At 66.9% G+C, this 112,289-nt stretch carries 105 protein-coding genes and 1 tRNA gene; 45 read left to right on the forward strand and 61 right to left on the reverse strand.

The window, feature by feature from the left end; genetic code table 11:
• Nucleotides 1-788 precede the first annotated feature (788 nt).
• The 14 genes from FPZ61_RS05775 to psbZ form a co-directional block, all read right to left on the reverse strand.
• Nucleotides 789-1,886 carry a glycosyltransferase gene (locus FPZ61_RS05775; RefSeq protein WP_255441415.1) on the reverse strand — a complete coding sequence of 366 codons (1,098 nt, stop codon included), beginning with the start codon at nt 1,884-1,886 and terminating at the stop codon, nt 789-791.
• Nucleotides 1,768-2,916, reverse strand: a complete 1,149-nt coding sequence (locus FPZ61_RS05780; protein WP_185474771.1) for a hypothetical protein — start codon at nt 2,914-2,916, stop codon at nt 1,768-1,770. The genes FPZ61_RS05775 and FPZ61_RS05780 overlap by 119 nt, the downstream gene beginning before the upstream one ends.
• Nucleotides 2,917-3,061: 145 nt before the next feature.
• Nucleotides 3,062-4,036 carry an NAD-dependent epimerase/dehydratase family protein gene (locus FPZ61_RS05785; RefSeq protein ID WP_370593347.1) on the reverse strand — a complete coding sequence of 325 codons (975 nt, stop codon included), beginning with the start codon at nt 4,034-4,036 and terminating at the stop codon, nt 3,062-3,064.
• A gap of 29 nt (nt 4,037-4,065) precedes the next feature.
• Nucleotides 4,066-4,866: an aldolase/citrate lyase family protein gene (locus FPZ61_RS05790; protein ID WP_185464720.1), complete on the reverse strand. Its 801-nt coding sequence runs from the start codon at nt 4,864-4,866 to the stop codon at nt 4,066-4,068.
• Between the two features lie 48 nt (nt 4,867-4,914).
• Nucleotides 4,915-6,741, reverse strand: a complete 1,827-nt coding sequence (locus FPZ61_RS05795) for a thiamine pyrophosphate-binding protein (RefSeq protein WP_185464721.1) — start codon at nt 6,739-6,741, stop codon at nt 4,915-4,917.
• Entirely contained in the window at nt 6,738-7,856 is a 1,119-nt protein-coding gene (locus tag FPZ61_RS05800; RefSeq protein ID WP_185464722.1) for a 3-dehydroquinate synthase family protein, read from the reverse strand. The genes FPZ61_RS05795 and FPZ61_RS05800 overlap by 4 nt, the downstream gene beginning before the upstream one ends.
• 24 nt (nt 7,857-7,880) lie before the next feature.
• Complete coding sequence (locus FPZ61_RS05805; protein ID WP_185464723.1) at nt 7,881-8,582, reverse strand: SDR family NAD(P)-dependent oxidoreductase; 702 nt, start codon at nt 8,580-8,582, stop codon at nt 7,881-7,883.
• Entirely contained in the window at nt 8,579-10,141 is a 1,563-nt protein-coding gene (gene rfbH, locus FPZ61_RS05810; RefSeq protein WP_255441416.1) for a lipopolysaccharide biosynthesis protein RfbH, read from the reverse strand. Before rfbH ends, FPZ61_RS05805 begins: the two co-directional genes overlap by 4 nt.
• A 30-nt stretch (nt 10,142-10,171) precedes the next feature.
• Nucleotides 10,172-11,308, reverse strand: coding sequence for a CDP-glucose 4,6-dehydratase (rfbG, locus tag FPZ61_RS05815; protein ID WP_185464904.1), 1,137 nt, complete (start codon nt 11,306-11,308; stop codon nt 10,172-10,174).
• Nucleotides 11,302-12,069, reverse strand: a complete 768-nt coding sequence (gene rfbF, locus FPZ61_RS05820; RefSeq protein ID WP_185464724.1) for a glucose-1-phosphate cytidylyltransferase — start codon at nt 12,067-12,069, stop codon at nt 11,302-11,304. The genes rfbG and rfbF overlap by 7 nt, the downstream gene beginning before the upstream one ends.
• A 3-nt stretch (nt 12,070-12,072) precedes the next feature.
• Nucleotides 12,073-12,876, reverse strand: a complete 804-nt coding sequence (locus FPZ61_RS05825) for an ABC transporter permease (protein WP_255441417.1) — start codon at nt 12,874-12,876, stop codon at nt 12,073-12,075.
• A 27-nt stretch (nt 12,877-12,903) separates the two neighbouring features.
• A complete protein-coding gene (locus FPZ61_RS05830; RefSeq protein ID WP_185464726.1) occupies nt 12,904-13,701 on the reverse strand; it encodes an ABC transporter ATP-binding protein in 798 nt (265 codons plus the stop codon).
• Between the two features lie 5 nt (nt 13,702-13,706).
• Nucleotides 13,707-14,198 carry a 6,7-dimethyl-8-ribityllumazine synthase gene (gene ribH, locus FPZ61_RS05835; RefSeq protein ID WP_185464727.1) on the reverse strand — a complete coding sequence of 164 codons (492 nt, stop codon included), beginning with the start codon at nt 14,196-14,198 and terminating at the stop codon, nt 13,707-13,709.
• Between the two features lie 5 nt (nt 14,199-14,203).
• Nucleotides 14,204-14,392 carry a photosystem II reaction center protein PsbZ gene (gene psbZ, locus FPZ61_RS05840; protein WP_094554848.1) on the reverse strand — a complete coding sequence of 63 codons (189 nt, stop codon included), beginning with the start codon at nt 14,390-14,392 and terminating at the stop codon, nt 14,204-14,206.
• Nucleotides 14,393-14,572: 180 nt separating this feature from the next.
• Here psbZ and mutS point away from each other — a divergent pair, with 180 nt between their 5' ends.
• Nucleotides 14,573-17,308, forward strand: coding sequence for a DNA mismatch repair protein MutS (mutS, locus tag FPZ61_RS05845; protein ID WP_370594269.1), 2,736 nt, complete (start codon nt 14,573-14,575; stop codon nt 17,306-17,308).
• On the opposite strand, the gene FPZ61_RS05850 is transcribed toward mutS, so the two are convergent.
• On the reverse strand, nt 17,293-17,922 hold the full coding sequence (locus FPZ61_RS05850; protein ID WP_185464729.1) for a precorrin-8X methylmutase: 630 nt from the start codon (nt 17,920-17,922) through the stop codon (nt 17,293-17,295). The two genes, mutS and FPZ61_RS05850, sit on opposite strands and share 16 nt — an antisense overlap.
• Here FPZ61_RS05850 and holA point away from each other — a divergent pair.
• Genes holA through FPZ61_RS05865 form a run of 3 tightly spaced genes read left to right on the forward strand, consistent with a single transcriptional unit; the run spans nt 17,921 to nt 22,066 of the window.
• A complete protein-coding gene (holA, locus tag FPZ61_RS05855) occupies nt 17,921-18,889 on the forward strand; it encodes a DNA polymerase III subunit delta (protein ID WP_185464730.1) in 969 nt (322 codons plus the stop codon). The two genes, FPZ61_RS05850 and holA, sit on opposite strands and share 2 nt — an antisense overlap.
• Before the next feature lie 31 nt (nt 18,890-18,920).
• Complete coding sequence (locus FPZ61_RS05860) at nt 18,921-20,726, forward strand: aspartate kinase (RefSeq protein ID WP_185464731.1); 1,806 nt, start codon at nt 18,921-18,923, stop codon at nt 20,724-20,726.
• Nucleotides 20,726-22,066: a sugar transferase gene (locus FPZ61_RS05865; RefSeq protein ID WP_185464732.1), complete on the forward strand. Its 1,341-nt coding sequence runs from the start codon at nt 20,726-20,728 to the stop codon at nt 22,064-22,066. Before FPZ61_RS05860 ends, FPZ61_RS05865 begins: the two co-directional genes overlap by 1 nt.
• Nucleotides 22,067-22,109: 43 nt before the next feature.
• Here FPZ61_RS05865 and uvrB read toward each other — a convergent pair whose 3' ends face one another.
• The 3 genes from uvrB to FPZ61_RS05880 form a co-directional block, all read right to left on the reverse strand.
• Complete coding sequence (gene uvrB / locus FPZ61_RS05870; protein WP_185464733.1) at nt 22,110-24,116, reverse strand: excinuclease ABC subunit UvrB; 2,007 nt, start codon at nt 24,114-24,116, stop codon at nt 22,110-22,112.
• Between the two features lie 106 nt (nt 24,117-24,222).
• The gene (locus FPZ61_RS05875; RefSeq protein WP_185464734.1) at nt 24,223-24,654 is read right to left on the reverse strand and encodes a phage holin family protein; all 432 of its coding nucleotides are present in this window, start codon (nt 24,652-24,654) and stop codon (nt 24,223-24,225) included.
• Between the two features lie 27 nt (nt 24,655-24,681).
• Nucleotides 24,682-25,476 carry a DUF561 domain-containing protein gene (locus FPZ61_RS05880; protein ID WP_185464735.1) on the reverse strand — a complete coding sequence of 265 codons (795 nt, stop codon included), beginning with the start codon at nt 25,474-25,476 and terminating at the stop codon, nt 24,682-24,684.
• A 15-nt stretch (nt 25,477-25,491) separates the two neighbouring features.
• Between FPZ61_RS05880 and tilS the strand changes: the two genes are divergently transcribed.
• Nucleotides 25,492-26,547: a tRNA lysidine(34) synthetase TilS gene (gene tilS, locus FPZ61_RS05885; RefSeq protein ID WP_185464736.1), complete on the forward strand. Its 1,056-nt coding sequence runs from the start codon at nt 25,492-25,494 to the stop codon at nt 26,545-26,547.
• Entirely contained in the window at nt 26,544-27,077 is a 534-nt protein-coding gene (locus FPZ61_RS05890) for a hypothetical protein (RefSeq protein ID WP_185464737.1), read from the forward strand. Before tilS ends, FPZ61_RS05890 begins: the two co-directional genes overlap by 4 nt.
• Before the next feature lie 28 nt (nt 27,078-27,105).
• Here FPZ61_RS05890 and FPZ61_RS05895 read toward each other — a convergent pair whose 3' ends face one another.
• From FPZ61_RS05895 to FPZ61_RS05905, 3 genes are all read right to left on the reverse strand, one after another.
• Nucleotides 27,106-29,127 carry a ribonuclease J gene (locus FPZ61_RS05895; protein ID WP_185464738.1) on the reverse strand — a complete coding sequence of 674 codons (2,022 nt, stop codon included), beginning with the start codon at nt 29,125-29,127 and terminating at the stop codon, nt 27,106-27,108.
• A gap of 97 nt (nt 29,128-29,224) precedes the next feature.
• Nucleotides 29,225-30,121 (reverse strand): 4-hydroxy-tetrahydrodipicolinate synthase, encoded by an 897-nt coding sequence (gene dapA / locus FPZ61_RS05900; RefSeq protein WP_185464739.1) that lies wholly within the window; start codon nt 30,119-30,121, stop codon nt 29,225-29,227.
• A 5-nt stretch (nt 30,122-30,126) separates the two neighbouring features.
• On the reverse strand, nt 30,127-31,230 hold the full coding sequence (locus FPZ61_RS05905; RefSeq protein WP_185464905.1) for an aspartate-semialdehyde dehydrogenase: 1,104 nt from the start codon (nt 31,228-31,230) through the stop codon (nt 30,127-30,129).
• A gap of 422 nt (nt 31,231-31,652) precedes the next feature.
• On the opposite strand from FPZ61_RS05905, the gene tig reads away from it, so the two are divergent.
• The 5 genes from tig (at nt 31,653) to FPZ61_RS05930 (ending at nt 37,674) form a co-directional block, all read left to right on the forward strand.
• Nucleotides 31,653-33,005, forward strand: a complete 1,353-nt coding sequence (gene tig / locus FPZ61_RS05910; RefSeq protein ID WP_185464740.1) for a trigger factor — start codon at nt 31,653-31,655, stop codon at nt 33,003-33,005.
• A gap of 47 nt (nt 33,006-33,052) precedes the next feature.
• On the forward strand, nt 33,053-33,694 hold the full coding sequence (gene clpP / locus FPZ61_RS05915) for an ATP-dependent Clp endopeptidase proteolytic subunit ClpP (RefSeq protein WP_185464741.1): 642 nt from the start codon (nt 33,053-33,055) through the stop codon (nt 33,692-33,694).
• A gap of 89 nt (nt 33,695-33,783) precedes the next feature.
• A complete protein-coding gene (gene clpX, locus FPZ61_RS05920; RefSeq protein ID WP_185464742.1) occupies nt 33,784-35,124 on the forward strand; it encodes an ATP-dependent protease ATP-binding subunit ClpX in 1,341 nt (446 codons plus the stop codon).
• Nucleotides 35,125-35,216: 92 nt separating this feature from the next.
• The gene (locus tag FPZ61_RS05925) at nt 35,217-35,897 is read left to right on the forward strand and encodes a lecithin retinol acyltransferase family protein (protein WP_185464743.1); all 681 of its coding nucleotides are present in this window, start codon (nt 35,217-35,219) and stop codon (nt 35,895-35,897) included.
• Nucleotides 35,898-35,931: 34 nt separating this feature from the next.
• Nucleotides 35,932-37,674, forward strand: coding sequence for a DNA polymerase III subunit gamma/tau (locus FPZ61_RS05930; RefSeq protein ID WP_185464744.1), 1,743 nt, complete (start codon nt 35,932-35,934; stop codon nt 37,672-37,674).
• A gap of 11 nt (nt 37,675-37,685) precedes the next feature.
• Here the strand turns inward: FPZ61_RS05930 and FPZ61_RS05935 are convergent, their stop codons facing one another.
• Both FPZ61_RS05935 and FPZ61_RS05940 read right to left on the reverse strand, forming a co-directional pair.
• The gene (locus FPZ61_RS05935; protein ID WP_185464745.1) at nt 37,686-39,101 is read right to left on the reverse strand and encodes a glycosyltransferase family 2 protein; all 1,416 of its coding nucleotides are present in this window, start codon (nt 39,099-39,101) and stop codon (nt 37,686-37,688) included.
• A 55-nt stretch (nt 39,102-39,156) separates the two neighbouring features.
• Nucleotides 39,157-40,716 (reverse strand): SpoIID/LytB domain-containing protein, encoded by a 1,560-nt coding sequence (locus FPZ61_RS05940; protein WP_255441419.1) that lies wholly within the window; start codon nt 40,714-40,716, stop codon nt 39,157-39,159.
• A 93-nt stretch (nt 40,717-40,809) separates the two neighbouring features.
• Here FPZ61_RS05940 and rpmI point away from each other — a divergent pair, with 93 nt between their 5' ends.
• Genes rpmI through FPZ61_RS05955 form a run of 3 tightly spaced genes read left to right on the forward strand, consistent with a single transcriptional unit; the run spans nt 40,810 to nt 42,093 of the window.
• Complete coding sequence (gene rpmI, locus FPZ61_RS05945; RefSeq protein ID WP_185464746.1) at nt 40,810-41,010, forward strand: 50S ribosomal protein L35; 201 nt, start codon at nt 40,810-40,812, stop codon at nt 41,008-41,010.
• 55 nt (nt 41,011-41,065) lie between these two features.
• Nucleotides 41,066-41,413, forward strand: a complete 348-nt coding sequence (gene rplT / locus FPZ61_RS05950; protein ID WP_185464747.1) for a 50S ribosomal protein L20 — start codon at nt 41,066-41,068, stop codon at nt 41,411-41,413.
• A gap of 47 nt (nt 41,414-41,460) precedes the next feature.
• Nucleotides 41,461-42,093, forward strand: coding sequence for a tetratricopeptide repeat protein (locus tag FPZ61_RS05955; RefSeq protein WP_185464748.1), 633 nt, complete (start codon nt 41,461-41,463; stop codon nt 42,091-42,093).
• 28 nt (nt 42,094-42,121) lie between these two features.
• Here FPZ61_RS05955 and FPZ61_RS05960 read toward each other — a convergent pair whose 3' ends face one another.
• Nucleotides 42,122-42,694, reverse strand: coding sequence for a hypothetical protein (locus tag FPZ61_RS05960; protein WP_185464749.1), 573 nt, complete (start codon nt 42,692-42,694; stop codon nt 42,122-42,124).
• Nucleotides 42,695-42,822: 128 nt separating this feature from the next.
• Here FPZ61_RS05960 and FPZ61_RS05965 point away from each other — a divergent pair, with 128 nt between their 5' ends.
• The 4 genes from FPZ61_RS05965 (at nt 42,823) to FPZ61_RS05980 (ending at nt 46,331) form a co-directional block, all read left to right on the forward strand.
• A complete protein-coding gene (locus FPZ61_RS05965) occupies nt 42,823-43,641 on the forward strand; it encodes a thiazole synthase (RefSeq protein WP_185464750.1) in 819 nt (272 codons plus the stop codon).
• A 69-nt stretch (nt 43,642-43,710) separates the two neighbouring features.
• A complete protein-coding gene (gene psb34 / locus FPZ61_RS05970) occupies nt 43,711-43,878 on the forward strand; it encodes a photosystem II assembly protein Psb34 (RefSeq protein WP_185464751.1) in 168 nt (55 codons plus the stop codon).
• A 92-nt stretch (nt 43,879-43,970) separates the two neighbouring features.
• Nucleotides 43,971-45,167 (forward strand): NAD-dependent epimerase/dehydratase family protein, encoded by a 1,197-nt coding sequence (locus tag FPZ61_RS05975; RefSeq protein ID WP_185464752.1) that lies wholly within the window; start codon nt 43,971-43,973, stop codon nt 45,165-45,167.
• Between the two features lie 30 nt (nt 45,168-45,197).
• Nucleotides 45,198-46,331, forward strand: a complete 1,134-nt coding sequence (locus FPZ61_RS05980) for a glycosyltransferase family 1 protein (protein ID WP_185464753.1) — start codon at nt 45,198-45,200, stop codon at nt 46,329-46,331.
• Here the strand turns inward: FPZ61_RS05980 and mrdA are convergent.
• The 5 genes from mrdA to cbiD form a co-directional block, all read right to left on the reverse strand.
• Nucleotides 46,316-48,070: a penicillin-binding protein 2 gene (gene mrdA / locus FPZ61_RS05985; RefSeq protein ID WP_185464754.1), complete on the reverse strand. Its 1,755-nt coding sequence runs from the start codon at nt 48,068-48,070 to the stop codon at nt 46,316-46,318. The genes FPZ61_RS05980 and mrdA overlap by 16 nt on opposite strands.
• A gap of 4 nt (nt 48,071-48,074) precedes the next feature.
• Entirely contained in the window at nt 48,075-48,440 is a 366-nt protein-coding gene (locus tag FPZ61_RS05990) for a hypothetical protein (protein WP_185464755.1), read from the reverse strand.
• An 83-nt stretch (nt 48,441-48,523) separates the two neighbouring features.
• Nucleotides 48,524-49,132 (reverse strand): hypothetical protein, encoded by a 609-nt coding sequence (locus FPZ61_RS05995; RefSeq protein WP_185464756.1) that lies wholly within the window; start codon nt 49,130-49,132, stop codon nt 48,524-48,526.
• 95 nt (nt 49,133-49,227) lie between these two features.
• The gene (guaA, locus tag FPZ61_RS06000; protein WP_185464757.1) at nt 49,228-50,826 is read right to left on the reverse strand and encodes a glutamine-hydrolyzing GMP synthase; all 1,599 of its coding nucleotides are present in this window, start codon (nt 50,824-50,826) and stop codon (nt 49,228-49,230) included.
• Between the two features lie 35 nt (nt 50,827-50,861).
• Nucleotides 50,862-52,022, reverse strand: a complete 1,161-nt coding sequence (gene cbiD / locus FPZ61_RS06005; RefSeq protein ID WP_185464758.1) for a cobalt-precorrin-5B (C(1))-methyltransferase CbiD — start codon at nt 52,020-52,022, stop codon at nt 50,862-50,864.
• Between the two features lie 119 nt (nt 52,023-52,141).
• Between cbiD and FPZ61_RS06010 the strand changes: the two genes are divergently transcribed.
• Both FPZ61_RS06010 and FPZ61_RS06015 read left to right on the forward strand, forming a co-directional pair.
• Nucleotides 52,142-53,293, forward strand: a complete 1,152-nt coding sequence (locus FPZ61_RS06010) for an alanine--glyoxylate aminotransferase family protein (protein WP_185464759.1) — start codon at nt 52,142-52,144, stop codon at nt 53,291-53,293.
• A gap of 100 nt (nt 53,294-53,393) precedes the next feature.
• Nucleotides 53,394-53,465: transfer RNA gene (locus FPZ61_RS06015), tRNA-Gly, on the forward strand.
• Between the two features lie 384 nt (nt 53,466-53,849).
• On the opposite strand, the gene FPZ61_RS06020 is transcribed toward FPZ61_RS06015, so the two are convergent.
• Nucleotides 53,850-54,071: a hypothetical protein gene (locus FPZ61_RS06020; RefSeq protein WP_185464930.1), complete on the reverse strand. Its 222-nt coding sequence runs from the start codon at nt 54,069-54,071 to the stop codon at nt 53,850-53,852.
• A gap of 78 nt (nt 54,072-54,149) precedes the next feature.
• Entirely contained in the window at nt 54,150-54,479 is a 330-nt protein-coding gene (locus FPZ61_RS06025) for a hypothetical protein (RefSeq protein WP_370594270.1), read from the reverse strand.
• Nucleotides 54,480-54,544: 65 nt separating this feature from the next.
• Between FPZ61_RS06025 and FPZ61_RS06030 the strand changes: the two genes are divergently transcribed.
• The 3 genes from FPZ61_RS06030 (at nt 54,545) to FPZ61_RS06040 (ending at nt 56,059) form a co-directional block, all read left to right on the forward strand.
• Entirely contained in the window at nt 54,545-55,066 is a 522-nt protein-coding gene (locus tag FPZ61_RS06030; protein WP_185464761.1) for an AbrB family transcriptional regulator, read from the forward strand.
• Nucleotides 55,067-55,284: 218 nt separating this feature from the next.
• Entirely contained in the window at nt 55,285-55,650 is a 366-nt protein-coding gene (locus FPZ61_RS06035) for a DUF6554 family protein (protein WP_185464907.1), read from the forward strand.
• 46 nt (nt 55,651-55,696) lie between these two features.
• Nucleotides 55,697-56,059 (forward strand): hypothetical protein, encoded by a 363-nt coding sequence (locus FPZ61_RS06040; protein WP_185474774.1) that lies wholly within the window; start codon nt 55,697-55,699, stop codon nt 56,057-56,059.
• Between the two features lies 1 nt (nt 56,060).
• Here the strand turns inward: FPZ61_RS06040 and FPZ61_RS06045 are convergent, their stop codons facing one another.
• A complete protein-coding gene (locus FPZ61_RS06045) occupies nt 56,061-57,677 on the reverse strand; it encodes a DEAD/DEAH box helicase (RefSeq protein ID WP_185464908.1) in 1,617 nt (538 codons plus the stop codon).
• A gap of 139 nt (nt 57,678-57,816) precedes the next feature.
• Here FPZ61_RS06045 and FPZ61_RS06050 point away from each other — a divergent pair, with 139 nt between their 5' ends.
• A complete protein-coding gene (locus FPZ61_RS06050) occupies nt 57,817-58,215 on the forward strand; it encodes an HNH endonuclease (protein ID WP_185464909.1) in 399 nt (132 codons plus the stop codon).
• Nucleotides 58,216-58,225: 10 nt separating this feature from the next.
• Here the strand turns inward: FPZ61_RS06050 and FPZ61_RS06055 are convergent, their stop codons facing one another.
• Complete coding sequence (locus FPZ61_RS06055) at nt 58,226-58,444, reverse strand: hypothetical protein (RefSeq protein WP_185464931.1); 219 nt, start codon at nt 58,442-58,444, stop codon at nt 58,226-58,228.
• Between the two features lie 32 nt (nt 58,445-58,476).
• Between FPZ61_RS06055 and FPZ61_RS06060 the strand changes: the two genes are divergently transcribed.
• On the forward strand, nt 58,477-59,439 hold the full coding sequence (locus FPZ61_RS06060) for an SDR family NAD(P)-dependent oxidoreductase (RefSeq protein WP_185464763.1): 963 nt from the start codon (nt 58,477-58,479) through the stop codon (nt 59,437-59,439).
• On the opposite strand, the gene FPZ61_RS06065 is transcribed toward FPZ61_RS06060, so the two are convergent.
• Nucleotides 59,385-59,564 (reverse strand): hypothetical protein, encoded by a 180-nt coding sequence (locus FPZ61_RS06065; RefSeq protein WP_185474775.1) that lies wholly within the window; start codon nt 59,562-59,564, stop codon nt 59,385-59,387. The genes FPZ61_RS06060 and FPZ61_RS06065 overlap by 55 nt on opposite strands.
• Between FPZ61_RS06065 and pdxA the strand changes: the two genes are divergently transcribed.
• Nucleotides 59,563-60,597, forward strand: coding sequence for a 4-hydroxythreonine-4-phosphate dehydrogenase PdxA (gene pdxA / locus FPZ61_RS06070; RefSeq protein WP_185464764.1), 1,035 nt, complete (start codon nt 59,563-59,565; stop codon nt 60,595-60,597). The genes FPZ61_RS06065 and pdxA overlap by 2 nt on opposite strands.
• A gap of 7 nt (nt 60,598-60,604) precedes the next feature.
• On the opposite strand, the gene accB is transcribed toward pdxA, so the two are convergent.
• Complete coding sequence (gene accB / locus FPZ61_RS06075; protein WP_185464765.1) at nt 60,605-61,096, reverse strand: acetyl-CoA carboxylase biotin carboxyl carrier protein; 492 nt, start codon at nt 61,094-61,096, stop codon at nt 60,605-60,607.
• A 5-nt stretch (nt 61,097-61,101) separates the two neighbouring features.
• Complete coding sequence (gene efp / locus FPZ61_RS06080; protein WP_185464766.1) at nt 61,102-61,662, reverse strand: elongation factor P; 561 nt, start codon at nt 61,660-61,662, stop codon at nt 61,102-61,104.
• Nucleotides 61,663-61,827: 165 nt separating this feature from the next.
• On the opposite strand from efp, the gene FPZ61_RS06085 reads away from it, so the two are divergent.
• Nucleotides 61,828-62,937, forward strand: coding sequence for a peptidylprolyl isomerase (locus FPZ61_RS06085; protein ID WP_185464767.1), 1,110 nt, complete (start codon nt 61,828-61,830; stop codon nt 62,935-62,937).
• Nucleotides 62,930-63,952, forward strand: coding sequence for a thiamine-phosphate kinase (gene thiL, locus FPZ61_RS06090; protein ID WP_185464768.1), 1,023 nt, complete (start codon nt 62,930-62,932; stop codon nt 63,950-63,952). Before FPZ61_RS06085 ends, thiL begins: the two co-directional genes overlap by 8 nt.
• Nucleotides 63,953-64,057: 105 nt before the next feature.
• Here thiL and FPZ61_RS06095 read toward each other — a convergent pair whose 3' ends face one another.
• Nucleotides 64,058-65,080, reverse strand: a complete 1,023-nt coding sequence (locus tag FPZ61_RS06095; RefSeq protein WP_185464769.1) for a type I glyceraldehyde-3-phosphate dehydrogenase — start codon at nt 65,078-65,080, stop codon at nt 64,058-64,060.
• A 164-nt stretch (nt 65,081-65,244) separates the two neighbouring features.
• On the opposite strand from FPZ61_RS06095, the gene murC reads away from it, so the two are divergent.
• From murC to FPZ61_RS06110, 3 genes are read left to right on the forward strand one after another with little or no spacing between them, the layout of a single operon-like run.
• The gene (gene murC, locus FPZ61_RS06100; protein ID WP_185464910.1) at nt 65,245-66,708 is read left to right on the forward strand and encodes a UDP-N-acetylmuramate--L-alanine ligase; all 1,464 of its coding nucleotides are present in this window, start codon (nt 65,245-65,247) and stop codon (nt 66,706-66,708) included.
• Between the two features lie 3 nt (nt 66,709-66,711).
• Nucleotides 66,712-67,665 carry a UDP-N-acetylmuramate dehydrogenase gene (gene murB / locus FPZ61_RS06105; RefSeq protein ID WP_185464770.1) on the forward strand — a complete coding sequence of 318 codons (954 nt, stop codon included), beginning with the start codon at nt 66,712-66,714 and terminating at the stop codon, nt 67,663-67,665.
• A 21-nt stretch (nt 67,666-67,686) separates the two neighbouring features.
• Nucleotides 67,687-68,022, forward strand: a complete 336-nt coding sequence (locus FPZ61_RS06110) for a YbaB/EbfC family nucleoid-associated protein (RefSeq protein WP_185464771.1) — start codon at nt 67,687-67,689, stop codon at nt 68,020-68,022.
• A 5-nt stretch (nt 68,023-68,027) separates the two neighbouring features.
• On the opposite strand, the gene rsgA is transcribed toward FPZ61_RS06110, so the two are convergent.
• From rsgA to grpE, 4 genes are read right to left on the reverse strand one after another with little or no spacing between them, the layout of a single operon-like run.
• Entirely contained in the window at nt 68,028-69,029 is a 1,002-nt protein-coding gene (gene rsgA / locus FPZ61_RS06115; protein ID WP_185464772.1) for a ribosome small subunit-dependent GTPase A, read from the reverse strand.
• Complete coding sequence (locus FPZ61_RS06120) at nt 69,019-69,312, reverse strand: sulfurtransferase TusA family protein (RefSeq protein ID WP_370593341.1); 294 nt, start codon at nt 69,310-69,312, stop codon at nt 69,019-69,021. Before FPZ61_RS06120 ends, rsgA begins: the two co-directional genes overlap by 11 nt.
• A 12-nt stretch (nt 69,313-69,324) precedes the next feature.
• Nucleotides 69,325-70,437: a molecular chaperone DnaJ gene (dnaJ, locus tag FPZ61_RS06125; protein WP_185464773.1), complete on the reverse strand. Its 1,113-nt coding sequence runs from the start codon at nt 70,435-70,437 to the stop codon at nt 69,325-69,327.
• Entirely contained in the window at nt 70,437-71,168 is a 732-nt protein-coding gene (gene grpE, locus FPZ61_RS06130) for a nucleotide exchange factor GrpE (RefSeq protein ID WP_185464774.1), read from the reverse strand. The genes dnaJ and grpE overlap by 1 nt, the downstream gene beginning before the upstream one ends.
• Nucleotides 71,169-71,270: 102 nt before the next feature.
• Between grpE and FPZ61_RS06135 the strand changes: the two genes are divergently transcribed.
• The 3 genes from FPZ61_RS06135 to FPZ61_RS06145 are packed head-to-tail and all read left to right on the forward strand — an operon-like array spanning nt 71,271 to nt 75,621.
• On the forward strand, nt 71,271-73,070 hold the full coding sequence (locus FPZ61_RS06135) for a GspE/PulE family protein (protein WP_185464775.1): 1,800 nt from the start codon (nt 71,271-71,273) through the stop codon (nt 73,068-73,070).
• 56 nt (nt 73,071-73,126) lie between these two features.
• On the forward strand, nt 73,127-74,206 hold the full coding sequence (locus FPZ61_RS06140) for a type IV pilus twitching motility protein PilT (RefSeq protein WP_304623082.1): 1,080 nt from the start codon (nt 73,127-73,129) through the stop codon (nt 74,204-74,206).
• Between the two features lie 11 nt (nt 74,207-74,217).
• On the forward strand, nt 74,218-75,621 hold the full coding sequence (locus FPZ61_RS06145) for a type II secretion system F family protein (RefSeq protein WP_255441420.1): 1,404 nt from the start codon (nt 74,218-74,220) through the stop codon (nt 75,619-75,621).
• On the opposite strand, the gene FPZ61_RS06150 is transcribed toward FPZ61_RS06145, so the two are convergent.
• Entirely contained in the window at nt 75,586-76,908 is a 1,323-nt protein-coding gene (locus tag FPZ61_RS06150; RefSeq protein WP_185464776.1) for an NAD(P)/FAD-dependent oxidoreductase, read from the reverse strand. The two genes, FPZ61_RS06145 and FPZ61_RS06150, sit on opposite strands and share 36 nt — an antisense overlap.
• Before the next feature lie 6 nt (nt 76,909-76,914).
• Between FPZ61_RS06150 and dusA the strand changes: the two genes are divergently transcribed.
• Nucleotides 76,915-77,925, forward strand: coding sequence for a tRNA dihydrouridine(20/20a) synthase DusA (gene dusA, locus FPZ61_RS06155; protein ID WP_185464777.1), 1,011 nt, complete (start codon nt 76,915-76,917; stop codon nt 77,923-77,925).
• On the opposite strand, the gene argH is transcribed toward dusA, so the two are convergent.
• The 6 genes from argH to FPZ61_RS06185 all read right to left on the reverse strand — a co-directional run bounded on the left by argH (nt 77,922) and on the right by FPZ61_RS06185 (nt 84,492).
• Entirely contained in the window at nt 77,922-79,334 is a 1,413-nt protein-coding gene (gene argH, locus FPZ61_RS06160; RefSeq protein WP_185464778.1) for an argininosuccinate lyase, read from the reverse strand. The two genes, dusA and argH, sit on opposite strands and share 4 nt — an antisense overlap.
• Nucleotides 79,335-79,389: 55 nt before the next feature.
• Nucleotides 79,390-80,754 (reverse strand): PP2C family protein-serine/threonine phosphatase, encoded by a 1,365-nt coding sequence (locus FPZ61_RS06165; protein ID WP_185474776.1) that lies wholly within the window; start codon nt 80,752-80,754, stop codon nt 79,390-79,392.
• Nucleotides 80,755-80,827: 73 nt separating this feature from the next.
• Nucleotides 80,828-82,342 (reverse strand): signal recognition particle-docking protein FtsY, encoded by a 1,515-nt coding sequence (gene ftsY, locus FPZ61_RS06170; RefSeq protein ID WP_185464780.1) that lies wholly within the window; start codon nt 82,340-82,342, stop codon nt 80,828-80,830.
• Nucleotides 82,343-82,348: 6 nt separating this feature from the next.
• Nucleotides 82,349-82,963 carry a transcription antitermination factor NusB gene (gene nusB, locus FPZ61_RS06175; protein ID WP_185464781.1) on the reverse strand — a complete coding sequence of 205 codons (615 nt, stop codon included), beginning with the start codon at nt 82,961-82,963 and terminating at the stop codon, nt 82,349-82,351.
• A gap of 31 nt (nt 82,964-82,994) precedes the next feature.
• The gene (locus FPZ61_RS06180; protein ID WP_185464782.1) at nt 82,995-83,747 is read right to left on the reverse strand and encodes a DUF502 domain-containing protein; all 753 of its coding nucleotides are present in this window, start codon (nt 83,745-83,747) and stop codon (nt 82,995-82,997) included.
• 97 nt (nt 83,748-83,844) lie between these two features.
• The gene (locus FPZ61_RS06185) at nt 83,845-84,492 is read right to left on the reverse strand and encodes an HpsJ family protein (RefSeq protein WP_185464783.1); all 648 of its coding nucleotides are present in this window, start codon (nt 84,490-84,492) and stop codon (nt 83,845-83,847) included.
• Between the two features lie 64 nt (nt 84,493-84,556).
• Here FPZ61_RS06185 and queG point away from each other — a divergent pair, with 64 nt between their 5' ends.
• The 3 genes from queG (at nt 84,557) to FPZ61_RS06200 (ending at nt 89,008) form a co-directional block, all read left to right on the forward strand.
• Entirely contained in the window at nt 84,557-85,513 is a 957-nt protein-coding gene (gene queG / locus FPZ61_RS06190) for a tRNA epoxyqueuosine(34) reductase QueG (RefSeq protein WP_185464784.1), read from the forward strand.
• Nucleotides 85,514-85,551: 38 nt separating this feature from the next.
• Entirely contained in the window at nt 85,552-86,469 is a 918-nt protein-coding gene (locus FPZ61_RS06195) for a tetratricopeptide repeat protein (protein WP_185464785.1), read from the forward strand.
• Nucleotides 86,470-86,545: 76 nt separating this feature from the next.
• Entirely contained in the window at nt 86,546-89,008 is a 2,463-nt protein-coding gene (locus FPZ61_RS06200) for a DNA topoisomerase (ATP-hydrolyzing) subunit A (RefSeq protein WP_185464786.1), read from the forward strand.
• Between the two features lie 18 nt (nt 89,009-89,026).
• On the opposite strand, the gene purF is transcribed toward FPZ61_RS06200, so the two are convergent.
• On the reverse strand, nt 89,027-90,457 hold the full coding sequence (gene purF / locus FPZ61_RS06205) for an amidophosphoribosyltransferase (protein ID WP_221629833.1): 1,431 nt from the start codon (nt 90,455-90,457) through the stop codon (nt 89,027-89,029).
• Between the two features lie 76 nt (nt 90,458-90,533).
• Nucleotides 90,534-92,921, reverse strand: a complete 2,388-nt coding sequence (gene purL / locus FPZ61_RS06210; RefSeq protein WP_370594271.1) for a phosphoribosylformylglycinamidine synthase subunit PurL — start codon at nt 92,919-92,921, stop codon at nt 90,534-90,536.
• A gap of 47 nt (nt 92,922-92,968) precedes the next feature.
• Between purL and FPZ61_RS06215 the strand changes: the two genes are divergently transcribed.
• Complete coding sequence (locus tag FPZ61_RS06215) at nt 92,969-93,178, forward strand: hypothetical protein (RefSeq protein ID WP_185464788.1); 210 nt, start codon at nt 92,969-92,971, stop codon at nt 93,176-93,178.
• Nucleotides 93,179-93,201: 23 nt separating this feature from the next.
• On the opposite strand, the gene FPZ61_RS06220 is transcribed toward FPZ61_RS06215, so the two are convergent.
• The 5 genes from FPZ61_RS06220 to FPZ61_RS06240 all read right to left on the reverse strand — a co-directional run bounded on the left by FPZ61_RS06220 (nt 93,202) and on the right by FPZ61_RS06240 (nt 99,387).
• Nucleotides 93,202-94,008, reverse strand: coding sequence for an RNA methyltransferase (locus FPZ61_RS06220; protein ID WP_185464789.1), 807 nt, complete (start codon nt 94,006-94,008; stop codon nt 93,202-93,204).
• 4 nt (nt 94,009-94,012) lie between these two features.
• Nucleotides 94,013-95,155, reverse strand: a complete 1,143-nt coding sequence (dnaN, locus tag FPZ61_RS06225) for a DNA polymerase III subunit beta (protein WP_185464790.1) — start codon at nt 95,153-95,155, stop codon at nt 94,013-94,015.
• A gap of 440 nt (nt 95,156-95,595) precedes the next feature.
• Nucleotides 95,596-96,654, reverse strand: coding sequence for a threonine synthase (gene thrC, locus FPZ61_RS06230; protein WP_185464915.1), 1,059 nt, complete (start codon nt 96,652-96,654; stop codon nt 95,596-95,598).
• Nucleotides 96,655-96,766: 112 nt separating this feature from the next.
• The gene (locus FPZ61_RS06235; RefSeq protein ID WP_370593343.1) at nt 96,767-97,432 is read right to left on the reverse strand and encodes an alpha/beta hydrolase; all 666 of its coding nucleotides are present in this window, start codon (nt 97,430-97,432) and stop codon (nt 96,767-96,769) included.
• Nucleotides 97,433-97,449: 17 nt separating this feature from the next.
• The gene (locus tag FPZ61_RS06240) at nt 97,450-99,387 is read right to left on the reverse strand and encodes an AarF/ABC1/UbiB kinase family protein (protein WP_185464916.1); all 1,938 of its coding nucleotides are present in this window, start codon (nt 99,385-99,387) and stop codon (nt 97,450-97,452) included.
• 142 nt (nt 99,388-99,529) lie between these two features.
• Here FPZ61_RS06240 and recN point away from each other — a divergent pair, with 142 nt between their 5' ends.
• Genes recN through FPZ61_RS06255 form a run of 3 tightly spaced genes read left to right on the forward strand, consistent with a single transcriptional unit; the run spans nt 99,530 to nt 105,892 of the window.
• Nucleotides 99,530-101,218, forward strand: coding sequence for a DNA repair protein RecN (gene recN, locus FPZ61_RS06245; protein ID WP_185464792.1), 1,689 nt, complete (start codon nt 99,530-99,532; stop codon nt 101,216-101,218).
• A 44-nt stretch (nt 101,219-101,262) separates the two neighbouring features.
• Nucleotides 101,263-104,286: an excinuclease ABC subunit UvrA gene (uvrA, locus tag FPZ61_RS06250; protein WP_255441421.1), complete on the forward strand. Its 3,024-nt coding sequence runs from the start codon at nt 101,263-101,265 to the stop codon at nt 104,284-104,286.
• Entirely contained in the window at nt 104,252-105,892 is a 1,641-nt protein-coding gene (locus tag FPZ61_RS06255; RefSeq protein WP_255441422.1) for a dienelactone hydrolase, read from the forward strand. Before uvrA ends, FPZ61_RS06255 begins: the two co-directional genes overlap by 35 nt.
• 16 nt (nt 105,893-105,908) lie before the next feature.
• Here FPZ61_RS06255 and FPZ61_RS06260 read toward each other — a convergent pair whose 3' ends face one another.
• Together FPZ61_RS06260 and purT are read right to left on the reverse strand one after the other, a co-directional pair.
• Nucleotides 105,909-106,970 (reverse strand): LCP family protein, encoded by a 1,062-nt coding sequence (locus FPZ61_RS06260; protein WP_185464793.1) that lies wholly within the window; start codon nt 106,968-106,970, stop codon nt 105,909-105,911.
• A 62-nt stretch (nt 106,971-107,032) separates the two neighbouring features.
• The gene (gene purT / locus FPZ61_RS06265) at nt 107,033-108,220 is read right to left on the reverse strand and encodes a formate-dependent phosphoribosylglycinamide formyltransferase (protein WP_185464794.1); all 1,188 of its coding nucleotides are present in this window, start codon (nt 108,218-108,220) and stop codon (nt 107,033-107,035) included.
• 76 nt (nt 108,221-108,296) lie between these two features.
• On the opposite strand from purT, the gene FPZ61_RS06270 reads away from it, so the two are divergent.
• Nucleotides 108,297-108,458, forward strand: coding sequence for a hypothetical protein (locus FPZ61_RS06270; protein ID WP_006172711.1), 162 nt, complete (start codon nt 108,297-108,299; stop codon nt 108,456-108,458).
• Between the two features lie 14 nt (nt 108,459-108,472).
• Here FPZ61_RS06270 and FPZ61_RS06275 read toward each other — a convergent pair whose 3' ends face one another.
• The 3 genes from FPZ61_RS06275 to FPZ61_RS06285 all read right to left on the reverse strand — a co-directional run bounded on the left by FPZ61_RS06275 (nt 108,473) and on the right by FPZ61_RS06285 (nt 110,194).
• A complete protein-coding gene (locus FPZ61_RS06275; RefSeq protein WP_185464795.1) occupies nt 108,473-108,715 on the reverse strand; it encodes a hypothetical protein in 243 nt (80 codons plus the stop codon).
• Nucleotides 108,716-108,764: 49 nt separating this feature from the next.
• Nucleotides 108,765-109,787, reverse strand: a complete 1,023-nt coding sequence (gene mraY / locus FPZ61_RS06280; protein WP_255441423.1) for a phospho-N-acetylmuramoyl-pentapeptide-transferase — start codon at nt 109,785-109,787, stop codon at nt 108,765-108,767.
• 155 nt (nt 109,788-109,942) lie between these two features.
• Nucleotides 109,943-110,194, reverse strand: coding sequence for a DUF3134 domain-containing protein (locus FPZ61_RS06285; RefSeq protein ID WP_185464797.1), 252 nt, complete (start codon nt 110,192-110,194; stop codon nt 109,943-109,945).
• Between the two features lie 95 nt (nt 110,195-110,289).
• Between FPZ61_RS06285 and FPZ61_RS06290 the strand changes: the two genes are divergently transcribed.
• Both FPZ61_RS06290 and FPZ61_RS06295 read left to right on the forward strand, forming a co-directional pair.
• The gene (locus FPZ61_RS06290; RefSeq protein WP_185474777.1) at nt 110,290-110,532 is read left to right on the forward strand and encodes a hypothetical protein; all 243 of its coding nucleotides are present in this window, start codon (nt 110,290-110,292) and stop codon (nt 110,530-110,532) included.
• Between the two features lie 4 nt (nt 110,533-110,536).
• Nucleotides 110,537-111,760 carry an argininosuccinate synthase gene (locus tag FPZ61_RS06295; RefSeq protein ID WP_185464799.1) on the forward strand — a complete coding sequence of 408 codons (1,224 nt, stop codon included), beginning with the start codon at nt 110,537-110,539 and terminating at the stop codon, nt 111,758-111,760.
• 32 nt (nt 111,761-111,792) lie between these two features.
• Here the strand turns inward: FPZ61_RS06295 and FPZ61_RS06300 are convergent, their stop codons facing one another.
• Complete coding sequence (locus FPZ61_RS06300; protein ID WP_185464800.1) at nt 111,793-112,209, reverse strand: hypothetical protein; 417 nt, start codon at nt 112,207-112,209, stop codon at nt 111,793-111,795.
• Nucleotides 112,210-112,289: the final 80 nt, after the last annotated feature.

Here is a 112,289-nt window from a genome sequence, read left to right on the forward strand (position 1 = left end):
AGGCCTCATAGCTCCCTTGGAGGCAAGACTCCCAATGAGGTCTATACTGAGACCAAACCCTGTTCCTCCCGTCCGGAGTTAACGATGTCAGGGGCCAGAACTGTCCAGTAAAAGGCACCCACCTCACACCGGCCAACCTTTGTTTAGCTGGATGATGCCCTTGGCCCTCTCGGAGTGGCCAGTCTTTCTCGCCACCACCCTGGGCTCCCTGGATCGGCAACAGTCTCCTGCCGATCCGGCTGCTGGAACCAACCCCAATCGGCCAGGATCGGTGCACCGCTTCAGATCGTGGCCACCTTGGGCCTCGGAACCTGGATCCTCAGGACTGACAGCGACAATCTCTACCCCGGAAATCACACGGCGGCCGTAGTCGAAGGGTTGGAGGTCCATCCGGAGGCCGCGGTGGTCGGCTGACAGTCGATCGAGTTGGATGAAGCCAGTGGCCGGTTCAGTTCCCACCGCACGCCCGCCGATCCAGCCGAATTCAGGCTCTGGTTGCCCTGCCCCCCCTGAGCCCACCAGACGGTGGGGCTGTGCCAGCAGGCCCTGCTCGTGGCCGGCGGCTCTCGCCTGCCTTCGCCTTCGAATACTGGGACCTTTGCTGAGGTGAGGATTGCAGCGCATGGTTCTGGCCTGCTCAATCTGCTCCTGGCCACCGTGGTCGCACGGGTGAAAGGGCAGTAACGCCTGAAGCGCGGTTGAAGTTATGTGTACGGCAGGAGCGTTGCTTCTATCGCCGCCAGATGAAGGGAAGCAGGATGAGCTGTTCGCCCTCCTATCCAGCCTGCTCACCACCGCTCGACACGACCTGGGTCGCCGAGCTTCTGGCGCAGAATCCGGGGGTACCAGGCCTGGGGAATCCAGAGGAGTGGAGCCAGTAACACCATCACCAGCCCATAGTGCCAGGACAACAGAGCCAGGTGCAGATGGATCGTCAGAGGCCGCACTCCTTGGGAGCGCGATCCGTAGAAGGGCCGCACCCGCAGACACTTCACCACCATGCGAGCCCAATCCCTGTGGAACAACATCCGCTGCAGGGCGCGGCGATTCTCCGCGTCGATGATGCCACAGAACGTGGAGAGTGAGATCGCCATTTCATACCAGGTGGCCGCCTTTGGCCAGCCGGCTTCGGATACACCGTGGGACACCGGCCGCAGCGGCGAGAACATCAGCCGATAACCATCCTGGGCACAGGCCTTCAGAGGCGGCAGCAGGTGGGAAAATTTGGTGGAATAGCCAAGATAGGCCGTGGCCAGATGGCGGCGGCAAGGGGCTGTGCGAAACAGCCAGTTAGACACCAGCAACAGATTATTGAACGCCTGTGGATAATCAGCGGCCAACATGGTGTCAAGGTATCCGCTCAAGGCCGTCACCGTGCAGGCAGACTGACGACCGAACAATCCAGAGTCGTACTTCACTGCGGTGATGTCCTCCGGCAGGTCGTCGATCGTCTGGATGAGAATGTCCCGCGCCGCTGGTGTGAAGAAGTCGTCGTCGCCCACGATCATCAACCAGGGGGTGGTCACCACCTCAAAAGCCCGCAGGAAGTTCACCCCCGCCGAGAGGTTGGCGACGTTGCGCCGATAGCTGAGCGAGTGCCCCTGGAACTGCAGGGAATGGCCAAGACTCGAGACCGGATCATTGTCTGACACAATCACATCAGCAATTGCTGCCAGTCCCGCCTGCTCGAGGGAATGCAGCAGCTCCAGCAACGACGCTTCCCGCTGATACGTGGGAATCCAGATGGTGAGGAGGTTGGACAAGGGGTCAGAACCAGGAGATCGGCGGCAGGCGGCGCAGCCTCGAACCGAAGCTGAACAGGCGGGTGCTGAAGAAGACGATGAACGGCTGCAGCAACCGGAATAGGCCGATGGCGCCCAGCACATCCGCCACCCGATCGATCAGATTCAGCAGCAGGCAGAGAGCGCTATGGGTCCAGTAGGGCAGCTTGAGTGTGCGTACATACAGGCGGGCGAAGCCGGAGGAAAGTGCTGTGCCGTTGAACACCGTCTGAATCGTACGGGTATCTTTGATCGACTGGCAGTAATGATCGATGGATTGAAGTGTGTCCGGGCCGATACGCAGCGATTCCATCAGCACCGGATCAGTGAATAGCTGCTGAATCAAAGCAACTGCCTTTCGATTCACAGAACGGAAGCGCAGCAGAGAAAGCTTTTGGGGAGGGCCATCGGCACCCAGCCTATCAATGAAGCACTCGGCATCATCGGTGACATAGGTGGAGAGATCCACGAGAAACTCGTTGAAGCAGGACGGGGGAAACGGATTGCTCGTCAGGTACACAGGAAGGCCCAGATTCGCGGCCTCCAGGAAGATGTTGGTGAGCGGATCAAAGCTGATCAACCCCCGCGAATCAGCCATCAAGTTAATCAGTCCCTTCCGAGTAGAGGGATAGTCCCGCGTGATCAACCGTATGTTCAATCCCAGCAGGGCACGATGCAGGGGCCTAGGCAGGGCTTTAAGCCTGCCCTTACCGGTATAGAAGCAAACAGATCTGAGCTGCTGGCGATGGGGGCGATAGGAGCCATTCGCCTTGGTGAGTTCGGCATCGGCAGGGGGATGAATGAACAGGTAGTTCGGGTGACAAGGAAACGCAAAAGTAGAAAAGGGCAGCATCAGATCCCCTGGACGCATCGCTGGCTTGTAGGTGGTCAGCAGACCACTGGGAGCCAGTACCCACCACAGCACCTGCTGGAAATATGGTCGAGCCTTCTTGAGCAAACCCCTCGGGGCAGATTCCGGCACCACCAGGAGGCTCCCCTCCGGCGCCTCCCGGAAATGGGCAATGAAACGAAACTGCCGAAAGCGTTGGTGGAGCTTTGGCCAGTAACGTCGGTAAAAGCGATAAGGCTGATAAGGCAATAGGCAGACATCGTGCCCGGCGTCCTTCAACTCCATGGCCAATGTGAGAATGCAGGAGTGACCGTTACTGCGGGGATTCAGTTCCGTCGGTGAGAGGAAAACGATACTGCGGGGCAAACTCACGGTCAACACTGCTACAGGGTGGATGAAGCACAGCCAGGATGCCCGCCGTTGTATCGCTTCAGAGATCGATACGAAGCGGGGAACAGCTTAGGGGAGTGGGTCGCCCGTTCTCTGGCCAAGGCGGCGCGGCCAGCCCTAAACCCACACCGGTATCAATGATCTGTTCTTCGAGGCTGTGGGGATTCTGATCAAATCTGGTCAGAGCTGCAAGGAACGGCTCGGTGTCGGCCCCATAGCTCTGGGCAGGCGCGGTAGTGTCGAGCCGGGAAATCACAGGGGGCAGACGATAGATCCTGCACACCGATTCCGCCAGCTGTTCCAGACTTACATGATGCGTAACAGCATCAAGTTGCCCCAACGCAGGGGGCTCGGCAGAGAGCAACCAGGCCCAAGCCAAAGCGGTGATATCACCGGCATTTCCATAACTACGCCACACCGGAGCAGGTGAGTTGATGCGAATCGGTAAGCGCTGCTGCGCCTTGAGAAGAAAGTCGCCAAGGGCGAAACGCGCCGGATCTCGGATGAAACGACCGGAAAGGGCGTAAATCCGCAGAACGAGAGCCGAACGGTTCCGAGCCAGAAGCCTTTCCTCCTCTAGCTTGAGCACACCATAGGGGTCGTCGAGCAAGCTCCTCTCTGGATCAGAACATGAGGCATGGACTGCGGCTGCTCCAGAGGAGACGACGACAACCCTGGCAGCAGGGGCCAGTTCGAGAGCCCGGAGAACCTGTGCAGTGATGCCGCGATTGATGGCAACGTATCGTTCCTTTTCCATCGAGCCGAGACGATCCCGGGTGAGGAAGGCCGCATGAAAAAAGGCACTGATCCGGCCACTCATCGCCAGATCAGGCAGGTCCGAGAGGGGATAAACGGGAATTTTCAACTGCAGCTGATCTGGATACGCTGTGGTGGGAAGTGTGCTGGATCGACTGGCAAAAGCACGCACTCGCTGCATGAATTCGTCCGGAGTCATCCGCCGCTGAAGAGCATGGAGCGCTGAGCGCCCAACCCAGCCAGTGGCCCCCGAGACCACAATCAAACCAGAATCAGACAGCAAAGGACTTATTCTCCCTCCAGGATCTTCCAGCGACTTTCAAGCATATCAATGCGGGCATCATCTTCTTTATACATCAGTCCGTAATATTCACGCTTATTCAGAAGCCAGAGCAACTCGAAGTGAACTGCATTGCGAAGGCCCTGAGAAAGGTTTAGAATGGAGAGAGCAGACGAATCAAAAACAACCTTCCTTGTCTCGAACCTCTTCAGGTGGGCAGCCTCAAAACGCCTAAGGTTGTCAAAAGCATCGATGGAGACCGCACCGCCAACAACAAAATCCAGATTTCGCTTTGCGCAGAGGTGGCCGATTTTCTCTCCAACCGCCGTAACCTCTTCAGACTCGACACCAGCACGACCGACTCCTATCGATCCGCTGTAATCAACACGCCCAAACACTATGCCATCGCAACCAGGCTTACCGGAGGCAATGTCCACTAAAGTGTCAATATTCTGAAAAGCCGTAACAGTTTCCACGTTGAAGAGGAAGGTCACATCCTCTTGCTCCTCAAGGGTGAACACCTTATTGACGGCAGCGATATATTTGCTTAGTGCGTAAGGAGTTTCCACCATCGGAGCAATGATGTAACGAACCCCGAACTGACGGGCCTCCAGCATATCTCTGATGGCTTCGCAGCCGCCAATTTTCAAGGCAAGCCCAACACCGGCCTTGTGGACAATTTCAAGCAGTCGCAGCAATTCATCGGCACGGGTTCCTTCCGCCTCGAATTCAGCTTTGGCGGCCAACACCCCAAACTCCTCACGTCCGCACTTGAGGAGATCAAGCATTTTCCGCTCGTACGTGTTCATTGAACTGCGCTACGGCTAAGGTAGAATGCTAACATAAGCGGAGCCTTTTCAGGACCCAGCGCTGATGTAAGGAAGAACAACTGAATTCAACTCCTGATCAAGTTCCGGTGTCATGCGGTGGAGAGGGTTAGACTCCATTCCTCCAGTGACGCTGACGCGGCTGGCAATCTTGGGGAAATAGGTTTGCTCTGGGTGAAGCGGAACCAAAAAGATGTCAGGACCCTCACGAGTCCAACGCCTCAGGAACTTGGGATCGCCCTGCCATTCGCTCGAAAGCTGATAACAATTAAGCCCATAGGCCTTAGCAAGCATACGCCAATCAGGAAAACCCAGCCCACTACTGATGTCGCAACCAAGGTAGGCCCCATCAAAGTAGTTTTTTTGAGTCATGCGGATCGAAGCATAGCCATTGTTGCAGAAAAGAAATATTTTCAGATTCAGTTTATTGACTGACGCCGTAGCCAACTCCTGCAGATTCTGCGTGAAGCCTCCATCCCCCTCAACCAGTACTGTGCGGTGAAGAGGGTCCGCCAAGCTGGCACCAATCGCTCCCGCAAGTCCGTATCCCATGCTGGCCAGGCCCTTGTTGGTCAGCATCGTCTGATCATGACGAATTTCGAAAGCCTGCATCATTACGGTGAAAGCCCCACCACTGCTGCAAGGAACAATGTGATCCTCAGGACCTGTGATCTGAGAAAGAGTCAGTGCAAAGTCATAGGGATTAAGAAACCCCTCAGGCGTAAGATTACAGTCTTCAGAAAGGGGAAGCCTGTCTCTGACAGAAATGCAGAATCCAAGCCACTCCCTGTGATCACCTAGCTGACACCCCATCAGTGCTTCCAGAAAGAGATCTGCATCTGCAGCAATCGGCAGGTCAACAGTGGGATTGGCCTTCTCCAATTCAAACGGATCAAGCTCAACCTGGATGATCTCTCCCAACGGAAGGAAGGATTGCCAGTTGAACCCTGTCTGCTGCAGACCCAGACGCGTTCCAACGGAAATCAGGAGATCCGATTGCTGAATCAATATATTGCTGTATCGCATTCCCCAAGTGTTGGGGCGCCCAAAGTAGTTGGGCTGGTCTGATCCGAAGCGATCCGCTCCATTCCATGTGGTCATGATGGGCAGGCTGACCGATGCCAGAGCACTCCTGAGGCGCATGGCACACGGCCGACTGACACCCCCTCCAATCAGAAGCACAGGACGTCTGGCTGTACAAATTCGGGAAGCAATGTCCTCGATCTGGAGCGATGCAGTCACATCTGCAGACACCTTTGGTGGATCCTTGGAGGATGCAGGCAAGGCTGAAGACTCCAGAGGGGCAGGCCGAAACTCCGTTGAGGAAAACTGGGCGGCCTGCACATCCAGAGGGATCTCCAGAAAGACGGGGCCCCTTCTGCCGCTCATGCCTTGGCGAACAAGGGTCTCAAACGGCTCGCGCTGCAACGGTTCACGGAGGCACTCGCTGACCTTGCACACCGGAGCCGCGAGGGAGACACCGTCCACTTCCTGAATTCCCAGCTGACGGAGGCCCGCTGGAGCCAGATCCTGCACTTTCACTTGGCCTCCGATCAGAAGCAGTTCCCGACTTTCCAAGTAGGCGCCTGCCAATCCTGTAATCGTGTTCGTCAGCCCCGGGCCCGCAGTGACCAAAGCCAGGGACCGGCCCACACCCGGGGCTGCCGTACCTGTATCGAGAGTAGCGTTGTGATACTCAGCAGCAATCACCGCCGCAACCTCGTGAACGGTTGGCACACAGACCATTCTTTGGCGTGCTGAATTCAGCAGATGCATGATGTTTCCCCCTGCCACGAAATAACAATGGGAATAGCCGATATCAACCAGCCAATCAAACAGGCAATCGGAGTACTTCATAGGTGCGAAGCCAAAGTGGCCACATCCTGCAAAGCTCGGATCATGGCCTTTACAACAGCATCGAGGCTTTGCGGATCGTCGGGTAACCTGCGCTCCACAACCCCCAGGTCATCAGTGTTGGAAGTGATCTGAGGGACGATGACGTGGAGGATTCCGGGACTATGTTTTTTGTCACCTCTGAAGGCCTGCCTGAAGACCGTTTCATCAAAACAGTCGATCTGGGCAAAACTCACAACACCATCGAGCAATGTGAGCGAATGGCGTCGTAATGGCTCCTGCTCAACAGAGCGGCCGCAGAACTCGATTGCCGCCAGCATCCCGATGGCCACGGCAAGTCCGTGGGGAACCGCAAATCCCGTCGCCGATTCCAGAGCATGACCCCAGGTATGGCCGAAGTTGAGGAGTCGGCGCTCGGCTCTGTCGAACTCATCGCGTTCGATGAACCACTGTTTAATGGTGAGCGTGGCATGCACAAGCGCTGCCAGGTCGCTGTCCTCCCAGGTGCCCGACAGGAGGGGTTCGGCAAGGCGCCTGTGAGCCTCAAAGGCGGCAGAGCCTCGGCACCAGGCGATCTTGGCCGCTTCAGCAGCACCACCGCGAATTTCCACAAGCGGTAGGGAGCGCGCAAATCCGGGCAGAATCTCGATATTCCTCGGGGGATGGAAGTTACCGATAAGGTTTTTATACGGACCTGCGTTGATCGAACTCTTCCCGCCCAGACAGGAATCCGTCATCCCCAGAAACGTGGTGGGCACATAGGACCAGACAATCCCACGCATATAGAGCGAAGCCACAAATGTGGCGATGTCCTGAATGACGCCACCGCCGATGGCTATCAGGGTGGAGGATCGGGACAGCCCAGCCTCCTTGAGAGCCAGAAAGATAGTGAGAACAGCGTGGTAGGACTTCGCCTGTTCCGTTGCCTCCACATAGACAACAGGCACTCCCGGAGGCACCTGGAGGCGATTCTGAAAAAATGCATCCACCACTAGGAAATCCCCTGATGGCTCCCAGGCGGCAAGATCCGTGGATGCATGGACAACAACAGCATAATCCGCCATTGAACTGCGGATTTTGATGGTCGGCAAACCTGGCGGGGAGTGGGTCAGAGCCATGGACGGGAAGGGAACGGAGAACGTTCAGGTGCGGCGGAGGCCGAGGAAGCCCCCATCCACGATCAGGGACTGACCGGTGATGACACGGTTGCTCGGTCCGATCAGGAATGCCACTGCAGCAGCAATGTCCACGGGCTCCGCCAAGCGCAGAAGTGCGGTCTGTTGAATGAAGCCGTCAATCTGATCAGCGGACAGATGCTGACGAGTCATGGGTGTATCGACGACGCCGGGCAGGACCGCATTGATGAGGATCCCCCGTTCACCGAGATCCAGCGCACAGGATTTGACGAGACCCTGGAGCGCGGCTTTTGACACGGTGTAGGAGAACTTGCTGAGTCGACTTTCCATTTGCCAGATCGAACTAATCACACACAACTTCGCACCAACATGGAGTTTGCCGGCACCCAACAGGGCAGCCATGCTGGAAGCAATGAAAGCGACATTGGCCTGCCAGAGATCAGCGAACGCCCCAGCGTCGAATTCTGTGATTTTATCGCTGGTATTGAGTCCATGGGCCCACACCACACCATGGAGTTCTGGAAGGCCCTGGAAGATGCTGGAATCCGGATCGGAGGCATAGTCCACCACGGTGTGTTGGCCGGATTCGGCATCAGCACCGCGCGGCCGACCGGCAGTGAAGACCTGCCAGGAGAGTGCCTGCAAAGCCAGTCGAATCGACTCTCCCAGGGCACCGCCGGCACCGAAGACCAGCACATTCTGATTCATCGAACTTCGGGAACGAATCCGCTCACGAAGGCTTTGATGTAAGCGATCTCCCTGTCGATCATTGCATCGCTGAGTCCCGGGTAGGTACCCAGGAAAAGGGCCTGATTCATCAACTGATCGGCGCCTGGCAGTTCGCTCACCGCCAGGCGCAGGGCCTCGGGGCGGTCGTGGCGCAGCTGCACGAACACCGGCTGCCGCAGCAGGTTGCCACCGAACAGCATGCGTGTGCCCACGCCGGCATCGGCCAGGTGGCGGCCCAGGTCGGAGCTGCTGAACGGAGCTTCGGGGCGCACTAGCAGCAGGAATCCGAACCAGCTGCAGTCGGTGGAGGCGCCGCTGGAATCCCACTGGAAGCTGCCGCTGGCCGCATCGAACCCGGTGGCGTGGGTGGGCAGGCAGAAGCGGAACAGATGGCTCAGCGGATCAAGGCCCCGGCGCAACCGCAGCCAGTTGCGCTTGCGCGCCTCGATGAACTCCGGCAGCCGCCGGATCTGTACCCGACCGATCGCCGCCTGGGGGTCGAGAGGTTTGAGATTGTAGCCCAGATGGGAATAGATGTACTTGTGGTCATAACCCTGAGGCAATTCCCCCAGCTGCCAGTCGTAGCGCTTGCCGCAGGTGTTGTCCTTGCCGCTGGGGCACCAGCAGTCGCGCCCCCAGTCGCGAAAGCTTTCAACAATCCGTCGCAGCAGGCCGCTGCGCGTGATGTTCACCGCACCGCCTTCGCCCATCGTGAGGTGGTGGGGCGGATAGAAGCTCTGGGTGCTCAGGTCGCCCCAGGTGCCGGTCCAGCGGATCACCCGGTTGGGACCGGCGTCGAGGCCAGGGCTGTTCTCGCTGAACCCCAGCGCTTCGGCCTGGGCCCGGGGCATGGCGTAGCTGCAGCCGAGGGCGTCGCAGTTGTCTTCCACCAGCCAGAGCTGGTGCTCCTGGCAGAACGCCAGCACCGCACCCAGATCAAAGGGATTACCGAGGGCGTGGGCCGCCATCACCGCCTTGGTCCTGCCTGGGGTGTAGGCCTGGCCCAGCTGGCTGACCAGCAGGTTGCCGGTGCAGGGGTCGTTGTCGATGAAGACCGGGATGCAGCCGTTCTGCAGGATCGGCGTGACGGTGGTAGGAAAGCCGGCCGCGCAGGTGATCACCTCATCACCGGGCTGCAGGCGCCGTTCGGCGGGCAGCAGTGGGGAGGTCAGGGCCGAAAGCGCCAGCAGGTTGGCGGAGGAGCCGGAGTTCACGGCCAGGCAAGCCTTCACCCCCAGAAAGGCCGCCAGTTCCTTCTGGAAGGCCTCACCCTCGGCGCCGAGGGTGAGCCAGAAATCCAGCGTGCTGCCCACCGCTGCTTCGACTTCGTCCTCGGTAAACACCCGGCCCGCGTAGGGAATGGCGCCCCGTTCGGGATCAAAGGCGGTCCGCTCGGAATCCCAGCCCGGTCGGAAGGCCCGGTGGGCGTGTCGGGCATACTGACGGGTGAGCCGCAGAATGTCCTGCTTGAGGTCGTCCAGTTGGGCGAAGCTCGGCGGCATTTCGTTGCCGGTGGGCGTGTCGCTGCTGGAAGGCAAAGTGCTGCGGCGGCAGGCAAGGGCAACCTATCAGGAGCCCAGATAGGATTCGATCTGCTCCAGGCACAGGGCCCGGCACGATTCGCCCTGTTTGAAGCGCAGGTACCAGCCCGCGGTTTGGGCCACCGTGTCTGCGAAGTTCCAGCGCGGCATCCAGCCCAGGCGATGGAAGGCACGGTCGGTGCTCAGATCCAGGCGTGAGGCCTCGTGGCGGGCCTGGGGATCGGAATGGTCCTCCCAGCGACCGGGCCAGTGCTGCAGGAGACCCTCCACCAGATTGCAAACGGGCTGGTTGGACTGGCGATCGGGTCCGAAGTTAAAGGCGGTGTCGAGGCGAGAGCCCTGCTCCGGCCTGGAAGCGATTCCGACGCCTTCTGCCTGGCCCTGCAGCCGCTCCGCCAACAACAGGTAGCCGCCAAGGGGCTCAAGCACGTGCTGCCAGGGCCGGGTGGCGGTGGGGGAGCGCACTGCAATCGGGCGCTCGGCGATCAAGGCGCGGATGGCGTCGGGGACAATACGGTCCTCAGCCCAGTCGCCTCCGCCAATCACGTTGCCGGCCCGGGCCGAGGCGATCCGCAGACCGGGACACTGGTGGGGCGCCTTGCCGCAGAAGCTGGAGCGCCAGCTGGCGATGGCCAGTTCGGCCGCTCCCTTGCTGCTGCTGTAGGGGTCGTGGCCGCCGAGCGGATCCTCCTCGCGGTATCCGAAGTCCCACTCCCGGTTGTCGTATACCTTGTCCGTGGTGATCATCACCGCCACACAAGGCTGGTCGAGCTGGCGCAGGGCCTCAAGCACGTGACAGGTGCCGATAACGTTGGTGGACCAGGTGAGCAGCGGTTCCTGGTAACTGCGCTGGACCAGCGGCTGGGCGGCCAGATGGAACACCACCTCGGGGCGGAAGGCCCTCAGCCGGGCACACAGCAGCGCCAGGTCGGCCAGGTCGCCGCGTTGATCGTGCTCCAGCGCGTCCTCCAAACCCAGTTCGGTGAAAAGGGGCTGCATGGGGCCTCCCACCGGGGGCTCCGGATCCAGCGCATAGCCCTCCACCACTGCCCCCCAGTGGAGCAGCCAGAGCACCAACCAGCTGCCCTTGAAACCAGTGTGTCCGCTCAACCAGACCCGCCGGCCGCGCCAGAAGTCGGGGGTCCAGGAGGGGCTGATCACCATGTTTTCCACGGGGCCGTGCCCTCCTGCCAGAGACGTTCGAGCAGTTCCTTGTCCCGCAGGGTGTCCATGGCCTGCCAGAAACCGTGATGTTGAAAGGCGTTGAGTTGGTGGCGAGCTGCGATCTGGGGCAGGCAGTCGCGCTCCCAGACATCGTCGTCGCCACTGATGGCGCTGAGCACCTCCGGCTCGAGCACAAAGAAACCACCGTTGATCCAGCCCCCATCCCCTTGTGGCTTCTCCTCAAAAGACAGCACACGGCCGCGCTCAAAGGCAATTGAGCCGAAGCGTCCAGGAGGCTGCACAGCGGTGAGGGTGGCCCAACGGCCCTCCTGGCGGTGGAAATCGATCAAGGCCGTGATGTCGACGTCGGCAAGGCCATCGCCATATGTGAAGCAAAAACTACCGTCGTTGAGATAATTGGCCACCCGCTTGAGTCGTCCACCAGTCAGAGTGGAATCACCCGTATCCACCAAGGTTACACGCCAAGGCTCAGCGTTTTGCTGGTGCACCTCCATGCTGTTTGTAGCCATGTCAAAAGTGACATCACTACTATGAAGAAAATAATTAGCAAAATACTCCTTTATCACATAACCCTTGTAACCGCAGCAGACAATAAAATCATTGATTCCATGCTGCGAATAGACTTTGAAAATATGCCAGAGGATAGGTCTGCCGCCAATCTCCACCATGGGCTTCGGCTTCAGGTGAGTTTCTTCGCTGATGCGGGTTCCAAGCCCGCCAGCCAGTATCACCGCTTTCATACCTCAGATCCAAAGGGGAAGACGATAGCGGAGTCGCCTCAACGCCCACACCGCCAGCATAACTCCCAGCCCATTGATGACGAGCGACATTACTTCGCTCCCCAGCTGCAGCCGCCCATCGATCAAAGCATTCCTTAGAGGCGCAAGCGCCTGGTAGAAAGGATTGAAGTCGGCAAGCAAGCCAAGACGGCCTAGCCCCTCCCGCTTGTAGAGAATCGGAGAAACCAAAAAAAGAAGCTGCAGGATAATAGGCATGAGTTGGGCGAAATCCTTGAATCTTGCCCCAAGCAGGGCCATCAACACAAGGATCCAGAACGCGAATAGCGACAGATTTAGCATCGGCAGCCAGATGAAGCGGACTGCATTGAGCAGGAGTGCGGGATCCAAAAAGGCAAAGGCCACCAGAATCACCACGAAGGCCTGGGCAAAGGTTTGTAGCTGGAACGCCCATTCCTCCAGACAGTAAAAAATACTCGGTAGTGCATTGTTCACCAACTGGTCACGGCGTTGCATGAACAACGTGCTGCCAGCCACTGACGTCATACTGATCAGACCCCAGATCGTGATCCCTAATCCGAGATAGATGATGTAGCGAATGGGGTCCTGCACATTTAAAACCGTGCCATAGACTACCCCAAGAACCCCTACGCTGAGGAGGTTGCTGAGCCCCATCCAGAAGCTGCCAAGGGTTGTACGGCTAAACCGAGCCAGGGTTCGCAACCAAGCGCTGTACCACCAGGCCCGTGCCGTTCGAAACGCAAAGAAAAGGCCCTGACCCGTGGCCGGATTGGCTTCCCGCAGGCCCATGTCCCCAGGGATTGGTGTCTGCATCGCTCAGCCTGGCCTCTGGGTGTAGGCCTCAATCGCCTGGTCCAGAGGACCATCGAACACCAGGTGGCCGTGACTGAGCACCAGTCCGCGGCTGCAGAACTGTGCGAGAAGATCGTTGGAGTGGGACGCGAGGATCAAGGTGCCTACCTCCCCCAGAAAGCGGGTGAGCTGGTGCTTGGCCCTGGAGAGAAACCACTGGTCACCGGCGCCAATCCCTTCATCGAGAGCGAGGGCCTCGTGGCGAAAGGCGGTGAGGAGGCCGAACTGAAGGCGGGTGCGCATGCCATCGCTGTAGGTGCGGATCGGCAGATTGATGAAATCAGCCAGTTCGGTGAACGCGGTGAGTTCTTCAAGAAAGCAGCTGAATCCCTCGATCGTGTTGCGATTGAGCAGGTAGTGAGCCTTGGCGGCGTGGCGGCCGCTGAGATCAGTGTCGACCCAGAAACTCTTGTTGATCAGCGGCACCACCTGCTCATAACGACGAATGCGTCCGCTACTGGGTCGGTACACATCGGAGAGAAGGCGCAGCAGGGTGGATTTACCCGCTCCGTTGTGGCCCAGCAGCGCCACCCGCTCACCCTTGTGGATCGTGAAGCTGAGGTCGTTGAGGGCGCGAACCGACACTCCACCACTCTTACCGCGGTTGAGCAGCCCTCCGGTTAGGCCACCCACCAGTGCCGCCTTGAGAGAACGGCTGCCGACGCCCTCCACGGGAATGTCAAGGCAGACCCCGTCCAGCTCAACCAGCGGCTGATCGTTGATGGCAGCAGGGGACCGCTGGTCGACAGGGATAGTCACCATGTCACTCATAGGGCAGCCACGGGAGGCAACACCTGCATCAGGCTGCCCATCTCCAGGGCCTGCAGGGCATAGCTCCAGCCCAGGTTGCTCTTGATGCCGGCCCGCTCGAGGGCCTGCTGCATGGTGTCGGTGGTGAGCACACCGAAGATCACCGGCACGCCGGTGCTGCGGGAGACCGCCGCCACCCCCTTGCTCACCTCGGCGCAGACGTAGTCGAAGTGGGGGGTGTCGCCCTTGATCACGGCCCCGAGGGTGATCAGCACCTGGTAGCGGCCCGTGGCCGCCAGGCGCTGGGCCACCAGGGGAATCTCGAAGCTGCCGGGCACCCAGGCCAGATCCAGCTGCTCGCTGCCGGGGCCGGTGTCGATGCCGTGGCGCGAGAGGCCATCCAGGCAGGCGCTGAGCAGCTTGGCGGTGACCAGGTCGTTGAAACGACCGACCACGATGCCGATGCGCAGGCCGCTGACGTCGGTGAAGCGACCTTCAAAAACGGTCAATGGACTCAGACCACGAAATAGCTCATGCCCCAGTTGAGCAGCACCAGGGCCACCCAGGCGGCACCGCCCAGCAGAATCAGACGGTTGGAGCGGCCGCTGTCGTCGGTGCTGGCGTAGAGCACCGGGACTGCCACCACAAGGGCAAACGACATCACCACCAGGGCCAGAACGGTGAGGGTGTTGAGGATCTGCATGGTTGGGAGGTCGGGGTGCGCGGTCCCTGGCTCACGGGCCTGGGCAGGCAGTGGCTGGATTCTCCCATGGGGCTTCCGGGATTTCCTGGCCCGCCCCGGCCATCCTTCACAAGTTGTGGGAGCCGCCCGGGAAGCTGACCGCGCGGCCCTCCTACGATCGCCCCAGCCCCTGTGCACGCCGTGGCCGCGCCGCCGGACGAACAGCTCTCGCTGGTGGCCGCCCTGGGCCTGGAGGCCCCGACAGCCGCCTCAGGCAGCCTTGCCGGCGAGAGCGACGACGACGCGCTGGTGGCGGAGGCCGCCGCCCGGCCCCGGCGCCGTCCGGCCAGGCAGGCCGCTCCCAGGGAGGACGGCGCCGGGACCGCCGAGGAGGACGGGGAGTCCAGCGACTCGGCGGAGCCCACGGAGCCACTGCCCCCCTGGCACCACCACGGCCTGGTGGATCCCGAGGCGCTGCCGCCGGTGCTGCGCCACTACGTGGAGCTGAAGCTGGCCCACCCCGAGAGGGTGCTGCTCTACCGCCTCGGCGACTTCTACGAGTGCTTCTTCGAGGACGCCATCCGCGTGTCGCGGCTGCTGGAGCTCACCCTCACCGGCAAGGAGGGGGGCAAGCGGATCGGGCGGGTGCCGATGGCCGGCATCCCCCACCACGCCGCCGAGCGCTACTGCGCTGAGCTGGTGCGCCGCGGCCTTGCCGTGGCCCTCTGCGACCAGCTGGAGAGCACCCCGGCCCCGGGCGCCCTGCTGCGGCGGGGAATCACCCGCGTGCTCACCCCCGGCACCGTGCTGGAGGAGGGAATGCTGGCGGCCCGCCGCAACAACTGGCTGGCGGCCGTGGTGCTGGAGCAGGGCCAGTGGGGGCTGGCGGTGGCTGACGTGAGCACCGGCGACTTCCAGCTGATCCAGGGCCACGGCAGCGATCAGCTGCACCAGGACCTCCTGCAGCGGCAGCCGGCCGAGCTGCTCTGGCCCACGCTCGAGCCGGGCGAGCCGGCCTGGGCACCGGAGTCGATCCAGCGCACGCCGCTGCCGCTCACCCCCTTCACCCTGCCGGAGGCGCGCCGCACCCTGCTGGAGCGCTACGGGCTGGCCAGCCTCGAGGGCCTTGGTCTTGGCGAGGCGCCCCTGGCCCTGAGGGCCGCCGGCGGTCTGGTGCGCTACCTCGATGACACCCAGCCCGCCACGGACGACCCGGCTGCCGCCACCACCGCCGGCCGCATCCCCCTGGATCGGCCCACCCTCCGCCAGCGCAGCGATCAGCTGGTGCTCGATGCCCAGACCCGCCGCAACCTGGAGATCACCCAGCCCCAGCGGGACGGACAGTTTCAGGGGTCGCTGCTCTGGGCCCTGGATCGCACCATGACCGCCATGGGCGCCCGGGCGCTGCGCCGCTGGCTGGAGGCCCCGCTGATGGATCTCGAGGCGATCGAGCGGCGCCAGGAGGGCATCGGAGTGCTGGTGCAGGAGCGCAGCCTGCGCCTGGCCCTGCGCCGGCTGCTGCGGCCCATGGGCGACCTGGAGCGGCTGGCGGGCCGCGCCGGAGCGGGCAGCGCCTCCGCCCGCGACCTGGTGGCCCTCGCCGATGGGCTGGAGCGCCTGCCCCGCCTCGCCGCCCTGCTGGATCCCGTGGCCGCGGCCGCCTTCGGACCCCTGCGGCAGGCCGATCCGGAGCTGGAGCAGCTGGCGGCCCTGGTGCGCCACACGCTGGGGGACGCGCCTCCGCTCAGCCTCAGCGAGGGGGGGCTGATCCACGATGGAGTCGACGACCGCCTCGATGGGCTGCGCAACCGGCTCGACGACCAGAATCAATGGCTGGCCGCCCAGGAACAGGAGGAGCGCCGCCTCAGCGGCATCCCCGCCCTGCGGCTGCAGTTCCACCGCAGCTTCGGCTACTTCCTCTCGGTGAGCCGGGCCAGGGCCGCCCGGGTGCCCGAGCACTGGATCCGGCGTCAGACCCTGGCCAACGAGGAGCGCTTCGTCACGCCCGAGCTCAAGGCCCGCGAGGGTCGCATCCTGCAGCTGCGGGCCCGGGCGGCCCAGCGGGAATACGAGCTGTTCAACCAGCTGCGCCAGCAGGTGGGGGAGCTGGCCGCACCGATCCGCCGGGCCGCCCGGCATGTCGCCGGCCTCGACGCCCTGGCCTCCCTGGCGGAGGTGGCGGCCTGCTTCGGCTACTGCCGCCCCCAGCTGGAGCACAGCCGCTGCCTGGAGGTGGAGGCGGGACGGCACCCGGTGGTGGAGCAACTGCTGGTGGAGGAGTCGTTCAGCGCCAACGACCTGCACCTGGGCGAGCAGGGGCGCCCCGACCTGGTGGTGCTCACCGGGCCGAACGCCAGCGGCAAGAGCTGCTACCTGCGCCAGAACGGGTTGCTGCAGCTGATGGCCCAGATCGGCAGCTGGATCCCGGCCCGATCGGCGCGCCTCGGCCTGGCCGATCGCATCTTCACCCGGGTGGGGGCCGTCGATGATCTGGCCAGCGGGCAGTCCACCTTCATGGTGGAGATGGCCGAAACCGCCAACATCCTGCACCACGCCACCGACCGCTCCCTGGTGCTGCTCGATGAGATCGGCCGCGGCACCGCCACCTTCGATGGCCTCTCGATCGCCTGGGCCGTGGCGGAACATCTGGCGGCCGGGCTGCGGGCCCGGGCGGTGTTCGCCACCCATTACCACGAGCTCAACGAACTGGCCTCGCTGCTGCCGGGCGTCGCCAACTATCAGGTGCTGGTGGAGGAAACGGGCGACCGCCTGCTCTTTCTGCATCAGGTGCGTCCGGGCGGCGCCAGCCGCAGTTACGGCATCGAGGCGGCCCGGCTGGCGGGCGTGCCCCCCCAGGTGGTGCAGCGGGCCCGCCAGGTGCTGGGGAGGATCGAGGCCAACAGCCACGTGGCCGTGGGGCTTCAGGCCGCGGCCTGATCCAGCCAGGCCCGGCGCAGCAGGGCGTTGCAGCAGGCCGCCACCAGGCCCGCACCACCCCTGCTCCCCTCGAGCCGGATCTGGGGCAGATCGCTGGCAGCCAGCCGCCGCTTGCTCTCCGCCACCCCCACGAAGCCCACCGGCATGCCGATCACCAGGGCCGGCCGCAGCGGGCCGCCGGCCTGATCGAGCAGGCGCTCCAGGGCGGTGGGGGCACTGCCGATCAGCACCACCGCCCCGGGGCAGGCCGCCAGGGCCGCCGCCATGCCCTCGGCCGTGCGGGTGCCGCCGGGCGGCGCCACATCCGGCGCCCACTCCAGGATGCTGCGCACCGGGTTGGCGAAGGTGCGCCCGGCCATCGGCGACACGGCCGCGGCCGCCATGGCCGTGTCGGTGAGGATCACCGCCCCCGCGGCCAGGGCCTCCTGTCCCCGTGCGCAGGCGCCGGCGCTGAAACGGAGATCGGCGGCGATGGTGAGGTCGCCACTGCTGTGCACCAGGCGCTCCAGCACCTCCTGCTCGACGGGATCCAGGCCGGTGGGCCCGAGCCACTGGCGGATGCGCCGCACACTTTCAGTGAAGATCGGATGATCCAGATCCACGCCGGGCCCCATGCCGATCCATCTCTACTGGGGCGACGACGAGGCCGCCCGGACCCGGGCGATCGAGCAGCTGATCAGCAAGGAGGTGGACCCGGCCTGGCACAGCATCAACCTCAGCCGCCTCGATGGCTCCGATGCCGCCCAGGCGGCACAGGCCCTGAGTGAGGCCCGCACCCCGCCCTTCGGCAGCGGTGCCCGGCTGGTGCTGCTGCAGCGCAGCCCCTTCACCAGCAGCTGCCCCGCCGAGCTGGCCCAGCAGCTGGAGGCCTGCCTGGAGCTGATTCCCGACAGCTGCCACCTGGTGCTGGTGAGCAGCGGCAAACCCGATGCCCGGCTGCGCACCACCAAGGCCCTGCGGCAGCGGGCCCAGGAGACGAGCTTTCAGCTCCCCTCCGCCTGGGATGGGGCCGGCCAGGTGGCGCTGGTGACGCGCACGGCAGGGGAGCTGGGGGTGACCCTGGCGCCCGGGGCCGCCGAAGCCCTGGCGGAAGCGATCGGCAGCGACAGTGCCCGGCTGAGCAGCGAGCTGGAGAAGCTGGCCCTCTACAGCGGCCAGGCACCGGTGCAGGCGGCGGCCGTGGCGGCCCTGGTGGGCGGACACAGCACCACCAGCCTGGCGGTGGGCGATGCCCTGCTGGAGGGCAATGCCGGCGCGGCGATCGCCCTGGTCGACGAACTGCTGCAGGCGGGCGAGCCGGCCCTGCGGCTGGTGGCCTCCCTCACCAGCCAGATCCGCGGCTGGCTGTGGGTCTGCCTGCTGGAGAGCCGCGGCGAGCAGGACGTGGCCGTGATCGCCAAGGCCGCCGGCATCGGCAACCCCAAACGCATCTACGTGATGCGCCGGCAGATCCGCGGACGAACCCCGGCCCGTCTGCTGACCCTGCTGGCCCGGGTGCTGGAGGTGGAGGCCGCCCTGAAACGGGGCGCCGAGGCCGGTGAGGCCTTCCGCGACGGGATGCTGCTGGCCACCGCCCGATAATCGCGGCATCACACCGCGCCTGCCGATCGGAATGGCCCTGCTGGTTCAGAAATTCGGGGGAACCTCCGTCGGCAGTGTGGAGCGGATCCAGGCGGTGGCCCGGCGGATCGCCGCCAGCCGCGAGCAGGGGCACGACCTGGTGATCGTGGTTTCGGCGATGGGCCACACCACCGATGAGCTCACGTCCCTGGCACGGGCGCTGTGCACCGAGCCCCCCCAGCGGGAGATGGACATGCTGCTGGCCACGGGCGAGCAGGTGTCGATCGCGTTGCTGGCGATGGCCCTGCACAGCCTCGGGGTGCCGGCTGTGTCGATGACGGGCCCCCAGGTGGGCATCGTGACCGAATCGGCCCACGGCCGCGCCCGCATCCTCGAGGTGCGCACCGAACGCCTGCGCCGCCGCCTGGAGGATGGCCAGGTGGTGGTGGTGGCGGGCTTTCAGGGCACCAGCAGCGGCAGTGGCGGCACCCCCGAGATCACCACCCTCGGCCGCGGCGGCTCCGACACCTCCGCCGTGGCCCTGGCCGCCGCCCTCGCGGCCGACGCCTGCGAGATCTACACCGATGTGCCCGGGGTGCTCACCACCGACCCGCGCAAGGTGAGCGAGGCCCAGTTGATGGAGGAGGTGAGCTGCAACGAGATGCTGGAGCTGGCCAGCCTCGGCGCGGCGGTGCTGCATCCCCGCGCCGTCGAGATCGCCCGCAACTACGGCGTTCCCCTGGTGGTGCGCTCCAGCTGGAGCGAGGCCCCGGGCACCAGGCTCACCAGTGGTGAACCCCGGCCGATCGGCAGCGAGGGGCTGGAGCTCGGCCGCCCGGTGGACGGAGCGGATCTGGAGAACGGGCAGGCGGTGCTGGCCCTCACCCGGGTGCCCGACCACCCGGGGGTGGCCGCCCTGCTGTTCGAGGCCCTCTCCGCGGCGAAGCTGAATGTGGATCTGATCGTGCAGGCCACCCATGTCGGCTCCAGCAACGACATCGCCTTCACCCTCGCGGAGAGCCAGCTGGAGGGTGCTCGAGAGGTCTGCCGGGGCCTGCTCCAGGAGCTGGGGGTGGAGGAGAGCGCCCTGAGCACCCAGGCGGGGCTGGCCAAGCTCAGCATTTCCGGGGCCGGGATCATGGGGCGGCCCGGCATCGCCGCGCGCCTGTTCGACACCCTCGCCCGCTACGGCATCAACCTGCGCATGATCGCCACCAGCGAGGTGAAGGTGAGCTGCCTGGTGGAGGGCACCCAGGGAGCACGGGCCCTGCGCGCCGCCGCCGAGGTGTTCGAACTGCAGGAGCACCAGCTGCGCCAGAACCCGCTCCCCTGCGACGTCAATGATCCGGCGGTGCGTGGGGTGGCCCTCGACCGCGACCAGGCCCAGGTGGTGGTCCGCCAGGTGCCCGATCGCCCCGGCACCGCCGCCGCCGTCTGCCGTGCCCTGGCCGATGCCGGCATCAGCCTCGACACCATCGTCCAGTCGGAGCGCACCCACGGCTCGGGCCCCCAGCTCAGCCGTGACATGAGCTTCACCCTGCGTCGCGAGGACCTCACCCGAGCCCGCGGCGCCCTGCAAGCGGTGCTGGCCCCCTGGGCGGACGCACGCTTCGAAGAAGGCCTGGCCATCGCCCGGGTGAGCGCCGTCGGCGCCGGCATGCCCTGCACCCCGGGCACCGCCGCCCGCATGTTCCGGGCCCTGGCGGAGGCCGGCGTGAACATCGAGATGATCGCCACCAGCGAGATCCGCACCAGCTGTGTGGTGGCGGAAGCTGATGGGGTCAGGGCCCTGCAGGCAGTGCACGCCTGCTTCCAGCTGGGCGGCAGCACCGCCGGGGCGGTGGAGGCCATGACCTAGTGCACTGGCTGCGTCACCGCCGCTGGCTGGCCCTCGCCGCGGGCCTCGACGCCCTCGGGATCTGCCTGCTGGCAGCCTGGATCGACCGGGAGCGCAATGGCTACCTGGACAATCAGCTGGGCCTGCTGGCCATGCTGGTGGTGATCTATCTCAGCCTCGGCTGGCTGTTCGGGTCGTTCACCCTGCTCAAGACCAGGCGCCTGCGCTGGAGCCAGCTTGTGGTGCGGCTGGCGATCACCAGTGCGGCCACCACGGCCGCCGGCGCCGTGGTGGGCTGGCTGCTGCGCGCCGCGCCGGAGGTGACGCTGCTGCACCGCGGCAGCCTGTTGCCGCTCTTCGCTCTGGCGGCGCTCTGGAGCGGTGGCGTGCGGCTGCTGCTGCGCCAGCTGGCCCACTCCACCCGGCAGGATCCGTGGGAAATCGTCAGCCTTCCCGGCGAGCAGGAGGAGATCCGCCGTGAATGGGAGCGGATCGGGGCCGTGCGGGCTCCCGCCATCCATGCCCTCGGCCTCAGCCCTGGCCTGAACCCACTGGAGAGCAGCCCGACGGAGAACGAGAGCAGCGGCCTCGCCCTCAGCCAGGGAGTGCTCAACCTCCCAGGTGGACTCGAGTCCTGCGCCCGCGCCCTGGAGGAAGGCCGCCCCGTCACCTCCCTGGCGCTGGCGGCCGAGCAGGAGTTGCAGCGGATTCCGCCCCGTTGGGTGGTGGATCAGTGGCTGCTGTTCTCCGATCGCTCCGCGCAGCGCATTGGGAGCTTCGAGCGACAGCTCAAGCGCTATGCCGACGTGATGGTGAGTCTTCTGCTGCTGCTGCTGTGTTCACCGCTGCTGGCCATCACCGCCGCGTTGATCCGCCTGGGGGATGGCGGACCGGTGCTCTACCGGCAACGGCGCACAGGGCTGCAGGGCAAGCGCTTCGAGGTGATCAAACTGCGCACGATGGTCCCCGATGCGGAGGAAAAGGGGGAGGCGATCTGGTCGGGGCCGAACGACGGGCGGATCACCCCGGTGGGCCAGTGGCTGCGACGCACCCGGCTCGATGAGCTGCCCCAGCTGATCAACGTGCTGCGGGGTGAGATGAGCCTGATCGGCCCACGGCCGGAGCGGCCCGAGCTGGAGACGGACCTGGAGCAACGCATCCCCAACTACCGCCTGCGCCACTGGATCCGGCCGGGCCTGAGCGGCTGGGCCCAGGTGAACATGCCCTACACCTCCACGGTGGAGGATGCCGAACTGAAGCTGAGCTACGACCTCTTCTACCTGCGCAACAGCAGTGTCTGGCTGGATCTGCTCATCCTGTTCAAGACGATCAAGATCGTGCTCAAGGCCGCCGGGCGCTGAGCGTCAACGTTGTTCCACCGACAGGCAGCCGGCGACCCTGATCTCAGACCCTCCCCACCAGTTTCTGGCGCAGCTTCTTGATGCGATCGCGCAGATTGGCGGCCTCCTCGAAGTCCAACTTCTTGGCCGCGGCCTTCATCTTGTCCTCCAGCTCCTGGATCAGCTCCGGCAGGGCATCGAGGGGCACCATCGCGAAGGAAGCAGGTTCGGCCTCGGGCTGCGGCGCATCCTCCTGGGCACGCCTGGAGACCTCCAGAAAGCTGAGAATGGCATTGCCGGCCCGCTTGCCGGCCGGGCTGGGGGTGATGCCGTGGCTCTCGTTGTAGGTCTGCTGGATCCCGCGGCGCCGCTCGGTTTCGGAGATGGCACGGGCCATCGAATCGGTGAGGTTGTCGGCATAGAGCAGGGCCACCCCCTCAACATGGCGGGCCGCCCGGCCGATGGTCTGAATCAGGGAGCGCTCGGCCCGCAGGAATCCCTCCTTGTCGGCGTCGAGAATCGCCACCAGGGACACCTCCGGCAGATCCAGGCCTTCCCGCAGCAGATTCACCCCCACGAGGGCATCGAACTCCCCGTTGCGCAGATCCTGGATGATCTCGATCCGCTCGATCGAATGGATCTCCGAGTGCAGATAGCGCACGCGCACGCCATTCTCCGCCAGGTAATCGGTGAGGTCCTCGGCCATCCGCTTGGTGAGGGTGGTGATCAGGGTGCGCTCATCCCGCTCCGCCCGCAGCCGGATTTCTCCGAGCAGATCATCCACCTGGCCCTCCGTGGGCCGCACCTCCACCACCGGATCAAGCACGCCCGTGGGTCGGATCACCTGCTCGACCACATGGCCGTGGCTCTGCTCCAGCTCCCAGGCCCCAGGGGTGGCTGACACGAAGATGGTCTGACGGGCCTTCGACCAGAACTCCTCGGCCTTGAGCGGGCGGTTGTCGGCGGCGCTGGGCAGCCGGAAGCCATGCTCCACCAGCACCTGCTTGCGGGCCTGATCGCCGTTGTACATGGCGTGGAGCTGGGAGTTGGTGACGTGGCTCTCATCCACCACCAGCAGCCAGTCATCCGGGAAGTAGTCGATCAGGCACTCAGGCGGTGTGCCGGCCTGGCGTCCCGCCAGGTGCCGGGCGTAGTTCTCGACCCCGTTGCAGTACCCCACCTGCTGCAGCATCTCCAGGTCGTAGGTGGTGCGCTGCTCCAGCCGCTGGGCCTCCAGCAGCCTGCCCTGGCCATGGAGGTGCTCCAGGCGCTGGTGCAGCTCCTCGCGGATGGCCGTGATCGCCGCCTCGAGCCGGTCCTTGGGGGTAACGAAGTGCTTGGCGGGATAGATACTGATTTTTTCCAGGCTCTGCAGGATTTCACCTGTGAGGGGATCGACATAGCGAATTGCCTCCACCTCATCGCCGAACAGCTCGATGCGCACCAGGCGGTCTTCGTAGGCCGGACCGATCTCCAGCACATCCCCCTTGACCCGGAAGCGCCCGCGCGCGATCTCAATGTCGTTGCGGGAATACTGGTTGTTGACCAGCTCGCGCAGGGACCTGCGCAGGTTCAGCGTGTCTCCCACCTGAAAGGGCACCGCAGCCTTGAGGTACTCCGATGGAATCCCCAGGCCGTAAATGCAGCTGATCGAGGCCACCACGATCACATCGGAGCGCTCGAACAGGGAGCGGGTGGCGGAGTGGCGCAGCATGTCGATCTCTTCATTGATCGACGCCGTCTTGGCGATGTAGGTATCGGAAACCGGAACATACGCTTCCGGCTGGTAATAGTCGTAGTAGGAGATGAAGTATTCAACGGCATTGTTCGGGAAGAACTCCCGCAGCTCATTACAGAGCTGCGCCGCCAGGGTCTTGTTGTGGGCCAGCACCAGGGCCGGACGGCCGGTGCGGGCGATCACATTGGCAATGGTGAAGGTCTTGCCGGTGCCGGTGGCCCCCAGCAGGGTCTGGTAACGATCACCGCGATCGACCCCTTGCACCAGAGCTTCGATGGCCGTGGGTTGATCGCCCTTCGGCTCATAGGGAGCCTGGAGCTCGTAGCGCGCCATGGCCGCAGGATCCAGGTGCACCCTGGACAAAGACAGCCACAATCCTAGGAATCAGCCACAGGCTGCGCCTGTCGAGATCGCGGCATTGGGCTCCGGCCGGGAATCCTCACCCCACGCCGACCGACGCCGAGAGAGCGGCCGCTGCTCTGGTGAAGCTCACATCCAGGCCCAGCCAGCCCAGGATCAAGGTGCTGAGCACGCTGTAGACGATGGCGCCGAGGGCTGCACTCAGCAACCCGTTCTTCAGGCGGAAGCCCTGAATCAGCCAGGCCGCCAGAGCGAACAGAATGATCGTGATCACCCAGTTGTAGACCGCTGTGATCGGGGTGACCATGCCGCCGAGGCTGGTGATGGCCCAGGGCAAGGCCAGCACCAGCTTCAGCGGCCAGAGCAGCAGGGTGCCCAGCAGCCCGATCACCAGGGCGGAGAGAAGCGCCGTGCCGAAGCCACTGAACTCAACACCGAGGGGCAAGGCCCCCACGATCAGCAGGACCACAGCCCGGATGGGCCATTGCAGGAGCCAGATGAACGGGCCCATCACGGAAGAAGCGGCAACCGTTCAAAGTTAGTCAGAGCTGCCGCCATGGCCAAGACGGGTGCCCCGAACTGTCACAGCCGGGGCGGCAGGGGCCAGGGCTTCGCGCAGGCCACGCACCACCGCCACCATGGCCAGCTCGTCGTCGAGGCGATTCACGGCGGAACCCACCCCCACGCCATGGGCACCGGCGGCGATGGCCATGGGCAGCGTGACAGCCGAGAGCCCGGAGGCGCAGAGCACCGGCAGCTCCACGGCACGGCTGATGGCATGGGCTGCCGCCAGGGTGGGCGCCGCCTTCTCGATCAGGCCGAGGGTCCCCGCACTGAACGGGCGGGCAGCGGTGCCCCCTTCGGTCTGGATCAGGTCGGCACCGGCGGCGGCCAGATCAATAGCCAGCTGCTCCTGCTGATCGAGCGGCAGGAGATGGGGCACCGTGACCGAGAGCACCACCTCCGGCAGCAGCTCACGGGTGCGGCGGGTGAGGGCGAGCACGTCGTGGGCGGAGAAGATCCGCCCTTCGGCATAGAAGGCATCGAAATTGCCGATCTCGGCCATCGCGGCCCCGGCGGCGATGGCCTCGGGGAACAGCTCCGGATCGACCGCCGAAACACAGATCGGCAGGCCAGAGACGGCCGCCGCCAGGCGCACGATCTGCGGATCGCAAGCCACATCGAGCAGGTCGGCGCCACCGGCGCCGGCGGCACGGCAGATCCTCTCCACGCTGGCCGCCTCGAAGTTGCGCAGACCGGCGATCACCTTGAGCAACCGCCGGGATTGCAGCGCCGCTTGCAGGGGGGTGGGCAGGCTGGTGAGGCGCGACATCGGCGGGCAGGGCAGATGAAGGCGATTCTCCCATGGGGTCCCCTGCAGCACCGGTTGCACCGGCAGCTGCTGGCCGATCCCAAGCTGCTCCCACCGGGGAGGCGGCTGCTGCTGGCCGTCTCCGGTGGTCAGGACTCGATGGCCCTGGTGGCCCTGCTGCTGGAGCTGCGGCGTCTGCATGGCTGGGAGCTGCACCTCTGGCACGGCAACCACGGCTGGCGGCAGGAGGCGGGCGCCCAGGCCGCTGCCCTGGCGAGCTGGGCGGAGGGCCGGAGCCTGCCGATGCTGGTGGAGCGGGCCCCGGCAGGGTCGGCCGACCTGACCAGGGGCGCGGAAGAAGCCGCTCGCCGCTGGCGCTACGAGCGGCTGAGTCACCAGGCCCGCAGTCTGGGCAGCCTCCATGTGCTGACCGGCCACACCGGCAGTGACCGGGCCGAGACCCTGCTGTTCAACCTGGCAAGGGGTTGTGGTCTGCGGGGCCTGAGCAGCCTGCGCGCGCGGCGGCCCCTCCACGGCCCGATCGAGCTGGTGCGGCCCCTGCTGCGCTTCTCCCGGGCCGAGACCGCGGCCTTCTGTGAGCAGCACCAGCTACCCCTCTGGCTGGATCCGGGCAATGCCGACCCCCGCTTCAGCCGCAATCGCCTGCGCCAGGAGGTGCTGCCGGTGCTCGAGGACCTCCACCCCGGAGCCTGGCGGCGCATGGGCGCCCTGGCGGAGCGGCTGGAATCGACCCAGCAGCTCAGCGAGGAGCTGGCGCTGCTGGCCTTGGCGGCCCTGGAGGCCCCCAGGCCAGCCGCCAGCGCAGACTGGCCAGAGCAGGGGCCAGGCCTGCGGCGTCAGGGGCTGAGCCAGCTCTCGCCCGGCACCCAGGAGCTGTTGCTCGATCTCTGGCTGGAGCGCAACGCCGGAGTGCGCCTGGGGTCAGCGGGCCTTGGGGCCCTGCGGCAGCGGTTGCCTCTGGCCCGGGGGCCTGGCAGCCTGGACCTGCCCGGAGGCAGGAGCCTCCTCTGGGACCGGCAGACCCTGCGCCTGCACCGGACCATGAGCGCACCCAACCCCTGCCAGCCATGAAACCCAGCGGCTTCGATCAGGCCTACAAGAGCGTGGAGCTGGCCTACAGCCAGGGACGCTTCGAGGAGGCCCTCCGGCAGGGGCAGGAGCTGCTTCAGCAGGCACAGCTCAAAGCAGAGGACCCCCACAGCCTGCGGCTGAAGCTGCTGCTGGGACACATTCATTTCTACGGCTTGCGCCAGCCGCGGGAAGCAGGAGACCTCTACCGCCAGCTGCTGCGCAACGCCAGCGGGGAGAGCACCTACAGCGATCTGGCCGCCGAGGGACTGGCCCTCTGCGAGCCGAGTGGGCCGGCCACCGGCCAGGGCATGGCGCCCCCGTCGCTGGCTCCGGCTCCGCCAGACGCGGGCCTGGAGGCAGAGCTCGGCCAGGATGAGGACACCTCAAGCCAGTCCGTGGAGCCGGTCCGGGTGGAGGTGCTGAGCGAACCCCCAGGCACCGGGGCCACCACCCCCAGCGAGCAGCCCCGCTTCAGCTCAGAGGAGGAAGCGGAGCTGGCCAAGGGTCTGCTGCGGGTTGTGCTGCGCTGAGGGCAGGGCAGCCCCCAGCCCGTAGCGCTCAGTTGGAAGCGGTGGAACGCCGACGGCGCACGCGGTTGGCGGGCATCTCGGGTTCCTCACGCTTGGCCGCTGCGGCCTCAACGACAGGTGCCAGCGTGGGGGTCTTGACGACGGCGGGTGCCGTGGCCGTGGAGGCAGCAGCGCCGGCGGGCTGAACGCGCTGGGGAGCCGGGGCGTGGTTGCGGATCACAGGTTCGCGGCTTCCCCCATCGCGACCACCGTGGCGGCCACCACGGGGGGCCGGACGGCTGTCGGGCTCGGCATCGGCACGTCCCTTGTAGGCCGGGGTGCCGGCTGGAGCCGGCTGCACCAGGCAGATGATCAGAGGCTCCACCTGCAGCTCCCGGCGCAGGCGCCGTTGCAGACCGACCTCGATCTCCCGCTGCACGCCCACCCAGTCGACATCGGGGGCCGTGCCACCGGTGTTGCGGGCCAGCTGCTTCCAGCGGTTCTCGAGCACCCAGCCGATCTCCCTCTCAGCCCAGATCGAGAGCCGGCGCGCATCGGCCGTGGTGACCACACCGCGCAGGTTGACCCGTGGCGGAGCACCCATCACGCCGTCGGTGCTGATCACGGTCAGGAGGGTGATCACGCCGTCTTCGGCCAGTTGCTGCCGCTCCTTCAGCACCCGGGTGTCGACGATGCCGTTGCGGGAGGCATCGAGCAGCTCGATGCCGGCCTTGACGGGATCCCCCTTGTGGATGGAGCTGGGGGTGAGCTCCACCACATCCCCGTTGTCGATGATCAGCATGTTGTCGGCGGGGATCCCCATCGACTGGGCCGTGCGCGAGTGGCACACGAGCATGCGGTGCTCACCATGCACCGGCACGAAGAACTTCGGCCTGGTGAGGGCCAGCATCAGCTTGTGGTCTTCCTGGCAGCCATGGCCCGATACGTGGATGCCTTCGCCCTTGCCATAGACCACCTTGGCCCCCATCATCATCAGCCGGTCGATGGTGTTGACCACCGAAATGGTGTTCCCGGGGATCGGGCTGGCGGAGAAGATGATCGTGTCGGTGGGTTTGACCTGCACCTGAGGATGTTCACCGCGGGAGATGCGGCTGAGCGCGGCCAGGGGTTCGCCCTGGCTTCCGGTCATCAGCAGCAGGGTTTCGCGGTCAGGGAGGTCGCGGATCTGCTTGATCGGCACGAACAGCTCATCGGGGCAGCGGATGTAGCCGAGCTCCCGGGCCTTGGCGATCACGTTGAGCATGGAGCGGCCCAGCAGACCCACCTTGCGGCCATGCTTCATGGCCAGCTCCAGGATCATCGAAACCCGGTGCACGGAACTGGCGAAGGTGGTCACGATCACGCGGCCATCGGAATTGGCGAAATGGCGATCGAGGTTCGGGTACACCGCCCGCTCCGGCGGGGTGAAGCCAGGCACTTCGGCATTGGTGGAATCACTGAACAGGCAGAGCACGCCCTGCTCGCCGTAGTGGGCCATCCGCTGGATGTCGAAGTATTCACCATCCACAGGCGTGTGATCGAACTTGAAGTCTCCGGTGAAAATCACCACTCCCACGGGAGTGGTGATCGCCAGGCTGAAGCTGTCGGCGATGGAGTGGGTGTTGCGGATGAACTCCACCTGAAAATGCTGGCCCACCTTGACCACATCCCGTGGGCTCACCGTCTGGATCACAGTGCGGTCGGTGACGGCGGCCTCCTCCATCTTTCCCTGCAGCATCGACATGGCCAGCCTGGGGCCATAGATCACCGGGATGTTGAAGTTCTTGAGGTGGTGGGGAATGCCGCCGATGTGATCTTCATGACCGTGGGTCACGATCATGCCGCGGATGCGCTTCTGGTTTTCACGCAGGTAGCTGGTGTCGGGCAGCACCACGTTGACGCCGTGCATGCCATCACTGGGGAATGCCAGTCCGGCATCCACCAGCATCAGCTCATCGCCGTATTCGAACACGCAGGTGTTCTTGCCGATCTCATGAAGACCTCCGAGGGGAATCACCCGCAGGGTGGGCTGGTTCGTGGCGGTGGCCTTCTTGTTGTTGCTTGAGCTCATGGGGTGTGGAACGAAGGATTGAAGGAAAGTCGTACGGAATCTGGTGTTGCTGTTGCGAGAACTCCAGGCCGCACAGCGCCGGAGCCGAGCCATGGCGTCAGGTGGGACGCAGGGCAGCCAGGGCGGTGGTCAATCGGGCACGGACGTCGCTGTCGGCGGAGACCAGCGGAAGACGGGGGGACCCCACGGGCCAGCCCTCCAGTTCAAGGGCGGCTTTGACGGGAATCGGATTGGTGGTGGAGAACAGAGCCCGGCAGAGGGGCAGCAGGCGTTCATGCAGGCTGAGGGCCGTGGCCAGCTCGCCGGCCAGAAAGGCGGAGATCATGCGCTGGATCAAGGGCCCCACCAGATGGCTGGCCACACTCACCACGCCGACGGCGCCCACGGCCAGCATCGGCAGGGTGAGGGCATCGTCGCCGCTGTAGATCGCCAGACGGTCGCCGCAGAGCAGCCGCAACTGGCTGACTTCCGCGGTGCTGCCGCTGGCGGCCTTGTAGCTCACCACATTGGGGAGATCGAGCAGGCGGGCCGTGGTACTGGGCTCGAGGCTGCAGCCGGTGCGGCCGGGGATGTTGTAAAGCATCACCGGCAGGCGGGGGGCCGCCTGGGCGATCGCCCGGAAATGGGCTTCCAGCCCCTCCTGGGGCGGCTTGTTGTAGTAAGGGACCACCACCAGGGCGCCGTCGGCGCCTTCGTCGGCCGCCCGCCCGATCGCCTCGATGGCCTCAGAGGTGCTGTTGCTGCCAGCTCCGGCCAGCACCGTGGCTCGCCCCGACACCGCGGTCTTCACCGCATCAAACAGATCGTGCTGCTCCTGCCAGCTCAGGGTGGGGGATTCGCCGGTGGTGCCGCAGAGCACAAGCCCGTCGGAGCCGTGATCCACCAGGTGCTGCGCCAGACGGGCCGCCAGATCGAGATCGACCGCTCCATCCGGACGGAACGGGGTGACCATCGCGGTCAGCACCCGACCGAAGGGCGGTTGGCGTTGGCCCATGGCGCTCAAACCGCACCTCCCACAGCGGACTCGGACGGGGCCCCGGCAGGCTGGGCAGCAGCCTCATGCCGGGCTGGATCCAGCAGCAACTCGGCGATCTGAACAGCATTGAGCGCCGCTCCCTTGCGGATCTGATCGCCGCAGAGCCAGAGCTCGAGGGCGTTGGGTTCGCTGAGGTCCTGGCGGATGCGTCCCACCGCCACCGGATCACGGCCGGCGACATCGGTGGGCATCGGGAAACGGTTGGCGGCGAAATCCTCGAGCAGCTCCACCCCCGGGGCCGCCGCCAGCAGAGCCCGGGCCTCCGCGACGGGGAAGGGGTGCTCGAACTCGATGTTCACCGCCTCGGAGTGGGCCCGCAGCACCGGCACCCGCACGCAGGTGGCCGACAGCCGCAGCTCCGGCAGGCCCATGATCTTGCGGGTTTCGTGCAGCATCTTGAGCTCCTCCTCGCAGTAGCCGCTGGGCTGGAGCGGTGAGTTGTGCAGGAAGAGATTGAAGGCCAGGGAATGGGGCAGCACCTCGCTCACCGGCTCCCCCCCATCGAGAACGGTGCGGCTGAGTTCACGCAGTTCCTCCATCGCCCGGGCACCGGCACCACTGGCCGACTGGTAGGTGCTCACCACCACCCGCCGGATCGCACGACGGGACTGCAGAGGCGCCAGGGCCAGGGTGAGCAGGATCGTGGTGCAGTTGGGGTTGGCGATGATTCCCCGGTGGCCCTGGGCCGCCTCGGGATTCACCTCGGGGACCACCAGCGGCACCTCGGGATCGAGGCGGAAGGCACTGGAGTTGTCGATCACCACGGCACCGGCCGCCACCGCCACCGGCGCCCAGCGCCTGGAGATCGAGCCGCCGGCGGAGGCCAGCACCACATCCACCCCCTGGAAAGAGGCAGCGTCGACCGCCTCGATGCCGTACTCACGGCCCTGCCAGATCAGCCGTCGTCCGGCGGAGCGGGGGGACGCCAGCAGGCGCAGCTCACCGACCGGGAAGCGGCGTTCGTGCAGAAGCGCCAGCAACTCCTGGCCCACAGCACCGGTGGCTCCGAGCACGGCCACGGTCAGGGGCCGCCTCGGCAGAGGTTGAACGGTGGCGGTGGTTGACAACGGCAACAGGGGGTGAAAACGCTGGTCCTGGTGGCTGGGCCTGGACCCGATCAAGGGGGAACCCGGGGTGGGTCGAGGCAAACGCCATTGGCGCGGATGGGGATGGCTCCGGTGAACCGGGATGAGCCATCAGAAGGGGCTGGGGGAAGGTTGGAAGAGTTGCGGGGGAACGGGAAAGACTGGATGAGCCTGGGCCAGCGTCACGCTCCGTGAGGAGGAGGGAGCTGAGCACGGTGGACCGAAGGCTCGAAGCGGAACCGAATGGTCCAGGGGATATCAACGACCGCATGTCGTCTCCCACACAATACGCTGCCCGCGCCGCCGTCGGGAGCTGGCGATGCCCTTGGAAGGCTGGGAGGAGGCCCAGGAGCACGAGTTCTTAGGATCGCGGGCTGCATCGCCGCGGTCCCGGCCGTTTCTCCATGAGCTCCGCTTTGAAGGTCAAGACCAGCCCCCGTCCCGGCAGCAGGCTGGCGCTGGAGGTGGCCGTCCCCGGAGGCCGCTCCCAGGCCAGCTACGAGGCCGCCGTGGCGAAGCTGAGCCGCAGCGTGCGGCTGCCCGGATTCCGCCAGGGCAAGGTGCCCCGTCCGGTCCTGCTGCAGCAGATCGGCCCGCTGCGGATTCGCGCCACCGCCCTCGAAGACCTGGTCGACAGTGTCTGGCGGGACGCCCTGGAGCAGGAAAAGATCGAAGCCCTGAGCAGCCCGGAGCTGAGCGAAGGCTTCGAGGCGCTGCTGGAGCGCTTCAGCCCCGGTGAGGACCTCACCCTCACCCTCGAGCTGGACGTGCAACCGACCCCCAGCCTCAAGACCACCAAAGGGCTCAAGGCCGAGGCCGAGCTGATCAGCTACGACCCCGCTCGGGTCGACGAGATGCTCGAGCAATCGCGCCGCCAGCTGGCCACCCTGGTGCCCGTGGAGGACAGGCCCGCGGCCAGCGGCGATCTGGCGGTGGTGGCGTTCAGCGGAACCTTCGTCGACACCGATGAGGCGATCGAGGGCGGCAGCTCCGACGCGATGGAGGTGGAACTGGAGGAAAGCCGGATGATCCCCGGCTTCGTGGCGGGCATCCTCGGCATGGCCGTGGGTGAGGAGCGACAGGTGAGCTGCCGTTTCCCAGACGACTACCCCCAGGAGGCGGCCCAGGGACGGGAGGCCAGCTTCACCATCACCCTCAAGGAGCTCAAGGCCCGCGAGCTGCCCGCCCTCGACGACGCCTTTGCCAAGGAGGCCAGCGACAAGGAGACCCTCGCGGAGCTCAGAACCGATCTGGAGACCCGCCTGCGGGAGGACACCGAGCAGCGGGCCCGCCGCAGCCGCCACGACGCCCTGCTCGCTTCGCTGGTGGAGCAGCTGGAGGTGGATCTGCCCGAGACCCTGATCCAGCAGGAGATCCGCTCCCTGATCGAGCAGACCGCCTCACAGATCGCCCAGCAGGGGATGGATGTGAAGAAGCTGTTCACCCCCGACCTGGTGCGCAACCTGATGGACAGCTCCAGGCCCGAGGCCGAGCAGCGGCTGCGGCGCAGCTTCGCCCTCAAGGCCCTGGCCGAGGCGGAAGACATCCGGCCTGAAGCCGCAGCGATCGAGGCCAAGGTCAAGGAAGTGAGCCAGGGCCTGAGCGACACCAGCTCGATCGATCCGGTTCGCCTGCGCGAGGCCGTGGGCGAAGACCTGCTGCGGGAGACCCTGCTGGAGTGGCTCGAGGCCAACAGCACCGTCAGCGAGAAAGCGCCTGAAGCCAAGCCGGCCGCCGAGGCCGACGACCAGGCCTGAGGCCGCCATAGATTGAACGCCTGCACCGTTTCCCCTGCCCCGGCCGCGTGATCGAAGCCCTTCGCTCCCACCCGATCCAGAACACCTGGCAGGCCTCACCCGGCGTGCTGCCCACGGTGGTGGAGCAGTCGGGGCGAGGGGAGCGGGCGTTCGACATCTATTCCCGCCTGCTGCGGGAGCGAATCATCTTCCTCGGCACCGGCATCGACGATCAGGTGGCCGACTCCCTGGTGGCCCAGCTGCTGTTCCTGGAGGCGGAGGACCCCGAAAAGGACATTCAGATCTACATCAATTCCCCCGGGGGATCCGTCACCTCGGGTCTGGCCATCTACGACACCATGCAGCAGGTGGCCCCTGACGTGGTGACGATCTGCTACGGCCTGGCAGCCAGCATGGGGGCCTTCCTGCTCTCAGGCGGCACCAAGGGCAAGCGGATGGCCCTGCCCAGCGCCCGGATCATGATCCACCAGCCCCTGGGAGGCGCCCAGGGACAGGCGGTGGACATCGAAATCCAGGCCAAGGAGATCCTCTTTCTCAAGGACACCCTCAACGGTCTGATGGCCGAGCACACCGGTCAGCCCCTCGAGAAGATTGCGGAAGACACCGACCGCGACTACTTTTTGTCTCCGCCCGAGGCCCTGAGCTACGGCTTGATCGATCGTGTCGTTGATGACACCACTCCGGTTTGATCCTTAAGGTCTGCTGACGAACCTCCGGTTCCGGCCGATCCTGGAGCGCCGGACCATGCCCTACCCCCTGACCAGGACGCCCCAGCCCGATGGCCAAGTTCGACGCCCATCTCAAGTGCTCGTTCTGCGGCAAGTCTCAGGAGCAGGTGCGCAAACTGATCGCCGGCCCTGGCGTCTACATCTGCGACGAGTGCATCGATCTCTGCAATGAGATCCTCGACGAAGAGCTGGTCGAAAGCCACGGCAGTGCCAGGGCCCACGGCGATCCTGCCCGCAAGCCGGCCGTCAAGAAGAGCAGCAAACCGGCCCCCACACTGGCGAGCATCCCCAGGCCCCAGCAGATCAAGGCCTTCCTCGACCAGCAGGTGGTGGGTCAGGACGAGGCCAAGAAGGTGCTCTCGGTGGCGGTCTACAACCACTACAAGCGACTGGCCTGGCAAGGCGACGGCAACGGCGAGGCTGACCACTCCGCCACCCGCCTGCACAAGTCGAACATCCTGCTGATCGGCCCCACCGGCTGCGGCAAGACCCTGTTGGCCCAGACGCTGGCTGAACTGCTCGACGTGCCCTTCGCGGTGGCTGACGCCACCACCCTCACCGAGGCGGGCTACGTGGGTGAGGACGTGGAGAACATCCTGCTGCGTCTGCTGCAGAAGGCCGACCTCGATGTGGAGCAGGCCCAGCGCGGCATCATCTACATCGACGAGATCGACAAGATCGCCCGCAAGAGCGAGAACCCCTCGATCACCCGCGACGTGTCCGGTGAAGGTGTGCAGCAGGCCCTGCTCAAGATGCTCGAGGGCACCGTCGCCAACGTGCCGCCCCAGGGGGGGCGCAAGCATCCCTACCAGGACTGCATTCAGATCGACACCAGCCAGATCCTGTTCATCTGCGGCGGTGCCTTCGTTGGCCTCGACGACGTGGTGCAACGGCGGCTGGGCCGCAACTCGATCGGCTTCATCCCAGCGGACGGCCGCGGCCGCGGCCATCGCGAACTCAAGGCCAGCCAGGTGCTGCGCCACCTCGAACCCGACGACCTGGTGCGCTACGGGCTGATCCCTGAATTCACCGGCCGACTGCCCGTCAGCGCCGTGCTTGAGCCCCTCGACGTGCACTCCCTGGAGTCGATCCTCACCGAACCGCGGGATGCCCTGATCAAGCAGTTCCAGACGCTGATGAGCATGGACAGCGTGCGCCTGGAGTTCGAACCCGGGGCCGTCGAGGCGATCGCCCTCGAAGCCCATCGGCGCCGCACCGGTGCCCGCGCCCTGCGCGGCATCGTTGAGGAGCTGATGCTGGATCTGATGTACGACCTCCCCTCCGACAGCGAGGTCACCACCTACACGATCACCCGTGAGCTGGTGGAGCAGCGCAGCAAGGCCAAGGTGCTCCCCTATCCCAGCGTGGTCAGCCAGCAGGAATCGGCCTGACCTGAGCGGCAATCCACCCCTGACCGACCTTGCCCGGCACGAGGTCCCGGCGGCAGGGTGAATCAGTACCGCCTTTCTCCCGATCACAGCCCATGGCAGCCGCCGACCATCTGGAGGTGCCCCGGCAGCACGGGCTGTTCAACCACCACGGCATCGACCTGGGCGATGGCACCGTGGCCCATTACCTCGAGGGACGCCAGATCCTGCGCTCTCCCCTCGATGAGTTCAGCCGCGGCGAGACCGTGGAGCCCGTGGCCTATGACCCGGCCGAGATCTCCCCGCCGGGGGTGACCCTGCGCCGGGCCATGGGACGGCTGGGGGAGCAGCGCTACAACCTGATCTTCAACAACTGCGAACACTTCGCGATCTGGTGCAAGACCGGTCGTCACCGCAGCGCCCAGGTGGAGGGCTGGCTCCACACCGGCAGCCTGGGCGCTTTGATGCTTGGTCAGCTGGTGCCGGCGGCCCTGATCACCGGCGTGCGCCTGCTGCTCCGGAAGGGCCTCAGCCTGGATGGCGCGCAGCTGGAGAAGGGCCGGGTGCTGGCGCAGCAGAGCCTGGAGCAACTCGATGGCCTGCGCCTGAAGCTGCAGCAGAAACTGGAGACGGAACTGGCCCGGGCCGAAACGCGCTGGGGGGAGGGCAGAGACGGCGCTTCCGAGCAGTTCGTGACCCTGCGCCTGGCGGCCCAGAACCTGGCCGATCAGCTGGAAGAGGTGGAGGAGATGGAGGACCGCCTGGAGCGGCTGCTGGCCCCGAAACCCTCTGAGTAGCCTCATGGCCCAGGCCGTCCGGGGAGCACCCGCCATGACCCAGGCCCGTGCCTACCTGCCCCTGCCCCAGAAATACAGACCCCAGCGCTTCGACCAGCTGGTGGGGCAGGAAGCGATCGCCTCCACCCTCAGCAGTGCCCTGCGCCAGAACCGGATCGCACCGGCCTACCTGTTCAGCGGACCCCGGGGCACGGGCAAGACCTCCAGCGCCCGGATCCTGGCGCGGTCGCTCAATTGCCTGGAAGCGGCAGGACCCACTCCCGAACCCTGTGGGGTCTGTGAGCTCTGCCGTTCGATCACCGCCGGCAACGCCCTGGATGTGATCGAGATCGATGCCGCCTCCAACACCGGTGTCGACAACATCCGTGAGCTGATCGAGCGCTCCCGCTTCGCGCCGGTGCAGGCCCGCTGGAAGGTCTACGTGATCGATGAGTGCCACATGCTCTCGACCGCCGCCTTCAACGCCCTGCTCAAGACCCTGGAGGAACCCCCGCCGCGGGTGGTGTTCGTGCTGGCCACCACCGATCCCCAGCGGGTGCTGCCCACGATCCTCTCCCGCTGCCAGCGCTTCGATTTCCGCCGGATTCCCCTGGAGGCCCTCGAGGGCCACCTGCGTTTCATCGCCGGCGCAGAGGAGATCGGCATCACCCCGGAGGCCCTGCACGTGGTGGCGTTGCGGGCCCAGGGGGGCCTGCGGGATGCCGAGAGCCTGCTCGACCAGCTCAGCCTGCTGAGCGCACCGATCGAGGCTGCGGCGGTGTGGGAACTGCTCGGCGCCGTGCCAGAGCAGGAGCTTCTGGACCTGGTGGCGGCCATGGGAGCGGGTGATCCCGTGGGAATCCTCGAGACCTGCCGCCGCCTGCTCGATCGGGGCCGGGAGCCGGGAGCCCTGCTGCAGGGTCTGGCCAGTCTGCTGCGGGATCTGGTGCTGGCCGGGGTGGCCCCGGACCGGCTGGAACTCACCGCGGTCAGTGCCCAGCTGCAGCCTCTGTTACCCGAGCAGGCCCGCCGCATCGGCAAGGCAAGGCTGCTCAGCTGGCAGGCGCATCTCAAGGGCAGCGAACAGCAACTGCGCCAGAGCGCCCAGCCCAGGCTCTGGCTGGAGGTGCTGCTGCTGGGGCTGATCGCCGAGGCCGCGAGGTCCAACACCAGTCCTCCAGCACCGCCGGCAGCGAAGCCAGCAGCACCGCCCGCTTCGCCCCCGGCTCCAGAGACAACCGCAGCAGCGCCCCAGGCCCAGCCAGCGGCTGCGCCCCCTGCCGCGCCGCCAGCCCCTGCTGCTGGCCCGGAGAGTCAGGATCTCGGGGAGCTCTGGCAGCAGATCCTCTCCAGCCTGGAGCTGCCCTCCACCCGGATGCTGCTCTCCCAGCAGGCCTCTCTGCTGCGCCTTGATGGTCAACGGGCCGTGGTGCGGGTCAGCGGCAAGTGGATCGCCATGGTGCAGAGCCGGCTTCCCCTGCTGGAGACCGCCCTGCTCCAGGCCCTGGGCAGCCCCCGCCAGGTGCTGCTGGAAGCGTCCGAGCAGTCCGGCAGCAGTCCTGTGGCGGCCGCGGTCGTGTCCCCACCCTTGGTGCCGGTACCGGTGGTGCCTGTGGTCCCGGTGGAGCCGGTGGTGCCAGCCCCGCCAGTCCCGACTCCACCTCCAGGACCAACCCCGGCACCTGAGCCACCGCGAACCGGGGAGCCCGGTGAGCGATCAGAGCGGCAACCGCTCGACGATCAGGCCCGCCGTCTGGCCGACTTCTTCAACGGCGAAGTGGTCAGCCTGGAGGAATGAACCAGGCCGGTTCAGGAGGCCTGGGTGGAAGGATCCGCCAGCGGGTCACTGCCGGCAATGAGGTCATCACCCTCCCCTTCACTGCCGCTCTCGCCGCCCAGGTGCTGAGTCTTGGCCCAGACCAGACGCTTGGGCAACAGGGCCATGCGCAGGGTGACCCAGGGGATGACCACGAACCAGTGCATCAGATAGGCGATGCCCAGCGCAGCCGCCAGGGGATTCATCGCCGGTAGAGCAGGGCCATCGCTGGGTCGGCGGCAGCCGGCCACGATCGCTGCGCCGGAAAGCCCGAGGACCACGAGCGACAACGGCCAGACCGTGGGGGGCGTGCGGGTGATCAGCGCCGTGAGCAGGTCAACCACCGAGACCATCGGCAGCACGTACTGGAGCAGGAAGTAGCTGGTGAGGTCCAGTTTCTGGGAGGGGTTCAGGCGCTTGGAGAGCAGCCCTGGCCAGTAGTCGAAGAAGCGCTGCAGGCCCCCTTCCGCCCAGCGCTGACGTTGCCTCCAGAGCGCGGGGAGGGTGAGCACCGCCTCCTCCTCCACCGGGGGATCCCAGAGGATGCCCACGGGCTCGCCGGCCAGCAGCAGCCGAAAACTGAGATCGAGGTCATCGGTGACGGTGTCCTCGTTGAACCCCCCGGCCCGGGTGATGGCCTCGCGGCGCAGCAGCTGACCATTGCCCCGCAATTCCGCCACGCCACCGCTGGCCAGCCGGCCCTCCTGAACCACCGAATCCAGGGCCATTTCCATGGCCTGGGCGCGGGTGAGCAGGTTGCAGCCCGCATTCACCACAGCCTTGCGCAACTGCATGGCCGACCAGCCGCCCTGCTCCGCCTGCGGGATCAGCCGCTCGAGCAGATCCTCCTGAAGGCCAGCGTCGGCGTCGAGCACCAGCATCCAACGGCCCTCGAGGCGCCCGAGCACGGCATTGAGAGCGCCGGACTTGCCACCGCCGGCATGGCGGGGCCGTCGCAGCACCTGCAGCATCGGTGTGCTGGCCTCCAGGGCCTTGAGCACCTCAGGAGTGCGGTCCTCGCTGCCGTCGTCCACCACCCAGAGGCGGACAACCCCATGGCGGTAGCGCAGACGGCTGACCCGCTCCACCAGACGACCGATCACGGCCTGCTCATCACGGGCCGCCACCACCACATCCACTGCCGGCCAGGGGCCAGGCCAGGAGCCTTCGCCGACCAACGTCTCAGGAATGGCGCCGTCAGCTGAAGACCGGGGCCGGCAGCGACGCCAGAGCTGTCCCAGCACGGTGCGCACCACGTAGGCGCCGAGCAGGAGGGTGAGGCTGGCGGCGGGCAGAAGATTGCGGGGCGGCTCCAGCCAGTGGGGTGCGACCCCGGCCCAGCCGCAGAGCACGACGAACAGGGCGGCTTTGCCGCGACGGCCTTCGGAGCTGGAACCGGTGGGTGTCATGGCAACTCCGTCATGGCAACCGCGCCGGCCTGGCTGGTCCGCATCGCTGCGAACTCTAAAGGCCCCCACTGAGGACTTCCAGGGGCACCAGCTCGGTGCCCGGGTAATAGTGCGCCAGGATCCGCTGCTGGCTCCAGCCACGCCCTCCCAGATCGATGGCCCCCTGCTGGGAGAGGCCTGCGCCATGGCCGAAGCCACCCCCGCTGAAACTCCAGCGGCCCGGCCCGTCAGGCCTGACCACAAACAGAGTGCTCGGGAGTTGGCGGAAGGTGCGGCGGATCGCGTCGAGGCGCAGCACCCGCTGCCCTGTGCTGCCCACCACCGCAAGGGCGAGCACCCGGCCGCTGGGACCGCGCTCGAGGACCTTCAGTGCAGTGGGCTGCCCCACACCCCCGGGCCCTTTCTCAAGGGCCTGGCGGATCCGGGTGGCGTTCAGCTGGCGGCTCCAGCGAAAGAGAGGATGGCCGGCGCCGTAGGCGGTTCTGCCATCGCGCAGCAGCGCGGGCAGGCTGGCGGCGGGCAGCGGCAGGGCAAACCGCCTGGCAAAGGCCGGAGGGCCATCGGGGCTGGCCTGGAGGTAGGGCAGGGGCGCGCCGCTCCAGGCCTCCTCGAACCCGGCCGCGATGCCGCCGTTGCTGGCGTGGTAGACGGCGTGGATCGGCTGCCCCTGCCAGCTCAGCACCTGCCCCCGGGTGGCTTGCACGGCTCGGCGCACGGCGCCACCGGCCAGGCGCGGATCGGCGTACACCTGGCACTGGGTGTCGGAGCAGAGGTGGTAGCCATCGACGTCGTAGCGATGGCTGTTGCGCAGGGCCCAGGTGCGGGCGAGAACGGCCTGGGCGGCCAGGGCCGCCGCGGGAGAGCCCGCACCGATCTCATGGGGGACCACTCCCAGCAGGTAGCGCTCCAGGGGCACCTGCTCGATCAGGCTCCAGCCGCCGTAGGCATTGGGCTGCAAGCGGAACGGCCCCTGGAACACCCCCTTGCCCCAGCGCAACCCAGCCGGGGCCTTGAGGCGCAGGGGGCCCTGCAGCGCGATGACACTGCCATCAGCGCCGGTGGCCTCCAGCTCCAGGCGGGTTGTCACCTCCCGCCGCCAGGTCCTGACCTGAAAGCCTTCAGGGGGAGCTGTCCCGGCAGGAGCCCACACCTCCCACTCCGCCGGATGGGCGATCACGGGCTCCACACCGAGCCGGCGCCAGGCCTGGGCTGCCTGATCAGCCGTTTCAAAACTGGAGAAGGGGCCCAGGACGCTGCGCTCGATCAGCAGGGGTTCCTGCAGGGGCCGCTCCCGCCAGCGCAGGCTGAGGGTGGAGCCCTGCAGCGTTCTGCCGCTCGCATCCTCCAGCTCCAGGCGACCGGAGGCCGCCTTCAGCTGCAGAGGAGGGGCCTTGGCCGCGGCCACGCCGGGGGCCGGGCCGAGCCGGGAGCCCAGGGCGACCCAGAGCACCGGCCGGGTGAGCTCGATCGCCGGGCGGGATGGGGTGGGCCAGTGCAGGGCGACGGCCGGCATGGCGCGGCAGCCCGGGGCCAGCAGGAGAGAGCCGCCGAAGCCCAGGGCGAGCGGCGTCAGGCGCGGCAGCGACCGCGGGAAGGACGGGGCGAGGAAACGCATGGCAAAACCGTACGGCCGGGGGGAAGATCCTGAAGGAGTTGGCGGAAGGGGCATCAACGTCGTACTTTGGTTGTTTGTGAACGGGCGTCAGACATGCCGAAGCTCAAGACCCGCAAAGCAGCTGCCAAGCGGTTCAAGATGACCGGCAGTGGCAAGTTCATGCGTCGCCGCGCCTTCCACAACCACCTGCTCGATCACAAGAGCCCCAAGCGCAAGCGCTACCTCGGCACCATGGCGGTGGTCGATGAGCGCGATGCCGACAACGTGAGCCTCATGCTCCCCTACGCAGGCTGAGGCCCGGCGAAAGCCAGCTGCTCCTGAATTTCAACAGTCCAACCGAGAGTTCTCCATGGCCCGCGTCAAGAGGGGCAATGTCGCCCGCAAACGCCGCAACAAGATCCTCCGTCTCGCCCGCGGCTTCCAGGGCAGCAACGGCAGCCTCTTCCGCACCGCCAACCAGCGGGTGATGAAGGCCCTCTGCAACGCCTACCGCGACCGTCGCCGGCGCAAGCGCGATTTCCGCCGCCTCTGGATCGCCCGGATCAACGCAGCCGCTCGCCTCAACGGCCTCAGCTACAGCCGGCTGATCGGTGGTCTCAAGCGCTCTGACGTTCTTCTCAACCGCAAGATGCTGGCCCAGCTGGCCCTGGCTGATCCCGGCAGCTTCAGCGACGTGGTGGGCGCCGCCCGCTCCTGATCTGACCCACGCCGCACCCACTCCGCGCTGACCCCCCTGCAGGCCCGATGGACCTTCTCCTTCCACAGGCCTATCTGATCGGCCTGATCGTTCTGCTGGGTGGTGCCGCCGTCGTGATCGGGCTGCAGGTCTGGCGCGTGAGGGCCGATGAGGTTCGTCTGGCCAAGCTGGAGAACCAGGTCAAGGAGGAGTCGAAGGACGCCGCCACGCTCTACGAGCTGGCCTCGGTGCAGTTGCGCAAACGCCTCTACGACCAGGCCGTCGACTCCCTCAAGCTGGCTCTGAAGCGCTCGGATGGCGAACCCGGTGAAGCGCGGGCGCTGATGCAGAACGCCCTGGGCTTCGCTCTGGCTGCTCAGGGCAACCATGCCGCGGCCATCCGTCACTACAAGCTGGCCCTGCAGGCCAAGGCGGATTACCCCGTGGCCCTCAACAACCTGGGCTATGCCCTCGAGAGGCAGGCTCTCCACGAGGAGGCACGCCAGGCCTACAACCAGGCTCTGGCCCTCGATCCCTCCAACAAGACCACCAGCAAGCGCCTGAAGCTGCTGGATCGCCGCTTCCCCGCTGATTCAGCCGAACCTGGAGCCAAGGGGATGGCCCCGTCCGCCGGACGTCCGGGCACGGCCGCCAACGCCAGTTCCGCCAAGAAGGAGTCAGGGCCGAAGAAAGCCGCCTGAGGCGGCCTGGGCCCCAGACACCAGCGGCTCACCAGAGACCACGAATCGGAGCTCCTGTGGCAGGAGCTTCTGCAGGGGAGGCTGCCTCCTCAACCACAGGCCGGAGGTCGAAGCGACCGCCGGGATTGGTCAGGCGCGGCGCGACCCAGCCCGCCAGCTCCAGCCCCTGCACCCCGCTGATCTCCCCGCCCGACTCCATCCCGCCGACTTCGCAATCGCAGAGCATCAGCAGATCGAGCTGGTCGGACTTGGCGTTGAGGTTGCCCTGCACCCCCACCGTGGTTTCACCCACCTGCATCTCGCCGCGCAGGTCGACCATCTGGCCCATCGGGGTGGCTTCGGCCAGGCGCAGCAGCACCGGCTGGGGGGCACCTCCACTGAAGGAGCGGTAGACGCCCGACCAGACCCTGGGCAGCTCGCGGGCCAGTTCGACGGCCCGGCCCTTGGGATCGAAGGTTTCCACAGGCCCCAGCTCGGTCTCGAACACCTCAATCGATGACGACGGCGGCGCTCCGAAGGGCACGACGCTGCCCACCGGCAGGGGATTCATGGCCAGCTGGGGGTCGGCGGCAGCCAGCAGCAACGGCAGGAGCAGCGGCATCGCGAGTGTTCCGGGAGCACGTCTGAGCAGGCTAAGGGGGTGAAGCCCTGCCGGCCGGGCTGGAACAGCCGCTGCGGCCACCGTTCGCGGTAGTTTCGCGACATGGCTGAGGCCTCGACCACATCCGAATGGACAGCGACCCCCTGGTGATCGCAGGACGGCCCTTCCGCAGCCGCCTGATGACCGGCACCGGCAAGTATCCGAGCCTGGCGGCGATGGCCGCCAGCCTGGCGGCCAGCTCCTGCGAGATCGTCACCGTGGCGGTGCGCCGGGTGCAGTCCCTGGCCGCCGGGCATCAGGGGCTGATCGAGGCGATCGACTGGAGCCGCCACTGGATGCTCCCCAACACCGCCGGATGCGCCACCGCCGAAGAGGCGGTGCGGGTGGCACGGCTCGGCCGGGAACTGGCGCGTCTGGCCGGGCAGGAGGACAACACCTTCGTGAAGCTGGAGGTGATCCCCGACAGCCGGCATCTGCTGCCTGATCCGATCGGCACCCTGCAGGCCGCGGAAACCCTGGTGAAGGAAGGCTTCGCCGTGCTCCCCTACATCAACGCCGATCCGATGCTGGCCCGGCGGCTGGAGGAGGCCGGTTGCGCCACGGTGATGCCGCTGGGCTCCCCGATCGGCTCCGGCCAGGGAATCCGCAACGCCGCCAACATCGCGCTGATCATTGAAAACTCCGGGGTGCCGGTGGTGGTGGATGCCGGCATCGGCGTGCCCAGCGAGGCAGCCCAGGCGATGGAGATGGGAGCGGACGCCCTGTTGATCAACAGCGCCATCGCCATGGCTGGCGATCCGGCGGCGATGGCGATGGCCATGGCCATGGCCACCGAGGCGGGTCGCACCGCCTACCTGGCCGGGCGGCTGCCGGTCCGCTCCGAGGCCAGCGCCAGTTCGCCGCAGCAGGGTCGCGTCGGCTCCCCGGCTCAGCCCCCGGTCCCGTAACAGTCCTTCTCAGGGCAGGGGCAAGGCCGGCGACCCCCGGTAATTTGCGGCATTCTTTGCGCCCCAGCCATGTCGGTCACCGAGGAAGACGGCGGCAAACTCAACGCCTTCGCCAGGGAGCCCCGCATGGAAGTGATCGAGACGGGCACTGGGCGCAGCCGATCCACCACCCTGCTGCTCGTCGGCGGTGTGGTTCTGGTGCTGCTGATGGTGGCGGTGGCGGCGGGCATCAGCTGAGCTCCCTGATCCCATCCCTTCGCCAGGGGGTGACGGAACGCCTGTAGTAGCTTGCCCCGAGGAGCATCGGCTCGTTCAGCAGGAGTTCAGACGTGAAGGTTCTCGTTCTCGGCGGCGACGGCTTCTGCGGCTGGCCCTGCTGCGTGAATCTGGCCGAGGCCGGGCACGACGTGGTCATGGTCGACAACCTCAGCCGCCGCAAGATCGACGTGGATCTGGGGGTGGAATCCCTGACTCCGATCGCCACCGTCAGCGATCGCCTGCGGGCCTGGGAGGAAACAGGTGGCCGGGCCATCCGCTTCGTGGGCCTCGACATCGCCCAGGACTACCAGCTGCTGCTGGAGCTGCTGCGCAGCGAGCGCCCGGAAGCCGTGGTCCATTTCGCCGAGCAGCGGGCGGCGCCCTACTCGATGAAATCGAGCACCACCAAGCGCTACACGGTCGACAACAACGTCAACGGCACCCACAACCTGCTCTGCGCCATCGTGGAGAGCGGCCTCGACATCCACATCGTGCACCTGGGCACCATGGGGGTCTACGGCTACGGCTCCCACCGTGGCGCCACGATTCCCGAGGGCTACCTGACGGTGGAAGTGCCCCAGGCCGACGGCAGCCGCTTCCGGGAGAAGATCCTGCATCCCACCGATCCGGGCAGCGTCTACCACATGACCAAGACGCTGGATCAGCTGCTTTTTTACTACTACAACAAGAACGACGGCATCCGCGTCACCGACCTGCACCAGGGCATCGTCTGGGGCACCAACACCGATCTCACCGACCGGGATCCGCGCCTGGTCAACCGCTTCGACTACGACGGCGATTACGGCACGGTGCTCAACCGTTTCCTGATGCAGGCCGCCATCGGCTATCCGCTCACGGTGCACGGCACAGGCGGCCAGACCCGCGCCTTCATCCACATCCGCGATTCGGTCAAGTGCGTGGAGCTGGCGATCGACCACCCGCCCAGCTCCGGCGAAAAGGTGCGCATCTACAACCAGATGACCGAAAGCCACAAGGTCAAGGACCTGGCCGAAAAGGTGGCGGCGGTCACCGGCGCCCAGGTCAGCCACCTGCCCAACCCGCGCAAGGAGGCGATCGAGAATGATCTGATCGTCGACAACCGCTGCCTGATCGAGCTCGGACTCAAGCCCACCACCCTGGAAGACGGCCTGCTCAGTGAAGTGGTCGACGTGGCCCGGCGCTGGGCTGACCGCTGCGACCGCTCCCGCATCCCCTGCGTGTCCACCTGGACCACCACCCAGGCCGCGGCCCTCAAGGCCACGGTCTGAGCCGAGGATCATGCCCCACCAGCGGCTCCCGTGAAGATCGCTCTGTTCACCGAAACCTTCCTCCCCAAGGTCGACGGCATCGTCACGCGTCTCACCAAGACCGTGGAGCACCTGGTGGGCGCCGGAGATGAGGTGCTGCTGTTCTGCCCCGAAGGGGCCCCGGCCATCTACATGGGCGCCCGGGTGATCGGCGTGCCGGCCATGCCCCTGCCGCTCTACCCGGAGCTGAAGCTCGCCCTGCCCCGTCCGGCCGTCGCCGAGGCCCTGGAAGCGTTCCAGCCGGATGTGGTGCACGTGGTCAACCCGGCGGTGCTGGGCCTGGGGGGCATCTGGATGGCGCGAACCCGCCAGATCCCCCTGGTGGCGAGCTATCACACCCACCTGCCCAAATACCTCGAGCACTACGGCATGGGAGTGCTGGAGCCCTTGCTGTGGGAGCTGCTCAAGGCCGCCCACAACCAGGCGGTGCTCAATCTCTGCACCTCCTCGGCAATGGTGGAGGAACTGAGCCAGCGGGGCATCCAGCACACCGCCCTCTGGCAACGGGGCGTCGACACCGAGATGTTCCGCCCCCAGCTGCGCTCGGACCCCATGCGGCGCCGCCTGATGGGCCACCATCCCGACAGCGACAGCCTGCTGCTTTACGTGGGTCGGCTCTCGGCTGAGAAACAGATCGAGCGGATCCGTCCGGTGCTCGATGCCCTGCCCCAGGCCCGGCTGGCTCTGGTGGGCGACGGCCCCCACCGGGCGCAGCTGGAGAAGGTCTTCGAAGGAACCGCCACCACCTTCGTGGGCTACCTGGGCGGCGAGGAACTGGCCAGCGCCTTTGCCAGCGCCGATGCCTTCCTGTTCCCCTCCAGCACCGAAACCCTGGGGCTGGTGCTGCTGGAAGCGATGGCGGCAGGCTGCCCCGTGGTGGGTGCCAACCGGGGCGGCATCCCCGACATCGTCACCGATGGGGTCAACGGCTGTCTCTACGACCCCGACGACGACTCCTCCCTCACCGCCGCCACCCTGCGGTTGCTGGCCAGCCCCGAGCGACGCGAGGAACTGAGGCTGGCGGCCCGCCACGAGGCCGAGCGCTGGGGCTGGGCCGGCGCCACAGCCCAGCTTCGCCGCTTCTACCGCGATGTGGCCGGAGCCGATCTTCAGCTGGCGGCCTGAGCCGGTCTGAACCAGGTGGCCAGCAGGGCCTTCACCATCGGCACAGCGACGGTGCCGCCGTAGCCACCACTGTTCTCACCGAAGGCAATGATCACCAGATCGGGGTTGCCGGCCGGCGCATAGCCGCCGAACCAGGCGTGATCCGGCCGGGGCGGGTCTTCGGCGGTGCCGGTCTTGCCGGCCACCGCAGGCAGCCTGGGATCGTTGAGCGTGGTGGCCGTGCCGTTGGTGACCACCTCCCGCAGGCCCTGGCGCAGCACCTTGATGGTGGTGGGCTTGAGACCGATCCAGGTGCGGGGGGCGTCCTGCTCCACCAGGTGGGGCGTGACCAGCCAGCCGCCATTGGCCACGGCCGCGTAGAGCCGTGCCATCTGCAGCGGGGTCACCGCAACGGCCCCCTGGCCGATCGAGGAGGTGATCGTGTCGACCGAGGTCCAGGGCTCCCCAAGCACCTTCTTCTTCCAGGCCTTGTCCCCCAGCAGCCCGGGGCTCTCCTCATCGCTGAGCTCAATGCCGGTGAGGCTGCCGTAGCCCAGGCGGCGAGCCGCCTTGAACAACTCCTCGGAGCCCACCTTCAGACCCAGGCGGTAGAAGAAGCTGTTGCTGCTCACCGCCAGAGCCATGGGAAAGCCGATGCTGCCGTAGCTGCCGTGGTCGGCGTAGCACTGGCCGTCGTAGCAGAAGGAGTTGGACGTGGGGATGGTGGAGCCCGGGCCGTAGCGCCCCGATTCCAGCCCGGCGATCGCGCTGATCAGCTTGAAGGTGCTGGCTGGGGGAAAGGCCCGCATCGCCCGGTTGAGCATGGGGGCCTGCGGGCGGTTGAGCTCGTTCCACTGGGCTGTGGTCGGTCCGGTGGAGAAGATGTTGGGATCGAAGCTGGGGCGACTGGCCATGGCCCGGATGGCGCCGGTGCGGGGATCCATGGCCACGATCGCCCCCTTGGCCACCCCATCGAGGGCCTTCTCGGCGGTGCGCTGCAACTCGAGATCCAGGGTGAGGCGCAGATCCTTGCCGGCACGGGCCTGCTTGTCGCCGAGCACCCGCTGCACCTGGCCGGCGGCATTCACCTCCAGCTGCTGACCGCCCCACTCACCCCGCAGGTGGGATTCGTACACCCGCTCAAGGCCGGTGCGGCCGATGCGGTCCTGCACCCGGTAGCCCTTGTCACCCAGGCGGTCGTATTCCTCCTCGGTGATGCCGCTGGTGTACCCGAGCACGTGGGCCGCCAGCCGGCCACCGGGATAGGAGCGCAGATAATCGACATCGACCTCGGCGCCATCGAGAGCCGAAGCCTGTTCACGGAAGCGGAGCACCTGGACACTGCTGAGGGAGTCCGCCAGCTCGATCCGGTACCCCGCATCACCCTGGAGTCCCTGCCTGTAGTTCTGCTCGAGCCGCTCGGAGGGCAGCCCCAGCAGCGCCGAGAGCCTGTCACGGAGGTCAGGCCAGCGGTCCTGGGACACCAGCCGCGGCTGCAGGTAGAGGTTGTAGGTGAGGCGGCTGGTGGCCAGCACCTCCCCATGGCGATCGAGCAGGCGGCCACGAACAGGGTGACGGGGCACCAGCCGGATGCGGTTCTGGTCGGCCCGCAGGCGGTTCTCGGGACCCTGGGCCAGCTGCAGCCAGGCCAGGCGTGCCCCCATCGCCGAGGCCGCCAGCAGCACCACGGCCAGCAACCAGGCGGGCTGATGGCTCATTCCCGACTGCCGTGACGTGCCGGGCAGGAATCCGCTGGCCATCGCCTCAGTCCCCGAGACGACGCTCGAGTTGCTCCAGCCGCTCGGACATGCGCGCCAGCGCCTCCTGCAGGGCCTGGCGCTCCTCCGGGCCAGCGGGATCAGCGGGGGGGTCGGGCGGAACGTCGCGCACCTCCACCCTGACCACAGGGTTGCCGAGCCCCGGTTGCACCTGATCGAGGCTCTCGCGCACCGCCCTGGCGGCCGCATCTCCCTCCTGACGCAGCTGCGAAAGGGGGTCACCTGAGGCGGTGAAGGCCTCCACCACCTGGCGGGGACCACCGCGGCGGGCGCGATCGACCAAAGCGATCCCGACAGGAAGGAGGTCTTCCATCAGGGTGAGCCGCAGGGCGTCAAACGGATCGGCAGCCATGGCAGGACTCCTGAAGCGAAGGCCGCTGGCGAGCACCACCGGACTGTTCCCCCAGTCTGGCGTCCAGGAGGCCGGAGGATGGCTCAGGGTGTGCGCTGAATGCCGGGTTCGAGAATCACCGCACGGCAGAACTCCCGGGAGCCCACCCACCAGCCGCCCACCACGGCCAGGGCCAGGGCTGCGGTGAAGGGCAGCAGGGCCTGGCGGGTGATGTCGAGACTGAACCACTCGCCCCACCCCCTGAGGGCCCGTTCGCGATCGAAGCGGCGGCGCTCACGCAGCTCCTGCCTCTGGCGACGCTGCAGGGACTTCTGCACCCAGCGCTCGAAGGCCCGCTTCTTGGTGACCGCCATCTTGCGCTCCACCTCCAGCAGGTGGCCGGCGCTGAGATCGGGATGGAAGGTGCTGATCAGCTCCAGGCTCTTGATGAACATCTCCACGGCGCCGTCCTTGATCTGGCGCTCGGTGTCACTGATCTCCCCCCAGTGCACTTCCGGGTAGAACCGGCCACGGTTGGCCAGGATCTGCTCCTCCTGGAGCTGGCCGGGTTCCCGCAGCCAGCGATCGGTGTTGGCATCGAATCGACGCCAGTAGAGGAAGGGATTGAGGAAGATGGTTTTCCCCGCCAGCTGAATGCTGTCCTGCTGCAGACGGCGCTGCACCTGGGGATCCTGCTGGGTGACGGCGGTCAAGGGGAAAAGGCCGGGAGCCGATGGTATCGAACGCCGACCGGCGGGGCCAGCTCCAGGGCCACGTTCATCCCGTGGCCTGGCCCTGACCTATTGACCTATTCCCACTCGATCGTTCCGGGGGGTTTGCTGGTGATGTCGAGCACCACCCGGTTCACCCCGTGAACCTCATTGACGATCCGGTTGGAGATGCGCTCCAGCAGGTCGTAGGGCAGGCGGGACCAATCGGCGGTCATGCCGTCTTCGCTGGAGACACAACGCAGCACGATCGGATAGGCATAGGTGCGCTTGTCCCCCATCACGCCGACGCTGCGCACCGGCAGCAGAACGGCGAAGGCCTGCCAGATCTCGTGGTAGAGCCCCGCCTCCTGCACCTCCTCGCGCACGATCAGATCGGCGTCGCGCAGGATGTTCAGCTTCTCTGCGGTCACATCTCCAAGGATGCGGATCGCCAGACCAGGCCCGGGAAAAGGGTGGCGGCGCACGATCTCCTCAGGCAGACCGAGGCTCCGTCCCACCTTGCGCACCTCGTCCTTGAACAGGCGCCGCAGGGGCTCCACCAGCTTGAACTGCAGATCCTTGGGCAGGCCGCCCACGTTGTGGTGACTCTTGATCTTCACCGCCACCCGCTCACCCGTCCTGGGATCGACGTTGGTGCCGGCGGATTCGATCACATCGGGGTACAGGGTGCCCTGGGCGAGGTAATCGAAGGGACCGAGCCGCTTGCTTTCCTCCTCGAACACGCGAATGAATTCAGCGCCGATGATCTTGCGCTTCTGTTCGGGATCCGTGATGCCATCGAGCTTGGCGAGGAAGCGATCCCGGGCATTGATGTATTCAACCCGAATGTGAAACTGAGCGGCAAAGAACTCGGTGAGGAACTCAGGTTCACCCTTGCGCATAAACCCCTGATCGATGAACATGCAGGTGAGCTGATCACCGATCGCCCGGTGCAGCAGGAACGCCAGGGTCGAGGAATCGACCCCTCCAGAGAGCGCCAGCAGCACCCGCCTGTCCCCCACCCGCTCACGCACATCAGCGAGTGCCTCATCGATGAAGGCTGCCGTGGTCCAGTCGGGTTCGCAGCCGCAGATGTGATAAACAAAATTGCGGATCATGGCCATCCCCCCGCGGGAATGCACCACTTCGGGGTGGAACTGCACCCCATACAGACGCCGCTCATGGTCGGCCACAGCCGCTTCCGGGGTGTTGTCGGTGTGCGCCAGCCGGCTGAAGCCAGGCGGCAGGGCCTGAACCGAATCCCCGTGGCTCATCCACATCGTGGAGCCATGCTCCACGTTCGTGAGCAGATCGATCGGGTCATCCACATACAGGGGAGCCTTGCCGTATTCACCCCGGCCCGACGCCTCCACCTGGCCGCCGAGCTGCTGCACCATCAGCTGCATGCCGTAGCAGACCCCCAGCACCGGGATCCCCAGACTCCAGAGGGCGGGATCGCAGCGAGGTGCCCCCTGGTCGTAGACGGAGCTGGGGCCGCCACTGAGGATGATTCCCTTCGGGGCCAGACGCCTGATCTCCTCGATGCTGGTGGCGTAGCCCAGCACCAGGGAATACACCTCGGTCTCCCGCACCCGACGGGCAATCAGCTCGGAATACTGGGAGCCGAAATCAAGGATCACGATCGCCGGCAGGCGGGAGCTCTCGGGTTGCTCGGTCGAATGGGACGGGTGGGACATAACGACCGAATGACGGCCTGCCGGGCCTTTTGGGCTCACCCTAGGCCGTGCCGGAAAGCCTCCAGCAGCTCCCGCCCGCAGGGACCGGCCACCCGCAACTGCCGTTGTCGATCGAACAGGGCAGCCCCGATCCGCATCGAGAAACGACCGTAGCGGGCGAGGTAGGCCTGGCTGCGGGCCTCGATCGCCAGGGCCAGCCGGGCCTCGATGCGGGCGGAGAGGGGCGCATCGAGCTCCCGCAAGCCGGCCAGGGCCGCCTCCACCGTGGGCGCCGCGAACAGCCGCTCCAGGGGCGGGCCAGCCAGCCCCTCGAGGGCGGCCAGGGCCGTGAGCACCTCGGCGCGACCATCGGCCAGGTGGTGGTGGGTGTGGAAGATCCCCCCCGCCAGTTTGATCAGCTTGCCGTGGTACCCGAACAGCAGCAGCCGCTCGACGCCGGCTTCGGCCGCCGCCACGATCAGGGGCCCGAGCCAGTTGCCGGCCTTGAGCAGCAGGTGGGCAGGCAGACCGAGGCGGGGAGCCAGATCAAGACCGTTCTCGCCGATCACCAGCACCAGATCGGCCGGACTGGGCGAGTGCGGCCGCTGGCGCAAGGCCTCGAGGCATTCCTCGAGGCGATCCGGGGAGGCGCTGCGCTGCACCACGGCCTGGGTGCCGATCAGGGCCAGGCCCTCCACCACCCCGAAGGCTTCGTTGCTGGTGCGGACGGCCAGCTCCCGCCCCCGGGGGAAGACCAGCTGGAGCTGCAGTCCACGGCCGGCTGGGACCAGGGGCAGAAGGTTGACCTCCAGCAGGCGGCGGGCATAGGCGGAAAGGCACAGCGTCCGGGTGGCGGCCAGGACCCCCAGTCCCTCCCCCGCCTCCAGACGCAGCCGCTGCGGTGGCTCCGCTCCCTGCGGAGGATCCCACCAGCTCGCCCGCACCCACACCAGCAAACCCCGGGTGAGATCGAGGCCGTCGCCGGGATCGCAGCGGGCCATGCCCAGGGCCTGGCCGTCGCCGAGGGAGGCGGCCGCCTCCACCGGCACCAGCTCGACTCCGGGCGGCTCCAGCAGCTCCAGTGGCTGAACCTCCCTGGAGACCCCGGAAGAAGCCCCGGCGGCGGGGATCCCTTCGGCCTCCAGCAGCACCTCCAGGCCCGCTCGGGCCGCGGCCGCCACCCAGACCGGCAGGGTGAACGGCGTTGCGGTGGTCATGGGCTGGGCCTGGGGGGCTGAGTTGAACGGGGAGGTGGCACTGGAGCTGTGATGTGGGGGGACCTTGGTTTTTTAAGGTGGCGGATTGGGCCGCCGCGCCCGTCCCCCCAGCGCACCCCATGCAGGACAAGCTCACCCTGATGATCCCCGGCCCGACGCCGGTGCCGGAAACCGTCCTGCTGGCCATGAGTCGCCACCCGATCGGCCATCGCAGCGGCGAATTCCAGGCAATCGTGAAACGCACCACCGCGCAGCTCAAGTGGCTGCATCAGACCGAGGGGGATGTGCTGGCCCTCACCGGCAGCGGCACCGCCGCCATGGAGGCCGGGATCATCAACGTGCTGAGCCGGGGTGACAAGGTCCTCTGCGGGGACAACGGCAAATTCGGTGAACGCTGGGTGAAGGTGGCCCAGGCCTATGGCCTGGAGGTGGAGGTGATCCGCGCCGACTGGGGCCAGCCCCTCGATCCGGAGGCCTTCCGCCTGGCCCTGGAGGCCGACAGCGAGAAGCGGATCCGGGCTGTGATCCTCACCCATTCGGAAACCTCCACCGGGGTGATCAACGACCTGGAGACGATCGCGCGTCACGTGCATGCCCATGGCCAGGCCCTGGTGGTGGCTGACTGCGTCACCAGCCTGGGGGCCTGCCCGGTGCCGGTGGATGCCTGGGGCCTCGATGTGGTGGGCTCCGGCTCCCAGAAGGGTTACATGATGCCGCCGGGCCTGGCCTTTGTGGCGATGAGCGAGCGGGCCTGGGAGGCCCACAAGCGCTCGGATCTGCCCAAGTTCTATCTCGATCTGGGCAAGTACCGGAAATCGGCCGCTGCCGACAGCAACCCCTTCACCCCCCCGGTGACTCTCTATTACGCCCTGGAAGCCGCCCTGGGAATGATGCAGCAGGAAGGGCTGGAGGCGATTTTCGCGCGCCATGACCGGCTGCAGCGGGCCACCCAGGCGGCCATGGTTGCCATCGGTCTGCCGCTCTACGCCGCGGAAGGCCACGGCAGCCCGGCGATCACAGCGGTGGCTCCCGAGGGTCTCGACGCCGAGGTGCTGCGCAAGAAGGTGAAGGAGCGCTACGACATCCTGCTGGCTGGAGGCCAGGATCACCTGAAGGGCAAGGTGTTCCGCATCGGTCACCTGGGCTTCGTCTGCGATCGCGACGTGCTGACCGCTGTGGCGGCCATCGAGGCGACCCTGCAGGAGCTGGGAGCGGCCCGTCAGCCGGTGGGAGCCGGCCTGGCCGCTGCAGCCCGGGAACTGGCCGCCTGAGGGACCAGCTGGGGAACCGAAGACCAGTTGTCCAGGGCTGGCCACCCACCCTGGACCGCTGGACCTGGAGGGGGTTGATTCTTTGCTAAGGTGAAAAAATGCGGGTGTAATTCAGTGGTAGAATGTCAGCTTCCCAAGCTGAACGTCGCCGGTTCGAGTCCGGTCACCCGCTTCTCAAGCTGAGGCAATCACCCTCAGAACTACCTGATCAAGGTGTGGATTGGTGATCGCAACAATTTCAGGATCGCGGCTTGATCACCTGGAGAATCTGGGGACCAACGCTTCCGGCCCGACGCTCACAGTCCAGAGCCTTGAGAAGCGCCTGTGCGGCTTCGGTGAGATCACCCCGCTGGGCAGCAGCCTGGGCCCGAGATTCGTGCACGGCCGCATTCCGGAGATACTGGCTTCGTTGCTCAGATCCCTGTGACATGGCGATCGACGATCGCGTTTGAACCACAAGCACAACAACTGATCAATCTGGACTCATTGTATCGCTTGTGGGAGAAGTTGGCCCGAAAGGGACAGAAATGCAGACAGGGTGTTGCTGTTCCCTGTGTCAGGTGCCTGGCTCTTCACCCGGATCACCGAGGGCATCGATCTGGGTGCGCAACTGCCTGGCCCGGCTGCTGTCGCCGCGGCTGATGGCGATGGCCAGAGCGAACTCGAGTTTCTCAAGCTGGTGACCACCTTCGATGTACCCAGGGCGGTGAGGGGCGGTTTGCGGGGTCAACGACCCCCCGGAGCGGGGCAGGGGGCAGGCCGGATAGGTGTTGGCCATGGTTGTTTTTCTTTTCATTCTGCCACCCGGAACCAGCCAACCGCCAGGTCGCGTGATACTGAGCCCTGATCTCCAGCGCTAAGCGGCCTGATCCAGATCGCGGGGGGGAGACAGGGCCTCAACAGGTGCGGCCACCACCTGGGGAGACGGCGCCTCAAGAGCAGATGTCTCCAGCAGCTGGCGGCAGTCCCGCAGCAGCACGTCCACATTGGTGAGGGCCTGGAGCTGCTCAGGCTCCGGCCGCTCGCCCTCCTCCACGGCCATTTCCAGGAGTCCCAGCCGTTGCTCGAGGTGCACCAGCCGGTGCGAGAGCGCCGCCACGGTCTGGGCAAGATCCTCCGCGGTGCGGGTGATGCGGAACGACACCGATTCAGGGGCCATGGCCTTTTCGCCAAGAAGGCCGATCACAACACAGAACCACCCACAGCTCAACCCATCTCCCAGACTGAGTTGTCCTGGCGTCACCTGCGGGCATGTCAAGCCTGGCCACCCTGGCGATCTACCTCCTGGCCGGCCTCGGGGGCGGCCTGGTCGCCCTGCTCACGGGCATCCCCGCCGCTCCCCTGGCGGGCGCCCTGCTCGGCGCGGGCCTGGTGAGCGTGAGCGGACGCTGGGATCTGGCCCACTGGCCCCCTGGAACGCGCACCGGCCTGGAGATCGCCATCGGCACAGTGATCGGCACCAGCCTCACCAGTACAGCCCTGTCGGAACTTCGGCAGCTGTGGCGGCCGGCGCTGCTGATCACGGTCACCCTGGTGGCCACCGGCCTTGTGGTCGGCCTCTGGAGCAGCCGACTGCTGGGCATCGATCCAATCATCACCCTGCTGGGGTCAGCCCCTGGTGGCATCAGCGGCATGAGCCTGGTGGGTGCTGAATTCGGCGTCGGCGCCGCCGTGGCCGCCCTGCATGCGGTGAGGCTGATCACGGTGCTGGTGGTGGTGCCCGTGGTGATCAGGCTGGTGCTGGCATTCACAGCTGGTCATTCCTCCAGGTGACCCACCGGAGAACTCCCCCTCGACAGTCCGGAGACGACCGATACGTTGGTGCCCGAAGCCTGGTTGCCCGGACTGAATTCATGCCGCCCCGTCCTCACTGCCCTTGCCCGACGTCGGCCGACACTGCCAGGGGTCGCCGGCTGAGATCGGCTCTGCGCGTGGTTCTGGCTCCTGCCCTGGTGATCCTGAGCAGCCCGTTGCCGCTGCTGAGCCAACCCATGCAGCTCAGCCAGATCATCCAGCCTGACCCCAGCGATCCGGGTCACAAAGGAGCAGAGGTGTACTGCTTCATGCGCAAGGCCGGCAACAACCATGAGGTGAGCTGGACCGCCGCCTATGCCTTAATCAAACGCCAGAGCGCCAGTCTGTTCAAGACCTCCCCGGAGCACGGCGCCGTGATGATCACCGAGGCCGTGGTCAAGTCTCCCGATGCCTATCCCGACTGCGGCCAGTTCCTTGGCGCCCTCTACGGCAGTGAAAAGCCGGCGCCCCTCCAGACGGACATCCCCGCCAGCGGCACCGGTGGGCCGGTTCCCCTCCCCAGCGGCGGCGGAACCACACGCCATGACCGCTATTCCTACTGATCCCCGCCAGGTTGATGGGCATCGAGCGCTCCGGGGCTGGGGACTGATGCTGGTCCTGGCGCTCAGCGGCTGCGCCGCAGAGCCCTTGGGCAAGGACGCGCCACGGCTGCGTGAGGACCAATGCCTCGATGAGGTCAGGGTGGATGCGCTCGATCAGGCTCTGGAGCGCTGTGACCGGGTGGTGGACACCTTCCCTCGTGCGGCCCGTCCGCTCAGCGATCGCTTCGTGCTGCACACCCTGCGGGGAGATCACGGCAGGGCCTGTCAGGACATCGAGAAGGCCGCGGCCCTGCTCAGGTCAGCCTCCGACGGCAAGCCTTCGGCGCCGGAGGGCGATCCCCAGCTGGTCACCGACATCCGGGTGCGCCAGGAGAGCTGCCGCGACATCCCTGCGGCGGCGTCCCCCTGAATCACCAGGCCTCCAGCAACTGGCGCACCATGGCGGGCAGGGCCTGACGGCGCAGGATCGCCAGGCGTCCTCCCAGAGCCAGGTCGATCCGCTCGGCCTTGCTGGCGATCAGACCATCCACCAGCTGATCGGCCACCCCCAGCTGAAGCCAGTGGGCCGTGAGGGGCCCAGCCATGCCGATGCGATGGGCACGGTCTTCGGCCTGCTCGGTGTCCCCCGGGGTCCAGGGCCTCTCCAGCAGCACCACATGACTGGCGCGGTGCAAGGTGAAGCCGAGGCCCGCCACTGCGAAGGTGGCCACCAGCAGGGGCACCCTTCCGGCCTGGAAGCGCTCCACCTGGCGCTGCCGCTCCTGCGGCCTCAGCCGACCCGTGAGCAGGGCACCGCCCAGGCGCGCAGCCAGTCGCTCGGCAGGGGCCACGAAAGCCGTGAACACCACCACCGATGAACCGCCAGCCAGCAACTCCGTCACCAGGTCCTCGGCCGCCGGCAGCTTGTAAGAAGCACCGATCTGCCTGAGGGCGGTGAGCATCGCCAGGGATTCGGCATCGCGGCGCACCTCGCCCCTGGCCGCGCGCCGGCGGTAGTGCTCCACGCGCTGCTGCAGCTCATGCTCAAAGCCCAGGGCATGGCTGGCGCTGAGGGCCACAGGGCAGACCAGACGCCGCTTGGGGGGAAGGTCGAGGCAATCCTGCTTGCGCCGGTGCAGCAGCAATGGCCTGATCAGCCGGTGCAGCTCCTCCAGGCGTTCGGCGCCGCTGGCCTGCCAGTGGCGGCGCCCACCGCGTTCGCGCCAGTGGCCCTGGCAGTAGGTCTGCTCGAAGCTGAGCTGATCCCGGCCGAGGGGGTGATCGATCGCCGCCAGCAGGGGAAAGAGCTGCACCGGGCGCCCGTTCTTCATGGGAGTGCCACTCAGGAGCCAGATCGCCCGCAGGCGTGGGTGACGGGCCAGGCGCAGCAACGCCCGGGTGCGAGCCGCCCCCAGGTTCTGGGCGAAGTGGGCCTCATCCACGATCAGCACCGTGCCGGCTGGGGGCAGCTCGGCCGGCAACCGCGCCCAGCTGAACAGCTCGACAGCCAGCTCCAGGGCCAGGGCCTCCTGTCGCCAGAGGCCATGAAGACCCACGGGGGCCACCACGGCGATGCGGCAGTGCGCGCAGCGGGACAGGGCCCGGGCCGCCACCAGGGCCGTGAGGGTCTTGCCCAGGCCCATCGCGTGGGCCAGGATCGCCCCGCGGCGAGCCAGCAACCAACGGGCCGCCGTGCGCTGATGGCTGAACAGTTGCCGCCCATCCGGGAGGGGGTCCTCCAGCTGGGCCGCCGCCACCAGCTGGCGGTGCGGCGGCAGGGGGGGCAACGGCTGGCGCAACCAGGCGATCCACTGGGCCAGGTCGGGCTCGATGGCGAAGCGCGCCCCCAACAGCTCCTGCAACGCGCCTGCAGCCTCGAGGGGAAACTCCCAGCAGTGGCCCTGGGCACGCCAGCGACCCGTCGGCCTGATCCTTCGCAGCTGGGCCTGGGTGACCGGATCGAACGGGGAGATCACCTCGATCAGACCGCAGGACCCAAGCCGCAGCAGACAGCGCGACGGTGTTGTGCGCGAAGCTCGCAGGGACACCACCGCGCTTCGTGGACCTGGATTCTAGTCAGCGATGCCCTGCGAACAAGCCCATCGCGATCAGCTTGAAAAACTGAAGTCCTCGACACATTGACAGACCAGAAGCCATGGGCAAACTGTCTGCAACCGAGGCATGGGAATGCAGGTCAGGGATGCGGTCTTCCTTGAGGATCTCTGCCCAAAGTTACGCGTCAGACGCTGGAGACAATCCCTGCACAAACAGACTCAACATCGTTGTATTTATTGCGGAGATCGCTCCGAATCCATTGATCATCTGCTGCCGCGCTGCCGCGGCGGGCTGAGCGTGACGGAGAACTGCGTTCCGGCCTGCCTGGCCTGCAACGGCCACAAGAGCGACGCCGACGCCTTCGATTGGTACAGGCGTCAGCGCTTTTACGACCCACGCCGCGCAATGGCGATCCGGGCCTGGATGGATGGGGACCTGCGCCTGGCCGTTCGGCTGCTGCAATGGGCCACCCCTGAGCCGGCGATGGCGCCGGCACCCCAGGCTGCAGCCCTGAGCCTGCAGGCGGCCTGAGCCACACCGCTCACCAGACCCGGCAGGCCTCCGGTCCGTGATGGCGCGCGCAGATGGCTCCGAGCTGCTCGGGCTGCTCGGGCGCCACCAAGGCGGCCATGAGCACAAGGACCACCACCAGCAGAGGGAACACCCCCAGGACGCGGGGGCGACTCCAGGGGCGGACCTGGCCGGGACGCGCCAGGCTGGAGGCGAGGAAACGGGGTGTAGAGAAGCAGGAGGCGGCCATCAACGGATCCGAGAAGTGATACAGGTGTACTCATGACTTCTCTTGCTGTCAACAGCAGCCCCTGGAGGGGGGCCTCCGGCCGGATGCTTGTGCTGGGGGGCGGCTACTGCGGCCAGCGCTTCGCCTCCGCCGTGGCCGCCACCGGGATGCCTGTGCTGATCAGCCACCGGCCCGGTGAGGATCCCCCGGCCGCGGAGGGGATCCAGTCGGTGCCCTTCGCCAGCCAGCTCAGGCCGGGAATCGACCCTGCTGCTCTGGAGGGGGTCACCCATCTGTTGATCACCATTCCCCCGGACCGCGAGGGCAAGGATCCGGTTCTGGAGAGTCTTGGGACCAGCCTGGTCGGCCTTCCCTTGCAGTGGGTGGGCTACCTCTCCACCTCCGGGGTCTATGGCGATCGGGGCGGCGCCTGGGTCCAGGAAAGCGACACCCCCGCTCCGAAACTTCCCCGCAGCCGGGCACGGCTGGCCTGCGAGCAGGCCTGGCGGGCCAGCGGTCTGCCCCTGCAGGTGTTCCGTCTGCCGGCGATCTACGGACCGGGACGCAGCCCGTTCAACGGACTGCGCGCGGGCATCAGCCGCCTGATCCACAAACCCGGGCAGGTGTTCAGCCGCATCCATGTCGCTGACATCGTCGGAGCCCTGCTGCACAACCTCGCCCTGCCCGGTGGCAGCAGGCCGGCGCTGCTCAACCTGGCGGACGACAGACCCTGCCCATCGAGTGAAACCCTGGGCTATGCCGCCCACCTGATGGACTGCAAACTGCCCGACGTGGAGCCCTATGAGCGGATCCAGGAGAGTCTGAGCCCGATGGCCCGCAGCTTCTGGGGGGAGAACCGCCGCACCAGCAACAGGCGGCTGCGCCTGGAGCTGGGGTACCGGCTGCGCTACCCCAGCTACCGGGAAGGGTTCAAAGCCTCACTGCTGGAGGAGCTGGATCTTCAGCGAGGGGCAGGCTCCCCATCCCCGGGACAGACCGGTGTCGCCAGCGGCTGAAGATCGTTGAGGGTTGGAATGCTCAGGTCACGCTTCAGCCGACACCAGTCGATCACCACCCAACCCTTCTGCAGACCCTGACCCAGGCCCAGCACCAGTCCCCCCAGAAGCAACCAGCGGATCATGACTCTCGAGGCCACTGGCCTTCACGCTAAGAAGGGACCCGGACGGGGGCCCATTGCCCTGGCCCTGGGAGATCCGGCCGGCATCGGCGCCGAGGTGACCCTCAAGGCCCTGGCAGCCCTGGAGGCACGGGGTGTGACCCCCGATGTACGGCTGGTGGGCTGTCGCCGCTGGCTGGAGCGGACCTACATGGACCTGCGCAGACGCGGGGGGGCACCGCTGGTGGATCCAGGCTCCTACCCGATCCTCGACAGACCTCTGGGGGAGTGGATCGCCCCTGGCCAGGGCACGGCCGTCAGTGGTGCCGCCAGTTTCAGCTGGCTGAATGCGGCGGTGGATCTGGTGCTCAGCGGCCAGGCCCGGGCGCTCACCACAGCGCCGATCGCCAAACATGCCTGGCATGCCGCCGGCCATCGCTACCCCGGCCAGACCGAACGACTGGCGGAACTCTGCGGGCAGACACAGGCCTCGATGCTGTTCACGGCCCGATCCCCTGGAGGCACCTGGCGGCTGAACACGCTGCTGGCCACCACCCACATCCCCCTGGCCCGGGTGCCCCAGGCGCTCAGCCCCGCCCTGGTGGAACGGCAGCTGGAGGTCCTTCTGGGGTTCTGCCGGCGGTTTCACCCCCATCCCAGCCTGGTGGTGGCAGGGCTGAATCCCCACGCGGGTGAAGCCGGCCAACTGGGCGTGGAGGAGCAGGACTGGCTGATCCCACTGCTGGAGAGCTGGAGGCGGCGCCACCCGACGGTGGCCCTGAGGGGGCCGCAACCGCCGGACACCTGCTGGCTGGAGGCAGCGGCAGCCTGGCGGGGGAAGGGACGGGGCGCCGATGGTTACCTGGCGCTCTACCACGATCAGGGCCTGATCCCGGTCAAGCTTCTGGCTTTCGATGCTGCCGTGAACACCACTCTGGGGCTGCCCTTTCTGCGCACCTCACCGGATCACGGCACCGGGTTCGACATTGCCGGAGCTGGCCTGGCCCGCTCCGACAGCATGGTGGCGGCCCTGGAAACCGCCTGGGAACTGGGTTGAGCGGAGGTCAGGAAGGTTTGACCCGCAACAGCACCTGGCCGAATTCCACCGGGGTGCCGTTCTCCACCAGGATCTCCACCAGCTCACCGCTGACCTCGGATTCCAGCTCATTCATCAGCTTCATGGCCTCGAGAATGCAGACCGGCTGACCGACGCTGATGCGGCTGCCGAGCTCCACAAAGGGGGGGTCACCGGGTGACGGTGAGCGGTAGAAGGTGCCCACCATCGGTGCGGTGATCTCCAGCAGGTCGGCCCTGAGCGCCGGCGGGGCCGGCGGTGGGGCGGAGGGGGCACTGACTGCGGCGGCGCCCTGGGCCGGCGGGGCGGGCGCCGCCGCTGCTGCCGGCAAGGGGGCAGGGACTTGCTCCGGCGGGGCCGGCGCCTGAAGGTTGCGGCGCACCTCCAGGCGGAAGTCGTCACCTTCGAGCTTCAGCTCCTGGATGTCGCTCTGTTCCAGGAAAATGAGCAGTTGCTGCAGTTGGTCGTTGTCGAGCTGCATGACGATCAGGACTCCCGGCCGAGGTAACTGTCGTTGCGCGTGTCGATCTTGATCTTCTCGCCGATGGTGATGAACAGGGGCACCATCACCTGGGCGCCTGTCTCCACGATGGCGGGCTTGGTGCCGCCGGTGGCCGTGTCACCCTTGACGCCCGGATCGGTCTGGGTGACCTCGAGCACCACAGAGTTGGGCAGCTCCACCTCAAGCGGGGAGTCGTTCCAGGACACCACGTTCACCTCCATGCCCTCCTTGAGATATTTACGCCCCTCGCCGATCTGCTTGGCGGAAAGGCGCGTCTCCTCGTAGGAGGCCATGTCCATGAAGACGTACTCCTCCCCCTCCATGTAGGTGTGTTGCAGCGTGGATTTCTCCAGCTGGGCCTGGGCAACGGTTTCGCCAGCGCGGAAGGTCTTCTCGACCACGTTGCCGCTCTGCACGGCCTTCAGCTTGGTGCGCACGAAGGCCGAGCCCTTGCCTGGCTTGACGTGCAGGAACTCGACGACCCTCCAGACCTGTCCATCGAGCTCGATGGTGGTGCCAGTTCGGAAGTCGTTGCTCGAGATCATTCCGGCGGAACGGGTGAGCGGGATTGTACGGCTGGCCGTCGAACCCCTCTGCCGGCCTGGGTCTGGTCACCGGCGAGCTGTGCCAAAGTCCGAAGTACGGCAGATCGCCCGCTGATCGGCAGGAACGCCATGGACAGGAGTTGGCTACAACCAGAATCCCCACGCATGCCTCAGCACCGACAAGCGCTGCGGCCCAGGGGATCCTGGCAGGCCCTGGGGAGCCTGCTGCTGGCGCTGGTGCTGGCCAGCGGCGTCACCCTCGTCCGGGTCGTCCCAGTAGCGGCGGCTTTGCCACCGGGGAATGCCGTCACCGATCCTGCCGCCCTGCTGCGCAATGCCCTGCCGATCGAGCAACCCGATCTTCAGAAGCTGCAGCATCGCCTTGAAGACAGCAGTGACGACCTGCGCGCCAAGCGCTGGAGCGCCCTGACCGCCAACGTGCGCAGGGCTCAGGCGCAGCTGAGCAGCCGCCGCGCCGCACTGCTGGAGGCCTTCCAGCCCGAGCAGCGGAACCAGGCCAAGGCCCTGCTCACCAGCCTGGAATCCGAGCTGCAGGCCGTGGCCGAAGCCGCCGAACAGCAGAACCGTGAGGCCTTTCTCGCCACCCGCCGCAGGGCCCTGAGCACCATCGGCGAAGCGGAAGCCCTGCTGGTGGGGCCGTTCCCCTTCGAGATACCCGAAGCGTTCGCCGACCTGCCCAGGCTGCTGGGTCGCGCCACCGTCAAGCTCACCACCACCAAGGGCGATCTGACCGCCGTGGTGGATGGGTACAACGCACCGCTGACAGCAGGTGCCTTCGTCGACCTCGTGCAGCGGGGCTTCTACGACGACCTGCCCTTCATCCGCGCCGAGGATTTCTACGTCCTTCAGACCGGCGATCCGAAAGGATCCGCCAGCGGCTACCTGGACAGCTCGGGGCAGGAACGGCATGTGCCGCTGGAAATCATGGTGCCGGGCCAGAGCCAGCCCTTCTACAACCAGACGTTCGAAGATCTCGGCCTGTTCAAGGCCACCCCTGTGCTTCCCTTCGCCACCAAGGGAACCCTGGGCTGGGCCCATTCCGACCAAGCCCTCGATGATGGCTCCTCCCAGTTCTTCCTGTTCCTGTTCGAAGCGGAGCTCACCCCGGCTGGCCTGAATCTGATCGACGGCCGCTACGCCGCCTTCGGGTACGTGGTCGACGGCTTCGATGTGCTCCAGGAGCTCACCGCCGACGACGGCATCGTCAGGGCGACGGTTGTGGAAGGGGCCGATAACCTGCGGCCCCATGCCTGAAGGCTCCAGTGGCACGCCCACACTGGCCGATCTGGGGGAACGGGAACTGATCAAACGGCTGGGGGCCTATGCCCCGACGGGACAGTTAGACGACGATGCCGCCCTGCTGGACACCCCATCGGAGCGGACGCTGGTGGTGAACACCGACGTGCTGGTGGAGGGGGTGCATTTCAGTGACGCCACCATGGCCGCCGCCGATGTGGGCTGGCGGGCGGTGGCGGCCAACCTCTCGGACCTAGCGGCGATGGGATGCCGTGAGGTGCTGGGGGTGACGGTGGCCCTGGTGGCACCGGCGGCCACTCCCTGGCCCTGGGTGGAGGGGGTGTATCAGGGACTGAGTGCCGCCCTCGCCCGCTATGGGGGCACCCTGCTCGGGGGCGATTGCAGCGGGGGCAGCCTGCGCCTGCTCTCTCTGACGGCCCTGGGACGGCTGGGGCCGGACGGGCCGATCCGGCGGCGGGATGGTCGCCCCGGCGATGCCCTGGTCTGCACGGGAGCCCACGGCCTTAGCCGCCTGGGGCTGGCGGCACTGCTCCAGGAGACCCGCACGGCCGCATCCCCTGACTGGCGCCAGGCTTCTTCATCCCTGCTGGAGCGCGCCGTGGCGGCCCACCGCAGGCCCCAGCCCCGGCTGGATGCCGTGCAGGTGCTGGCGGCATGCCGGCCCAGCGGCCTCCCCTGGCGCGTGGCAGGCACCGACAGCAGCGATGGCCTGGCGGCTGCCCTGGGATGGCTGGGCCGGGGCAGCGGGTGTGATGCCCTGCTGGAGCGGCGGGCCTTGCCCCTCGATCACGAGATGGCCGCCCTGAATGAAGGCGAATCCTGGTGCCTGAACGGCGGTGAAGATTTCGAACTGGTGCTGGCCCTCGACCCAGACTGGGCCCAGCGGCTGATCCTGGCCCTGCCGGGAGCACGACGGATCGGATCACTGACCAGGGGAGCAGGAGAGCTGCGCTGGGCTGATGGGGGATCTCCCCTGGCGGGCCCAGAAGCAGGCTTCACCCATTTTCACTGAATCGTCGCCAATCCTCCTCCCGGCGGGCCGCTGGGGCGGTGGAACCCAAGAAAAAGCCGCCCCCGAACGGGAGCGGCCGGCAAACGAACGCTCAGAACCAGGGACTCACTTCCAGTTCCTGGCCACCAGTTCGGCCAGATCGACGACCCGTTGGCTGTAGCCCCACTCGTTGTCGTACCAGGAGATGACCTTGACCATGTTGTCGCCCATCACCAGCGTGAGATCGGCATCCACGATTGTGGACTCATCGGTGCCGGCGTGATCGGAGGAAACCAGAGGCAGATCGCAATACTTGATGATTCCTTTCATGCCGTTCTCGGAAGCTTCCTTGAGCACCGCATTCACTTCTTCACGGCTGGTGCCACGACTCACCTCCATCACGAGGTCGACAACGGACACATTCGGCGTGGGCACACGCATGGCGATGCCGTTCAGTTTCCCCTTCATCGGGGGGTAGACGAGAGCCACGGCCTTGGCGGCACCGGTGGAGGTGGGAACAATGTTGATCGCAGCGGCACGGGCACGGCGCAGATCACGGTGGCTGGCATCGAGAATGCGCTGGTCACCGGTGTAGCTGTGGGTGGTGGTCATCGTGCCTTTGACGATGCCGAAAGCCTGGTCCAGCACTTTGACCAGGGGGGCCATGCAGTTGGTGGTGCAGCTGGCGTTGCTGATCACGTTGTAGTCGTCATGGCGGTACTGATCGTCGTTGACACCCACGACGAAGGTGCCGACTCCATCGCCCTTGCCAGGGGCCGTGATCAGGACCTTGCTGGCACCAGCCTTGAGATGTTTTCCGGCACCCTCGGTGTCAATGAAGACCCCGGTGGACTCGATCACCAGATCAACACCCCAGTCCTTCCAGGGAAGATTGAGTGGGTTGCGATCGGAGAAACATTTGATCGTCTTGCCGTTGACGGTGAGCGTGTCTTTGGTGTGACCCACCACGGTGTCACGAATCTTGCCCAGCATCGAGTCGTACTCGAGCAGATGGGCGTTGGTGCGCGGATCAGACGTGTCGTTGAGGCCCACCACCTCAATGCCGGTGTTCTCGCCACGGCTGAGCCAACAACGCATGAAGTTGCGACCGATCCGGCCGAATCCATTGATCGCAACGCGCAGGGTCATGGCAGGAACGGGAAACCCGTTGACAAGGGGAGTTTGGCTGCCGATCATACAGAAATGGTCTGCCGGCCCCTGGACACACCCGAGCCGCAGAGCCAAACAAGCGTTAAAGGGGGAGAGACAACGGCAGCGTCAACGCCTACCTTCGGGTCCGCATGGAGACGCTTTTGGGACCGCTGCTCGACCACCGGGCTCCCCTCCACTTCATCGGGGTCGGCGGCATCGGCATGTCGGCGCTGGCTGGAATTCTGGCCGACCGGGGTTTTCAGGTCAGTGGATCCGATCCGCGGCAGAGTCCCGTGCTTGAAGCCCTCGGGCGTCGTGGGGTGCGGGTCTTCGGCCAACAGGGGGCGGCCACCATCGCTGCCCTCGGAGCAGGTGCTGGAACACCGCCGCTGGTGGTGATCAGCACGGCGGTGCCCGCGGACAACCCGGAGCTTCTGGCGGCACGCCAGGCCGGCCTGACGATCTGCCACCGATCCGACGTGCTGGCGGCGCTGATCAACGCACAGCCCTCGATCGCCGTGGCGGGCAGCCATGGCAAGACCACCACCAGCACCTTGATCGCCACGCTGCTGGCGGCCACCGACCAGGACCCCACCGCCGTGATCGGTGGCATCGTGCCGGCGTTTCAGAGCAATGCCCGCAGCGGCCGGGGCCGTCTGCTGGTGGCCGAGGCGGATGAATCGGATGGCTCCCTGGTCAAATTCCGATCCAGCCTTGGACTGATCACCAACCTCGAGCTCGACCACACCGATCACTACCCCGATCTCGAGGCACTGGTCGAGACCCTCCAACGCTTCGCGGGAGGGTGCGGATCCCTGCTCGCCAACGCCGATTGTCCGGTGCTGCGCCAACATTTTCAGCCCGGCGCCTGGTGGTCGATCGAGCGCTGCGACGGCGTCGACTTCTCCGCCCTGGCGGTGGAGGAACACGGCGGGGGCACCCTGGCCGACTTCTACGAGAACGGAGAGCTGGTGGGGCGCTTCAGCCTGCCCCTGCCGGGACGCCACAACCTCAGCAACGCCACCGCTGCCCTGGCGGCCTGCCGGCTGGAGGGCGTACCCTTCGGCGCCCTGGCCGCGGCGATGCGGACCCTGCGCTCGCCCGGACGGCGATTCGACTTCCGGGGCGATTGGGCAGGTCGCCAGGTGGTCGACGACTATGCCCATCACCCCAGCGAGGTGGAGGCGACCCTGCACATGGCCCGGTTGATGGTGACCAGCGGCCGCAGCCCTCTGCCGAAAACTCCCAGGCGGGTGGTGGCCGTGTTCCAGCCCCACCGTTACAGCCGTACGGCCGAATTCCTGGACGCCTTCGCCGCCGCTCTGGCCCTGGCCGACTCGGTTCTGCTCGCCCCGCTCTTTGCCGCTGGGGAAGCCGCCATCCCGGGGATCGACAGCCAGGCCCTGGCCGATCGCCTGCGTCAACTCCGTCCTGGACTGCCCCTTCAGGTGAGCGCCACCCTCGACCAGCTGGCGGATCAGGTGGCGCGCCGCAGCCAACCCGGCGATCTGGTGCTGGTGATGGGAGCCGGCGATGTGAACGGTCTCTGGGGTCGCCTGCAGGCGCTGGCACAGCAGAAGCCGCCGGATGCCCCGGATGCTCCACCCGCCCCCCTGGCCGCCTGAGCCGTGCCCCTCATCCCGGCCCACCGGCCACCCCAGAGCCAGGTATCTCTGGCCGACTACACCACCTGGAAAGTGGGTGGACCGGCCGAATGGTTCGCTGAACCGGTCAGCCGCGAGGAACTGATCGCCCTGGCCCTCTGGGCGTTCTCGGAGGGCCTGCCCCTGCGCCTGATCGGTGCCGGCTCAAACCTGCTGGTGAGCGACGGCGGCCTCGACGGACTGACGCTCTGCAACCGCAGGCTGCAGGGCAGCGTCATCGAGTCGACCACGGGACTGGTGGAAGCCCAGGCAGGCGAACCCATCCCCACCCTGGCGCGCAAGGCGGCCCGGGCGGGCCTGAGCGGCCTGGAGTGGGCGGTGGGCATCCCCGGCACCGTTGGAGGGGCCGCAGTGATGAACGCGGGCGCCCAGGGGGGCTGCACAGCAGACTGGCTCCAGGAGGTCACGGTGCTCGATCCCACCGGCGGGGGTGAGCCTTTCGTGCTCCAGAGCCGCGAGCTGGAGTTCGCCTACCGCCACAGCCGCCTGCAGCGGGAGCCCCTGCTGGTGCTCTCGGCCCGGTTTGGCCTCAGTGCCGGCCACGATCCGGCCGAGATCAGCCGTCGCACCAGCGCCAACCTCTCCAGTCGCACCAGCAGTCAGCCTTACCAGCAGCCCAGTTGCGGCAGCGTCTTCCGCAATCCGGAGCCCCGCAAAGCCGGCCAGCTGATCGAGCAGCTGGGGCTCAAGGGGCTGGCGGTGGGTGGGGCGATGGTCTCGCCGATCCACGCCAACTTCATCGTCAACACCGGCAGCGCCAGCGCCCACGACATCGACCGGCTGATCCAGCTGGTCCAGCAGCGGGTCTTCGACGCCCACGGCATCGAGCTCCACCCGGAGGTGAAGCGTCTGGGTTCCTTCCCCGCCGGAAGGACCGGGTCGCGGAGCCAGAGCTTCGAAGGGGAGGCCGTAGCCTGAGCCGGCGCTCTTGATCTCCGCATGGCAGGCTTCGGACTCCCCAACTTCGGACAGCTGACCGAAGCCTTCCGCAAGGCCCAGCAGATCCAGCAGGACGCCCAGAAGCTCCAGGACGAACTGGATGCCATGGAGCTGGAGGGCAGCAGCGCAGATGGACGGGCCAGCGTCTGGCTGACCGGCAACCAGCAACCGCTGAAGGTGAGGATCGCCCCCGAGCTGCTGAACGACGGGGCTGAGGCCACCGAGGCGGCCACCCTGGAGGCCCTCAGGGCCGCCTACGACCTCTCCACGGGCACGATGAAGGAGCGGATGGAAGAACTCACCGGCGGACTGAACCTGCCAGGCCTGGGGAGCTGAAGGGGTCAGCCCGGATCAGGAGCCTCCTGACGCTGACGACGACGGGAGGGCTGTCCCGGTCCTCCCTGGGCACGAGCCGCCAGAGACGTCCCACGGCTCTGCTCCAACTCAGCCAGCCCTTGCAGGTAGTAGTCATAGCGGTCCCAGGCCGTCCCCACCCGACAGCCGGGATCGCCACGATGCCGGCAGTTGCTGAAGCGACAGGCCCCCCTCTCCAGCGCCTGGGCAATCTCCGGAAACAGCGCCGGCAGAACCGCGGGGTCGCGGGGCAGATCCGGCCGGTTGAACCCTGGGGTATCGGCGATCAAAGCCCCCGGGGCCAGGGGAAAGAGCTCCACGTGTCGGGTGGTGTGACGCCCACGCCTGAGCCGCCCTGAGACGGAGCCGACCCGCAGCGCCAGCGCCGGCACCAGGGCGTTGAGCAGGCTGCTCTTTCCCACCCCGGAAGGGCCACAGACCACGGCGATTCCAGGCTGGGCCAGGCGCTCCTTCAATGGAGCCAGGCCTTCGCCGCTGGCCGTGCTGACGGAGATCGGGTCATAGCCCCAGCCGCACAGCCGCTGCCGCCAGTGTTCGAGCAGATCGCGCGGGGCCAGGTCGGCCTTGGAGAAGACCACCTGCACAGGCTGACCGCTGTGCTCGGCCGTGAGCAGGAACCGGCTGATCTGCTCCGGATCCGGGGCGGGCTCGGCCATGGCCACAACCACCACGATCCGGTTGCAGTTGGCCACGGGTGGACGCCCCAGCAGGCTGGTGCGGGGCAGCAGGGCACCAACGGCAGCACGGCCGGCCGGCCAGTCGATGCCCTCGAGTCCCACCCGATCACCCACGTGGATCCGGGCACCCGCCTGGTCCAGCCGGGTGCGGCGGGTGCAGAGCAGCCGATTCAGGCCTCCGGGACCAGGAATCTCCAGGTTCACCTGGCAGAAGTTGGCCTGAATCGCCGTGACCAGCCCCCTGACCATCACCCTGTCGTGTTCAGCGCTGGCCTCAGCCTCAGCCCCCATGGCGACGGATCCACAAGCGGACACCCTCCTCCCCTGGAGCCTCCTGACTGCCTGCGCTGGTCGCCGGTCCACGCTCCACCCGGTGGCCCTCCTGGCTCAGCCCTTCGCCCACCATCAGCTCAGGCTCACCGGCGTCGAGATCGAGCTGCAGCCAGTCGCCCACGGCGATGGTTTCGAGCGCCAGACGGCTGCGGATGAAGTTGAGGGGACAGGGGGTGCCCCGCAGATCAAGCCGCAGGGCGGGCTCCGCGGGTGGAGGCTCCGGTGGAGGGCTGCTGGTCACAGGGCCATGGGGTTATCCGAACAGTCCGCCGAACAGTCCACTCTTGTGGGGGTGGTCCTTGGCGGAATGGTGACCCGCCAGCTGCTCCAGCAGGTCCCGTTCGTGGTTGCTGAGCTTGGTGGGCACCTGCACCTTCACGTTGAAGAGATGGTTGCCCCGGGCCACCGGATTGCCCAGCTTGGGGACACCCTTGCCCGTGAGGGTGAGGGTGGTGCCGGGTTGGGTGCCCGCCGGAATCTCCAGGTTTGCCGGCCCATCCACCGTGTCCACCTCGATCGTGTCGCCCAGGATCGCCTGCAGGTAGTTGACCGCCACGTCGGAGTGGATGTGGATCCCGTCACGGCGCAGCTTGTCGTGGGACTGAACGAACAGGTAGACGTAGAGGTCGCCGGCAGGACCGCCGCGCTGACCGGCATTGCCCTCGGCGGCCACCCGCAGACGGGTGCCTGAGTCGACCCCGGCCGGAATGGTGATCCGGAGTTTCTTGCGCACCTGCTGAACGCCCTGGCCACCACAGGCGCCGCAGGGGTCGGCGATCACCTGACCGGTCCCTTCGCAGGTGGGGCACGGGGCCACCTGGGTGAAGCTGCCGAAGGGCGTTCGCGTCGCCCGACGCACCTGACCCTGGCCGCCGCAGGTGCCGCAGGTGGTGGGTCCGCTGCCACTCTTGGCGCCGCTGCCCTTGCAGGTGTCACAGGTTTCCAGGTGCCTGATCTGCACCTCCTTCTCCTGCCCGAAAACCGCTTCGTTGAAGCTGATGCTCAGATCGAGGCGCAGGTCATCTCCCTGGCGGGGGCCACGGCGGCGGGAGGCTCCGCCGCCGCCTGCGGCTCCGCCGAAGCCACTGAAGAAGGTCTCGAACAGATCCGCGAACCCTCCCATGTCGCCCATGTCGGGGGCACCGGCGCCCGAGACGCCCGCCTCACCGAACTGGTCGTAGCGAGCCCGGGTCTGGGGATCACTGAGCACCTCGTAGGCCCGGCCGATCTCCTTGAAGCGATCCTCCGCGCCTGGATCCTTGTTGATGTCGGGGTGGTACTGCCGGGCCAGGCGTCGGTAGGCCCGCTTGAGGGTGTCCGCGTCCGCATCACGGGACACTCCCAGCAGGTCGTAGTACTCGGCCATCAGCTGGATTCCTCACCACCTTCCGTCCCGTCCTGGGAGAGGGGCGCGGCCCCCTCCGAGGCCCCGGGACCCGGTCCCATCGAGACTTTGACCAGAGCATGGCGCAGCACACGCCCATTCAGCTGATACCCGCGCTGGAGTTCCTCGATCACCAGATCCTCGGCCAGCTGGTCACTGGGCTCCCGCAGCACCGCCTCATGCAGGCTGGGATCGAAGGGTTCTCCCTCCACCCGCATCGCCGCCACCCCCAGCTGCTTGAAGGCATCGACGAGTTGTTTGTACAGGCCCTGATAGCTGCGGTGGAGGGTCTGGGCCTCCTCGCTCTGGGGATCGAGCTGCTGGCGGGCGCGGTCGAAGTTGTCGACCACGGGCAGAATCTCGCTGAGGGTGGAGCAGGCGATCTGCAGACGCAGGTCCTCCTGGTCACGGCTCTGGCGCTTGCGGAAGTTGTCGAAGTCGGCGGCCATGCGCATGTACTGGCCGCGCAGACTCTCATGTTCGCTGCGCAGCTTCTCGAGTTCGGCAGCCAGCCGTTCGGCCTGGGGCTCCGGGTCCGTCTCGCCAGTTGCCGCGGACGACCCCTGGGACCCCTGGGGGCCAGCGGAGGAGGGCTCCGGCGCGGAGGTGGTGTCGGATGCAGCCTCCACCACCTCAGTGGGCACAGGGTCTTGAAGAGGGGAGTCCGCCTGGGCTGCGGGATCCTGAGAAAAGGGAGTGGCTTCGCCGCTCATGCTGACTGAACCGCCTATCGGTCCTAAACATGTTGAAGGTCGACGGGCTCCTCCCACAAGCGGCGGAAGCCCGCACCTGATTCCTTCTGCCCCGCCCTGGCCATGACCCTCTCGGCGACACGGCCGGTCCCTGTGGCCGAGACCCTCCAGCAGAGGCGCCTGGAGGCCGAGCTCCTGAGCGGAGAGAAGCTCCTGCAGCCGGAGGATCTGCAGCTCGCCGATCCACGGGCGGCCGAATCCTGCCCGGCAATCGAGGCCCAGCGCTGGCGGGAGTGGGTGGCCCTGCCGCTGACGCGCCGCGGGGAGCGGCTGTTGATCGCTGTCCCGAGCCACTGGCCGGCGCCTCAGCGCCGGCAGCTGGAGGAAGCCGTGCGCGCCAACGGCATCACCCCGGAGCTGCGCCTGGGCCTTGAGGAGGAGATCAGCGAGGCCCTGCTCCAGAAGATGGCCGACCGTCGCCATCGTCCCAGCGAGGACTCCTCCCGACCCACCGGTCTGTCGCTGCTGGAGGGCCTCAGCCTGGAGAACCGCCTGGAGGAGGCTCCTGCCGACCAGGACCAGGAGCTGGACCTGGAAGCAAGCCTCAAGGCCTCCAACGCTTCGCCGGTGGTGAGCCTGGTGAACCGGATCCTGATCCAGGCCATGGACTCGGAATCGAGCGACATCCACGTGGAGCCGGAGGAGGACGGGCTGCGGATCCGCTTTCGCCAGGACGGCGTGCTCCACCCGGTGGAACATCTGCCCAGGACCCTGGCACCGGCGGTCACCTCCCGCTTCAAGATCATGGCCGAGCTGGACATCGCCGAGCGGCGGATGCCCCAGGACGGACGCATCCGCCGGGTCTTTCGCGGCCGCACGATCGAGCTGCGGGTGAGCACCCTGCCGGGCCGCTGGGGGGAGAAAGTGGTGCTGCGGCTGCTCGACAGTGGCAGCACCCGCCTCGGACTGGACAGGCTGATCACCGATTCAGCCTCCCTGGCGACCGTGCGCGCAATGGGCATGAGGCCCTTCGGGATGGTGCTTGTGACGGGGCCCACCGGCTCAGGGAAATCGACCACGCTCTATTCCCTGCTGGCGGAGCGGAACGAACCCGGCATCAACATCTCCACCGTTGAGGATCCGATCGAATACATGCTCAAGGGCATCACCCAGACCCAGGTGAACCGCGACAAGGGCTACGACTTCAGCACCGCCCTGCGGGCCTTCATGCGCCAGGACCCCGATGTGCTGCTGGTGGGAGAAACCCGGGATGGCGAGACGGCCAAGACCGCCATCGAAGCCGCCCTGACCGGACACCTGGTGCTGACCACGCTGCACTGCAACGACGCCCCCAGTGCCATCGCCAGGCTCAATGAGATGGGGGTGGAGCCCTTCATGGTGAGCGCCTCCCTGATCGGGATCGTCTCCCAGCGGCTGTTGCGCAAGGTGTGCGAGACGTGCCGAGTGCCCTACCACCCCGGGGAGGAGGAGCTGGGCCACTTCGGCCTGTTCGCCAGCCAGGAGCAGGCCATCACGTTCTACAAGGCCCACCGGGGCGCCAGGGCCGACGGCAGCACCTGTCCCACCTGCCAGGGTCGTGGCTACAAAGGCCGCATCGGTGTCTATGAAGTGGCACGGATCAACGACAACCTCGCCAGTGCCATCGCCAAAGGCGCCAGCACCGATGTGATCCGCAAGCTCTCGATCGAGACCGGCATGAAGACCCTGCTGACCTACGGCCTCGATCTGGTGCGCCACGGCCACACCACCCTGGCGGAAGTGGAGCGGATGCTGCTCACCGACACGGAGCTGGAAATGCAGCGACGCGCCCAGGCCCTCACCACCCTGACCTGCCAGGGCTGTGGGGCCGGCCTGAAGGATGAGTGGCTGGAGTGCCCGTACTGTCTGACAGCTCGCGGCTGAGTGTTGCGGTGGCCCGAAGCCGTCTTCAGACTTCTGATCAACCCGGCACGGTCCTGATGGAGCTGCAGATCGAGGAGTTGATGGAGGAGCTGGTCGAGCAGAAGGGCAGCGACCTCCACCTCTCGGCCGGTCAGCAACCCTACGGACGCTTCAACGGGGAGCTCAAGCCGATGCGGGAGCAGGCCCTGAGCGAGGAATCCTGCAACCGCATGATCTTCTCGATCCTCACCAACTCCCAACGCAAGCAGCTGGAACAAACCTGGGAGCTGGACTGCTCCTATGGCCTGCGGGGCCTGGCCCGGTTCCGGATCAACGTGTTCAGCCAGCGGGGCACCTACGCCGCCTCGATGCGGGCCCTCAGCAGCAAGGTGCCCACACCGCAGGAGCTGGACCTGCCACCGGTGGTGGTGGAGATCACCAAGCGGCCCTCCGGACTGGTGCTGGTGACAGGGCCGACCGGATCGGGCAAGAGCACCACCCTGGCCTCCCTGCTCGATCACATCAACCACAGCCGGGCCGAGCACATCATCACGATCGAGGACCCGATCGAGTTTGCCTACACCAATGACAAGAGCCTGATCCATCAGCGGCAACTCAACGAAGACACCAAAAGTTTCAGCAATGCCCTGCGGGCGGCCCTGCGTGAGGATCCCGATGTGATTCTCGTTGGGGAAATGCGCGACCTGGAAACCATTCAACTGGCGATCACGGCCGCTGAAACCGGACACCTGGTGTTCGCCACCCTGCACACCAGTTCCGCTGCCCAGACCGTCGATCGCATGGTGGACGTGTTCCCCGCCGGCCAGCAGTCGCAGATCCGCACCCAGCTCAGCACGAGCCTGGCGGCGATCTTCGCCCAGACGCTCTGCCTGCGGAGTTCACCATCCAGCCACAGCTATGGCCGGGTGATGGCCCAGGAGATCATGGTCAACACCCCGGCCCTGGCGAACCTGATCCGAGAGGCGAAAACCGCTCAGATCTATTCCCAGATCCAGACCGGCGGCCAGCTGGGTATGCAGACGCTGGAGAAGGCCCTCTCCGATCTGGTCCGACAGGGGGACATCTCCCTGGAGGAAGCCCGCTCGAAATCCACCAAACCGGATGAGTTGAACCGGCTGCTTGGCAACTCTCTCTGATCCGATCCACCATGCCTGCTTTTCTGGCCACGTACACCAGCACCCAGGGAGACCAGCGTGAGCTTCGGGTCGAAGCCAGCGATCTGCCCACGGCACGCCGAAACCTGCGCCGGAAGGGCATCCTGGCCCAGTCCCTGGTGCCGGCGGGCGATGGGCCCACACCGATCTTTTCCGCCACCTACGCCAACCAGCGGGGCCAGCAGAAAGTGATTCAGCTGGCCGCCCCCGATCTGGCCAGCGCCAAACGGGACCTGCGCCGACGGGGCATTGCGGCGACGGCGGTGATGCCCATCGCTTCCACCCGCTCGGTGCAGGCCAGTGGCAACAAAAACAGCGCTGGGCTGTTCAGCATGGATCTGGGATCCTTGTTCGAAGCCAGACCAAACGTTCGTGACAAGGCGCTGTTCGCCAGCAAACTCTCTGCCCTGGTGAATTCAGGCGTGCCGATCGTGCGAGGCCTCACCCTGGTGGCGAAGCAGCAGAAGAAACCGATGTTTCGGCGCGCCCTTGACGCCGTCGCCAGCGATGTGAGCCAGGGGGTGAGCCTGGGCGTGGCGATGCGCCGCTGGCCAAAGGTTTTCGATCGGATCACCATCGCCATGATCGAAGCCGGCGAACTTGGTGGGGTTCTGGATGAAACCCTGAAACGACTGGCACTGTTGCTTGAGCAGAATGCCAAGCTCCAGAATCAGATCAAGGGAGCTCTGGCCTACCCGATCATCGTACTGGTGATCGCCGTCGCCGTCTTCCTCGGCATGACGATTTTCCTGATCCCCACCTTCGCCGACATCTTTGAGCAGCTGGGCGCCGAACTGCCAGCTTTCACACAGATGATGGTGAATCTGAGTGCACTGTTGCGCTCGGTCTTCTCACTCTTTCTGATCGCCTTTCTGATTCTGGCTGGATGGTTGTTCGCTGGATTCTACAAGACGCCCGTGGGGCGCCGTCGGGTGGACGGGTTCATTTTGAAGACCCCTCTCTTTGGCGACCTGATCCAGAAAACTGAAACAGCTCAATTCTGTCGAACGTTCAGCTCACTGAGCAAAGCAGGAGTTCCGATTCTGATGAGTCTTGAGATCGTTCGAGACACCTCACGAAATTCAATTTTCGCCGATACTATCGAAGATTGCCGTGTGGAAATCCAGGATGGAATTCCCGTGAGTGTTGCCCTCTCCCGCAGAAATGTGTTTCCAGAAATGGCTCTCAGCATGCTGGCAATCGGCGAGGAAACCGGTGAGATGGATGCCATGCTCTCCAAGGTCGCCGATTTCTACGAAGACGAGGTGGAAATGGCTGTCAAATCACTGACATCTCTTCTGGAGCCTGTCATGATCGTGCTCGTCGGAATCATTGTGGGCTCCATCCTCGTGGCGATGTATCTACCGATGTTCACGGTTTTCGACAAGATCCGCTGAGCCCGGCCCTACGGGATCGCAGGTGTGGCTCTCGCGGGCGATGGCACCGCCGGCCAGCCAGCCACTGGTCCAGCAGTGCTGGAAGTTGAAGCCGCCGGTGACCCCGTCCACATCGAGGAGCTCGCCGGCGAAGTACAGGCCTGGCTGCAGGCGGCTCTCCATCGTGGCCAGGTTCACCTCCCCCAGACTGACGCCACCAGCCGTGACGAATTCCTCGCCGAAGGGACCGCGCCCGCCCACCCCATAGGCACTGCAGCGCAGGGCTTCGAGCAAGATGTCCTCCTCGCGGCGGCGCAGGTCGGCCCAGCGCTGGTCAGCGGCCACGCCATGGCGCTCCAGGAGATGGATCCAGAGCCGGCGGCTGAGCTCCGGCCAGGGGCGGGCATTGAGCATCCGGCGGCGGGCCTGCTCCGCGCGGGCCAGCCGAAAGCGCTGCCTCAGCGCATCGGCCGAGCTGCCGCCGCTCCAGTCGATGCGCAGGTCTGCGCGGTAGCCCGTGTCCTTGAGGGCACGGGCGGCAAAGGCGGTGAGCCGCAGGGTGGCCGGACCGCTCACGCCCCACCCGGTGAACAGCAGCGGTCCCCGCTCGCGAAAGCGCCCGGAGGGCAGCCTCAGCTCCAGCCCCACAGGATCCATCACCACCCCGCGCAGGGCCGCCAGGGGGTTGGCCTCCAGGGCCAGGGTGAACAGGGATGGCACCGGCGCCACCACGCCGTGGCCCAACTGGCTCGCCAGCTGGCGACCACTGGGGTGGCCGCCGGTGGCCAGCAGCAGGCGAGCGGCGCTGAGGGTGCTGGTGGCAGCGGGAGCGAGCCCCGGGGCCAGGCGCAACCGCAGGCTGAAACCACCACCCTCGCGCGCCTCCACCTGGCGCAGGGAGGCTCCTCTCCAGACGATCACCCCGGCGGCCTCGGCGGCGGCCTCCAGCACGGCCACCACGCTGCTGGAGCGGTTGCTGCGGGGAAAGAGGCGCCCATCGGGTTCCTCCACCAGCTCCAGGCCCCGGTCGGCGAACCAGGCCAGGCAGTCGCCAGGGGCGAAACGGCTGAACGGCCCGCGCAGAGCCCGAGACCCCCGGGGGTAGTGCCCCACCAGGGCCCGGGGATCCCAGCAGGCATGGGTGACGTTGCAGCGCCCGCCGCCGCTGATCAGCACCTTGCCCAGCGGCTGGGGTGTGGCCTCCAGCAGCAGCACCCCCGCCAGCCCCTGCTCCGCGGCGGTGATGGCCGCCATGTAGCCCGCTGGCCCGCCCCCGGCGACCACCAGGGACCAGTCGACAGGCAGCATGGGCGGATGGGGGAGGGAGACGACGCGACGACGCCCGTTGCCGGGGCCTACCGCTTCAGTGTGGCGCCGATGATGGACTGCACCGATCGGCACTTCCGGGTGCTGATGCGGCAGATCAGCCGCCGCGCTCTGCTCTACACCGAGATGGTGGTGGCCCAGGCCCTGCACCACTGCCGCCGCGACACGCTGCTGGACTTCGATTCCCAGGAACATCCGCTGGCGCTGCAGCTGGGGGGTGACGATCCGGCCCTGCTGAAGGAATCGGCGCAGTTGGCGGCCGCCTGGGGCTACGACGAGATCAACCTCAACGTAGGCTGCCCCAGCCCCAAGGTGCAGCAGGGACGGTTCGGGGCCTGCCTGATGGCGGACCCGGATCGGGTGGCCCGCTGCGTGGAGGCGATGGCAGCCGCCTCACCCCTGCCGGTGACGGTGAAGCACCGCATCGGCATCGACGAGCAGGACAGCTATGAGCTGCTGCTGGCCTTCGTCGACACGGTGGCAGGCGCCGGGGCCTGCCGGTTCAGCGTGCACGCCCGCAAGGCCTGGCTCCATGGCCTGGACCCGAAGCAGAACCGCACGATTCCGCCCCTGCGCCACGATCTGGTGCATCAGCTCAAGCAGGACCGGCCCCAGCTCACGATCGAACTGAACGGAGGCCTGCAGAGCCTGGAGAACTGCCGGGACCACCTGGCCCAGGTGGATGGGGTGATGGTGGGCCGCGCCGCCTACGACCATCCCCTGCGCTGGGCCACGGTCGACCGGGATCTGTTCGGCTGCCTGGAACGGCAGCCCGCCTCAGCATCAGCGGTGGTCCGTGGCCTGATTCCCTATGCCAGCCAGTGGTGCGGTGCCGGCGGACGCCTCTGGCCGATCGCGCGCCACCTCGTTCACCTTGTGGAGGGAGTGCCGGGGGCCAGGCACTGGCGCCGCCGGCTGGGAGAACGGGCGGGGGAGCGCAGCGCAGGCCCCGAGGTGCTGGAGGCCGCCGCCAGGGAACTGGAGCAGCGAGGCCTCTAGGAGGCTTTCGCCTGGGCCGCGAGGCGCTCGCGGCAGCGCTTGAGCTGCTCAGCGACCCGCTCGAAGCCCGTGCCCCCCTCACTGCGGCGGGCGGCCACCACCTGGCGGGGCTGAATCGCGGCGTGGATGTCCACCTCGAAGGCGGAATGGAGCTGCCGCCAACGCTCCAGGGGCAGATCCCGCAGCAGCAGCCCCTCGGCCAGGCAGGTTTTCACCAGCCCACCCACCAGCTGGTAGGCCTCGCGGAAGGGAACACCGCGAGCCACCAGGTAGTCGGCCACATCGGTGGCGTTGGAGAAGTCGGCCGCCACGGCCTGCTCCAGCCGCTCAGGACGGAAGCGGATGCCCTCCTCCAGCAGGATCGCCATCGCCTCGAGGCAATCCCCGGTGGTGCGCACCACATCGAAGAGGGCTTCCTTGTCTTCCTGGAAATCCTTGTTGTAGGCCAGGGGAAGCCCCTTGATCATCGTGAGCAGACCCATCAGGTGGCCGAACACCCGGCCGGCCTTGCCGCGCACCAGCTCGGGCACGTCCGGGTTCTTCTTCTGGGGCATCAGGCTGCTGCCGGTGGCACAGCGATCGGTGAGCCGAACGAATCCGAACTCCTCGCTGGCCCAGAGGATCACCTCCTCCGAGAGGCGACTGAGGTGGACCAGGATCAGGCTGGCGGCGGCACTGAACTCCACGGCGAAGTCCCGGTCGCTGACCGCATCGAGACTGTTGGCGTAGATCTCCTCGAATCCCAGTTCCTCTGCCGTGAGGCGCCGGTTGATCGGCACCGGGGTGCCGGCCAGGGCCGCCGCCCCGAGGGGCGAGATGTTCACCCGGTGTCGCACGTCCGCCAGGCGTTGACGGTCGCGCTCGGCCATCTCCACGTAGGCCAGCAGGTGGTGGGCCAGGGAAAGGGGCTGGGCGCGCTGCAGGTGGGTGTAGCCCGGGATCATGGTGTGCAGGTGGGTCTCCGCCTGGTCGAGCAGGGCCTGCTGGAAGCGCTCCAGACCGGTATCGAGACCATCAATCGCCTGGCGCAGCCAGAGACGGAGATCGGTGCCGACCTGATCGTTGCGGCTGCGGCCGGTGTGCAGCTTCTTGCCCAGCGGGCCGATCAGGGCGATCAGGCGGTGCTCCACCGCGAAGTGCACGTCCTCCGCCTCCACCCCAGGTTTGAACAGACCTTCGGCCGCCTCTGCGCGCACCGTCTCCAGGGCGGCGATCAGCTGATCCGCCTCCGCATCGCTGATCACGCCGCAGCGGCCGAGCATGCGGGCGTGGGCGATGGAGGCGTCGAGGTCCTGCTGAAGCAGGGTGATGTCGAAGCCGATCGAGGCATTGAAGCGTTCGATGGCCGGATGGAGGCCTTCCTCGAAACGGTCACTCCATCGCGCCGGTTGGGAAGCCTGTGCCGTCATCGAAGCCGAACCATGCCACGAATCGTCAGCTTGACACCCGAGCCCTGGGGTCGCCTCAGCCCGGCAGGGAGGGAAGCATCACCTCCTCACGCACCTTCAGCACCACCATCGAGGCATCGTCGTCCGGCTGGCGGCCGGAGCCCACGAACCTGTCCAGCCGCTCGAACAGCGCATCCAGGACGCCCTGGGCGCTCTTACCCGCCCGGCAGGCCTCGGCCAGATGCCGCTGCAGGCGCTCCTCATCGAAGCGTTCCCCGGTGAAGCCGAGGGCCTCACTGACCCCATCGGTGTAGTAGAGAACCACGTCACCCGGCTCCAGCACCACCCGCTCGCAACCGTAATGGGCTTCCGGCTGCAGGCCGATCAGCAGTCCAGGAGCATCGAGCCGCTCAACGCCGTGGCGGTGGTGCCGCCAGATCAATGGTGGGTTGTGGGCAGCGTTGGCGTAGCGCAGCACGCGACTGCGGGGATCGAAGTCGGAATAGAAGAGGGGGACGAAGCGGTGCGAATGGGCCAGATCCTCCTGGGCCAGTTCGTTCAGGTCGTGCAGGATCCTGTCGGGGGCATGACCACTGAGCACCTCGGCCCGCAGCATGCCCCGCAGCAGGGTCATCAACAGGCTGGCGGGCACCCCCTTGCCCATCACATCGCCCATCACCAGGGCCCAGCGGGAGGTTTCGCGGCGGCGGCCGCTGAGCCGGGGCCGAGTCGGGATGAAGTCGTAGTAGTCACCTCCGACTTCGAAGGCTGGACGGCAGCGGGCGGCCAGCTCCACCCCATCGATCACCGGGCAGCGGTCGGGGAGGAGCTGGGCCTGGATCTCGGCACCGGTGCTGAGCTGGCGATCAAGGCGCTCATGGCGGCGGCGATCCTCCTGCAGAAGCTCGGTTTCAATCGCCACACCGGTGAGGTCGGCCACCAGCTGCACATGGCGGCGGTGGACATCGCTCCAGGTCAGCCCCTCGGCGCTGCCGAAGACGTAGAGGCGACCGCGCGCCCGGTTGCGGGCCACCACGGAAGTGCCGAACAGCTGCACCTCCCCCAGCAGCCGGCGCACCTGCAGATCGAGCTGGGAGACTTCCTCCTCTTCAGCCAGACCGGCGGGCAGATCCAGCTCCCCCAGCTGGCGCAGCAGCTCAGCGCTGCGGGCCGCAGGACTAGCCTGGGTGTGCTCCCGCCAGAGGCGCCCATCGGGGTGGAAAACCACCAACAGACTTCCCTCCGCTGCCACCAGCCGGGAGGAGACCAGGGGCACCAGCTCCAGAAAGCGGTTCAGGTTGGTGAAGCTGCGCAGCGCAAAGCCGAGGGAGGCGAGCAGCTCCTGGTTGCGCCGTTGCTCGCGACTGAGGCTGTCGAGCAGTTGCCGCAGCGAAGCCGACGCCGTGAGGGCCTGATGGGGCCGGGGCGGTGGCTGGGGCACGCGGGCTGGCGTGCGGCTCGAAACAGGCGGCCGCAGGGGCCGAACGGTAGCAGCATTCCAGCGGTGGGGCGCTTCAGCCGGAAAGCAGCGCTTCGACGAACTCGAAGCTGTTGAAAGGCCTCAGGTCGCGGATACCCTCGCCCGCGCCCACGAACCGAATCGGCAACCCGGCTTCGGAGGCCACCGCCAGAGCAACGCCCCCCCGGGCACTGCCATCGAGCTTGGTGATCACCACGCCGGTGAGACCGGCGGAGCTGGCGAAGGCCATCGCCTGCCGCAGGCCGTTCTGGCCCTGGCTGGCATCAAGCACCAACAGTGATTCCACCACCGCTTCAGGGGCGAGCTTGTCGACGATGCGCCGCACCTTGCTGAGCTCCTCCATCAGGTTGTTCTTGGTCTGCAGACGACCGGCCGTGTCGACCAGCACCAGTTCGGTGCCCTTGGAGCGGGCCGCGCCGATGGCGTCGTAGACCACAGCGGCCGGATCGGCATTGGCGCTGGGGTTGGCGATCACAGGCACACCGCTGCGCTCGCCCCAGACGGTGACCTGCTGCACAGCGGCGGCGCGGAAGGTGTCAGCTGCGGCGATCAGGCAGCTGTAGCCGCTGCGCACCGCCAGGTTGGCCAGCTTGCCCAGGGTGGTGGTCTTGCCCACCCCGTTCACCCCCACCAGCAACCAGACGTTCAGACGGTCACGCCGGGGGGCCAGCAGGGGTTCGCCGCTGGCCTCGATCGGTGCCTCGAGCAGACCGCGAAGCTGCTCCTTGAGAAAGCGCAGACCTTCGGCCGGCTCCACGACTTCTTCGTTCAGGCGCTTGCGCAGCGCCTCAAGCACGTGGTCGGTCGCCATCACGCCCACATCGGCGCGCAGCAGGCTTGATTCGAGGTCGTCGAGCACCTCAGGGGTGAGGGGATCGTCGCCGAGGGTGTTGAGGAGCTGAGTGACCAGACCACGACGGGTCTTCTCCAGGCCGCGGCGCAGACGGCTGAGCCAGTCGATCTCTTCGAGCGACACCTGATCGGCCCGCCGGCCCTGGGCCGCGAGCACCTCGGCGGACCAGGTGAACTCGGCGTCGAAGGTGCCGAGTTGAGGGCTGGCCTGCTCCCTTGCCGGCTCCTGCATTTCCGTTGAAGAAACGCTCGGGCTGAGCGGTGCCTGCAGGTCGGTGCTGGGGGCCAGCACGGTGCGCTGCCGCTCGGCCCGGCTGGCCGCGGCCAGCTCCAGCAGGGATGGCTCAGGGGCCATGGCTGATGGTGGGGTCGGGGCCTCGGCGGCAGAAACCGGTTCTGGTTCAGGCTCTGGGGCAACCTCCGCTGAAGGGGTTGATCCAGGCTCCTGCGCTTCGGCGGCAGGCTGGCTGCGCTCCTGCTCAGCCTTGAGACGGGCATAGGCCTGTCGGGCCCAGTCCAGGGCGTCCTGATCGACCGCCACCGCGGCAGGCTGAGCTGGCGGCGCCGGTTCAGTCACCGGTTCAGGCGCCGGTTCACTGGCGGGGGTGGCGTCAGCGTCAGAAGCCTCCGTGGCCGCAGCAGGCTCGACCGGCGGCTCGGTGGGGGTGGTGCGGCGCCGGAACCAGTCGAACACCATGCTTGCTCAGGAAATGGACGAGGTGAGGCGGCGCAGGATCCCGTTGATCATCCGGCGGCCCTGATCATCGCTGTAGCGGTTGGCCAGCTCGACCGCCTCGTTGCAGGCCACCGGGGCCGGCGTGGCGAAGGTGTGCAGATCCACGGCCGCCAGTCGCAGGATGTCGCGGTCGATGCGGGGCAACCGGCCCAGACGCCACCCTTCCATCACGGCATCGAGCCGGGCATCCAGGGCATCGCGCTCCTGAAGCACGGCGCGGGTGCGGGCCAGCGCCCCCTCACGGATCTCGCTCTGGTCGGCGAGCATCAGCAACCGCGGCAGCTCCAGGCTGGCGGAGAGCCGATTGAGGGCCTGCTCGGCATGGGCCAGACCCCGCTGCAGGTGATCACGCACCTGGGGCAGGTGATCGGCCCCATCGACCAGTTCGCTGTCAAGCAGCTGCTGTTGGGCCTGCTGGAGGTCGAGCTCGGAGTTGTCGAGCGCCTCACGCACGTGCTGGGCCAGGCTGGCCAGAGCCTGCTGCAACAGGCTGTCGAGAGGCAGATCGGCCGGCGGGACGCGGTCATTGACCTGGCCCAGCATCAGCAGGGCCAGTTCTCTGGAAATGGATCGACTCGACATCGGGTGGGGCGAGGGGGTCAGGCCGGCTTGTTCAGGCCTTGTTGGGTGGAACGGAGGAGAACACCGGGGCGCGCAACTGGGCGAGAAGACTGGAGAAGCTTCGGCTGGCCGGGGTTTCACGCTCATCATCAGGGCTGACGATTCCCGCGGAGATGATCGTGCGAAAGGCATCCTCCACCGAGAGGTCCAGATCGCGGACCGCCGTTTCCGGCACGACGGCATACCAGCCGGTGGTGGGGTTGGGGGCCGTGGGAATGAACACGCTCAGCATCGGCTGATCAAATCCCCCCTGCAGGGCATTGCCCAGAACCCCCGTGACGAAGCCGAGGGCAAACAGACCCTTACGCGGATATTCCACCAGCACCACCCGCCGGAACCGGGTGGAGTTGTCGCGGAACACCGTTTCCAGCAACTGCTTGAGGGTCTTGTAGACCGAGCCCGCCAGGGGGATGCGCTGGAGTGTTCCCTCCCCGAAATCGAGCAACCAGCGCCCGACAATGTTGCGGGCCATCAGGCCGATCAACAGGATTCCCAGCAGAGGCACCAGCAGCCCCACCCCCAGGTTGATCAACTCCTGCAGGAGTGGATTCAGGGTGTTGAAGGGATTGAATTGCTTGGGGATCGAGGTGAGGAAGGCGAGCACAAAGCGGCTCACCGTCGTCGCCAGCCAGATGGTGGTGGCCAGGGGAATGACCACCAGCAGACCGGCGATCAGATCGTTCTTGAGGTCCTGCTGCAGCCGGGTCCCCAACGGTTGATCAGGTCTGGGGCTTGACTGCACCAAGGATGGTTCCGGTTGTCCGTTGTTCGGAATGCTGCCTGCAACCTAGCCAGCCGACAGGGCGGGCAGAAGTTTCAGACCGGTTCCTCGCCGTGCAGGTTCAGATCAGGGCGGCTAGAGCCAGAAGGGTGAAGGCCACCGCCAGGACCACGGCCGAGCCGGTGCCGGCATAGCGACGCTGATTCACCGCCATGGCCTGGGTCCTCTCCGCCTCCTCGACCTGCTGCTCCATCTGCTGAAGCTGGCGGTCGATGAAACCGCGGGCGGCCTCCTGCTTCTGCTCATCGGTGGCCTGAGGTGGCACCTGGCCCGACTGCTCGGCCTGACGCACCAGTTGCTCGAGCACCTGGGGATTCTGGCTCTGCTGCCTGGCCATCTCCAGCTGGCTGCGCTGGGCCGTCAGGGTCTGCTCGGTCTTGGCGGTGAGCACGCCGTCGCCGCTGATCGCCACCGGCACCGACACCGCCAGGGCAATCGCCAGGAGTGCAGCCAGAACGGCAACCAGCCAGCGCAGGGGGGTGCGGGCATCGCTCTGATCGAGACGGGAGCCGAACAGGGCCAGCAGCAGGCCCACCAGCGCCATCGGCGACTGGGTGATCAAACGCTCGATCACCATCTGACGAAAGGCTTCCTCCTCCCAGCTCCAGGCGGAGACAACGGCGGCCAGCTGCAGCCCCAGCAGCACGACGAGGGTGAGGCCGAGCCAACGCAGGAGATAGCCAAGACGGCCGGAAGGGGCAGTGGTCAAAGCAGGATGGCGATCAGGGGCAACTGTACGGGTGAGATCAGGCCATCCCCATCGACCGGCCGCCATGGCTGGCTCGGGCGTCCGGCTTCAGGAGCTGGCCACGGCGCTCAAGGATCAGGCCAGGGACCTGGGATTCGAGCCGGTGGGCCTGGCCGCTCTGCCCGGGGATGGGCGGCTGCCCCTGCGGAATGCGGCGCTGGAGCGCTGGCTGGAGGCCGGTCATCAGGCCGGCATGGCCTGGATGGCCGACCCCCGCCGCCGCGATGTCACCAGCCTGTTGCCAGGGGTACGCAGCCTGCTGGCAGTGGGCCTGAACTATCACGTCGCCACAGGACGGGCACCGGGGAGCCTGGCGGTCGCCCGCTACGGCTGGGGCAGGGACTACCACCGGGTGATCGATGGGCGCCTGCGCCGGCTGGGGCGCTGGCTGGAGGCCCGCTGCCCCGACGTGGGCTGGCGGGCCTGCGTCGACAGCGCTCCCCTCCTGGACAAGGCCTGGGCCGAGCAGGCCGGTCTCGGCTGGATCGGAAAAAACGGCAATCTGATCCACCCCCGGCGGGGTTCATGGATGTTGATCGGTCACCTGCTCACCACGGCCGATCTCCCCGGCGATGCACCGGCGGAACCACTCTGCGGCCGCTGCAGCCGCTGCCTCGACGCCTGCCCCACCGGCGCCATCAGCGAGCCCTTCGTGGTCGATGCCCGCCGCTGTCTGGCCTATCACACCATTGAGAACAGGGACGAAACGCTGCCCGCGGAGATGGCCGCCGCCATGGGGCCCTGGGTGGCCGGTTGCGACATCTGCCAGGACGTCTGCCCCTGGAACCAGCAGGCGATTCCCAGCTCGGACGATCCCGACCTGCAGCCCAGGGACTGGATGCTGAACCTGCACGCCGACGAGGCGCTGTGCTGGAGCGATGCCGACTGGGACCAACGGCTAAGAGGCTCCGCCCTGCGACGGATCAAACCCTGGATGTGGCGACGCAATCTGCGCTCAGCCCAGGCGGAGACAGACCCCTGAAGCTGGCACTTAGGCTGCATTCCAGATCGAAGGCTGGCATGGCTCCGCGCTGGTTCAAACGTCTGGCGACGGCTCCTCTGGCCCTGGCCCTGGTGATCGGCTCTGCCCCATCGGCGCGGGCCCTGGTGCCCTACGTGTACGTCCCCAAGGGTGAGGAGCTGGAGGCGGCGGGGCTGGGCATCGCCCAGGCGGCCACTCGTCTGCTTCGGCTTGGACAGGCTGATGACGCGGCCCGGCTGGCCGCCCTGACGGTGCAGCTGTTGCCGAACGACCCCCGCGGCTGGGTGCTGCTGGCGGAAGCTCAGCTGCGCAGCAACGAGATCAAGGCCGCCGGCCAGTCCCTGGCGCGGGCCAAGGAACTCGATCCCCGCAATCCCGGCATCTGGTTCGCGGAAGGCTCCCTGGCCCTGCGGGACGGTCAGCCGGGCCAGGCGGTGGGTCTGCTGGAAACCGGACTGAGGATCGACGGCAAGAATCCAGGTGCTCACTTCGATCTGGGCAACGCTCGCCTGCTCCTGAACGATCCCCAGGCAGCCCTGAGGTCGTTCGAGAGGGCCTCGGGGCTGCGCCGGGATTTCTGGGAGGCGATCAACAACCAGGGACTGGTGCTCTACGAGCTCGGCCGCAACGACGACGCCATCCGCCGTTGGCGTCGGGCCCTGGAGATCAATCCCAAGGCCGCCGAACCCATGCTGGCCCTGGCGGCGGCGCTGAATGCCAGGCCCGCCGACCAGAAGGAAGCGCTGGAGATGGCCAGTGAGGCTCTGGCGATCGAGCCCAACTACGTGCTCGAGGCCTACCAGAAGGAACAACTCTGGGGACCACGGCTGCGCGACAGCACCCGCCTGCTGCTCAAGAACCCGGCGATCAAAGCCGCCACCGACCGCGCCAATGCCAATGCCACCGGCAGCAGCGAGGGTGAAGACTCCAGGGATGACGGTTCCGGAGAAGAGTGAAGCCGGCCGTGGGATTGGGCCACCCCAGACGGGATCTGTAGGCTGAGCGCCTTCAGCCCTCAGACCTCAGAACCGGATGGCCGAGGAGCGCGTCCAGCCGATCGCCCTGCATCAGGAGATGCAACGGTCGTACCTCGAGTACGCCATGAGCGTGATCGTGGGCCGCGCCCTGCCCGATGTGCGCGATGGCCTCAAGCCGGTTCAGCGGCGCATCCTGTTCGCGATGCATGAACTGGGCCTGACCCCGGACCGGCCCTACCGCAAGTGCGCCCGGGTGGTGGGGGATGTGCTGGGCAAGTACCACCCCCACGGCGACCAGGCGGTCTATGACGCCCTGGTGCGGCTGGTCCAGACCTTCGCCAGCCGCCATCCCCTGCTGGATGGTCACGGCAACTTCGGTTCGGTCGATGACGATCCACCGGCCGCCATGCGCTACACCGAAACCCGGCTGGCGCCGATCGCCCACCAGGCTCTGCTCGATGAGATCGGAAACGACACGGTCGATTTCGCCTCCAACTTCGATGGCTCCCAGCAGGAGCCCACCGTGCTGCCCGCCCAGTTGCCGTTCCTGCTGCTGAACGGCTGCTCAGGCATCGCCGTGGGCATGGCCACCAGCATCCCTCCCCACAATCTCGGCGAGGTGGTGGAAGCCCTGATCGCCCTGATCCGCAAGCCTGAGCTGAGCGACGAGAAGCTGCTGGAGCTCGTGCCCGGACCCGACTTCCCCACCGGTGGGGAGGTGCTGGTGGGCAGCGGCGTGCGCGACACCTACCTGCAGGGTCGCGGCAGCATTCCGATGCGTGGCATCGCCCACATCGAGGAGGTGCAACCCGGCAAGGGTCGGCACCGGCGCAGTGCCGTGGTGATCACCGAGTTGCCCTATCAGCTGAGCAAGGCGGGCTGGATCGAGAAGCTCGCCGAGCAGGTGAACGACGGCAAGATCGGCGGCATCGCCGACATCCGCGACGAGAGCGACCGGGAAGGGATGCGGGTGGTGATCGAGCTGCGCCGGGATGCCGACGCCGACAAGGTGCTCGCCGACCTGCAACGGCGCACGTCCTTGCAGAGCAATTTCGGGGCCATCCTGCTGGCCCTGGTCAACGGCCAGCCCCAGCAGCTCAGCCTGCGCCGGATGCTGAGCCACTTCCTGGAATACCGGGAACACACCCTGATCCGCCGCATCAGCCATGCCCTGCGCCGTACCGAGGACCGGCTGGAGGTGGTGGAGGGACTGATCCGGGCACTCGAAGCCCTGGCAGAGGTGATCGAGCGGATCCAGGCCGCCAGTGATGCCGCCAGCGCCAGGGCCAGCCTGCAGGTGCATTTCGATCTGAGCGAGCGTCAGGCCGATGCCGTGCTGGCGATGCCTCTGCGCCGATTGACCAGCCTGGAGCAGGACGGACTGCGCCAGGAGTCGGTGGACCTGGTGCAGGAGCGGGAACGGCTCCGCCACCTGCTCGACGATCGCCAGGCCCTGCTCAACGCCATGGTGGCTGAACTCAAGACCCTCAAGAAGCGCTTTGCCACCCCCCGCCGCACCCGGCTGGTGGCCGGTGGCGACGAGCTGGTGGCCCAGCGGGCGGCAGCGGTGCGCCCCAACACCGAACTGCAGCGCCAGCAGGCCCTCGACGCCCTGCCCGGAGATGGACGGCTGCTGATCCAGGCCGACGGCGTGGTGCGGATCGTGGCACCCCAGATGCTGGGGCGGCTGCACCTGGATGAAGCGGCACCACTGGGGGAGCATCCGGCTCCGGCACGCCTGATCCTGCCCGTGGCCCAGAAGCCCGCGTTGCTGGCCTTCAGCGCCAGTGGACGGGTGGCCCTGCTGCGCTGGGAGTTCGCTGCCCAGCAGCCCGGATCGCTGGAGAAGTTCCTGCCCGAAAGCCTGGTGGGCGATCCGGTGGTGCAGTTGCTGCCCATGCCGGAGCAAAGCGGTGGAACCCTGGGCCTGCTCAGCAGCGATGGCCGCTTCAAACGCCTGCCGATCGACACCTTCCGCGAACTCTCCGGCCGGGCCGCCACGGTGCTCAAACTCAAGGAGGGCGTGCGGCTGAGCCGGGTCGTCCCCTGCGCGGACGAGCAGGACCTGGTGGTGGCCAGCACCACCGGTCGACTGCTCAGGCTGGCGGTCAACGACTCCAGCCTGCCGCTGATGGGCAAGGCCGCCCAGGGTCCGATGCTGTTGCGCCTGCTCCCCGGCGAAAGGGTGGTGGGGGCTGCCTGCGTCGATCCAGGGGCCGATGTGCTCCTGGTCAGCCGCCTGGGCCAGCTCAGGCGGCTCGCGGTCAAGAGCCTGCGCCGCTGCGAGCGCGGCGACCTGGGTCAGATCGGTCTGCGCTTCAGTCAGCGGCAGGATGAACTGGTCGATCTGCAGGCGGGAGGAACCTCGATCGTGGCCCTGAGGTTCTCCACAGGCCGCAGCCTGCGCCTGGAAGTCGACAGTCTGGAGCTGAGTACCGGGGAGCAGGACCCCAGGGATCCACTCTGGCCCTGTTCAACGGCTGAAACCGTTGTGGAGCTGGTGCCCTTGCTCAGCTGAGGTGCATGGCTCAGACCCTCAGACCCGTGCCGCCAGACCCGTGGGTTCGAGCATCAACTTGCTGGAGCGCACCGCGTCATCCATCTCGATCGGGTAGTTGCCATCGAAGCAGGCCGTGCAGAAATGGGAGGCCTGGTCGTGGGCGGCCTCGAGCATGCCCTCCTGGCTGAGGTAGGCGAGGGAATCGACGCCGAGATGGTCGCTGATCTCGGCCAGATTGAGCCGGGCGGCGATCAGCTGGTCCTGGTTGTCGGTGTCGATGCCGTAAAAACAGGGGTGGGTGACCGGGGGTGAGCTGATGCGCATGTGCACCTCCGTAGCGCCGGCCTCGCGCAGGGCCAGCACCAGCTTGCGGCTGGTGGTGCCACGCACGATCGAGTCGTCGATCACCACCACCCGCTTGCCCGCCAGCACATCCGGCAGAGGGTTGAGCTTGACGCGAATGCCCGCCTCCCGCATCGCCTGGGTGGGTTGAATGAAGGTGCGGCCCACATAGCGATTCTTGATCAGGCCATCGGCAAAGGGAATGCCACTGGCCTTGGAAAAACCGATGGCGGCAGGAATCCCGGAATCGGGAACACCGATCACGATGTCGGCCGCGACGGCCGTTTCCCGCGCCAGCACCTCCCCGATGCGGTGGCGGTAGCTGTAGAGCGATTCACCGAAGAAACGGCTGTCGGGTCGGGCGAAGTAGATCATCTCGAACACACAGAGCTTGGTGGGCTCCTCGCACCAGCGCTGGCGGGCCGGCAACGGATCACCGGCGCTGAAGCGAATCAGCTCGCCGGGACCCACATCGCCGTCATAGGCGGCGCCGATGATGTCGAGCCCGCAGGTTTCACTGCTCACCACCCACTGGCCCTGGTGCTTGTCGCCGATGTGGCCGAACACCAGCGGCCGGACCCCGTGGCCGTCGCGCAGGGCGAAGAGACCATCGGGAGTGCCGATCGCCAGGCTGAAGGCCCCACGACAACGGCCAGCGGCATCGCGAATCGCCTCCTCCCAGCCCAGCCCCCCATCAACGGCGTGCTGGAGGGCGAAGGCAATCAGCTCGGAATCGGTGGTGGAGGTGAACTGGATCTCACTGGCCTGCACCGACTGACGCAGATCCTCCACATTGACGAGATTGCCGTTGTGGGCCAGGGCAAAAGGACCGAGGCGGGTCATCAGCACCACCGGCTGAGCGTTGCAGACGCGACTGCTTCCGGTGGTGGAATAGCGGTTGTGGCCCACGGCCAGATCGCCTGGCATGCGCTCGAGCACGTCCTGATCAAAGACCTGGCTCACGAGGCCCATGTCCTTGTGCAGCCTCACCTTGGCGCCGTTGAACACCGCGATGCCAGCAGACTCCTGACCCCTGTGCTGCAAGGCGTACAGGCCGAAGTAGGTGAGGTTGGCCACCTGCTGACCAGGGGCGTAGACGGCGAAGACCCCGCAGGCCTCCTCCATCCGGTCGGGCCGTTCCGGCGTGGTGTGCGCGCTTGCCACAGGCCCGTTCACCTTTCCTTTACCTTCATATTGTGCCTCAGTCCGTTGCGGCCAGGCGGCGCGGCAGAGCGTCCTCAAAGCTGGTCCGCAGCTCCTCCACCGCCAGGGAGAGCAGGTTCGTGCCGTCCTGCTCGAAACTGAGGGCGGTGGCTGACTCAGCGACCCGACCGATCGGCGTGGCCAGCGGTGCCGGCCCCGGTGGCGGTGACGTAGCCAGCAGCTCCTGCCAGGCCTGCTCCTGCTCTGGCTTGAGGGAGATCAGCACCCGGGCACCCCCTTCGGCGAACAGCAGCCGATCCAGACGACCAGCGCCGGAGGGCAGCTCAACAATGGCCCCCAGGCCGGAGGCGATGCAGGCCTCGGCAGCCGCCACCGCCAGTCCCCCGTCGCTGAGATCGTGGGCTGAGGCCACCAGGCCCGCGGCGATCCCCTGGCGCAACAGGCCTTGCACCGCCCGCTCCAGGCTCAGGTCGGTCAGGGGAGGCCGGCCCGTTGCCAGACCATGGACGCTCTCCAGGTAGCTGGAGGCGGCCAGACCAAGCCGTCCATCCTCGGCGCTCCCGGCCAGCGGCATCCCCAGCAGCCAGAGGCGATCACCCGGAGCCTGCCAGCCGAGGCCGGTGACGTGATCGAGGTCGTGGACGAGCCCCACCATGCCCACAACAGGGGTGGGATGGATCGGCTGCAGGCTGCCGTCGGGCCGTCGGGTTTCGTTGTAGAGCGAGACGTTGCCGCCGGTGACAGGGGTGTCGAGCACTCGGCAGGCTTCCGACAATCCGCGACAGGCCATGGCCAGTTGCCAGTAGCCGGTGGGGGTGTCCGGGGAGGGGAAGTTGAGGTTGTCGGTCACCGCCAGGGGTTCGGCCCCGACGCAGCTGAGGTTGCGGGCGGCTTCGGCCACCGCCGCTGCGGCCCCCCGCTCCGGATCGAGGGCCACCCAGCGGTTGGGGCAGTCGACGGAGGCGGCCACGCCACGGCTGGCCGCGGCCAGGGCGCCCTCACCCTGCTGGGGCCGCAGGCGCACGACCGCCGCATCGGCACCGCCGGGAGGGACCACGGTGTTGGCCTGCACCTGATGGTCGTACTGGCGGTAGACCCAGCGCTGGCTGGCGATGGTGGGGTCATCAAGCAGGCGGAGCAGCACGTCACCCCAGCTGAGGGGCTGGCCGGCCAGGGGACCGCTGGCGGGAGTGATCCCCTCTGCGGCAGCGACGGGGAGGTCGGTCTCGCTCCAGCGCCAGTGCGCCTGGATGGCGGCGGGTGGCTCGCTGAGCAGCTCGTGCCGGTTGATCGGGGTGTCATCGGCCAGGGCACTGGCGGGAACTTCGGCCGCGACCACTCCCTCCCTCAGCACCCGCACCACGTTGTCGGCCAGCACACGACCCACCACCGCGGCCTGCAGGCCCCAGCGGCGGAAGCTGGCCATCAGGGCCTCCTCGCTGCCGGGCCTGACCACGAACAACATCCGCTCCTGCGACTCGCTGAGCAGGAACTCATAGGCCGACATGCCGCTCTCGCGAGCCGGAACCCGATCGAGGTCAAGCTCGATGCCCAGCCCCCCCTTGGCGGCCATCTCCGAGCAGCTGCAGGTGAGACCCGCAGCCCCCATATCCTGGGCCGCGAGCACGTCTCCACTCTGGAAGGCCTCGAGGCAGGCCTCAATCAGCCCCTTCTCCAGGAAGGGGTCCCCCACCTGCACCGCCGGGCGGTCATCCAGTGAGGCAGCGCTCAGCTCCGCTGAGGCGAAGCTGGCGCCGCCCATCCCGTCGCGGCCGGTGGTGCTGCCCACGTACATCACGGGATTGCCTACCCCCACAGCCCCGGAGCAGACGATCTCCTCGGTCTCCATCAGCCCCAGGGCCATGGCATTGACCAGGGGGTTGCCCGAATAGCTGGGGTCGAAGGCCACCTCCCCACCCACGGTGGGCACCCCCACACAGTTCCCGTAGTGGGCAATGCCCGCCACAACACCTTCCATCAGGCCCACGTTGCGCTCGTCCTCGAGCGGCCCGAAGCGCAGGGCGTTGAGCAGGGCGATCGGCCGGGCTCCCATGGTGAAGATGTCGCGCAGGATGCCGCCCACCCCGGTGGCCGCCCCCTGGAACGGCTCCACCGCCGAAGGGTGATTGTGGCTTTCGATCTTGAAGGCCAGTCGCTGCCCCTCGCCCAGATCCACCACGCCGGCGTTTTCGCCCGGGCCCACCAGGATGCGGGGGCCGCTGGTGGGGAAGCCCTGCAGCAGCGGCCTGGAGTTGCGGTAGCAGCAGTGCTCCGACCACATCACCCCGAACATGCCCAGTTCGGCCCGGTTGGGATCACGGCCGAGCCGGCGACGGATCTCCTCGTAGTCGGCCTGGGTCAGGCCCTCCTGGCGCAGGGCCCCGGGCAGGGAAAACGATGAAGGGTCCGGCGGGGATTTCACCACGGCGAGCCGATGCGACAGTGTCTCAGTTTCTCTGAGGGTGGACCCAGGTGCACAGCGTGCTGGAGCGGTTGAGCCGTGCCGTGATCCGCTACGACCCTTTCGTGCATCTGGTGATCCAGAACTGCCTTCCGCAGGACTACTACCAGAAACTGGCCGCCAGTTATCCCAGCGACGCTCCCGCCGCGGCCCTGGGGTTGCGCCAACGACTGCGGCGGAAGCTGGCATCGGCGGCTCGGCGGCTGTCGGGGCGGGATTAGCCGTCTTCCCGGAGATCCTCAGCTCAGATCCAGGGATCCTCAGGGTCGAGCGGCTCGGGCTCGAGGGGCCTGGGGCGGCCGGGGCCTGAACGACGGGCGGCCGGGGATGGATCGTCGCGCAAGGGCTCTCCCCAGCCGTCCGGATCGTCCCACTCCTCGTCCGGCTCGGTCAGGTCGGATCCGGCGCGGCGCTCCATGCGCTCCTCCGGCTGGGGTCCCGGCCAGGGTGGCTCCTCCAGCCAGCCCTCCAGGCGCTCCTCAAAGCGGCCTCCCACCTCTTCAAACTGCTCCCGCCAGCGGCGGGAGCGCCGCAGGAATTCCTGGCGCACGCTGGCGCGGGCCAGAGGCAGATCATCGAGCCCCTGCAGGCCGGTCATCACCTGCCCCGGCTGCTGATCGACGATGCGCTCGGGCGAGAGCAGCCAACGGCTGCTGCCCGGCAGGCGGGGATCGCTGCGGGAGACGAGATAGTCGAGGATGCGACCGCTGCGCAAGTCCACGTTGGCGTCGGCGATCACACCGAGCACACCGTTGTCGGACCCCAGCAGGGCAGCGTCGAACAGGGTGGGCAGACGCTCGAGGGTGGCGGGGTCGGTTTCAGCCGGTTCGCCCAGCACAAGGGCCTCCTGCTCACTGAAACCGCGTAGCTGATTCAACCGCCAGACCAACCGGCGGGACCCGAAGGCCGCAGGCTTGCTGAACCAGCCCAGCAGGCGGTGCACGGGGGGGTGCATCCACCCCTGCAGCCCAGGGCCATGGTCCAGGCCCTGATCACAGCGCACCCGCCGCCGGAGAAGATCACTGAGCAGCAGTTGCTCGGGAAGGGTCACGACTTCAGCTGCGGATCTGAACCGGCATCACCAGGTAGGTGAAGGTCGGATCCTGAGGCGAGGTGAGAACCGCCGGAGTGGTGGGGGCATTGCAGCGCAGCTCCACCCGATCGGGCGTCATCACCTTCAGCCCATCGAGCATGTAGCGCACGTTGAAGGCGATCTCGATCGGTTCGCCGCTGATCACCGCCGGCAGGTCCTCGGAGCCGCTGCCCACATCCTGGGCATCGGCACCGATGTGCAGCTGGCCGTTGCCGGGGTCACTGCTGAGCTTGACGACGTTGTTGTGTTGATCGGCCAGCACCGCCACCCGCTCCAGCGACTGGATGAACCCGCGCCGATCGAGCTCGATGGTTCTGGTGAAACCCTCGGGAATCAGCTGGCGGTAGTTGGGGTAGGTGCCATCCAGACTGCGGCTGGTGAGCACCTGGTCGGCCCAGAGGAACACCACCTGACCACGGTCGCAGTAGAGGCTCACCGGGTCGTCGGAACTGGAAGTGGAGAGCAGCCTCTCCAGTTCGCGCAGGGAACGGGCCGGCACGGTGACCGCAAAGGAGCCGCTGGGGTCCTCCACGCCGGAGACGGCCTCATCAAGGCGGAGCACCGCGAGACGGTGTCCGTCGGTGGCGGCGCACTCCAGACCCTGATCCGCCAGGCCGAGGTGCACGCCGGTGAGCAGCTGCTTGGCCTCATCTCCGCTGCTGGCGAACAGGGTGGCCCGCAACCCTTTCACCAGGGCTTGCGGTTGCAGGCGAAGGGGAGTTCCGGTCTGGACCAGTGGCAGATCCGGAAAGTCTTCGGCAGAGAGGCCACGCATCTGGTAGCTGCCGGAGCGGCTGGTGAGCTCCACCTGCTCCTGGCCTTCCTCGCAGCTGAGGCTGATCGGGCTTTCACTGGAGAGGCGCGCCACGATCTCCCCGAACAAGCGCGAAGGCAGGGTGATCGTGCCGCTGGTCTCCACGGAGGCGGGAAGGCTGGTCTGGATGCCCAGGCTGAGGTCGAAGCCGGTGAGGCTGAGGCGGCCCGTGCCGGCATCGGCGGTGAGCAGAACGTTGGCCAGCACCGGATGGGTGGGGCGTGAGGCCACGGCACGGCTGACCAGCTGAAGGCTGGCGCTCAGTTCCGCCTGAGAGCAGACCAGCTTCATGGGACCACCACTCCTGAAACAAAAGCCCGCCAAGGGCTCCACCACGCTTCCACACCACTGACGGAAGCGCAACGAGGACCAGGCGCCGGCAACCGATGTCTCTCCGCGCTTTCCCCCATCCTGTTACTGGATTCGGATTGAATCAGAAGAAAAGAAATCCAGTCCGTAGCCGTAGGGGCTGGGGAAAGCGCGGAAAAGTGTGAAAGCCCTCTGCTGGAAAGGGTTTTCATTGATCAGCGCTGAGGAAAGTGCAGCCGAAAGCGTGCTGCAAATCATGTTTTCCACTCTTTCCCTGGCCTGGGGAAAACTCCGGCGTTCCAGCGCACACGTGATGTCCCAGGTTCTCCACCTCCGTGGCCCGGTTTTCCCGTGGACGCTTTGGCTATTGACACTCCATCTCCGTTGCGATCCGCAACGGTCCCGGAACAATCCCTATGGGCTCAGAAGCCCATCACCTTGGCCACCACATCCACATCAGCGGCCAGACCGGCATGGAAGGCACCATCGCAGTTGTCGATGGCGGTGTTCGGATCCTTCAGACCGTTCCCTGTGAGCACACACACCACGGTGGCTCCTTCCGGCACGTGATTCGCCTGCTGCAGCAAGCCCGCCACCGAGGCGGCGCTGGCCGGTTCGCAGAACACCCCCTCCTCACGGCCGAGCAGCTGGTAGGCCTCAAGAATGTCCTGGTCAGTGACGGCGTGGAAGGCCCCGCCGCTCTGCTCGCGCACGGCCAGGGCCTTCTCACGATTGGCCGGATTGCCGATCCGGATTGCGGTGGCAATCGTGTCGGGCTGCTCCACAGTGTGGCCCAGCACCAGCGGCGCCGAGCCACTGGCCTGGAATCCCATCATTCGAGGCAGACGCCGGCTGTGGCCCGCCTGGCGATACTCCTGGAAACCCATCCAGTAGGCGCTGATGTTGCCAGCGTTGCCCATCGGGATGCAGAGCCAGTCAGGGGCGTCTCCGAGGGCATCGATCACCTCGAAAGCGGCGGTTTTCTGCCCCTGCAGGCGATAGGGATTGAGGGAATTCACCAGGGTGACGGGGTAGGCGTCGGCCACCTCGCGCACGATGGCCAGGGCCCGGTCGAAGTTTCCCTTCACCGCCAGCACCTCGGCTCCATAGACCAGGGCCTGGGCCAGCTTTCCCTGGGCCACGTAGCCGTCGGGAATCAGAACGAAGGCGCGCATCCCTCCGCGGCGGGCGTAGGCGGCGGCGGCCGCACTGGTGTTGCCGGTGCTGGCGCAGATCACGGCCTCGGCGCCGGCTTCCCGCGCCTTGCTCACCGCCATCGTCATCCCCCGGTCCTTGAAGCTGCCGGTGGGGTTGAGGCCGTCGTACTTGAGGAAGACTCTGACGCCACGACCCACCCGGGCGGCCACTGCGGGGGCCGGGATCAGCGGGGTGGCCCCTTCCCGCAAGGTGATGACCGGCGTGGCTTCGCTCACGGGCAGCCAGCGCCGGTAGGCTTCGATCAGCCCCGGCCAGTCCTGCATTGTTGGCTGCTGGCCCAGACGCCGAAGAGCTGAAAGCAGGGGCACGTCGGCAGGGGGCAGGCAGGCCTGAATCTACGCGTCTGGCTTGAGCGCGTGCTCCGCTGCCGTGGCCTCAGAGGCCTGGCACCGGGCCCTGGGAGGACGACTCCGGCGCCGGTGTGGGCGGCGTTGGGGTCACGGTGCTGGGCTGTTCAGTGCTGGGCGGTTCCACGGCCTCGTCGCCGCGCAGGCCGTCGAGGGGGGATTCGGAGAAGAAGCGGACGAGATCGCTGATCGAACTTGCTTTGCTGATTAACCCCATCAGGGCCGGAATGTCCACAGCCAGTTCCTCCACCGGGTAAGCCTTCAGGAACCCAGTGGCGGTGAGGCTGCCGTTGCCATTGGCCAGGCCGGTGATGACAGCGCCGCGGAGGGCCTGGACCCCCTGCTGGGGTGCCCGCAGAGGGGAGATGATCCGTGCCAGTCGCTGGAGCAGTGCTTCTCCGATCCGTGTGGACAGCAGCCGGCTGGTGAGCACCAGGGGCAGGGTGAGCTGCTGGTTCAGCATCTTGGCCGCGGATTCAGGCTGTTGCCCGCTGAAGCGCAGCACATCCCCCAGCAGCCCGCGGGCCTGTCCCGTCTGGGCCAGGTGCTCGAGATCCGCCACAGCAATCGAGCGCCGGAAGGCTCCACTCACGAACACCAACTGCTCGGCTGCCTGCAGAGCTGGCGTTCCCGCACTCAGTGAGACCCCAAGCAGAACGGCCAAGAGTTTGGGCTGACGGGCCAAGGGCTGCACCTGGTGGTGAATCGACTCTAGAAGCTTCCGGAGGCACTGAGAACAGTGGTCTGCCGTATCTCCGGGGCCACCAGCACATCGCGCAACAGGTGCACCACGCTGCGCTCAGCCAGCCCCCTGGCCAGTTGAACCCCCATCTGGCGCAGGTCGGGTTCCCTCAGCAGCCGGGGCAGGCGCCTCAGCAGCAACCGGGGCTCGAAGCCGGGCAGCTCCCGCAGAATGGTCAGCAGCTGCTGCACGGGCTCCAGGCTCAGCAGGGCTTCCTCTCCGCCCTCGAGGCCAGAGCTGCGCAGACCCGGTGGTTGCAGGCGCCGGGGCAATCGGCTGCCCAGACGCCGGAAGGCCTGCCAGCCGATCGCATCCACCCGGTCCACCAGCGCATCGACGAGTTGCTGGCGCAGCAAGCCACCCTTGGGGGAAAAGAGAAAGTCGATCACCTGGTCGAGCAGGCCCTCGAGATCGAGCTGGTCCTGCATGGAGGCGCTGCTGATCAGATTTTCCAGCCGTTGCCAGCGGAAGTCCTCGCCATCGAAGAGCATCTCGCGCAGGCTGCTGCGCAGGGCCGGATCCGGATCTTCCATCAGCCGGCGGGCAAAGTAGGGGTAGGCGGCTCCCAGGATCTTGAAGTCGGGGTCCACGCTCAGGGCAATGCCCTCGAGCGTCACCAGGGAGCGGATGATCAGGGCGTAGTAGGGCGGTACCTGGAAGGGAAACCTGTACATCACCCCGGAGAGGTCGTCGGTGACGGCCTTGAAGTCCATGCGGCTGACGCCCATCTCCAGAGCCTGACCGAACACGCTCTCGAAGGCCGGAACGATCGGCTCGAGATTCACCTCTTCCCCGAGAAATCCCAGGCTGACGAAATCGCGCGAAAGGGAGCTGAAGTTGCGGTTGACCAGATGCACGACCGCCTTGATCAGACCTGTTCTTGCCTCCCGGGTGACCTCGCTCATCATGCCGAAGTCGAGATAGGCCAACCGTCCATCCGGCAGGGCCAGCAGGTTGCCCGGATGGGGATCCGCATGGAAGAAGCCATGCTCCAGCAATTGCTGCAGGCTGCAGTTCACCCCCACCTGCACCATGTCGTCGGGGCTGATGCCCAGGGCGCGCACCGCCTCCAGGTTGGTGAGCTTCACCCCCTCGATCCATTCCATGGTCAGCACCCGGCGGCTGGTGACCTCCCGGTAGATGCGCGGAACGGCGATGCGGGGATTCTGCTGGTGCAGGCGGGCGAAGTGTTCGGCGTTGCTGGCTTCATTGAGGTAGTCCATCTCCTCGAAGACCCGTTTGCCGAGCTCGTCGATCAGCGCCACCAGATCGCTGCGGATCAGGCGTACGTTCCTGTTCACCCAGGTGGCGATCAGGCGCACGATGTAGAGATCGAGGGTGATCTGCTCCCGCAATCCCGGGCGCTGCACCTTGACCGCCACCGCCTCACCGCTGAGCAGTACCCCCCGGTGCACCTGGCCCAGGGACGCTGCCGAGATCGGCTCCCGATCCAGCTGCAGGAACAGGCTGGTCACCGGTGCCCCCAGGTCCTCCTCGATGCAGGCCATCGCCAGGGTGCTGTCGAAGCCGGGAAGTTGATCCTGCAGCTGGGCGAGTTCCTCCAGCAGCAGTGGCGGAATGATGTCCGGCCGGGTGGAGAGGGCCTGGCCGGCTTTGATGAAGGCCGGGCCCAGGGCCGCCAGCAGCTCGGCGCATTCCTGTGCCCGCTGCCGTGCCCTCTCCTCGTTGCTGAGCAGACCAAGAACCTTGTCGAAGCCCACCCCGATCAGAAACAGACTGATGGGCACCAGGGTCTGCCAGACGCGGCGCAGCAGCCGCCGAGGGTGTCCGGCGTAGATCCGCGCAATGGTCTGCGGGTCGTAGCTCAGCAGACCGGCGGCTTCGATGAAGTCGCTCAGCTCCTCGGCGCTGCCAGTCTGTTCAGGGAACGTCTCCGCACCGCTCATCGGCTGGCTGATCGGTTCCTCCGCGATCGCATCCCCGTTGATCGTGACCTGATCCGAGCGGACCATCAGGGAGGCGTTCGACTGTTTCTCTTCTAAACGAAAGGGACCGCCGCTACGGTCTGGGCAATCACCGGAGGCCGGCGTGCTCACGGGTCTGCGCCTGGAGAACATCGCCCTGATCGATGCTCTGGAACTCAGTTTCAGGCCGGGATTCACCGTTCTGACCGGTGAGACCGGTGCTGGCAAATCCCTGCTCCTTGATGCTCTTGATGCCCTGCTCGGTGGTGCCCAAGGGGGCGAGGGTCTGCGGCTGCTGCGCCAGGGTTGCGACCGGGCGCGCATCGAGGCTTGCTTCTCCCTCTCGGAGCCGGCGCTGGCCTGGTTGATCCAGCAGGACCTCAAGCCCGAAGACAACGAGCTGATCATCAGCCGCGAGTGGCGGCAGCTGGAGGCGCGAGTCACCAGCCGCTGCCGCATCAATGGGGTGATCGTCAACCGCTCCCAGTTGCTGGAGTTGCGTCCACTGCTGCTCGATCTCACCGTGCAGGGGCAGACCCAGCAGCTGGCGCGTCCTGGACAGCAGCGTCGCTGGCTGGATCGTTTCGGTGGGGAGCCGATCACCGAGGCCCTGCAGGAGGCTCGCCTGGCCGTGCGCGCCTGGAAAGCCGCCGCCGGGGCTTTGGACGCCGCCCGGGCCGAGCAACAACGGCAGCAGTTCGACCGGCAACGGCGGCTTCAGCTGCTGGAGGATCTGGAGGCGGCTCATCTCGACGATCCCCAGGAGCGGCAGCGGCTGCAGGGGGAGCAGGACCGGCTGGCCCACGCCGTCCGACTGCAGGAGGGGGTGATGAGCACGACGGGGCGGCTGGTGGAGGGGCTGGACGGGGCCCCGTCGGTTTTCGATCACCTCGCCGCCATCGAGCAGGAGTTGCAGCATCTGCTGGGATTCGATCCGGGGCTTCAGCCCTGGCTGGAGCGCTGTGCCGAGGCGACCCAGCTCCTGCAGGAGCTGGCCTCGGGCCTGGATCGCTACGGCGCCGGCCTGGAGAGTGATCCCGAAACCCTGGCGGGTCTGCAGGAGCGGATGGCCCAGCTCAAGGCCCTGGAGCGGCGCCATGGTCAGGAGCTGGGGGCTCTGATCGCCCTGCGCGACGACCTTCGCCGCCAGTTCGATGACGGTGGGGTGGAGGCCTCCCTGCGGCAGCTCGAACAGCAGGAGGAGAGTTGTCGTCTGCAGCGGGATCAGGCCTGCGCCGGGCTCACCCAGCGCCGCCGCGCCGCCGCCTCCAGCCTGGAGCGGCAACTGATGGACACCCTGCGTCCGCTGGGGCTGGCCCAGGTGCGTTTCGGGGTCGCGATCGAGCCTTCCCCCGCCGGTGATGAGGGCGCCGATGCGATTGGATTCCTTTTCTCCGCCAACCCCGGCCAGCCGCTGGCCCCCCTGCAGGAGGTGGCCTCCGGCGGGGAGATGAGCCGCTTCCTGCTGGCGTTGAAGACCTGCCTGGCCGCGGCCGATCCCCAGGTCACCCTGCTCTTCGATGAAATCGACAGCGGGGTCAGCGGCCGGGTCAGCGGCGCCATCGCCGCCCTGCTGCGCCGCCTTGCCGAGCAGCGTCAGGTCTTCTGCGTCACCCACCAGCCCCTGGTGGCCGCCATGGCCCAGCACCACTTCCGGGTGAGCAAACAGGTGGAAGCTGGCCTCACCCGCACCGGGGTGACGGCTCTGCAGGGCAGCGGTGAGCGGGAGCGGGAGCTGGCCGAACTCGCCGGAGGCGATTCGGGAGAAACCCGCAGCTACGTGGCCAGTCTGCTTCAGCAGGGCGTCTCCTGAGCCGCAGGAGCAGCCCGTAGACTCCAGGCTGTCAGGGTTGCTGAATGCCCCGCGCAAGATCCGGCTCCGGATCGAAGAGCCCCGCCGCCACGAATGGAGGCGGTCCGAAGGCCCTGTCCGGGCTGGCCACGGCCTCCGGAATCGATCCCAGCACCCTCCTCAGCGGCGGCAGCCTCGAGGATGTGATCCGGGTGCGCGGAGCGCGGCAGCACAACCTGCGCGATGTCGATCTCACCCTGCCGCGCAACCGGTTGGTGGTGTTCACCGGCGTGAGCGGCAGCGGCAAGAGCTCCCTGGCCTTCGACACGATCTTCGCTGAGGGTCAGCGCCGCTACGTGGAGAGCCTCTCCGCCTATGCGCGCCAGTTCCTCGGCCAGGTGGACAAGCCCGACGTCGATGCGATCGAGGGGCTCTCCCCGGCGATCTCGATCGATCAGAAGTCCACCAGCCACAACCCCCGCTCCACAGTCGGCACGGTCACCGAGATCCAGGACTACCTGAGGCTGCTGTTCGGCCGTGCCGGTGAGCCCCACTGCCCCCAGTGCAACCGCTCGATCCGGCCGGAGAGCATCGACGAGATGGTGGATCGGATCGCCACCCTGCCGGAGGGCACCCGTTACCAGCTGCTGGCGCCAGTGGTGCGGGGCAAGAAGGGAACCCACACCAAGCTGCTTTCAGGTCTGGTGGCCGAGGGCTTCGCCCGGGTGCGCATCAACGGGGAGGTGCGTGACCTCTCCGACAACATCGAGCTCGACAAGAACCACGCCCACAACATCGAAGTGGTGGTCGATCGCCTGGTGGCACGGGAAGGGATCAGCGAGCGGCTCACTGATTCCCTGCGCACCTGCCTCAAACGGGGTGATGGGCTGGCCCTGGTGGAGGTGGTGCCCAAGGCCGGCGAGGAGCTGCCCGACGGCGTCGATCGTGAACGCCTCTATTCCGAGAATTTCGCCTGTCCGGTGCATGGCGCCGTGATGGAGGAGCTCTCTCCCCGGCTGTTCTCCTTCAACAGCCCCTATGGCGCCTGCCCCGACTGCCACGGCATCGGCCACCTGCGCCAGTTCACCCTGGAGCGGGTCGTGCCCGACCCTTCGCTGCCGGTGTACGCGGCGATCGCGCCCTGGAGCGACAAGGACAACAGCTATTACTTCTCACTGCTCTACAGCGTGGGCGAGGCCTTCGGCTTCGAAATCAAGACCCCCTGGAATCAGCTGACCGACGAGCAGCGCCAGGTGGTGCTCCACGGCAGCGAGGAGCCGATTGCGATCCAGGCCGACAGCCGGTACCGCAAGAACCAGGTCTATCAGCGACCCTTCGAAGGGATCCTGCCGATCCTGGAGCGTCAGTTGCGCGACGCCAGTGGCGAATCGGTGCGGCAGAAGCTGGAGCAATACCTGGAGATGGTCCCCTGCGGCACCTGTGAGGGGCTGCGCCTGCGGCCCGAGGCGCTGGCGGTGCGGGTGGGGCCCTACGCCATCCATGAGCTCACTGCCGTGAGCGTGGCAGACACCCTCGAGCGGATCGAGGCCCTGATGGGGGTGGCCGAGGGTGCCCAGCCCCTGCTCACCCCGCGACAGATCCAGATCGGCGACCTGGTGCTGCGGGAGATCCGCATGCGTCTGCGCTTCCTCCTGGATGTGGGCCTCGATTACCTCAGCCTCGACCGGCCGGCCATGACCCTCTCCGGGGGAGAAGCCCAGCGCATCCGTCTGGCCACCCAGATCGGCGCGGGCCTCACGGGGGTGCTGTACGTGCTCGATGAACCCAGCATCGGCCTGCACCAGCGTGACAACGACCGTTTGCTCAACACCCTGTTCAAGCTGCGGGATCTGGGCAACACCCTGATCGTGGTGGAACACGACGAGGACACGATCCGCGCCGCCGACCATCTCGTCGACATCGGACCGGGAGCGGGGGTCCACGGCGGCCACATCGTGGCTGAAGGCTCCCTGCAGAACCTCCTGGAGGCACAGGAGTCGCTCACCGGCGCCTACCTCAGCGGTCGCCGCGCGATTCCCACCCCGCCCGAGCGACGTGCCTCCGGCAGCCGCAAGCTCACCCTGGTCAACTGCCGCCGCAACAACCTGCTGGGCCTCGATGTCGACATCCCCCTCGGCCGCCTCGTGGCCGTCACCGGCGTGAGCGGCAGCGGCAAGAGCACCCTGGTGAACGAGCTGCTGCATCCAGCGCTGGAGCACAAGCTCGGCCTGCGGGTGCCGTTCCCCTCCGGTCTGGGGGAACTGCGCGGCATCCAGTCAGTCGACAAGGTGATCGTGATCGACCAGAGCCCGATCGGCCGCACACCCCGCTCCAATCCAGCCACCTACACCGGGGCCTTCGATCCGATCCGCCAGGTGTTCGCCGCCACGGTGGAGGCCAAGGCCCGTGGCTACCAGGTGGGCCAGTTCAGCTTCAACGTCAAGGGGGGCCGATGCGAGGCCTGCAGTGGCCAGGGGGTGAACGTGATCGAGATGAACTTCCTGCCGGATGTCTATGTGCAGTGTGATGTCTGCAAAGGGGCCCGCTACAACCGCGAAACCCTGCAGGTGGCCTACAAGGGCCACACCATCGCCGATGTCCTGCAGATGACGGTGGAGCAGGCGGCCGAGGTGTTCTCCGCCATCCCCCAGGCAGCGGACCGGCTGCGCACGCTGGTGGATGTGGGTCTGGGCTACATCAAGCTCGGCCAGCCGGCCCCCACCCTCTCCGGCGGTGAAGCCCAGCGCGTGAAGCTGGCCACGGAACTGTCGAAACGCGCCACCGGCAAGACGCTCTACCTGATCGACGAGCCCACCACCGGCCTCAGCTTCTACGACGTGCACAAGCTGATGGACGTGATGCAGCGGCTGGTGGACAAGGGCAATTCGATCGTGGTGATCGAGCACAACCTCGATGTGATCCGCTGCGCCGACTGGGTGATCGATCTGGGGCCCGAAGGTGGCAACAAGGGCGGCGAGATCGTGGTGACGGGAACTCCCGAGCAGGTGGCTGACCACTCCACCAGCCACACCGGCCGCTACCTCAGACAGGTGCTTGCCCAGCATCCTCCTGTTCCCGCTGGGGCCTGAGGGTCCCTCCCACCGCTCCGCAGGGGAGATCATGGAGACACTCGGCTGCTTTTCTGTGCGCCCCCCCCGTTCCGGTCTTGCTGCTCCGCTGTTGCTTTCCCTCTGTGGCCTGCTGGGGACGGCACCGTTGCTCCCCGCTCCGGCGCGGGCTCTCGAGCAGGTGGAGTTGCGCCTTCCCCTGCTCGAGACCAGCTTCAGCGTGAAGCTGGAGGAGCTGGACAATCCCGCCCGCCTGCTCAGTGGCACCAGTGACCTGGCCGAGCTGGATCAGGCCAGCAATGGAGCGATCGGCCGTCGGCTGGTGGCCCTCTTCAATGCGCCGCTGCCGCTGCAGGTGCCGGCGGTGGTGAACGAGGCGGAAGGCTCGCCGATGCTCAACCAGGCGCTGCTGCTGGTTTCTGCTCTGGGCGGGATCGACGGGCTGCCGGCCCAGTTCGACGGCAACGACCTCTCGCGGCTGCTGGACAAGGCGGCGGCCCAGGGACCCCTGACCATGCTCAGCGTGATGAAGGCCCTCCCGGGAACAACGGCCTCGGTGGATCTGAGTCGGGCGTTGTTGGCGGTGCGGCGACTGGCCAGGCAGCTTGAGCCCGCTGATCGTCTGGTGGCCGCCCAGCCGCCCGCCGGGGTCAGTTCCGCCCTCAGTCAGCCTGGTTCCCTTGCGGTGGAGCGGAAGCTGATCGCCCTGCCGGCCCCCCACCGGCCCAAGCCTCTGCAGGTGGTGCAGATCAGCCCCAGCACAGGAGCAAGTGGCCGTCTGGTGGTGATCTCCCATGGGCTCTGGGACGCCCCGGAGAGCTTCGAGGGCTGGGCCAGCCATCTGGCCAGTCACGGTTACACCGTGCTGCTGCCGTACCACCCCGGCAGTGATCAGGGTCAGCAGCAGGCCATGCTCTCCGGCAAGGTGCCGCCCCCCGGGGCGGAGGAACTGCGGCTGCGGCCCCTGGATGTGTCAGCGGTGATCGATGGTGCCGCTGCGGGGCTCAAGGGCCTTCCCGCCGGGCTGAACACCGACTTCGTCGTGGTGCTCGGTCAGTCGTGGGGAGCCACCACCGTGCTGCAGCTGGCGGGGGCTGTGCCCAGCGACGCCCAGCTCCACCAACGTTGCGACGAAGTGTTGAATCCGGAGCGCAACATCAGCTGGGTGCTGCAGTGCAGTTTCATCGGCACGGCCGATCAGGCGGCCCTGGTGGATCCGAGGGTCAAAGCCGGCGTGGCCGTGAGCCCGCCGATGTCGCTGCTGTTCGATACCGGGTCGGGCAGGGACATGACCGCCCGGGTGCTGCTGGTGAGCGGCACCCGCGACTGGGTGGTGCCGCCCGGTCCCGAGGCGATCGGGCCGATGCAAACGGAGGCCGGCCGCGGTGGCCATGGCCATCGCCTGGTGCTGGCTCAGGGCGGGGACCACTTCAACCTGGGCTCCAAGCTGGCTGGAGGTGGTGGTGCCCTGCGCGGCCTGTTGCTGGCCTGGACGAATGGCGCCTTCTCCGCCGGTGCCGCCGCTGCACCGGGCCCTGATGCTCCTGAGCTGCTGCCTGCCGATGGCTGGGGTGATGAGACCCTTCCCCTGGTGGGGATCTCTCCGGCTCAGCTGCGCTCTCCCTGATCGTGCAGCGCTGGCTTCAGCGGATCTCGTCGGGCGGGTACGGGTACGGGTCAAAGTCAGCTTCGCTGGCTTCGGGCTCCAGGGAGGCGGCGTAGCGGGTGTTCAGATCCGGCATCCAGTAGCTCAGATCGTCGTGCCAGTAGAGCCGGCCCGCCAGCCGCGTCGTGCTGAGGGTGGTGCTGCTCAGTTTGCTGAGCAGGTTCCCCAGTTCCAGGGGTGAGAGGTCGGTGCGGATGTCGTTGCCGGCGATCCGGAGCAGTTCCGGCAAACGGGTCACCGCGCTGGGCCGGGCCAGCTTGTGGAACACCTCACGGATCACCAGCTGCTGGCGCTCCATCCGGCCGATGTCGCCCAGCTCATCATTGCGGAAGCGCAGGAAGCCCTCCAGGTCGTTGCCTTTGAGCAGCTGCAATCCGGGGTAGAGATCGATGTAGAGACCCTGGCGGCTGTCGGTGTAGTACATCCGCTTGGGCACATCCACCTCCACACCCCCCAGGGCTTCGGCGAGGTTCTGGACCGCGTCCAGATTCACCATCAAGTAGCGGTCCACCGGAGTGGTGAGCAGGGCGGTGAGTTCCTCCTTGACAGCGTCCACTCCACCGGAGGCGTAGAGGGCGTTCGCCTTGAGCACACCGAAGCGTTCGGATTCGATGTAGGTGTCGCGGGGCACCTGGGTGAGGCGTGTGGTGCCGTCCTGGATGTCGACGATCACCATCACATCGGTGCTGCCGCTGATCTGGTCGGAACCGAGGATCAGGATGCGGGGCTGGTGGATGGGAAGTGGTGGCACCAGCTTGCCCAGGGTCGGCGCCGAGCGGGTCAGACTCGCCAGGGCTGGACCGATCAGCTGCGGCAGGGGGCCTGCCAGGCCGTAGCCCAGGCCGATGCCGCAGGCGAAGGCCGCCAGGGAGGCGGGACGGAAGATCTGCCGGAGCGGGCCGCGGGGTCTTGATCGGGGCTCGTCACGCCCCTGGCGGCGGCTGAGTTCCACGACGGTGGCCGCCACCCGCTCAGCCTCATTGGCAGCATCGACCTTGGCGGTCCCTGGGCGGTTGGAGCGACGCTGGGCCTGGGCCATGGGGGATCCCGATCGGCGCACCATAAAACCGAAACCTCTGCGAGGCCAGTGGGCAGAGCTGTTCAGCCAGCGGCGACCACCGCGACCCGGGCGGCGGCGCGATCGGCCCGGGCCCGCGCCTCGGCCACGTCAGCCCCGGCGGCCACCGCCACGCCCATGCGCCGCTGGGGGCGGGCATCCGGTTTGCCGAAAAGCAGCACCTGGGTGTCCGGCTCTGCCAGGGCCTCGGCCACACCGGTGTAGGCCACGGCCTCGAGGGCCCGATCCGCCAGGATCACCCGGCTGGCGGCGGCGCTGCTGGAGCGGATGGCCGGGATCGGCAGACCCAGCACCGCCCGCAGGTGCAGTTCAAATTCGCTCAGGTTCTGCCCCAGCAGCGTGACCAGGCCGGTGTCGTGGGGGCGGGGCGAGAGCTCGGAGAAGACCACCTCCTCCTGGCCGGGCTCCCCGCAGAGGAAGAACTCCACCCCGAAGAGCCCGGCGCCGCCCAGCTCGTCGGTGACCGCACGGGCCATGGCCTGGGCCGCCGCCAGCTGTTCCTCACCCAGGGCGGCCGGCTGCCAGCTGCACTGGTAGTCCCCCCGCTCCTGCAGATGGCCGATCGGAGGGCAGAACAGGGTGGGTCCCGACCAGGGCCTGACCGTGAGCAGGGTGATCTCCAGGTCGAAGGGCAGAAACTCCTCCACGATCACCCGGGCGCCGGCGCCGCGGGCCCCGTCCAGGGCTGCCTGCCAGGCTGCAGCGAGGCCCTCCGCCGAACGCACCACGCTCTGGCCCTTGCCGGAGGAGCTCATCACCGGCTTGACCACCACAGGCCAGCCCAGGGGCGCCGCCGCTTCGGCCAGTTCTGCCGCACTCTCGGCATAGGCAAATCGGGCCGTGCGCAGTCCGAGTTTGCCCGCGGCCAGATCGCGGATGCGGTCACGGTTCATGGTCACGGCGGTGGCTCTGGCCGTGGGAATCACCGTGATCCCCTCCGCCTCGATCTCCGCCAGGGCATCCACCGCCAGGGCCTCGATTTCCGGGATGACCAGATCGGGGCTGTGCCGCCGGACCACAGCCTTGAGGGCCTCCGGGTCGGTCATGGCGATCACTTCCGCCTGATCGGCCACCTGCATCGCCGGGGCTCCGGAGTAGCGGTCCACCGCGATCACCCGGCAACCCAGCCGCTGGGCGGCGATGGCCACCTCCTTGCCCAGTTCACCGCTGCCCAGCAGCATCAGGGTTCGCGGAAAGGGGGTGGCGGCCATGGGGCTCAGGGAGATCTCCCACTGATCTTGGTCCCCCGCAAAGCCTGCTAGAGAAGGGATCCGTGCCCGACCGTCCTTGCTGAGCCTTCTGTTTGCCTTCTCCACCGCCGGCGATGCCGACGCCGGCCTGGTGTTCGGCCAGGACATCGCCACCTTTCAGAAATGGGCCCTGATCTATCTCGTTCTCTCCTCGCTGGGGTTCGTGGCCGTGTGGGTGGTGGGCTACCTGCGCCGCTGAGGGTCCCCGCACGCTCAGGGTTCAGGGATCAGATCCAGCTGCCGCACCGGAGGCTCCTCGCTGATGAACCCGTAGGCCTCGAACACACCCGCGTCGGGATGGGTGATGTGCTGCCCGTCACTGTGCCGCTCCAGGCTGAACCCTTCCCCGGCCATGCGCCGCATCAGCTCTGCGGCCTCCTCGAAGCGGGCCGCCATGGCGTCGAGGCTGGCGCAGTCGGCGGTCAGACCCTGTTCCTTCCAGGTGAAGTAAGCCACTCCAGACTCCTGTTGCTTCAGTCACCTTCCAAGTCTGCTGCCGAATCGCTCAGGGCAACACCAGCAACCCCAGCAGAACGAGCAGCGCGCTGGCAGCCCAGAAGCGCACCACCACAGTCAACTCGGGCAGTCCCCCCAGCTCGAAGTGATGGTGCAGCGGTGCCATCCGGAACAGGCGGCGGCCCTGGCCGTCGGCGCCCTTGGTGGCCTTGAACACCCACACCTGAAGGATCACCGACAGCGATTCCGCCAGGAACACTCCTCCCATCAGCAGCAGCGGCCAGAGGCTGTCGCTGAGCAGGGCGACGGCGCTGAGGGCCGCCCCCATCGCCAGGGAGCCGGTGTCACCCATGAACACCCTGGCCGGGTGACGGTTGTGGGCCAGGAATCCCAGCCAGGCGCCGGCCATGGCGGCGCAGAAGCCCGCCAGGGGCGGATCCCCCAGGGAGCCCCGCAGCATCAGCTGGGCGCCGAAACCGGTGAACACGATCGCGCCGCAGCCGGCCGCCAGGCCATCGAGCCCGTCGGTGAGGTTGGTGGCATTGCTCTCCGCCAGGAACACGAACAACCCCAGGGGCAGGATCAGCAGGCCCAGGGGCAGCACCCAGCCCATAGCCAGGGAGACATCGGGACGCAGCCACTGTTCCCACTGGGCCCAGGCCAGGAACAGGGCGGCGGCCAGGGCCTGCAGCAGCAGCTTGCCCCGGGGGGTGAGCCCGGTGTTGGTCTGGCGGGTCAGGCTGCGCCAGTCGTCGATGCCCCCGATGGCCAGGTAGGCCAGGGTGATCGCCGCGACCGCCAGCAGGCGGTCGTCGCCGGGGGCGACCAGCCCCCCCACGATCACTCCCACCGGCACCGCCAGCAGACCGCCCATGGTGGGGGTACCAGCCTTGCCGAGGTGGCCCTGCGGGCCCTCCTCGCGGATCACCTGGCCGAGCTTGAGGGCCCGCAGCCGCGGGACGCCCCAGCGACAGAGTGACCAGCTCACCAAGGCCGCCACGAGCAGCGGAGGGGTGAGCTGGGGAGCCCCGCTGAGGCCATCGCAGAGCAGGCAGGCCAACAGAATGGCCAAGGCCAGCCCCAGCGCGCTGCGACGACCATCGGCAGGACCTGCAGCGGCCGCGGGGGCCTGCGGTTGGGTTGTTCGGACCAAGACTCCAGGCGGCGCCGTGGCGCTGTGGCGGTGCGGGCGGACCTTAGGCCACGATCAACGGCTCGGATCGCGACTCAGTCTTCCCAGTTCTCTTCCGATTGCTCATCGGCCTGGTTGTACTCCTCCTTCTCACCCATCAGCGCGGAGAGTTCCTCCTCTTCCACCGTGCTCACATCGGGAGCTGCGGTTTCCTCATCGGCCACCAGGCGGCCGGTGCTCTCGAGCCAGGTGAGCAGATCGGGTTCATCCCGCAGGGGCAGCACCGGAGCCGGCTCGTCCCTTCGGTAGCGGGTGAGGGAGGGGTTGATGCTGTCGAGGGTGCTCATGAAAAGCCTTGGAAGCGCACATCCAGTGGACGCCGATCGATCACCATAAACCAACACTCCGATCATCTCCGTTGACGGCCGCCAAATTTCCCTCGTTGCTCCTCGGTTGGACCGTGGCGTTCCTGATCAGTGCCCTGCTGGTGTCTGCGGGCCGGCACTGGCCCGATCCCCTGCCGGTGGTCGCCTGGCAGGTCTGGGTTCTGGTGCTGACGCCACCACTGCTGATGGGGGCCTGGATCGCAAGCCGCTGGGGCCGGGTGCCGGCGGTGGCTGCCGGCCCGGGCGGCGAAGACGGCGACGAGGGACAATCCTGCAACAGCTCGCACGCACAGGACTGAGGGGATGGAACAGGAGCAGGGCGCCAGGGCAAAACGGGTGGTGCTGGCCTACTCCGGCGGGGTGGACACCAGTGTCTGCATTCCGTACCTCAAGAGGGAGTGGGGGGTGGAGGAGGTGATCACCTTCGCCGCCGACCTCGGCCAGGGGGACGAGTTGGAGCCGATCCGCCTGAGGGCACTCGAATCCGGGGCCAGCCGCTCGCTGGTGGGGGACCTGATCGATCCCTTCATCCGCGATTTCGCCTTCCCCGCGATCCGGGCCAATGCCCTCTACGAAGGGCGCTATCCACTCTCCACAGCCCTTGCCAGACCCCTGATCGCCCGCCAGCTGGTGCAGGTGGCCCGGGAGCTGGGTGCTGATGCCGTGGCCCATGGCTGCACGGGCAAAGGCAACGATCAGGTGCGCTTCGATGTGGCGATCGGCTCCCTGGCGCCTGATCTGAAGGTGCTCACACCGGCGCGGGAATGGGCCATGAGCCGGGAGGAAACGATCGCCTATGGCGAACGCTGCGGCATCCCGGCCCCGGTGAGCAAGAAGAACCCCTATTCGATCGATCTCAATCTGCTGGGCCGCAGCATCGAGGCCGGTCCGCTGGAGGATCCGATGGCGGAACCCTCCGAGGAGGTGTTCGCCATGACCCGTGCGATCGGCGACACACCGGATGAGTCCCAGGTGGTGGAGATCGCCTTCGAGCAGGGCAACCCGGTGGCGATCGATGGAATCGGCCTGGATCCGGTCAGCCTCGTCCGCCGGGCCAATGAGCTGGCGGGCCTGCATGGTTTCGGCCGGATGGACATCATCGAAAACCGGGTGGTGGGGATCAAGTCAAGGGAGATCTATGAAACGCCTGGTCTGTTGCTGCTGATCCGCGCCCACCAGGAGCTGGAGAGCCTCACCCTCGCCGCCGACGTGGTGCGCTACAAGCGCCAGATCGAATCCAGCTGGGCCGATCTCGTCTATCAGGGCCTCTGGTTCGGTCCGCTCAAGCAAGCCCTCGACGGCTTCCTGGATTGCACCCAGGCCACGGTCACCGGGGTGGTGCGCATCCGCCTGCACAAGGGCACGGCGATGGTGATCGGTCGCTCCAGCACGAGCGACAGCCTCTACGTGCCCTCCATGGCCACCTATGGCAGTGATGATCGCTTCAATCACCGCGCGGCCGAAGGCTTCATCTACGTCTGGGGGATGCCGATCCGGCTATGGGCCGCCACCCACCGCAAGAGCTGAGGTCGGGCTTCTGCCTGGTTTCTGGCCCTGGCCTACGGGGGGGCGTCACGCCTGAGCCAACGCCGTCCCAGGGCTCTCAGGGGTGGGATCGGATTGCGGGCCTCTGCCTTCTCCTCTGGGGGAGGCTCGCTTTCGAACTCAGGCGCAGGGGGTGGCGGCGGTGGTGGGGGCGGGAGAAGTCGCCGGGCCTGCTCCCGGAGGGCGTGGTTGTCCTGGGCCAGCAGTTGCTGCTGATCGAGAAGCGGCTGCAGCCGTTGCTGGAATTTACGCTCGAAGATCTGGGGCAGATCCCGGATCAGCTCCTCGAGGTCCGCTAGCTGACGCTGCGCCAGCTCCAGCTCCCGCCGGCAGTTCACCAGCTGGGCCCTGGTGGTCTCCACCTCCAGGCGTGCCTCCGCCAGGGCCAGCCGGAGCCGGGTCTCCGGCTCTTCGGGTTCCGGAATGGGCACTCTGTTGGGGAGACCAGCTGATGCATCCTCAACCATGGCTGGCCCGAGGGTTAGCCTTCCCATCATCCCCGGGTCGGGGC

The organism is Synechococcus sp. BSA11S (assembly GCF_014224355.1).
GTDB lineage: Bacteria > Cyanobacteriota > Cyanobacteriia > PCC-6307 > Cyanobiaceae > Regnicoccus_A.

What these genes read in the sequence shown, in the direction of transcription:
- FPZ61_RS05775 (WP_255441415.1), bottom strand. Translation starts at nt 1,886, where the DNA reads ATGTGCTGGGCGCCATCGGCCTATTCCGGTTGCTGCAGCCGTTCATCG.
- FPZ61_RS05780 (WP_185474771.1), bottom strand. Translation starts at nt 2,916, where the DNA reads ATGGAGTTGAAGGACGCCGGGCACGATGTCTGCCTATTGCCTTATCAG.
- FPZ61_RS05790 (WP_185464720.1), bottom strand. Translation starts at nt 4,866, where the DNA reads ATGAACACGTACGAGCGGAAAATGCTTGATCTCCTCAAGTGCGGACGT.
- FPZ61_RS05795 (WP_185464721.1), bottom strand. Translation starts at nt 6,741, where the DNA reads ATGAAGTACTCCGATTGCCTGTTTGATTGGCTGGTTGATATCGGCTAT.
- FPZ61_RS05800 (WP_185464722.1), bottom strand. Translation starts at nt 7,856, where the DNA reads ATGGCTCTGACCCACTCCCCGCCAGGTTTGCCGACCATCAAAATCCGC.
- FPZ61_RS05805 (WP_185464723.1), bottom strand. Translation starts at nt 8,582, where the DNA reads ATGAATCAGAATGTGCTGGTCTTCGGTGCCGGCGGTGCCCTGGGAGAG.
- rfbG (WP_185464904.1), bottom strand. Translation starts at nt 11,308, where the DNA reads ATGGTGATCAGCCCCTCCTGGACCCCCGACTTCTGGCGCGGCCGGCGG.
- rfbF (WP_185464724.1), bottom strand. Translation starts at nt 12,069, where the DNA reads ATGAAAGCGGTGATACTGGCTGGCGGGCTTGGAACCCGCATCAGCGAA.
- FPZ61_RS05825 (WP_255441417.1), bottom strand. Translation starts at nt 12,876, where the DNA reads ATGGGCCTGCGGGAAGCCAATCCGGCCACGGGTCAGGGCCTTTTCTTT.
- FPZ61_RS05830 (WP_185464726.1), bottom strand. Translation starts at nt 13,701, where the DNA reads ATGGTGACTATCCCTGTCGACCAGCGGTCCCCTGCTGCCATCAACGAT.
- psbZ (WP_094554848.1), bottom strand. Translation starts at nt 14,392, where the DNA reads ATGCAGATCCTCAACACCCTCACCGTTCTGGCCCTGGTGGTGATGTCG.
- holA (WP_185464730.1), top strand. Translation starts at nt 17,921, where the DNA reads ATGCCGATCCATCTCTACTGGGGCGACGACGAGGCCGCCCGGACCCGG.
- FPZ61_RS05850 (WP_185464729.1), bottom strand. Translation starts at nt 17,922, where the DNA reads ATGGGGCCCGGCGTGGATCTGGATCATCCGATCTTCACTGAAAGTGTG.
- FPZ61_RS05860 (WP_185464731.1), top strand. Translation starts at nt 18,921, where the DNA reads ATGGCCCTGCTGGTTCAGAAATTCGGGGGAACCTCCGTCGGCAGTGTG.
- uvrB (WP_185464733.1), bottom strand. Translation starts at nt 24,116, where the DNA reads ATGGCGCGCTACGAGCTCCAGGCTCCCTATGAGCCGAAGGGCGATCAA.
- FPZ61_RS05875 (WP_185464734.1), bottom strand. Translation starts at nt 24,654, where the DNA reads ATGGGCCCGTTCATCTGGCTCCTGCAATGGCCCATCCGGGCTGTGGTC.
- FPZ61_RS05880 (WP_185464735.1), bottom strand. Translation starts at nt 25,476, where the DNA reads ATGTCGCGCCTCACCAGCCTGCCCACCCCCCTGCAAGCGGCGCTGCAA.
- tilS (WP_185464736.1), top strand. Translation starts at nt 25,492, where the DNA reads ATGAAGGCGATTCTCCCATGGGGTCCCCTGCAGCACCGGTTGCACCGG.
- FPZ61_RS05890 (WP_185464737.1), top strand. Translation starts at nt 26,544, where the DNA reads ATGAAACCCAGCGGCTTCGATCAGGCCTACAAGAGCGTGGAGCTGGCC.
- FPZ61_RS05895 (WP_185464738.1), bottom strand. Translation starts at nt 29,127, where the DNA reads ATGAGCTCAAGCAACAACAAGAAGGCCACCGCCACGAACCAGCCCACC.
- dapA (WP_185464739.1), bottom strand. Translation starts at nt 30,121, where the DNA reads ATGGGCCAACGCCAACCGCCCTTCGGTCGGGTGCTGACCGCGATGGTC.
- tig (WP_185464740.1), top strand. Translation starts at nt 31,653, where the DNA reads ATGAGCTCCGCTTTGAAGGTCAAGACCAGCCCCCGTCCCGGCAGCAGG.
- clpX (WP_185464742.1), top strand. Translation starts at nt 33,784, where the DNA reads ATGGCCAAGTTCGACGCCCATCTCAAGTGCTCGTTCTGCGGCAAGTCT.
- FPZ61_RS05925 (WP_185464743.1), top strand. Translation starts at nt 35,217, where the DNA reads ATGGCAGCCGCCGACCATCTGGAGGTGCCCCGGCAGCACGGGCTGTTC.
- FPZ61_RS05930 (WP_185464744.1), top strand. Translation starts at nt 35,932, where the DNA reads ATGACCCAGGCCCGTGCCTACCTGCCCCTGCCCCAGAAATACAGACCC.
- FPZ61_RS05935 (WP_185464745.1), bottom strand. Translation starts at nt 39,101, where the DNA reads ATGACACCCACCGGTTCCAGCTCCGAAGGCCGTCGCGGCAAAGCCGCC.
- FPZ61_RS05940 (WP_255441419.1), bottom strand. Translation starts at nt 40,716, where the DNA reads ATGCGTTTCCTCGCCCCGTCCTTCCCGCGGTCGCTGCCGCGCCTGACG.
- rpmI (WP_185464746.1), top strand. Translation starts at nt 40,810, where the DNA reads ATGCCGAAGCTCAAGACCCGCAAAGCAGCTGCCAAGCGGTTCAAGATG.
- rplT (WP_185464747.1), top strand. Translation starts at nt 41,066, where the DNA reads ATGGCCCGCGTCAAGAGGGGCAATGTCGCCCGCAAACGCCGCAACAAG.
- FPZ61_RS05955 (WP_185464748.1), top strand. Translation starts at nt 41,461, where the DNA reads ATGGACCTTCTCCTTCCACAGGCCTATCTGATCGGCCTGATCGTTCTG.
- FPZ61_RS05960 (WP_185464749.1), bottom strand. Translation starts at nt 42,694, where the DNA reads ATGCCGCTGCTCCTGCCGTTGCTGCTGGCTGCCGCCGACCCCCAGCTG.
- FPZ61_RS05965 (WP_185464750.1), top strand. Translation starts at nt 42,823, where the DNA reads ATGGACAGCGACCCCCTGGTGATCGCAGGACGGCCCTTCCGCAGCCGC.
- psb34 (WP_185464751.1), top strand. Translation starts at nt 43,711, where the DNA reads ATGTCGGTCACCGAGGAAGACGGCGGCAAACTCAACGCCTTCGCCAGG.
- mrdA (WP_185464754.1), bottom strand. Translation starts at nt 48,070, where the DNA reads ATGGCCAGCGGATTCCTGCCCGGCACGTCACGGCAGTCGGGAATGAGC.
- FPZ61_RS05990 (WP_185464755.1), bottom strand. Translation starts at nt 48,440, where the DNA reads ATGGCTGCCGATCCGTTTGACGCCCTGCGGCTCACCCTGATGGAAGAC.
- guaA (WP_185464757.1), bottom strand. Translation starts at nt 50,826, where the DNA reads ATGTCCCACCCGTCCCATTCGACCGAGCAACCCGAGAGCTCCCGCCTG.
- cbiD (WP_185464758.1), bottom strand. Translation starts at nt 52,022, where the DNA reads ATGACCACCGCAACGCCGTTCACCCTGCCGGTCTGGGTGGCGGCCGCG.
- FPZ61_RS06010 (WP_185464759.1), top strand. Translation starts at nt 52,142, where the DNA reads ATGCAGGACAAGCTCACCCTGATGATCCCCGGCCCGACGCCGGTGCCG.
- FPZ61_RS06020 (WP_185464930.1), bottom strand. Translation starts at nt 54,071, where the DNA reads ATGGCCAACACCTATCCGGCCTGCCCCCTGCCCCGCTCCGGGGGGTCG.
- FPZ61_RS06030 (WP_185464761.1), top strand. Translation starts at nt 54,545, where the DNA reads ATGTCAAGCCTGGCCACCCTGGCGATCTACCTCCTGGCCGGCCTCGGG.
- FPZ61_RS06035 (WP_185464907.1), top strand. Translation starts at nt 55,285, where the DNA reads ATGCAGCTCAGCCAGATCATCCAGCCTGACCCCAGCGATCCGGGTCAC.
- FPZ61_RS06040 (WP_185474774.1), top strand. Translation starts at nt 55,697, where the DNA reads ATGCTGGTCCTGGCGCTCAGCGGCTGCGCCGCAGAGCCCTTGGGCAAG.
- FPZ61_RS06050 (WP_185464909.1), top strand. Translation starts at nt 57,817, where the DNA reads ATGCAGGTCAGGGATGCGGTCTTCCTTGAGGATCTCTGCCCAAAGTTA.
- FPZ61_RS06055 (WP_185464931.1), bottom strand. Translation starts at nt 58,444, where the DNA reads ATGGCCGCCTCCTGCTTCTCTACACCCCGTTTCCTCGCCTCCAGCCTG.
- FPZ61_RS06060 (WP_185464763.1), top strand. Translation starts at nt 58,477, where the DNA reads ATGACTTCTCTTGCTGTCAACAGCAGCCCCTGGAGGGGGGCCTCCGGC.
- pdxA (WP_185464764.1), top strand. Translation starts at nt 59,563, where the DNA reads ATGACTCTCGAGGCCACTGGCCTTCACGCTAAGAAGGGACCCGGACGG.
- FPZ61_RS06065 (WP_185474775.1), bottom strand. Translation starts at nt 59,564, where the DNA reads ATGATCCGCTGGTTGCTTCTGGGGGGACTGGTGCTGGGCCTGGGTCAG.
- accB (WP_185464765.1), bottom strand. Translation starts at nt 61,096, where the DNA reads ATGCAGCTCGACAACGACCAACTGCAGCAACTGCTCATTTTCCTGGAA.
- efp (WP_185464766.1), bottom strand. Translation starts at nt 61,662, where the DNA reads ATGATCTCGAGCAACGACTTCCGAACTGGCACCACCATCGAGCTCGAT.
- FPZ61_RS06085 (WP_185464767.1), top strand. Translation starts at nt 61,828, where the DNA reads ATGCCTCAGCACCGACAAGCGCTGCGGCCCAGGGGATCCTGGCAGGCC.
- thiL (WP_185464768.1), top strand. Translation starts at nt 62,930, where the DNA reads ATGCCTGAAGGCTCCAGTGGCACGCCCACACTGGCCGATCTGGGGGAA.
- FPZ61_RS06095 (WP_185464769.1), bottom strand. Translation starts at nt 65,080, where the DNA reads ATGACCCTGCGCGTTGCGATCAATGGATTCGGCCGGATCGGTCGCAAC.
- FPZ61_RS06110 (WP_185464771.1), top strand. Translation starts at nt 67,687, where the DNA reads ATGGCAGGCTTCGGACTCCCCAACTTCGGACAGCTGACCGAAGCCTTC.
- rsgA (WP_185464772.1), bottom strand. Translation starts at nt 69,029, where the DNA reads ATGGGGGCTGAGGCTGAGGCCAGCGCTGAACACGACAGGGTGATGGTC.
- dnaJ (WP_185464773.1), bottom strand. Translation starts at nt 70,437, where the DNA reads ATGGCCGAGTACTACGACCTGCTGGGAGTGTCCCGTGATGCGGACGCG.
- grpE (WP_185464774.1), bottom strand. Translation starts at nt 71,168, where the DNA reads ATGAGCGGCGAAGCCACTCCCTTTTCTCAGGATCCCGCAGCCCAGGCG.
- FPZ61_RS06135 (WP_185464775.1), top strand. Translation starts at nt 71,271, where the DNA reads ATGACCCTCTCGGCGACACGGCCGGTCCCTGTGGCCGAGACCCTCCAG.
- FPZ61_RS06140 (WP_304623082.1), top strand. Translation starts at nt 73,127, where the DNA reads ATGGAGCTGCAGATCGAGGAGTTGATGGAGGAGCTGGTCGAGCAGAAG.
- FPZ61_RS06145 (WP_255441420.1), top strand. Translation starts at nt 74,218, where the DNA reads ATGCCTGCTTTTCTGGCCACGTACACCAGCACCCAGGGAGACCAGCGT.
- FPZ61_RS06150 (WP_185464776.1), bottom strand. Translation starts at nt 76,908, where the DNA reads ATGCTGCCTGTCGACTGGTCCCTGGTGGTCGCCGGGGGCGGGCCAGCG.
- dusA (WP_185464777.1), top strand. Translation starts at nt 76,915, where the DNA reads ATGGGGGAGGGAGACGACGCGACGACGCCCGTTGCCGGGGCCTACCGC.
- argH (WP_185464778.1), bottom strand. Translation starts at nt 79,334, where the DNA reads ATGACGGCACAGGCTTCCCAACCGGCGCGATGGAGTGACCGTTTCGAG.
- ftsY (WP_185464780.1), bottom strand. Translation starts at nt 82,342, where the DNA reads ATGGTGTTCGACTGGTTCCGGCGCCGCACCACCCCCACCGAGCCGCCG.
- nusB (WP_185464781.1), bottom strand. Translation starts at nt 82,963, where the DNA reads ATGTCGAGTCGATCCATTTCCAGAGAACTGGCCCTGCTGATGCTGGGC.
- queG (WP_185464784.1), top strand. Translation starts at nt 84,557, where the DNA reads ATGGCTGGCTCGGGCGTCCGGCTTCAGGAGCTGGCCACGGCGCTCAAG.
- FPZ61_RS06195 (WP_185464785.1), top strand. Translation starts at nt 85,552, where the DNA reads ATGGCTCCGCGCTGGTTCAAACGTCTGGCGACGGCTCCTCTGGCCCTG.
- FPZ61_RS06200 (WP_185464786.1), top strand. Translation starts at nt 86,546, where the DNA reads ATGGCCGAGGAGCGCGTCCAGCCGATCGCCCTGCATCAGGAGATGCAA.
- purF (WP_221629833.1), bottom strand. Translation starts at nt 90,457, where the DNA reads ATGGAGGAGGCCTGCGGGGTCTTCGCCGTCTACGCCCCTGGTCAGCAG.
- dnaN (WP_185464790.1), bottom strand. Translation starts at nt 95,155, where the DNA reads ATGAAGCTGGTCTGCTCTCAGGCGGAACTGAGCGCCAGCCTTCAGCTG.
- thrC (WP_185464915.1), bottom strand. Translation starts at nt 96,654, where the DNA reads ATGCAGGACTGGCCGGGGCTGATCGAAGCCTACCGGCGCTGGCTGCCC.
- FPZ61_RS06240 (WP_185464916.1), bottom strand. Translation starts at nt 99,387, where the DNA reads ATGAGCGGTGCGGAGACGTTCCCTGAACAGACTGGCAGCGCCGAGGAG.
- uvrA (WP_255441421.1), top strand. Translation starts at nt 101,263, where the DNA reads ATGCCCCGCGCAAGATCCGGCTCCGGATCGAAGAGCCCCGCCGCCACG.
- FPZ61_RS06260 (WP_185464793.1), bottom strand. Translation starts at nt 106,970, where the DNA reads ATGGCCCAGGCCCAGCGTCGCTCCAACCGCCCAGGGACCGCCAAGGTC.
- purT (WP_185464794.1), bottom strand. Translation starts at nt 108,220, where the DNA reads ATGGCCGCCACCCCCTTTCCGCGAACCCTGATGCTGCTGGGCAGCGGT.
- FPZ61_RS06285 (WP_185464797.1), bottom strand. Translation starts at nt 110,194, where the DNA reads ATGAGCACCCTCGACAGCATCAACCCCTCCCTCACCCGCTACCGAAGG.
- FPZ61_RS06295 (WP_185464799.1), top strand. Translation starts at nt 110,537, where the DNA reads ATGGAACAGGAGCAGGGCGCCAGGGCAAAACGGGTGGTGCTGGCCTAC.